This is a genomic window from Dyella ginsengisoli, from assembly GCF_044904665.1.
GTDB lineage: Bacteria > Pseudomonadota > Gammaproteobacteria > Xanthomonadales > Rhodanobacteraceae > Dyella_A > Dyella_A ginsengisoli.
This window is the reverse complement of record NZ_JADIKM010000003.1, coordinates 447015-560029: the sequence shown is the minus strand read 5'-3', so window position 1 is coordinate 560029 and position 113015 is coordinate 447015. Positions and strand designations below refer to the sequence as shown.

Annotated in this window: 98 protein-coding genes, 8 tRNA genes and 2 pseudogenes (2 of these 108 cut by a window edge); 41 read left to right on the top strand and 67 right to left on the bottom strand. The window is 68.3% G+C overall.

Annotation, left to right across the window (positions count from 1 at the left end; all coding sequences use genetic code 11):
* From ISP17_RS12835 to tpiA, 5 genes are all read right to left on the bottom strand, one after another.
* Window positions 1-13, bottom strand: partial view of a hypothetical protein gene (locus ISP17_RS12835; RefSeq protein WP_404633722.1) — the beginning only. 182 nt of this gene lie to the left of the window's left edge; the window shows 13 of its 195 coding nt (coding positions 1-13); it begins with the start codon at window positions 11-13; the stop codon falls past the left edge of the window.
* 945 nt (window positions 14-958) lie between these two features.
* Window positions 959-2254, bottom strand: a complete 1296-nt coding sequence (locus ISP17_RS12830; RefSeq protein WP_404633720.1) for a tyrosine-type recombinase/integrase — start codon at window positions 2252-2254, stop codon at window positions 959-961.
* A gap of 165 nt (window positions 2255-2419) precedes the next feature.
* Window positions 2420-2504: transfer RNA gene (locus ISP17_RS12825), tRNA-Leu, on the bottom strand.
* A 14-nt stretch (window positions 2505-2518) separates the two neighbouring features.
* Window positions 2519-2953, bottom strand: coding sequence for a preprotein translocase subunit SecG (gene secG / locus ISP17_RS12820; RefSeq protein WP_404633718.1), 435 nt, complete (start codon window positions 2951-2953; stop codon window positions 2519-2521).
* Between the two features lie 22 nt (window positions 2954-2975).
* Window positions 2976-3725 carry a triose-phosphate isomerase gene (tpiA, locus tag ISP17_RS12815; RefSeq protein WP_404633716.1) on the bottom strand — a complete coding sequence of 250 codons (750 nt, stop codon included), beginning with the start codon at window positions 3723-3725 and terminating at the stop codon, window positions 2976-2978.
* Window positions 3726-3844: 119 nt separating this feature from the next.
* Between tpiA and ISP17_RS12810 the strand changes: the two genes are divergently transcribed.
* A complete protein-coding gene (locus ISP17_RS12810; protein ID WP_404633714.1) occupies window positions 3845-4654 on the top strand; it encodes an SDR family NAD(P)-dependent oxidoreductase in 810 nt (269 codons plus the stop codon).
* Between the two features lie 57 nt (window positions 4655-4711).
* Window positions 4712-5392: a DUF6445 family protein gene (locus ISP17_RS12805; RefSeq protein WP_404633712.1), complete on the top strand. Its 681-nt coding sequence runs from the start codon at window positions 4712-4714 to the stop codon at window positions 5390-5392.
* Between the two features lie 55 nt (window positions 5393-5447).
* On the opposite strand, the gene ISP17_RS12800 is transcribed toward ISP17_RS12805, so the two are convergent.
* The 4 genes from ISP17_RS12800 to orn all read right to left on the bottom strand — a co-directional run bounded on the left by ISP17_RS12800 (window position 5448) and on the right by orn (window position 9379).
* The gene (locus tag ISP17_RS12800) at window positions 5448-6383 is read right to left on the bottom strand and encodes an isopenicillin N synthase family dioxygenase (RefSeq protein WP_404633710.1); all 936 of its coding nucleotides are present in this window, start codon (window positions 6381-6383) and stop codon (window positions 5448-5450) included.
* Between the two features lie 99 nt (window positions 6384-6482).
* Window positions 6483-7844: a phosphoglucosamine mutase gene (gene glmM / locus ISP17_RS12795; RefSeq protein WP_404633708.1), complete on the bottom strand. Its 1362-nt coding sequence runs from the start codon at window positions 7842-7844 to the stop codon at window positions 6483-6485.
* A gap of 52 nt (window positions 7845-7896) precedes the next feature.
* Window positions 7897-8808: a dihydropteroate synthase gene (folP, locus tag ISP17_RS12790; RefSeq protein WP_404633706.1), complete on the bottom strand. Its 912-nt coding sequence runs from the start codon at window positions 8806-8808 to the stop codon at window positions 7897-7899.
* A 10-nt stretch (window positions 8809-8818) separates the two neighbouring features.
* Complete coding sequence (gene orn, locus ISP17_RS12785; protein WP_404633704.1) at window positions 8819-9379, bottom strand: oligoribonuclease; 561 nt, start codon at window positions 9377-9379, stop codon at window positions 8819-8821.
* Window positions 9380-9474: 95 nt separating this feature from the next.
* Here orn and sbcB point away from each other — a divergent pair, with 95 nt between their 5' ends.
* Together sbcB and ISP17_RS12775 are read left to right on the top strand one after the other, a co-directional pair.
* Window positions 9475-10920 (top strand): exodeoxyribonuclease I, encoded by a 1446-nt coding sequence (gene sbcB / locus ISP17_RS12780; protein WP_404633702.1) that lies wholly within the window; start codon window positions 9475-9477, stop codon window positions 10918-10920.
* Between the two features lie 11 nt (window positions 10921-10931).
* The gene (locus ISP17_RS12775; protein WP_404633700.1) at window positions 10932-11618 is read left to right on the top strand and encodes a DUF2461 domain-containing protein; all 687 of its coding nucleotides are present in this window, start codon (window positions 10932-10934) and stop codon (window positions 11616-11618) included.
* Between the two features lie 92 nt (window positions 11619-11710).
* On the opposite strand, the gene ISP17_RS12770 is transcribed toward ISP17_RS12775, so the two are convergent.
* Complete coding sequence (locus ISP17_RS12770) at window positions 11711-13024, bottom strand: MFS transporter (RefSeq protein WP_404633698.1); 1314 nt, start codon at window positions 13022-13024, stop codon at window positions 11711-11713.
* Between the two features lie 297 nt (window positions 13025-13321).
* Here ISP17_RS12770 and ISP17_RS12765 point away from each other — a divergent pair, with 297 nt between their 5' ends.
* Both ISP17_RS12765 and ISP17_RS12760 read left to right on the top strand, forming a co-directional pair.
* A complete protein-coding gene (locus ISP17_RS12765; RefSeq protein ID WP_404633696.1) occupies window positions 13322-14170 on the top strand; it encodes a hypothetical protein in 849 nt (282 codons plus the stop codon).
* A gap of 5 nt (window positions 14171-14175) precedes the next feature.
* The gene (locus ISP17_RS12760) at window positions 14176-15423 is read left to right on the top strand and encodes a DUF4785 domain-containing protein (protein WP_404633694.1); all 1248 of its coding nucleotides are present in this window, start codon (window positions 14176-14178) and stop codon (window positions 15421-15423) included.
* Window positions 15424-15474: 51 nt separating this feature from the next.
* On the opposite strand, the gene ISP17_RS12755 is transcribed toward ISP17_RS12760, so the two are convergent.
* The 4 genes and pseudogenes from ISP17_RS12755 to ligA form a co-directional block, all read right to left on the bottom strand.
* Window positions 15475-17478, bottom strand: a complete 2004-nt coding sequence (locus tag ISP17_RS12755) for an alpha/beta hydrolase family protein (RefSeq protein WP_404633692.1) — start codon at window positions 17476-17478, stop codon at window positions 15475-15477.
* 138 nt (window positions 17479-17616) lie between these two features.
* Window positions 17617-18561, bottom strand: a pseudogene (epmA, locus tag ISP17_RS12750) (EF-P lysine aminoacylase EpmA); the annotation flags it as partial.
* 165 nt (window positions 18562-18726) lie between these two features.
* Window positions 18727-19020 (bottom strand): annotated as a pseudogene (locus ISP17_RS12745) (endonuclease domain-containing protein); the annotation flags it as partial.
* A gap of 151 nt (window positions 19021-19171) precedes the next feature.
* The gene (ligA, locus tag ISP17_RS12740; protein WP_404633690.1) at window positions 19172-21544 is read right to left on the bottom strand and encodes an NAD-dependent DNA ligase LigA; all 2373 of its coding nucleotides are present in this window, start codon (window positions 21542-21544) and stop codon (window positions 19172-19174) included.
* Window positions 21545-21700: 156 nt separating this feature from the next.
* Here ligA and ISP17_RS12735 point away from each other — a divergent pair, with 156 nt between their 5' ends.
* From ISP17_RS12735 to ISP17_RS12720, 4 genes are read left to right on the top strand one after another with little or no spacing between them, the layout of a single operon-like run.
* The gene (locus ISP17_RS12735; protein WP_404633688.1) at window positions 21701-23176 is read left to right on the top strand and encodes an MFS transporter; all 1476 of its coding nucleotides are present in this window, start codon (window positions 21701-21703) and stop codon (window positions 23174-23176) included.
* A 47-nt stretch (window positions 23177-23223) separates the two neighbouring features.
* Complete coding sequence (nhaD, locus tag ISP17_RS12730) at window positions 23224-24615, top strand: sodium:proton antiporter NhaD (protein WP_404633686.1); 1392 nt, start codon at window positions 23224-23226, stop codon at window positions 24613-24615.
* A 56-nt stretch (window positions 24616-24671) separates the two neighbouring features.
* Window positions 24672-25853: a cation:proton antiporter gene (locus ISP17_RS12725; protein WP_404633684.1), complete on the top strand. Its 1182-nt coding sequence runs from the start codon at window positions 24672-24674 to the stop codon at window positions 25851-25853.
* Between the two features lie 32 nt (window positions 25854-25885).
* Window positions 25886-26608: a hypothetical protein gene (locus tag ISP17_RS12720; protein ID WP_404633682.1), complete on the top strand. Its 723-nt coding sequence runs from the start codon at window positions 25886-25888 to the stop codon at window positions 26606-26608.
* Between the two features lie 14 nt (window positions 26609-26622).
* Here ISP17_RS12720 and ISP17_RS12715 read toward each other — a convergent pair whose 3' ends face one another.
* The 6 genes from ISP17_RS12715 to ISP17_RS12690 form a co-directional block, all read right to left on the bottom strand.
* Window positions 26623-28035, bottom strand: coding sequence for a cryptochrome/photolyase family protein (locus ISP17_RS12715; protein ID WP_404633680.1), 1413 nt, complete (start codon window positions 28033-28035; stop codon window positions 26623-26625).
* Window positions 28036-28121: 86 nt separating this feature from the next.
* Complete coding sequence (locus ISP17_RS12710) at window positions 28122-28523, bottom strand: response regulator (RefSeq protein WP_404633678.1); 402 nt, start codon at window positions 28521-28523, stop codon at window positions 28122-28124.
* Between the two features lie 168 nt (window positions 28524-28691).
* Window positions 28692-28781, bottom strand: a tRNA-Ser gene (locus tag ISP17_RS12705).
* Between the two features lie 59 nt (window positions 28782-28840).
* Window positions 28841-29218, bottom strand: a complete 378-nt coding sequence (locus ISP17_RS12700) for an LrgA (protein ID WP_404633676.1) — start codon at window positions 29216-29218, stop codon at window positions 28841-28843.
* Window positions 29215-30495, bottom strand: a complete 1281-nt coding sequence (gene serS, locus ISP17_RS12695) for a serine--tRNA ligase (RefSeq protein ID WP_404633674.1) — start codon at window positions 30493-30495, stop codon at window positions 29215-29217. The genes ISP17_RS12700 and serS overlap by 4 nt, the downstream gene beginning before the upstream one ends.
* Before the next feature lie 248 nt (window positions 30496-30743).
* Window positions 30744-32081: a replication-associated recombination protein A gene (locus ISP17_RS12690; protein WP_404633672.1), complete on the bottom strand. Its 1338-nt coding sequence runs from the start codon at window positions 32079-32081 to the stop codon at window positions 30744-30746.
* 227 nt (window positions 32082-32308) lie between these two features.
* Between ISP17_RS12690 and ISP17_RS12685 the strand changes: the two genes are divergently transcribed.
* Window positions 32309-35377 carry a diguanylate cyclase gene (locus ISP17_RS12685; protein ID WP_404633670.1) on the top strand — a complete coding sequence of 1023 codons (3069 nt, stop codon included), beginning with the start codon at window positions 32309-32311 and terminating at the stop codon, window positions 35375-35377.
* Here the strand turns inward: ISP17_RS12685 and ISP17_RS12680 are convergent.
* The 4 genes from ISP17_RS12680 to ald all read right to left on the bottom strand — a co-directional run bounded on the left by ISP17_RS12680 (window position 35367) and on the right by ald (window position 40454).
* Entirely contained in the window at window positions 35367-36050 is a 684-nt protein-coding gene (locus tag ISP17_RS12680; protein ID WP_404633668.1) for a YoaK family protein, read from the bottom strand. The genes ISP17_RS12685 and ISP17_RS12680 overlap by 11 nt on opposite strands.
* Window positions 36051-36058: 8 nt before the next feature.
* Window positions 36059-36718 (bottom strand): outer membrane lipoprotein chaperone LolA, encoded by a 660-nt coding sequence (gene lolA / locus ISP17_RS12675; protein WP_404633666.1) that lies wholly within the window; start codon window positions 36716-36718, stop codon window positions 36059-36061.
* 183 nt (window positions 36719-36901) lie between these two features.
* Window positions 36902-39235: a DNA translocase FtsK gene (locus tag ISP17_RS12670; RefSeq protein WP_404633664.1), complete on the bottom strand. Its 2334-nt coding sequence runs from the start codon at window positions 39233-39235 to the stop codon at window positions 36902-36904.
* 160 nt (window positions 39236-39395) lie between these two features.
* Window positions 39396-40454, bottom strand: a complete 1059-nt coding sequence (gene ald, locus ISP17_RS12665) for an alanine dehydrogenase (protein ID WP_404633662.1) — start codon at window positions 40452-40454, stop codon at window positions 39396-39398.
* Between the two features lie 220 nt (window positions 40455-40674).
* On the opposite strand from ald, the gene trxB reads away from it, so the two are divergent.
* Genes trxB through aat form a run of 3 tightly spaced genes read left to right on the top strand, consistent with a single transcriptional unit; the run spans window position 40675 to window position 43532 of the window.
* The gene (trxB, locus tag ISP17_RS12660; RefSeq protein ID WP_404633660.1) at window positions 40675-41631 is read left to right on the top strand and encodes a thioredoxin-disulfide reductase; all 957 of its coding nucleotides are present in this window, start codon (window positions 40675-40677) and stop codon (window positions 41629-41631) included.
* Between the two features lie 21 nt (window positions 41632-41652).
* On the top strand, window positions 41653-42810 hold the full coding sequence (locus tag ISP17_RS12655; RefSeq protein ID WP_404633658.1) for a GNAT family N-acetyltransferase: 1158 nt from the start codon (window positions 41653-41655) through the stop codon (window positions 42808-42810).
* Window positions 42807-43532 (top strand): leucyl/phenylalanyl-tRNA--protein transferase, encoded by a 726-nt coding sequence (gene aat, locus ISP17_RS12650; RefSeq protein ID WP_404633656.1) that lies wholly within the window; start codon window positions 42807-42809, stop codon window positions 43530-43532. Before ISP17_RS12655 ends, aat begins: the two co-directional genes overlap by 4 nt.
* Window position 43533: 1 nt before the next feature.
* Here the strand turns inward: aat and ISP17_RS12645 are convergent, their stop codons facing one another.
* Together ISP17_RS12645 and ispG are read right to left on the bottom strand one after the other, a co-directional pair.
* Window positions 43534-44253, bottom strand: a complete 720-nt coding sequence (locus ISP17_RS12645) for a class I SAM-dependent methyltransferase (RefSeq protein WP_404633654.1) — start codon at window positions 44251-44253, stop codon at window positions 43534-43536.
* Window positions 44213-45472, bottom strand: coding sequence for a flavodoxin-dependent (E)-4-hydroxy-3-methylbut-2-enyl-diphosphate synthase (gene ispG, locus ISP17_RS12640; RefSeq protein ID WP_404633652.1), 1260 nt, complete (start codon window positions 45470-45472; stop codon window positions 44213-44215). Before ispG ends, ISP17_RS12645 begins: the two co-directional genes overlap by 41 nt.
* Before the next feature lie 166 nt (window positions 45473-45638).
* Between ispG and ISP17_RS12635 the strand changes: the two genes are divergently transcribed.
* Window positions 45639-46829, top strand: coding sequence for a GAF domain-containing sensor histidine kinase (locus ISP17_RS12635; protein WP_404633650.1), 1191 nt, complete (start codon window positions 45639-45641; stop codon window positions 46827-46829).
* Window positions 46830-46867: 38 nt separating this feature from the next.
* On the opposite strand, the gene ISP17_RS12630 is transcribed toward ISP17_RS12635, so the two are convergent.
* Window positions 46868-48814 carry an acetyl-CoA hydrolase/transferase C-terminal domain-containing protein gene (locus tag ISP17_RS12630; protein WP_404633648.1) on the bottom strand — a complete coding sequence of 649 codons (1947 nt, stop codon included), beginning with the start codon at window positions 48812-48814 and terminating at the stop codon, window positions 46868-46870.
* Window positions 48815-48866: 52 nt separating this feature from the next.
* On the opposite strand from ISP17_RS12630, the gene ISP17_RS12625 reads away from it, so the two are divergent.
* The 3 genes from ISP17_RS12625 to ISP17_RS12615 all read left to right on the top strand — a co-directional run bounded on the left by ISP17_RS12625 (window position 48867) and on the right by ISP17_RS12615 (window position 53365).
* The gene (locus ISP17_RS12625; protein ID WP_404633646.1) at window positions 48867-50348 is read left to right on the top strand and encodes a phospholipase D-like domain-containing protein; all 1482 of its coding nucleotides are present in this window, start codon (window positions 48867-48869) and stop codon (window positions 50346-50348) included.
* Between the two features lie 123 nt (window positions 50349-50471).
* A complete protein-coding gene (gene xseA, locus ISP17_RS12620) occupies window positions 50472-51851 on the top strand; it encodes an exodeoxyribonuclease VII large subunit (RefSeq protein WP_404633644.1) in 1380 nt (459 codons plus the stop codon).
* 83 nt (window positions 51852-51934) lie between these two features.
* Window positions 51935-53365: an aldehyde dehydrogenase family protein gene (locus tag ISP17_RS12615; RefSeq protein WP_404633642.1), complete on the top strand. Its 1431-nt coding sequence runs from the start codon at window positions 51935-51937 to the stop codon at window positions 53363-53365.
* A 4-nt stretch (window positions 53366-53369) separates the two neighbouring features.
* On the opposite strand, the gene ISP17_RS12610 is transcribed toward ISP17_RS12615, so the two are convergent.
* Complete coding sequence (locus ISP17_RS12610) at window positions 53370-54140, bottom strand: YdcF family protein (RefSeq protein ID WP_404633640.1); 771 nt, start codon at window positions 54138-54140, stop codon at window positions 53370-53372.
* Window positions 54141-54326: 186 nt separating this feature from the next.
* On the opposite strand from ISP17_RS12610, the gene ISP17_RS12605 reads away from it, so the two are divergent.
* Together ISP17_RS12605 and ISP17_RS12600 are read left to right on the top strand one after the other, a co-directional pair.
* A complete protein-coding gene (locus ISP17_RS12605) occupies window positions 54327-54800 on the top strand; it encodes a VOC family protein (protein WP_404633639.1) in 474 nt (157 codons plus the stop codon).
* 81 nt (window positions 54801-54881) lie between these two features.
* Window positions 54882-56321: a lipase family protein gene (locus tag ISP17_RS12600; protein ID WP_404633637.1), complete on the top strand. Its 1440-nt coding sequence runs from the start codon at window positions 54882-54884 to the stop codon at window positions 56319-56321.
* 6 nt (window positions 56322-56327) lie between these two features.
* On the opposite strand, the gene ISP17_RS12595 is transcribed toward ISP17_RS12600, so the two are convergent.
* Both ISP17_RS12595 and ISP17_RS12590 read right to left on the bottom strand, forming a co-directional pair.
* Complete coding sequence (locus tag ISP17_RS12595) at window positions 56328-56921, bottom strand: BLUF domain-containing protein (RefSeq protein WP_404633635.1); 594 nt, start codon at window positions 56919-56921, stop codon at window positions 56328-56330.
* A 55-nt stretch (window positions 56922-56976) separates the two neighbouring features.
* Window positions 56977-57450, bottom strand: a complete 474-nt coding sequence (locus ISP17_RS12590; protein WP_404633633.1) for a YehS family protein — start codon at window positions 57448-57450, stop codon at window positions 56977-56979.
* Window positions 57451-57570: 120 nt separating this feature from the next.
* Between ISP17_RS12590 and ISP17_RS12585 the strand changes: the two genes are divergently transcribed.
* The 7 genes from ISP17_RS12585 (at window position 57571) to ISP17_RS12555 (ending at window position 64575) form a co-directional block, all read left to right on the top strand.
* Window positions 57571-59376 (top strand): vWA domain-containing protein, encoded by a 1806-nt coding sequence (locus tag ISP17_RS12585; RefSeq protein ID WP_404633631.1) that lies wholly within the window; start codon window positions 57571-57573, stop codon window positions 59374-59376.
* Between the two features lie 154 nt (window positions 59377-59530).
* Entirely contained in the window at window positions 59531-60085 is a 555-nt protein-coding gene (locus tag ISP17_RS12580; RefSeq protein WP_404633629.1) for an RNA polymerase sigma factor, read from the top strand.
* Complete coding sequence (locus ISP17_RS12575) at window positions 60082-61122, top strand: hypothetical protein (protein WP_404633627.1); 1041 nt, start codon at window positions 60082-60084, stop codon at window positions 61120-61122. The genes ISP17_RS12580 and ISP17_RS12575 overlap by 4 nt, the downstream gene beginning before the upstream one ends.
* Window positions 61119-61715, top strand: coding sequence for an IMPACT family protein (locus ISP17_RS12570; RefSeq protein WP_404633625.1), 597 nt, complete (start codon window positions 61119-61121; stop codon window positions 61713-61715). Before ISP17_RS12575 ends, ISP17_RS12570 begins: the two co-directional genes overlap by 4 nt.
* A 35-nt stretch (window positions 61716-61750) precedes the next feature.
* Window positions 61751-62104, top strand: coding sequence for a ribonuclease E inhibitor RraB (locus ISP17_RS12565; RefSeq protein ID WP_404633623.1), 354 nt, complete (start codon window positions 61751-61753; stop codon window positions 62102-62104).
* Window positions 62105-62234: 130 nt separating this feature from the next.
* On the top strand, window positions 62235-64007 hold the full coding sequence (locus ISP17_RS12560) for an ABC transporter transmembrane domain-containing protein (protein WP_404633621.1): 1773 nt from the start codon (window positions 62235-62237) through the stop codon (window positions 64005-64007).
* 10 nt (window positions 64008-64017) lie between these two features.
* Window positions 64018-64575 carry a DUF3228 family protein gene (locus ISP17_RS12555; protein ID WP_404633619.1) on the top strand — a complete coding sequence of 186 codons (558 nt, stop codon included), beginning with the start codon at window positions 64018-64020 and terminating at the stop codon, window positions 64573-64575.
* Between the two features lie 24 nt (window positions 64576-64599).
* Here the strand turns inward: ISP17_RS12555 and ISP17_RS12550 are convergent, their stop codons facing one another.
* Entirely contained in the window at window positions 64600-65457 is an 858-nt protein-coding gene (locus ISP17_RS12550; protein WP_404633617.1) for a hypothetical protein, read from the bottom strand.
* Between the two features lie 227 nt (window positions 65458-65684).
* Between ISP17_RS12550 and ISP17_RS12545 the strand changes: the two genes are divergently transcribed.
* From ISP17_RS12545 to pdeM, 4 genes are read left to right on the top strand one after another with little or no spacing between them, the layout of a single operon-like run.
* Window positions 65685-66692, top strand: coding sequence for a ligase-associated DNA damage response exonuclease (locus tag ISP17_RS12545; RefSeq protein ID WP_404633615.1), 1008 nt, complete (start codon window positions 65685-65687; stop codon window positions 66690-66692).
* Window positions 66692-68287 carry an ATP-dependent DNA ligase gene (locus tag ISP17_RS12540; protein WP_404633613.1) on the top strand — a complete coding sequence of 532 codons (1596 nt, stop codon included), beginning with the start codon at window positions 66692-66694 and terminating at the stop codon, window positions 68285-68287. The genes ISP17_RS12545 and ISP17_RS12540 overlap by 1 nt, the downstream gene beginning before the upstream one ends.
* Window positions 68244-70691 (top strand): ligase-associated DNA damage response DEXH box helicase, encoded by a 2448-nt coding sequence (locus tag ISP17_RS12535; RefSeq protein WP_404633611.1) that lies wholly within the window; start codon window positions 68244-68246, stop codon window positions 70689-70691. The genes ISP17_RS12540 and ISP17_RS12535 overlap by 44 nt, the downstream gene beginning before the upstream one ends.
* Window positions 70688-71341, top strand: coding sequence for a ligase-associated DNA damage response endonuclease PdeM (gene pdeM, locus ISP17_RS12530; protein ID WP_404633609.1), 654 nt, complete (start codon window positions 70688-70690; stop codon window positions 71339-71341). Before ISP17_RS12535 ends, pdeM begins: the two co-directional genes overlap by 4 nt.
* A 355-nt stretch (window positions 71342-71696) precedes the next feature.
* Here pdeM and ISP17_RS12525 read toward each other — a convergent pair whose 3' ends face one another.
* From ISP17_RS12525 to ISP17_RS12485, 9 genes are all read right to left on the bottom strand, one after another.
* Entirely contained in the window at window positions 71697-71903 is a 207-nt protein-coding gene (locus ISP17_RS12525) for a cold-shock protein (protein WP_072320702.1), read from the bottom strand.
* A gap of 159 nt (window positions 71904-72062) precedes the next feature.
* Entirely contained in the window at window positions 72063-72806 is a 744-nt protein-coding gene (locus tag ISP17_RS12520; RefSeq protein WP_404633607.1) for an S-methyl-5'-thioinosine phosphorylase, read from the bottom strand.
* Between the two features lie 25 nt (window positions 72807-72831).
* The gene (locus ISP17_RS12515) at window positions 72832-73383 is read right to left on the bottom strand and encodes an NADPH-dependent FMN reductase (RefSeq protein ID WP_404633605.1); all 552 of its coding nucleotides are present in this window, start codon (window positions 73381-73383) and stop codon (window positions 72832-72834) included.
* 28 nt (window positions 73384-73411) lie between these two features.
* The gene (locus ISP17_RS12510; RefSeq protein WP_404633603.1) at window positions 73412-73969 is read right to left on the bottom strand and encodes a hypoxanthine-guanine phosphoribosyltransferase; all 558 of its coding nucleotides are present in this window, start codon (window positions 73967-73969) and stop codon (window positions 73412-73414) included.
* Window positions 73966-74982 (bottom strand): beta-N-acetylhexosaminidase, encoded by a 1017-nt coding sequence (gene nagZ, locus ISP17_RS12505; protein WP_404633601.1) that lies wholly within the window; start codon window positions 74980-74982, stop codon window positions 73966-73968. Before nagZ ends, ISP17_RS12510 begins: the two co-directional genes overlap by 4 nt.
* Window positions 74976-75506, bottom strand: a complete 531-nt coding sequence (locus tag ISP17_RS12500; protein WP_404633599.1) for a CYTH domain-containing protein — start codon at window positions 75504-75506, stop codon at window positions 74976-74978. Before ISP17_RS12500 ends, nagZ begins: the two co-directional genes overlap by 7 nt.
* 70 nt (window positions 75507-75576) lie before the next feature.
* Window positions 75577-76887: a 23S rRNA (uracil(1939)-C(5))-methyltransferase RlmD gene (gene rlmD, locus ISP17_RS12495; RefSeq protein WP_404633597.1), complete on the bottom strand. Its 1311-nt coding sequence runs from the start codon at window positions 76885-76887 to the stop codon at window positions 75577-75579.
* A gap of 68 nt (window positions 76888-76955) precedes the next feature.
* On the bottom strand, window positions 76956-77552 hold the full coding sequence (locus ISP17_RS12490; protein WP_404633595.1) for a YdbL family protein: 597 nt from the start codon (window positions 77550-77552) through the stop codon (window positions 76956-76958).
* A 36-nt stretch (window positions 77553-77588) separates the two neighbouring features.
* Window positions 77589-79610 (bottom strand): AsmA family protein, encoded by a 2022-nt coding sequence (locus ISP17_RS12485; protein ID WP_404633593.1) that lies wholly within the window; start codon window positions 79608-79610, stop codon window positions 77589-77591.
* Between the two features lie 45 nt (window positions 79611-79655).
* Here ISP17_RS12485 and ISP17_RS12480 point away from each other — a divergent pair, with 45 nt between their 5' ends.
* Window positions 79656-80414, top strand: coding sequence for a response regulator (locus tag ISP17_RS12480; protein WP_404633591.1), 759 nt, complete (start codon window positions 79656-79658; stop codon window positions 80412-80414).
* A 28-nt stretch (window positions 80415-80442) separates the two neighbouring features.
* Here the strand turns inward: ISP17_RS12480 and recO are convergent, their stop codons facing one another.
* The 11 genes from recO to ISP17_RS12425 form a co-directional block, all read right to left on the bottom strand.
* Window positions 80443-81153, bottom strand: a complete 711-nt coding sequence (gene recO, locus ISP17_RS12475) for a DNA repair protein RecO (RefSeq protein ID WP_404633590.1) — start codon at window positions 81151-81153, stop codon at window positions 80443-80445.
* A 28-nt stretch (window positions 81154-81181) separates the two neighbouring features.
* Window positions 81182-82129: a GTPase Era gene (era, locus tag ISP17_RS12470; RefSeq protein ID WP_404633589.1), complete on the bottom strand. Its 948-nt coding sequence runs from the start codon at window positions 82127-82129 to the stop codon at window positions 81182-81184.
* An 86-nt stretch (window positions 82130-82215) separates the two neighbouring features.
* Entirely contained in the window at window positions 82216-82875 is a 660-nt protein-coding gene (gene rnc, locus ISP17_RS12465) for a ribonuclease III (protein ID WP_404633587.1), read from the bottom strand.
* A gap of 3 nt (window positions 82876-82878) precedes the next feature.
* Window positions 82879-83259 (bottom strand): DUF4845 domain-containing protein, encoded by a 381-nt coding sequence (locus tag ISP17_RS12460; protein ID WP_404633585.1) that lies wholly within the window; start codon window positions 83257-83259, stop codon window positions 82879-82881.
* Window positions 83260-83396: 137 nt separating this feature from the next.
* Window positions 83397-84347, bottom strand: a complete 951-nt coding sequence (lepB, locus tag ISP17_RS12455) for a signal peptidase I (protein ID WP_404633583.1) — start codon at window positions 84345-84347, stop codon at window positions 83397-83399.
* A 72-nt stretch (window positions 84348-84419) separates the two neighbouring features.
* Window positions 84420-86210: a translation elongation factor 4 gene (gene lepA / locus ISP17_RS12450; protein WP_404633581.1), complete on the bottom strand. Its 1791-nt coding sequence runs from the start codon at window positions 86208-86210 to the stop codon at window positions 84420-84422.
* A gap of 145 nt (window positions 86211-86355) precedes the next feature.
* Entirely contained in the window at window positions 86356-87837 is a 1482-nt protein-coding gene (locus ISP17_RS12445) for a DegQ family serine endoprotease (RefSeq protein ID WP_404633579.1), read from the bottom strand.
* A 115-nt stretch (window positions 87838-87952) separates the two neighbouring features.
* Entirely contained in the window at window positions 87953-88591 is a 639-nt protein-coding gene (locus tag ISP17_RS12440) for a sigma-E factor negative regulatory protein (protein WP_404633577.1), read from the bottom strand.
* On the bottom strand, window positions 88588-89181 hold the full coding sequence (gene rpoE / locus ISP17_RS12435) for an RNA polymerase sigma factor RpoE (RefSeq protein WP_404633575.1): 594 nt from the start codon (window positions 89179-89181) through the stop codon (window positions 88588-88590). The genes ISP17_RS12440 and rpoE overlap by 4 nt, the downstream gene beginning before the upstream one ends.
* A gap of 132 nt (window positions 89182-89313) precedes the next feature.
* On the bottom strand, window positions 89314-91896 hold the full coding sequence (locus ISP17_RS12430; protein WP_404633573.1) for a putative bifunctional diguanylate cyclase/phosphodiesterase: 2583 nt from the start codon (window positions 91894-91896) through the stop codon (window positions 89314-89316).
* Entirely contained in the window at window positions 91896-92390 is a 495-nt protein-coding gene (locus ISP17_RS12425; RefSeq protein WP_404633571.1) for a hypothetical protein, read from the bottom strand. The genes ISP17_RS12430 and ISP17_RS12425 overlap by 1 nt, the downstream gene beginning before the upstream one ends.
* 164 nt (window positions 92391-92554) lie before the next feature.
* Here ISP17_RS12425 and ISP17_RS12420 point away from each other — a divergent pair, with 164 nt between their 5' ends.
* Window positions 92555-94627, top strand: a complete 2073-nt coding sequence (locus ISP17_RS12420; protein WP_404633569.1) for a 3-hydroxyacyl-CoA dehydrogenase NAD-binding domain-containing protein — start codon at window positions 92555-92557, stop codon at window positions 94625-94627.
* A 36-nt stretch (window positions 94628-94663) separates the two neighbouring features.
* Here ISP17_RS12420 and ISP17_RS12415 read toward each other — a convergent pair whose 3' ends face one another.
* The 5 genes from ISP17_RS12415 to ISP17_RS12395 all read right to left on the bottom strand — a co-directional run bounded on the left by ISP17_RS12415 (window position 94664) and on the right by ISP17_RS12395 (window position 99685).
* Window positions 94664-95278: a DUF2058 domain-containing protein gene (locus ISP17_RS12415; protein WP_404633567.1), complete on the bottom strand. Its 615-nt coding sequence runs from the start codon at window positions 95276-95278 to the stop codon at window positions 94664-94666.
* Between the two features lie 25 nt (window positions 95279-95303).
* Complete coding sequence (locus ISP17_RS12410; RefSeq protein WP_404633565.1) at window positions 95304-95528, bottom strand: SlyX family protein; 225 nt, start codon at window positions 95526-95528, stop codon at window positions 95304-95306.
* A gap of 2 nt (window positions 95529-95530) precedes the next feature.
* Window positions 95531-96871: a UDP-glucose dehydrogenase family protein gene (locus ISP17_RS12405; protein ID WP_404633563.1), complete on the bottom strand. Its 1341-nt coding sequence runs from the start codon at window positions 96869-96871 to the stop codon at window positions 95531-95533.
* A gap of 128 nt (window positions 96872-96999) precedes the next feature.
* Window positions 97000-97770, bottom strand: a complete 771-nt coding sequence (locus ISP17_RS12400; protein WP_404633561.1) for an FKBP-type peptidyl-prolyl cis-trans isomerase N-terminal domain-containing protein — start codon at window positions 97768-97770, stop codon at window positions 97000-97002.
* Window positions 97771-97942: 172 nt separating this feature from the next.
* Entirely contained in the window at window positions 97943-99685 is a 1743-nt protein-coding gene (locus ISP17_RS12395; protein ID WP_404633559.1) for a cation:proton antiporter, read from the bottom strand.
* Between the two features lie 156 nt (window positions 99686-99841).
* Here ISP17_RS12395 and ISP17_RS12390 point away from each other — a divergent pair.
* The 3 genes from ISP17_RS12390 to ISP17_RS12380 all read left to right on the top strand — a co-directional run bounded on the left by ISP17_RS12390 (window position 99842) and on the right by ISP17_RS12380 (window position 100136).
* Window positions 99842-99917: transfer RNA gene (locus tag ISP17_RS12390), tRNA-Ala, on the top strand.
* 9 nt (window positions 99918-99926) lie between these two features.
* Window positions 99927-100002: transfer RNA gene (locus tag ISP17_RS12385), tRNA-Glu, on the top strand.
* A 57-nt stretch (window positions 100003-100059) separates the two neighbouring features.
* Window positions 100060-100136: transfer RNA gene (locus tag ISP17_RS12380), tRNA-Asp, on the top strand.
* A 67-nt stretch (window positions 100137-100203) separates the two neighbouring features.
* Here ISP17_RS12380 and ISP17_RS12375 read toward each other — a convergent pair.
* On the bottom strand, window positions 100204-100671 hold the full coding sequence (locus ISP17_RS12375; protein WP_404633557.1) for a DUF1249 domain-containing protein: 468 nt from the start codon (window positions 100669-100671) through the stop codon (window positions 100204-100206).
* Window positions 100672-100692: 21 nt separating this feature from the next.
* A complete protein-coding gene (gene ppsR / locus ISP17_RS12370; RefSeq protein ID WP_404633555.1) occupies window positions 100693-101508 on the bottom strand; it encodes a posphoenolpyruvate synthetase regulatory kinase/phosphorylase PpsR in 816 nt (271 codons plus the stop codon).
* A 226-nt stretch (window positions 101509-101734) separates the two neighbouring features.
* On the opposite strand from ppsR, the gene ppsA reads away from it, so the two are divergent.
* Both ppsA and ISP17_RS12360 read left to right on the top strand, forming a co-directional pair.
* On the top strand, window positions 101735-104107 hold the full coding sequence (gene ppsA / locus ISP17_RS12365) for a phosphoenolpyruvate synthase (protein WP_404633553.1): 2373 nt from the start codon (window positions 101735-101737) through the stop codon (window positions 104105-104107).
* Between the two features lie 232 nt (window positions 104108-104339).
* Window positions 104340-105113, top strand: a complete 774-nt coding sequence (locus ISP17_RS12360) for a TetR/AcrR family transcriptional regulator (RefSeq protein ID WP_404633551.1) — start codon at window positions 104340-104342, stop codon at window positions 105111-105113.
* 61 nt (window positions 105114-105174) lie between these two features.
* On the opposite strand, the gene ISP17_RS12355 is transcribed toward ISP17_RS12360, so the two are convergent.
* A tRNA-Ser gene (locus ISP17_RS12355) sits at window positions 105175-105264 on the bottom strand.
* 114 nt (window positions 105265-105378) lie between these two features.
* Between ISP17_RS12355 and ISP17_RS12350 the strand changes: the two genes are divergently transcribed.
* A complete protein-coding gene (locus tag ISP17_RS12350; protein ID WP_404633549.1) occupies window positions 105379-106080 on the top strand; it encodes a PP2C family protein-serine/threonine phosphatase in 702 nt (233 codons plus the stop codon).
* Window positions 106081-106087: 7 nt separating this feature from the next.
* Here ISP17_RS12350 and dnaQ read toward each other — a convergent pair whose 3' ends face one another.
* Genes dnaQ through ISP17_RS12335 form a run of 3 tightly spaced genes read right to left on the bottom strand, consistent with a single transcriptional unit; the run spans window position 106088 to window position 107954 of the window.
* Window positions 106088-106807 (bottom strand): DNA polymerase III subunit epsilon, encoded by a 720-nt coding sequence (dnaQ, locus tag ISP17_RS12345; RefSeq protein ID WP_404633547.1) that lies wholly within the window; start codon window positions 106805-106807, stop codon window positions 106088-106090.
* Window positions 106804-107247 (bottom strand): ribonuclease HI, encoded by a 444-nt coding sequence (rnhA, locus tag ISP17_RS12340; RefSeq protein WP_404633545.1) that lies wholly within the window; start codon window positions 107245-107247, stop codon window positions 106804-106806. Before rnhA ends, dnaQ begins: the two co-directional genes overlap by 4 nt.
* A 26-nt stretch (window positions 107248-107273) precedes the next feature.
* Window positions 107274-107954 (bottom strand): methyltransferase domain-containing protein, encoded by a 681-nt coding sequence (locus ISP17_RS12335; protein ID WP_404633543.1) that lies wholly within the window; start codon window positions 107952-107954, stop codon window positions 107274-107276.
* A gap of 180 nt (window positions 107955-108134) precedes the next feature.
* On the opposite strand from ISP17_RS12335, the gene gloB reads away from it, so the two are divergent.
* Both gloB and ISP17_RS12325 read left to right on the top strand, forming a co-directional pair.
* Window positions 108135-108902, top strand: a complete 768-nt coding sequence (gene gloB / locus ISP17_RS12330; protein ID WP_404634306.1) for a hydroxyacylglutathione hydrolase — start codon at window positions 108135-108137, stop codon at window positions 108900-108902.
* Window positions 108899-110095 (top strand): LysM peptidoglycan-binding domain-containing protein, encoded by a 1197-nt coding sequence (locus ISP17_RS12325; RefSeq protein ID WP_404633541.1) that lies wholly within the window; start codon window positions 108899-108901, stop codon window positions 110093-110095. The genes gloB and ISP17_RS12325 overlap by 4 nt, the downstream gene beginning before the upstream one ends.
* A 91-nt stretch (window positions 110096-110186) precedes the next feature.
* Here the strand turns inward: ISP17_RS12325 and ISP17_RS12320 are convergent, their stop codons facing one another.
* The 5 genes from ISP17_RS12320 to lon all read right to left on the bottom strand — a co-directional run.
* On the bottom strand, window positions 110187-112091 hold the full coding sequence (locus ISP17_RS12320; RefSeq protein ID WP_404633539.1) for a SurA N-terminal domain-containing protein: 1905 nt from the start codon (window positions 112089-112091) through the stop codon (window positions 110187-110189).
* Between the two features lie 87 nt (window positions 112092-112178).
* Window positions 112179-112255, bottom strand: a tRNA-Asp gene (locus tag ISP17_RS12315).
* Window positions 112256-112265: 10 nt separating this feature from the next.
* Window positions 112266-112340, bottom strand: a tRNA-Val gene (locus ISP17_RS12310).
* A 20-nt stretch (window positions 112341-112360) separates the two neighbouring features.
* Window positions 112361-112633, bottom strand: coding sequence for an HU family DNA-binding protein (locus tag ISP17_RS12305; protein WP_017461157.1), 273 nt, complete (start codon window positions 112631-112633; stop codon window positions 112361-112363).
* A gap of 345 nt (window positions 112634-112978) precedes the next feature.
* A protein-coding gene (lon, locus tag ISP17_RS12300; protein WP_404633537.1) for an endopeptidase La crosses the window boundary here: on the bottom strand, window positions 112979-113015 show its final stretch. Its footprint extends 2474 nt past the window's final position; only the last 37 of its 2511 coding nucleotides appear in the window; its start codon lies off the right edge, out of view; the stop codon is at window positions 112979-112981.

Genomic DNA, 113015 nt, shown 5'->3' with positions numbered 1-113015 from the left:
TGTCTGTCGTCATCGCTTGCACACCTTGGGTATATGCCCCGGAGAGGTTTCCAAAGGTCAATCGTTGCGAATCGTCAACGCTTGACACTTGGAAAGAATAATTAGCTTATTCAGTACGTTATTAGACTTGCGCCTATTATGTTTGTCGATACCTTCCGCACCGTCGCTGCGGTTGCCCGTCACGCTGCGGCATCGATCCTGGTGGGCACTACAGGGGAAAGCTTGTGATTCATTTCGGTGTGCGGATGTTCGGCCGTTGTTACTCAGTGCAGCGCGATGTGTCTTGGGCTGGGCGCGGGCTCGGGTTGCTGTGGTCGGCCCGGGAGCCTTCGGGGGCTACACGGTGGCACTGCGGCAGCTGGGTGCTGTGGCAGGAAGACGCATCAGAAGACGACTCGCGGCTGGAACTAGAACTAGGTCGGCTTGTGTGCTCGTGGCGGTCTGTGAAATAACACCCCGAGTACATGGCTCAGGGGGCTTCCGGTGTCGAATTTCCTTATCAGCAATCTGGGGCCTCTCATTTCTGCTTTGATCGCGGCTGGCGTGACATTCTTTCTAACGAGGCGGCGCGAAGTGGAGGCCGGCTGGCGAGCAATGAGGCTAGCTGGCTATCAAGAATTCGTCCGAGCGCTGTCCGGGATAGTGGAAGGGCGCGAATCAAACGAGGCGCACATCCGCTACGCGGACGCAGTAAACGCTATGCTGCTTTTTGCCCCACCTGCTGTGCTGCACGCTCTCGACGCTTTTGCTAGCGAGACATCGGTGTCTAATCAATCCCGAAGCTCGGAGCGACATGACCAGTTGCTCTCGATATTGCTGAAAGCGATGAGGCAGGACGTGTTTCCACAGTTGCCCAATCCTCATGGCGATGCACTGTTTAGACTTCGGGCGCTGCCCCCGCGGTGGATAACCCCCGCGAAAACGACAGATGAGCGGATAGACGCGCAGTGAGGCGCCCTCACGCCTTCCGCTTGAACGGGACCACCTTCCCGCTTTCCCTCAACTCGTCCAGATAGTCCGCCCACGCCTGCATGACCTCCCGGCGCTTCTCGCGGAACTTCACGCGAGCATAGGCCGCTTCCACTTCATCCTTCGGTGCATGGGCGAGCTGGGCCTCCAGCACGTCCACGTCAATGCCCAGTCGTTCGCGGCCAAGGGTACGCAGGGATGCCCGAAAGCCATGTGTGGTGTGTTGGCCTTGGAACCCCATCTGCCGCAGCGCCAAGCTAAGCGAATCGCGGGACACATGCGGCGTCTGCTGCCGTGCCTGCGGCGGGAACACGTATTCATCGCCGGCCGTTCGTGCGTGCATTTCCCGCAGCGCCTCCACGGCCTGCCGCGGCAGCGAGGTGGTGAAGTCCTGCCCGGTCTTCATGCGGTTGCTGCCGTCCGGCTCTTTGCCGGGAATCCTCCACTCTCCCGCCTCCAGGTCGATCTCCGACCATCGCGCACTGGCGACCACGCCCGAGCGCATCGCCGTCATCGACGCCAGCAGCAGCGCCGCACGTACCACGCGGTTACCGTGGGCATCGATAGCGCGCATGACCTCACCTAGCTGGCCGTCATCGTCCGTCACGGCCGGCATGTGCCCGCTACGGATCGTGGGGAGTATCCGGGCGAGCCTGAGCGCACTTTCATCAGCCCTCAGGCCCTCATTAATCGCGTGGTCCACGATGCTGCCGACGTACTGCCGCGCCTTGCGTGCGAGCTGCGGCGTGTTCGCGGCCATCTCCACCAGCACGGGCCGCACGTCCTTGGTCTCCAGCGTGCGCATGTCTGCGTCGCCGATCTTGGGCACGAGGTAGGAATCGACCACAAGCCGGGCCTTGCGGTGGGTCTCAGGTGCCCACGTCGGGCGCTTCTCAGCCAGCCAGCGCCCGGAGACAGCCCGGAAGCTCGCGTGCTGCCGCTCGGTCGCTGCCTTTTCCTCGGCTATGCGCTCGGCGCTGTTCGCATCCAAAGCAGCCCTCCGCGCCTTCTGAGCGCCTGCGGTCACCTTCCCTGCCTTCGCGTCGCGCTGGACCTCCACCGCTCGCACGCGCGCTTCGGCGAGCGTCAGCGAGGGATACCGACCAATGGTTGCCGGCCAAGGTCTCGTGCCGTCCGGCAGTCGATAGCGCACCTGCCATGTCTTCCCGCCTCCCGGGCTCACAACGAGGCAGAGTCCGTTGCCGTCAGCGAGGGCGTACGGCTTGCTCTTGGCCTTGGCCTTGCTGATTTGCAGCTCGGTGAGTGGGGTGGCGAGCTTGGGCATAAGTGGGGACCTGTTTGGGTAGGTTGCCCAAGACCATACCCAAAACCATACCCAAAAGTCCAAGCTGCCTTGAACGCCCCTGAGACCTTCAGACACAAAAAACCCCGCAGCTAGGCGGGGTTCGGTGTGTTTCTGAGACTTCGTGAGATGTCCTGAAACTGCTATTGGTGCCCAAGGGGGGACTCGAACCCCCACGACTCTCGTCGCTACCACCTCAAGGTAGTGCGTCTACCAATTCCGCCACCTGGGCAGGTGTGTCTCGATTTACTTCGACGAGGAGGCCGGGGCCGGCACGTCGGTCTTGCTTGCTGCGGACGCGGCGGGAACGTCGGTGCCCGGAGCCACCTTCGCCGCCTGCGGAACATCGCTGTTCACCGGCGCGGCGGGCTGCGCATTTTGGGAGGCCGGCGCCTTCTTGGCAAGCCCTGCCATCACGCCCAGATCGTCATTGGTCGGCTGCGGTGCGCCGCTGTGGCTGAGGTACATGCCCATGCCGAGGCTGAGCAGGAAAAACAGGCCGGCCAGCACCGCCGTGGCGCGGCTCATGAAGTTGGACGAGCCGCGGGCACCGAACACGGTGGCCGAGGCGCCGCCGCCGAAACCCGAGCCGGCATCGGCACCGGCGCCGCGCTGCATGAGGATCAGCACGATCATCGACGCGGCGACCAGGATGTAGAACACGCTGAAAATGACGAACATGTCGGTATGGATTCCGTTGCGCTCAACGAGCGGCCGAGCAGATGCCGAGAAAGTCGGCGGCCAGCAGGCAGGCACCACCCACCAGACCACCATCGACATCCGGCTGCGCGAACAATTCCGCGGCATTCGATGCCTTGACGCTGCCGCCGTACAGCAGCCGCGTCAGACCGCCAATCATAGCATCCTCGTTCACGAGTTGGCTACGCAGGAAGGCGTGCACCTGCTGGGCCTGCTCGGGGCTGGCGGTGCGTCCGGTGCCGATCGCCCAGACCGGCTCGTAGGCGATTACGGCGGTATCGAACGGGGCAATGCCGACATGATCCAGCACGGCGCGCAGCTGGCGCTGCACCACCGCCTCGGTCTGCCCGGCGTCGCGCTCGGCCAGGGTCTCTCCGACGCACAGGATCGGGGTCAGGCCGCCGGCCAGCGCCGCGGCGAACTTGCGTGCCACCAGCGCGTCGCTCTCGGCGTGATACTGGCGACGCTCGGAATGGCCGACCAGCACCCACTCTGCGCCGACGTCCTTGAGCATGGCGCCGGACACTTCGCCGGTGTATGCGCCCTGCCCCTCATGCTCGCTCAGGTCCTGCGCACCCAGCGCGAGTCCGGCCTCCTGGCAGGCTTGCGCCACCAGCCCGACATAGGGAAACGGCGGGATCAGCAGTACGTCGACGTCGGACGAGGACGCCGCGGAGAGCTCCGCCACCAGCCCCTGCGCCATCGAGCGACTGCCGTGCATCTTCCAGTTGCCTGCCACGAGCTTCTTGCGCATGTGGATGTCCCGCAAAAAAACGCGAGCTTAGCGACGCGCCCCCGATTCCGGCAATCCAGCCATGGCGCGGGGCGCGGCGCAGCGGTCAAGATAGACGTCTTTGCGAGCGAGGATCCGCGATGACTGCCACCCGCCCCCTGAGCCTGGTCACCGGCGCTTCCGCCGGTATCGGCGAAGCGTTTGCGCGCGAGCTGGCCGCCCGCGGCCACGACCTGGTGCTGGTGGCGCGGCGGGAGGATCGGCTGCGGGCGCTGGCGGACGAGCTGCAGCGCACGCACGGCAACAGCTGCGAGGTGATAGCGGCCGATCTGTCCGATCCCGCGGCGCCCGAGTCGCTGTGTCGCGCGCTGGAATCGCGCGGCCTGCAGGTGGACTGGTTGATCAACAACGCCGGTTACGGCTTGCCGGGCACGCTGGTCGCCAATCCCTGGCAGGCGCACGCGGATTTCGTCCAGGTGATGATGACCGCGCCGACCGAACTCGCCTGGCGGCTGCTGCCGGGCATGCACGAACGTCGCTACGGCCGGGTCGTCAACGTGGCGTCGCTGGCCGGCTTCGTGCCCGGCACCGCCGGCCACACGCTGTATGCGGCGTCGAAGGCCTACCTGATCAAGCTGTCGCAGTCGCTCGCGCTGGAGAACCGCGACGCCGGCGTGCACGTGAGCGCGCTGTGCCCGGGCTTCACCTGGTCGGAATTCCACGACGTCACCGGCACGCGGCAGAAGATGAACGCCATGCCGGGCTTCATGTGGCTCGCCGCCGACGAGGTGGCGCGCCAGGGCATCGAGGCGGTGGAGCGCGGCAAGGTGGTCCATGTGCCGGGCCGGATCAACCGCACCATCAAGGCCATCACGGAATGGCTGCCGGACCGGCTCGCACTGTGGCTGTCGCATCGTCAGTCCGGGCGCTATCGCAACCACCACGATTGAGCCGCCCGCCCTTGCGCTACTGTGTGGCGCTCACGCACTGCCCCGAGATTGCCGAGCATGTCGCTTTTTCCCAAGCACCCGGCCATGCGCCCGCTGCAATACCGCAAGCCCACCGAAGGCCGCGACTACTGGGTGGTCGACGACGCGCTGCCGAATCCCGATGAGGTGCGCCGCCGCTGCCTGGCCAAGACCGAATGGGAGTTCGGCTATCCCACCACGGGCGAAGTCTGGCCGGGCATGCGTGCCAGCGACGCGCTCGAAGCCGGCGAACTGGCGGCGATCGAGGCGAAGGTCTGCCAGCTCACCGGCGCCAGCCGCCTGTGGGTGGAGCAGACGCCGGAAGGCCAGCACCTCAACCACAATTGCGTGCAGGTGGTCGGCTCCACCGAGGGCGCGGTCAAGCCGCACACCGATTCGTTGAACCTGTGCCGCTATGCCGCGGTGCTCTATCTGCACCCGGACGCACCGGACCGCTGCGGCACCAGCTTCTTCCGCCAGCGCATGGCCAACGGCCAGCTCGGCGGCAACATGGTGATGCCGCCGCACCGCAATCTGGTGGACGCACTGGGCACCCGCTTCGTGGCGCCTACGGCCTTCGTCGAGGACGTGCGCGTCCCCCATCGCTACAACCGCCTGCTGGCCTACAAGGCCAACATCATCCACAGCGCCTCTGCCTATTGGGGACTCGATGGCCCGGAGTCGAAGCGGATGACCGCCGTGTTCTTCTGGATGGCCTGATGCAACACGGGGAGCCGAAGCTCCCCATGCTTGCGACCTTCGCGCGAGCAGCCACTCAGATCAGCTTGATTTCGCGCAGCCGCTGCAGCAGGTACTCGTGCGAGGTGATCGAGCTGTCGTAGCGGCTCGGGTTGTCCGGCGTGATGCACTCGGGCACGGGGTCCAGCACTACGTCCGGGTTGGGGTGCAGGAAGAACGGCACCGAGTAGCGCGGCTTGCGCGCGTTGTCGTTCTTCGGGTTCACCACGCGATGCGTGGTGGACGGATACACGTGGTTGGTCAGCCGTTGCAGCATGTCGCCGATGTTCACCACGATGGCGTCGCCCTCGGTGGTGATCGGCAACCACTCGCCCTCGCGGGTGAGCACTTCCAGCCCTTCGGCGCTGGCACCGACCAGCAGCGTAATGAAGTTGATGTCCTCGTGCGCGCCGGCGCGCACGTTGGGGATGTCGTCCTGGGTGATCGGCGGATAGTGGATCGGCCGCAGGATCGAGTTGCCCAGGTCTGTCTTGTCCTCGAAGTAGTTCTCCGGCAGACCGATGTGCAAGGCCAACGCGCGCAGCACGCGCGTGCCGAGCGCGTCCAGCGCCTCGAACAGGCCATAGCCGAACTGCCGGAAGTCCGGCACCTCGGTCGGCCAGAGGTTCGGCGGCATCACGTCGGCGAACTTCGAGTCGCGCGGGATCTCGCGCCCGACGTGCCAGAACTCCTTCAGATCCGGATGCGCGCTGTCCTTGGCAGTCTCCACCTTGAACGGCGTATAGCCGCGCGCACCGCCGGAACCGGGCACGTGGTACTTCATCTTGGTTTCGGTGGGCAGCGCGAAGAAGCGCTGGAACGCGTCGTAAGCGCCGTCGACCAGCGCCTTGTCGATGCCGTGGCCGCTGATGCAGCAGAAACCGAACTCGCGGTAGGCCGCACCGAGCTCGGCGACGAAGGCGTCGCGGTCGGTGTCGTAACGACGGATGTCGAGGGTGGGAACGTTCTTCATGGTGACTCCAAGTTGGCGTGCGGTCGATTTCATCCGCCACCGCAAGGGCGGGGCACGTCGGGCCAATCCTTGGCGACCTGGGTTACAGCTAAAGCAGGCTCACGAGCGTTCGAGGGCGGATTTTACGACGTCCGCCAGCGTCTGCGCCAACGCCTGCACCTCGGCGGCATCGGCCGCCTCGACCGTCACGCGCACCATCGGCTCGGTGCCGGAGGCGCGCAGGAAGACGCGACCGCGCCCCTCCAGCTGGGCCTGTGCGCGGGCGAGCGCAGCGGTGACATCGGCATGCTCAAGGACTCCGCGCGCATTGCCGGAAACGCGCACGTTCAGCATCACCTGCGGCAGCTTGACCAGCCCGCGGCGCGCCGCGGCGAGGTCCTGCCCCGCGCCGGCCAACGCCTCGAGCACCGCCAACGCGGCGACGATGCCGTCGCCGGTGGTGGCGCGGTCCAGGCACAGGATGTGGCCGGAGGTTTCGCCGCCCAGCACGCCGTCGTGCTCGCGCAACTGCTGCAGCACGAAGCGGTCGCCGACGTTGGCGCGCAGCAGCGGCACGTCCATCGCGCGCAGCGCCTCCTGCAGGCCGTAGTTGCTCATCAGCGTGCCGACCACCGGCCCCTTGAGCAGGCCGCGCGCGCGCCAGCTGCACGCCAGCACGTAGAGAATGTCGTCGCCATCGGCGAGCACGCCGTGGCGATCCACCAGCAGCACGCGATCGCCGTCGCCGTCGAAGGCAATGCCGATGTCCGCGCCACGCTCGATCACCGCCTTCTGCAGCGCCTCGGGATGGGTCGAACCCACGCCGCGGTTGATGTTGAAGCCGTCCGGTGCATCGCCGATGGCGCTGACCTCGGCGCCCATCTCGGCAAATACCTTGGGCGCTACCTGGTAAGTCGCGCCGTGGGCGCAATCGACCACGATCTTCATGCCGTGCAGGCTGAAATCCTCCGGCACCGTCGCCTTGCACGACTCGGCGTAGCGCGCCACCGCATTGTCGATGCGACTCGCCTTGCCCAGACGCTCGGACGGCACGGTTACGAAGTCGCGCTCCAGCTCGGCCTCGATCGCCAGCTCGATCGCATCGGACAGCTTCTCGCCACTGGCAGAGAAGAACTTGATGCCGTTGTCCTCGTACGGATTGTGCGAGGCGCTGATCACGATGCCCGCGTCCGCGCGCAGCGAGCGGGTGAGGAACGCCACCGCGGGGGTCGGGATCGGGCCGAGCAGCTTGACGTCGACGCCGGCGGCGACCAGCCCGGCCTCCAGCGCGGACTCGAACATGTAGCCGGAAATGCGCGTGTCCTTGCCGATCACCACCGACGGCCGCCTGGCGCCACTGCCCTGGCCGGCAAGCACGGCGCCGGCGGCGCGGCCGAGGCGCAGCATGAAGTCCGCGCTGATCGGCCACTCGCCGGTGCGGCCGCGGATACCGTCGGTACCGAAGTAATTGCGTTGGGTCATGGGTCGATCCTTTACTGAAGACGAAGCCGCGCCGCGCGCGGGCTTCGTCACGTCATTCGTCGTCGGGCCAGCGCGGCGCAGCGGGGCCAGCATCCTTGCGGCGAGCCGGGCGGTTCGCTTCCACCGCATGCCACACCGCCAGTGCATCGACGGTGGCGGCCACATCGTGCACGCGCACCAGCCTGGCGCCGTTCTGCACGGCGATCAGCGCCGCGGCTAACGATCCGGCGGCACGGTCGGCCGGCGCATTGCGGCCGGTGATCGCGCCGATCATGGATTTGCGCGAGAGCCCTGCGTAGACGCCCGCGCCGAGATCGGCGAAGCGGCGAAGCTCGCGCAGCAGTTCGAGGTTGTGCTCCAGCGTCTTGCCGAAGCCGAAACCCGGATCGACCAGCACCTTGCGCCGGTCCATGCCGGCCAGCTCGCAGGCGAACAGCCGATCGGTGAGGAAACGGTGCACCTCGCCGACCACGTCGTCATAGTGCGGATCGTCCTGCATGCCACGCGGCTCGCCGCGCATGTGCATCAGGCACACCGGCACGCCGAGCGAGGCGGCGGCATCCAGCGCACCCTCGCGGCGCAGCGCGTAGACGTCGTTGACCATGCCGGCACCGGCGGCCACCGCCGCGCGCATCACCTCGGGCTTGGAGGTGTCGATCGAGATCGGCACGGCGCAGCGCTCCGCCAGCGCCTCGATCACCGGCACCACCCGCGCCAGTTCCACATCCAGCGGCACGTCGGCTGCGCCGGGGCGGGTCGATTCGCCGCCCACGTCGAGCATGTCCGCGCCCTGCTCCACCATCGCCAGGCCTTGGGCCACGGCGGCGTCGAGATCGGCGTACAGGCCGCCGTCGGAGAACGAATCGGGGGTGACGTTGAGGATGCCCACCACGCGCGGGCGGTCCAGCGTCAGCGGACGGCCGTTGCAGTCGAGCACGGTGGCGAACAGGTCGGCGGCGGACATCGTCAGCGCCTCAGTCCAGCCCGCCCAGCGCGCCCATGTGCTGGCGGTAGTAGCGCAGCTCGTCGATGGAATCGCGGATGTCCGACAGCGCGGTGTGGGCCGACTCTTTGCTGAAGCCCTTGGCCACCTGCGGCGCCCAGCGGCGCGCCAGCTCCTTGAGCGTGGACACGTCGAGATTGCGGTAGTGGAAATAGCGCTCCAGCTGCGACATCTGACGATGCAGGAAGCGGCGGTCCTGGCAGATCGAGTTGCCGCACATCGGCGACTTGCCCGGCGGCACCCAGGCCCTGAGGAAGTCCACCGTCGCGCGTTCCGCCTGGGCGTGGTCGGTGGTCGAATCGAGCACGCGCTGCCAGAGCCCCGAGCGGTTGTGCTGGTTGCGGTTCCAGCTGTCCATCGACTCCAGCCGGTCCAGTTCATGGCGGATCGCGAACACCGGCCCTTCGGCCAGCACGTTGAGATCCTTGTCGGTGACGATGGTGGCGATCTCCAGGATGGAATCGGCGTCCGTGTCGAGGCCGGTCATCTCCAGATCGATCCAGATCAGGTTGTTTTCGTTGGCTTGGCTCATGCGTCCTCCTGGGCCGCCGAAGTCTAGTGTGGCCCCATCCGCTTGGCGACCCTCCCGGCCATGTCCGGTGCGGCGGCGCATGCGATCATCGCCCGATGCAGACCTTCTTCTGGCACGACTACGAAACCTTCGGCGCGGACAGCCGGCGCGATCGACCGGTGCAGTTCGCCGGCATCCGCACCACGATGGAACTGGAGATCGTCGGCGAGCCGGTGATGTTCTTCGGCAAGCCGCCGCGCGATGCGCTGCCGCATCCCGAGGCCTGCATGATCACCGGCATTACGCCGCAGCAGGCCGAGCGCGAGGGCGTGATCGAGGCGGAGTTCGCCGCCCGCGTGCACGAGCAGCTGGCCGAACCCGGCACCTGCGGCGTGGGCTACAACTCGCTGCGCTTCGACGACGAGTTCACCCGCCAGCTGCTGTACCGCAATTTCTTCGATCCCTACGGCCGCGAGTGGGAAAACGGCAACTCGCGCTGGGACCTGATCGACCTGGTGCGCATGTGCGAGGCGCTGCGCCCGGAAGGCATCCACTGGCCTGCGCGCGAAGACGGCTCGCCCAGCTTCAAGCTCGAACACCTGGCCAAGGCCAACGGCCTGCAGCAGGAGCGCGCGCACGATGCCCTCTCCGATGTGCACGCGCTGATCGATCTGGCGCGGCTGATCCGCGTGCGCCAGCCACGGCTGTGGGACTGGCACTTCGGCCTGCGCCGCAAGCAGCGCGTGTTCGAGCAGTTGGACGTGGCAGGCATGACGCCGCTGGTGCACGTGTCCTCGCGCTACCCGGCCAGCCAGCACTGCCTGACCCTGATCGTGCCGCTGGCGCTGCATCCGGCGCGACCGGGCGAGGTGATCGTCTATGACCTGCGCTTCGATCCGGCCGAGCTGATCGCGCTGGACGAGGAGGACATCGCCGACCGCGTGTTCACCTCCCGTGCCGACCTGCCCGAGGGCGTCGAACGGATCGCGCTGCGCACCGTGCGCGCCAACCGCGCGCCGGCGCTGGCGCCGCTGTCGGTGCTGAAAGGGACGGATCTAGAGCGCCTGCAGCTCGATCCCCAGCGCTGCCTGGCCCACGCCGACACGCTGCGCGCCGCCGCCGGCGTGCGCGAGAAGGTGCAGCGCCTGTTCAAGCAGGCCGCTGCGATGCCGACGGCGGAAGACCCCGAGCTGGCGCTCTACGACGGCTTCCTGCCTGACGCGGACAAGCGCCTGCTGGCCGAAGTCCGCGGCACGCCGCCCGAGCAGCTGGCGGCGCGCGCCTTCGCCTTCCGCGACCCGCGCTACGCCGAGCTGCTGTTCCGCTACCGCGCGCGCAACTGGCCGCACACGCTCGGCCCCGATGAGCGCGCGCGCTGGGATGCGTTCCGCCGCGATCGGCTGACCCGCTCGACGCCGCTCACCGGCCTCACCCTGGACGACTACGCCGCGTGCCTCGCCCAGCTGCGCGACGACCCGGCCAGCGCCCACCATCACGCCCTGTTCGACCAGCTCGCCGCCTGGGGCCGCGAACTGGCCGACGAGATCACGCCACTTACCTGACGTCACCGACGATGCCCGCCACCTACTTCTCGCCCGCCACCTTCCGCTTCCTCACCGCGCTCGATCGCCACAACAGCCGCGAGTGGTTCCTCGACCACAAGGCCGACTACGAGCGGCACGTGCGCGAACCGTTCCTCGCGCTGATCGCCGACATGCAGGCGCCGCTGGCCAAGATCAGCCCGCACTACCGCGCCGACGCGCGCAAGAACGGTGGCTCGCTGTTCCGCATCCATCGCGACACGCGCTTCTCGCACAACAAATTGCCGTACAAGCCGTGGCAGGGCGCGCGCTTCTTCCACGAGCGCCGGCACGAGATCGCTGCGCCATCGTTCTACGTGCACATCCAGCCCGGCGATTGCTTCGCCGGCGGCGGCATGTGGCACCCGGAGCCCGATGACCTCAAGCGCATCCGCGGCTTCATCGCCGACAACCCGGCGGCGTGGAAGAAGGCCACGCACGGCAAGGCGTTCCGTGAGCGGTTCCAGTTCTGGGGCGAATCGCTGAGCCGGCCGCCGCGCGGCTTCGATCCGGCGCACGAGCTGATCGACGATCTCAAGCGCAAGGACTTCGCCGCCGGCCAGGGCTTCGACGAGGCGCTCGCCTGCTCGCCCAAGCTGCTGCCCACGTTGGTCGACATCTATCGCCACATCGCCCCGCTCAACGACTACCTGTGCGCGGCGCAGGAGCTGGAGTTCTAGGGAACCGCGCCGGATCCCGCAGCCTTACCGAAGAGCATCGCGACTGAAGTCGCTCCCACAGGGGGCGAAGTGGGGACGTTGTGGGAGGGGCTTCAGCCCCGACGCTTTTCCGCAATCCGGCCACCACCCCGCAGACCGGCGGCAACCCACACTGCCGCCAGCGCGGCCAACGCCACGTAGTACGCCGGCGCCAGCGGACCGAGGCCTTTCACCAGCGCGCCGATCAGCGGCGGCGTGATGCCGCCGAAAATCGCGTAGGCGACGTTGTAGGAGAACGACAGCCCGCTGAAGCGCACCGCCGGCGGAAACGCATGGACCATCACCGTGGGCACCACACCGACCACGCCCACGGTGAAACCCGCCAGCGCATACAGCGGCAGGAAATGCACCCCGCCGCGCTGCAGGTCCAGGTAGAGCACGCAGGTCGCCAGCGTCATCAGCACGGCGCCGACAGCCAGCATGCGTGCCACGCCGAAGCGATCAGCCGCCGCGCCGAACGCCAGGCAGCCGACCGCCAGCGCGAGCGAGGCCAGGCTGTTGCCGAGGAACGCCGTGGCGGGCGGCAGGTGGAACACCGCCTGCATCAGCGTCGGCGTCATCAGGATCACCACCACGATCGCCGCGGTGAGCGTCCAGGTCACCGCCATCGAGCGCACCACCGCACCGCGATGTTCGCGCAGCACGCGCTTCAGCGGCAGCTCGTCGGCCAGCGCGCGGCGCGCCTGCATCGCCTCGAACACCGGCGTCTCGCGTAGCCAGCGGCGCAGCCACACCGCGATGAAACCGAACACGCCGCCGGCCAGGAACGGCAGCCGCCAGCCGTAGTCGAGCAGCTGCGCGGGCGTCATCCGCTCGTGGATCGCCGCGGTGAGCAGCGAGCCGATCAGGATGCCCACGGTGAGGCCAGACGTGAGGCTGGCGCAGGCGATGCCGACGCGACGCGCCGGCACGTGCTCGGCGACGAACACCCACGCGCCCGGCACCTCGCCGCCCACCGCAATGCCCTGCAGCACGCGCAACGCCAGCAGCAGCACCGGCGCCAGCACGCCGATCTGCGCGTACACCGGCAGCAGGCCGATCGCCAGCGTGGGCAGCGCCATCAGCAACACGCTCAGCGTGAACATGCGCTTGCGTCCCAGCAGGTCGCCGTAGTGCGCCATCACGATGCCGCCCAGCGGTCGCGCCAGATAGCCCGCGGCAAAGATGCCGAACACCTGCAGCTGTGCCAGCCACGGCGCGGTGCCCTGCGGGAAGAACAGCTCGCTCAGCGGCACCGTGAGGAACACGAACACCACGAAGTCGTAGAACTCCAGCGCGCCGCCCAGCGCGGCCAGGCCCAGCGTGCGCAGGTCGCCCCGGCTCAGGCGATCGGTGGCGGATGGACCCGCCGCAGGGGTGTCGTGCATGCGCATCGCGATGGCAGTGAAAGGGCGGCCACGATAGCCGATGCCCGTATTTGTCGACCACGTCGCACTCCGGCTGCGCCGCGGCAAGACCGCGGCAAACCGGCGCTGCTAGATTCCATGCGCCGCCGCATGGTCTTCAGGGGAGACCGCGGCGTCCAGCGGTGCCACGGGGACGGCACCATTCGAAGGTCGATCTGCACGCAAGCCACGGAAGGTTTGTCTCCTCCGTGCCTGTGTCCTGCAGGACGGCCTCACACGCGGCGATGCCGCCTTGAGGGAGAGACACCGATGCAACGCATGATGCTCATGGGAGTGCTGGCACTGGCCAGCGTGGGAGTCCAGGCCGCCACCGGCGTGGCGCTGGTACACGGCACCGGCAAGCAGACCGATGCCTACAACGACTACTGGCAATCGGACATGGTCGAGGGCGTGCGCAAGGGCCTGGCCGATCCGAACAACCTGCTGGTGGTGAACTGCGATTTCGACCAATACATGTGGGACGACCGCGCCGCCGGCTGCCTCGCCGGCCAGCTCACCAGCTTCATCCAGGCGCGCAACATCGACCGGCTCATCGTCATCACGCATTCCAACGGCGGCAACGTGATGCGCTGGATCCTGTCCAACCCCACCTACGACGCGCGCTATCCGGACATCATCCGGCGCATCGTCAAGGTGGACGCGATCGCCCCGTCCAGCGCCGGGACGCCGCTGGCCGATGCGGTGATCGCGGGCAACGTGTTCGAGACCTCGCTGGGCTGGCTGCTCGGCTACAAGACCGATGCCGTGCGCCAGCAGCAGGTCGGCTGGATGGCCACCTACAACCAGTACTACCTGCTGGGCACCAGCGGCCGTCCCGCCCTGCCCGTCGCCTTCCGCGACGCGGTGGGCACCGACGTGGTGTCGGCCGTGTGGAGCAGCCAGGCCTACTGCGGCGGCTATAGCCAGAGCGTGGGGCTGGAGATCACCCAGAACTGGCTGGACAGCTGCTCGGACGGCTTCATCGAATGCTCCAGCGGGCAGGCCGCGGGCACGCTGTGGTTCAAGGACACCACCCACACCAGCGGCGGCCAGGTGCTGAACCACAACCAGAGCCGGCGCGCCTGCTTCGGCCTGCCGTCGATCCTCGCCAACGACATCCAGGGATGACCACGATGAAGCCACGCACTCTCAGCCTTGGCCTGCTGGCCATCCTCGCCGCCGCCAACGCCGCCGCCACCAGCCACAGCCTGCTGCCGGCGGGCAGCGACGACATGGTGCCCGGCCACCTGCAGGCGCTGCCGCCGGCCAGTGCCTTGATCACCCGCGACGCGACGCGTCCGCACGCCGAACGCCTTCCGGTCAGCGTGAGCTGGGCCCTGCCCGGCGATGCGCCCATCGACCCCGTGCCGCAGCCGTTCGCCCGCGCCAGCCGCGAATACTGGATGGATGTCTCAGCCACCGAACTGCAGCGCGGCATCGCGCTGCCGCTGAGCGCGCCGGGCGCCATCATCCGACTCAGCCCGAGCGATACCCGCGGCGGTCGGCTCGCCGCCAGCGGCGTCAACGTGCGCATCGGCGGACAGAGCGTCGCCGGCGACCGCGCCGCCAGCCAGGTGGGCGACGTCAGCGCACTGCGCACCAGCGGCATGGACGTGCCGGACGCCTCGCTGGTCATGCAGCTGCGGCCGGAACTCGGTGCCGGCGCCGCGACCCTCACCGCCGCCGGCGCCAGCGGTCGCTACGTCGTGCACGTGTTCGAACCGCGCAGCACGCTCACCGTCACCGCGCGGGCCGATCGCGATGTCGCCCTGCTCGGCGAGCCGGTGCACGTGACGGTGGCGCTGCGCGATGGCGATCGCACCCGCCCGCTGCAGGCGGTTGGCGGCTTCCTGCGCGCGCCCGACGGCCAGACCACCCTGCTCGACTACCGCGCCGGCACCAACGGTGACTTCGACGCCACCGCCCTGCCGCTGCACGCCAGCCGCACGCCCGGCCTGTGGGAACTGCACAGCTTCACCCTGAGCGACGACGGCCACGGCAACGCGGTGCGCCGCGATACCACCAGCGTGTTCGCGGTGGCCGTGCCGGATGCTCGACTGGACGGCACCGCCGACACCCGGCCAGGCAAGAATCACGGCATCGACGTGACGCTCGGTCTCGACGCCGCCAGCGCCAGTCGCTACGCGGTTTCCGGCGTGCTCTACGGCCGCGATGCCAGCGGCCGGATGGTGCCCGGCGCGTACGCACAATCGGCGGCGTGGGTGGCGCCGGGCCGCGGTGCGCTGGTGCTGCACTTCGACCGCAGCAGCGTGGCCGGCATCGGTGCCCCGTACGAACTGCGCGACCTGCGCCTGCAGGACCAGCCGGCGATCAGCCTGCTGGAGCACCGCGCGCTGGCGCTGCGCTTCGATCGACCGTAAGCGTGGAGGGATGCCGCGGGTCACCCCGCGGCATCCCTCGTTCTGCTTGCCTCAGTGACCGAGGTACTTGCCGAGGAACGCTTCCATCTTCTGGTACAGCTCCTCGCGATTTTCCTGCGCGTAGAAGCCGTGACCTTCCTTCGGCTTGCTCAGCCACTCGTAGGGCTTGCCGGCCTTGTCCAGCGCGTCGCGCAGGCGCGTGGCGTTCTGGTACGGCACGCGCGGATCGTCCTCGCCGTGGGCAATCAGCACCGGTACGTTGAACTTGTCCAGCTGGTACAGCGGCGAGATCGCCTTGGCGGTCGCCTCGTCGCCGATCGCCTCGGCGAAATAAGTGCGACCCACGCTCATGTGCGAGGTGTCGCTGCGCTCGAAGCCGATGCTCCAGTCCGACACGCCGGCGTAGTCGATCGCGCACTTGAACTGGCCGGGGGCCATGATCGGCTGCATCAGCGAGGAGTAGCCGCCGAAGCTGCCACCGTAGACGCAGACGCGATCCTTGTCGGCATAGCCCTGGTCGATCGCCCAGTGCAAGCCGTCGAGCAGGTCTTGCTGGATGCGATCGCCGAAATGCTTGTAGCCGGCCATCTGGAACGCCGGGCCGCGGCCGGCCGAGCCGCGATAGTTCACCTGCACCACCGCATAGCCGCGGCTGGCCAGGAACTGCGCGTCGGTATCGTAGGTCCAGCCATCGCGAATGCCGATCGGACCACCGTGCGGCAGCAGCACCGTGGGCAGGTGCTTGTCGGACGAACCGTGCGGCAACGTGAGATAACCCTCCAGTTCCATGCCGTCACTGGCCTTGAAACGGAACGGCCGACGCTCGGCCATCTGCTCGGCGTGGATCCACGGCTCGATCTGGAACAGCGGCTGCAGGTTCATCGTGCCGGTGTCGAACAGTGCCAGGCTGCCCGGATCTCGGTCGCTCTGCGCCACCACCAGCAACCGCTTGCCGGCCTCGTCGCCGCCCCCCAGCAACACCAGGTGGTCGGCAAAATTGCCGTTGAGCGCCTTGAGCACCTGGGCGCTCAGGCTGTCATCCAGGTAGCTCAGGTGCGGCCGTCCGGTCTCGAACAGCGCGGCATACGGCTTGCCGCTCTGTACATCCCACAGCACGTCGCCTACCGAAGCGAAATCATCGCGGGCGAGCACCTGGCGCCCGCTGCCATCGAGACGGCTGGACACCAGCTGATCCGGCCCGCCCGCCTCGCTGTACAGCGACCACAGCGTCTGCCCGTCGCGACTGATCCGCAGCGGCGATAGATGCTTGCCGGTCACGCTGTCCGGCAGGCGCGTCCAGGCCGCCTGGCCGTCGGCACGTGCATACACGTCGATGCTGTGCGCGTCGGTGGTTCCGTAGGCCAGCCGCGCCACGTCGTCGTGCACCACGAAGGACATGCTGCCCTTGTCGATGTCGCCCATCAGGGTCGGCTTGGCGCTGATCGAATCAACGTCGTAGATCTGGCTGCGATGGCTGTCCCAATCGCCTGCCGCGTTGCGCTCGGGAATGATGCCCAGCTGGATGTACACGTGGCCATTTCGCGGATACGGCACGCCGGCGATCGAGGGGAAACCACGCGGCATGTCCATCGAGTGCGGACCGGCCTGCAGCGAGCCGCGATGACGCAGGCTGTAGAGCGTCTGCTTGTGGCCGCCGTCGAAATCCACCGCGATGATGTCGCCGGTGCCCTGCGGCGCCTCGAGCGCGCTGGTGGTGTAGGCCAGCGGCACCACCATGCGCGTGTTGCTCACCCACAGGATCTGCGCGGGCTGGTAGTGGCTCACCATGTCCAGCCGACTGACGTATTTCAGGTCAGGCAGATGCAGCACCACCAGCTGATGATCCGGCTCGCCCCACTTTGCCTTGTCGTTGTGCAGCGAGAGGGCCAGGTACTGGCCATTCGGTGAAATGGCCGGGTGGCTGAGTGATCCCGTCCTGGCGAAATCGGAAACCGGCGGTGCCGGAGTACCTGTTTGCGCCCGGACGTGCCGCGGCGCGACGGACAACAGTGCGAACAGACCCGCCAGGCAGAGCCCGGCAAGATGACGTGGCATATCTTGATCCCCCTTCAATTGCTGATCGTCGCGGCGAACCCGATCGGCTCGCCGCCCCGCTTGCGTCGCCCCCGCGACCCGGCACTGGCCCGTCGCCGAGTATAGCCAGCCACCTCGGCCGAGCCGGCAGCTGCGCCGTTACGCCTCGGCGAACGGGAACGCCAGCACGTCAGCGATGGCGTCGGTATCGGCCAGGCACATCAGCAACCGCTCGACGCCCAGCGCCACGCCGGCGCAGTCCGGCATCGCGTCGAGCACAGCGAGCAGGCGCTTATCGACGGGCACTTCGGGCAGACCGCGGGCGCGGCGTTTGTCGTTGTCGCGGGTGAATCGCGCCGCCTGTTCGGCCGCGTCGTTCAACTCGTGGTAGCCGTTGGCCAGTTCGTAGCGGCCCAGGTACAGCTCGAAGCGCTCGGCCAGCGGCGGCTCGCCGGGACGGATGCGTGCCAGTGCGCACTGGGTGGCCGGATAGTCGTGGATCACCGTGATGCGGTCGCGCGGAAACGCCGGCTGCAGCCTGTGCGTGATCAGCAGGTCCAGCCAGTCGTCGCGCTCCAGGCCGGCCGGGTCGATGCCGTACTCGCGCAGCGGCGCCTGCAGGGCCTCCAGCGGATCGTGCAGCGGATCGATGCCGAGCTCGTCGAGGAACAGCTGGCGATAACCGCTGATCACCAGCTCCGCACGCCGTCCGACCACGGCCAGCGCCTGCTGCACCAGCTCGACGGTTTCCTCCATCAGCCGATGATGATCCCAGCCGACGCGATACCACTCCAGCATGGTGAACTCGGGATTGTGCCGACCACCCGCTTCGCCGTTGCGGAACACGCGGCCGAGTTCGTAGCAATCGCCCACGCCGGCGGCGAGCAGGCGCTTGAGCGGAAACTCCGGCGAGGTGCGCATCCAGCGCTGCGGTGCGCCGGCGTCGACGTGCCCGGTGAAGCGGGTGATGAAGCTCTCGATGTTGGGGTCGGTGTTGCCGGTGGCAGAAAGGATGGGCGTTTCGACTTCGAGCACGTTGCGGGTGTCGAAGAACTGGCGAATGAGGCGGTAGACGGCGGCGCGCAGGTGGAGGGCGGCATGGGGTTCGCTGGTTGAAAGAGCGAAAGGCGCCCCCTCACCCCAGCCCTCTCCCCCGGCGGCGCCGGGGGAGAGGGAGCCAACGGCTCGCCAGCTCAAACTCCCTCTCCCCCGGCGCCGCCGGGGGAGAGGGTTGGGGTGAGGGGGCGGCTCTTGCTTCAGCACCCGCACGATCTCCTCCAGCACATCGTCCGTGCGCAGCAACACCTCGTCATTCCAGAACCGCAGCACGCGAAAGCCCGCCTGCTCGAGATCGGTGGTGCGCTTTGCGTCGGAGGGTTCGTCGTGCTGGCCGCCGTCCAGCTCCACGATCAGCGCGTTTTCGACGCAGCAGAAATCCACGTAGTAGCCCGCCACCGGGTGCTGGCGGCGGAACTTCACGCCGAGCTGGGCGGTGCGCAGGCGTGACCAGAGCTTGCGCTCGGCGTCGGTCTGGTGGCGACGGAGTTCCTTGGCGCGTTCCATCGACTAAAGAGCCCCCCTCACCCCAACCCTCTCCCCCGGCTGCGCCAGGGGAGAGGGAGCTGAAAGCTCGCACGCCCTGACTCCCTCTCCCCTGGCGCAGCCGGGGGAGAGGGTTGGGGTGAGGGGGCGCTTTTCGCTCATGACATCACCCCTAATGCTCGGCCAACAGCGCCAGCAGCTGTGCCTCGTCCCACACCGGCACGCCAAGCTCTTGCGCCTTGTCGAGCTTGGAACCGGCCGCTTCGCCGGCGACCACGAAGCTGGTCTTCTTCGACACGGAACCGGACACCTTGGCGCCCAGTGCCTCCAGCCGATCCTTCGCCTCGTCGCGGCTGAGCGACTGCAGGGTGCCGGTGAGTACGATGGTCTGGCCTTCCAGCGGTGCAGCCTGCACGGCAGCCTGCGCGGGCAGCGCGGCGAGCAGGGCAGCCATCATCTGCTCGGCGTGTTCCAGTTCGGCGCGACGCGCATCGTCGGCCAGCATCGCCTCCAGGTTGATTGCGGCGGCCTGCGGCACACCGGCGACGATCCAGTGCGCCGAGCCGGCCTGCGCCAGTGCCTCAAGCGTGGCGTACTGCGCGGCCAGGAGTTTCGTGCTCTTCGGACCGAGCTTGGACACGTTGGCCATGTCCAGCAGCACCCCGAGGTTGAGCCGCTCGCGCAGCTTCGGCGAAGGATCGCCCTCGTCGGTGAAGTGCACGCCGGCGGTCAGCAGTGCATCGACCACTTTCTGATTGCCCTGCTGCGCAAAGAACGCCGCGATGGAGCCGGCCACCTCGGCGCCGATGTCCGGCAGCTGGCGCAGCACCGGTGCCGGCATGCTGCGCACGAATTTCAGCCGGCCGAGCCAGGCGGCCAGCGTCTTCGCCGTGCTTTCGCCGATGTGCATGATGCCCAGCGCGAACAGGAAGCGCGCCAGCGTGGTGGTGCGACTGGCGTCGATCGCCTCGACCAGGTTCTCCGCCCACTTGGTGGCGATCTTGCCCTGCTTGACGGTCTCCGGCACGGTACCGTCGCGCTCGTCGGCGCGCTGCTTCATCGCGACGAAATCGTCCACGGTGAGCGAGTAGAGATCGGCCGGCGTCTTGACCATGTCGAATTCCACCAGCGCGTCGACATAACGCTCACCCAGGCCATCGATGTCCATCGCGCGCCGCGCGGCGAAGTGGATCAGCGCCTCCTTGCGCTGCGCGGCGCAGAACAGCCCGCCGGAGCAGCGCCAAGCCGCGGCACCCTCCTCGCGCACCAGCGCCGAATCGCAGATCGGGCAGCGCGTCGGCATATGCCAGGGATGGGTGTGCGGCGGGCGGTGCTCTTCGACCACGCGCACCACCTCGGGAATCACGTCGCCGGCACGGCGCACGATCACCATGTCGCCCACGCGCGCGTCGAGCCGCGCCACCTGGTCGGCGTTGTGCAGCGTGGCGTAGGTCACCGTGACGCCCGCGACCTGCACCGGCTCCATCCGCGCGCGCGGCGTGGCGGCGCCGGTGCGGCCGATCTGGATCTCGATGTCCAGCAGTCGCGTCATCTGCTCCTGCGCCGGGAACTTGTGCGCGATCGCCCAGCGCGGCGCGCGCGAGACGAAGCCCATGGTGCGCTGGCCTTCGTAGTCGTCCAGCTTGTAGACCACGCCGTCGATGTCGTACGGCAGCGCGTCGCGCTTGGCGCCGATCGCACGGTAGTAGGCGATCAGGCCGTCGAAGCCCTTCGCGGTGGATACCTCCGGCGACACCGGGAAGCCCCATTCGCGCAATTGCTTCAGCGTCTGCGAATGGGTGGGCGGCAGCTCGCCGCCTTCCACCACGCCCACCGCATAGGCGAAAAAACTCAGCCTGCGCTTCGCCGTGATCGCCGGGTCGAGCTGGCGCAGCGAGCCGGCCGCGCCGTTGCGCGGATTGGCCAGGGTCTTCTCGCCGTGGGTGCGGGCGTGTTCGTTGAAGGCTTCGAAATCCTTGCGCAGCATCACCACCTCGCCGCGCACCTCCAGCACGTCGGGCCAATCCTTGCCGCGCAGGTGCAACGGAATGGCCCGGATGGTACGCAGGTTGGCGGTGACGTCCTCGCCGGTCTCGCCGTCGCCGCGCGTGGCGCCCTGCACGAACACGCCGTGCTCGTAGCGCAGGCTGATCGCCAGGCCGTCCAGCTTGGGCTCGACGGAGAACACCGGCGCGCGGCGATCCAGCGTCTGCTCGATGCGCCGCTCGAACTCGGCCACCTCGCGGAAACGCTCGCGGTCGTTCTCGCCTTCCTCGCCGAAGGCGTTGCCCAGCGACAGCATCGGGATCGCATGACGCACCTCGGCGAAGCCGCCGGTGGCGCGCGCGCCGACCTTGCGGGTGGGCGAGTCGGGTGTGGCCAGCTCCGGATGCTCCGCTTCCAGCGCTTCGAGCTCGCGCATCAGGCGGTCGTACTCGGCGTCGGGAATCGTCGGCTCGTCCAGCACGTGGTACTGGTAGTTGGCCTGCTCGATCTGTTCACGCAGGGTGGCGGCGCGGGCAGCGAAATCGGGGTGACGGGTCATGCGGAAAGATTCATGCGGAGGCTCCTCGGACGCGCCAGTTTAGCGAACCGTTCCGCGCTTCCCACGTGACCGAATGTCCGCGCGCATGAAGCCGTACTGACTCGCCCCGACCACGACACGGGTCGATACCTGCCCAAGCAAGTATCATGAAGGGCGATGTCCCCTCCCCCTTCCCTGCAGGTCGTCGCCCCCGCGGCCGGTGACGATCCGGCCTCGTCGACGGCTGCTTCCCCGCACGCCACCCACCGCGGCCTGCTGTGGCTGGTGGCGGCGGCGTTCTTCATGCAGGCGCTTGACTCCACCATCGTCAACACCGCGGTGCCGGCGATGGCCACCGCGCTGGGCGTGACGCCGCTGGGCATGCGCAGCGCGCTCACCAGTTACGTGCTGACGCTGGCGATCCTGATTCCGGCCAGCCCGTGGCTGTGCGACCGCTTCGGTACGCGCCGCGTGTTCGCGGCGGCGATCGCCATCTTCGGCATCGGCTCGTTGCTGTGCGGCATGGCGCAGACGCTGCCCGAGCTGGTGGTCGCCCGCGTGATCCAGGGCATCGGCGGCGCCTCGCTGATGCCGGTGGGACGCTACGTGCTGGTGCGCACGATCGCCAAGCGCGATTACGTGCATGCGATGAGCACGGTGGCCACGTTCGGCCTGCTCGGCTCGGTGCTGGGGCCGCTGCTGGGCGGCGTGCTGGTGGAGTTCACCAGCTGGCGGCTGATCTTCCTGATCAACGTGCCGGTGGGCCTGGCTGGGCTGTGGATGAACCAGCGCGACATGCCGGAGTACCGGCTGGAGCAGGCGCGCGCGTTCGACACGACCGGCTTCCTGCTGTTCGCCGCCGCCTCGGCTTTGCTGCTCACCGCCTCGGAACAGGCCGGCGCGCAGGTGCATCACTGGCCGTTGGTCGCCGGCTGCGGCGTGCTGGCCGTGCTGCTCGGCGCGCTCTATGTGTGGCACAGCCGGCGCACCGAGCATCCGGTGGCCGACCTCGCCCTGCTCCGCGTGCGCAGCCTGTCGGTGGCGCTGGTGGGCAACGTGTTCACGCGGCTCGGCATCGGCGGCATGTTCCTGCTGCTGGTGCTGTTCCTGCAGGTGGGCTGCGGCTGGTCGCCGACCCTGGCCGGCCTGATGATGGTGCCGCAGGCGCTGGGCTCGATCAGTTCCAAGTGGGTGGTGAACCGGCTGCTGCTGCGGCTGGGCTATCGCCGCCTGCTGCTGGCCAACACCACGGCGGTGGCGGTGATGCTGGCCACGTTCTCGCTGGTCGACGGATCCACGCCGACCTGGCTGATCGCGCTGCTGGTCTACATCTATGGCTGTTTCACCGGACTGCAGTACACGGGCATGAACACGCTCGCCTACACCGACGTGGACATCCGCCACGCCTCGATGGCCTCGTCGATGGCCTCGACCACCCAGTACCTCTCGATCAGCTTCGGCATCGCCTTCGCCTCGCTGCTGATGGAGATCTTCGTGGGGCGCGAGGTGCACGCGGCGCACGCCTACGTGGCGGCGTTCCACATCACCGTGCTGGTGCTGGCCGTGGTGACCGCGCTGGCCGCGACGATCTTCCTGCGGCTGCGGCCCGATCATCCCGGTGCCCCGCCGCGCAGTGCTGCGGTGGAAAGCTAGCCGCTGGTACGCTCCGCGGCTCGACTGGATATTCCAAGGACCTTCGCATGCGCTGGACCGTCGCCCTCGCCGCCCTGCTCGCCAGTGCACCCGCCATGGCGGAGCAGGCGCAGGAAGCGAACTTCCGCCTCACCGCGCATCCGGTCGGCTGGGTGGCGCTGGCGCTATTCGTGCTCGCGTATCTGGCGGTGATCTTCGAAGAGCGGCTGCATATCGCCAAGTCCAAGCCGGTGATGCTGGCCGCGGCACTGATCTGGGGGATGATCGCGTGGGCCACCGGCGAGCCCGGCGCCGCGGCGTCGCCAGCGGCGATCGCCTTCGAGAGCATGTTTCTCGAGTACGCGGAGATCTTCTTCTTCCTCGTGGTGGCCATGACCTATGTCACCGCGATGGGCGAGCGCAACGTATTCGAGGCGCTGCGCGACGCGCTGATCCGGCGCGGCTTCGGCTACCGCTCGCTGTTCTGGATCACCGGATTGATCGCGTTCTTCCTCTCGCCGGTGCTGGACAACCTCACCACGGCGCTGGTGATGTCCGCCGTGGTGCTCGCCGTGGCCGGCGGCAACCGGCGCTTCATCGCGCTGGCGATGATCAACCTGGTGGTGGCGGCCAATGCCGGCGGCGCGTGGAGCGCGTTCGGCGACATCACCACGCTGATGGTGTGGCAGGCCGGCAAGAGCGGCTTCTTCGACTTCTTCCGGCTGTTCGCGCCGTCGCTGGTCAATTGGCTGTTGCCGGCGATCCTGATGGCGTTCGCGCTGCCCAAGGGCCAGCCCGACTGCGGCGCGGGCACCAGCCAGCTCAAGCCCGGCGCCATCGGCATCTGTCTCAGCTTCGCGCTCACCATCGCGATCACCGTGGTCGGGCGCCAGTGGCTGGGCATGCCGGCCGCCTACGGCATGCTCACCGGCCTGGCTTTCCTCAATCTGGTGGCCACCCGCATCGACCGCAACCAGCGCAGTTACGCGCTGGCCCAGGGCGAGGAGCCGCAGACCTATTCCATCTTCCGCATCATCGCCAACGCCGAGTGGGACACGCTGCTGTTCTTCTACGGCGTGTTCGCCTGCGTCGGCGGCCTGGCCGCGCTGGGCTACCTGGAACTGGCCTCGCACCATCTGTACGGCAACCTTGGCTTCACCCTCGCCAACGCCATCATGGGCGTCGCCTCGGCGGTGGTGGACAACATCCCGATCATGTTCGCGGTGCTCAAGATGAACCCGCCGATGGACGAGGCGCAGTGGCTGCTGATCACCCTCACCGCCGGCGTGGGCGGCAGCCTGCTGTCGGTCGGCTCGGCCGCCGGCGTGGCGTTGATGGGCGCCTCGCGCGGGCAATACACCTTCATGAGCCACCTGCGCTGGAGCTGGGCGATCGCGCTCGGCTACGTCGCCAGCATCGCGCTGCACCTGTGGCTGGCGGCGCACGTGTTCCACGGCTGATCGCGGCCATGGTCGCCATGTAGCATGGGCGGCCAGTCTCAAGGAGTGACCGACGCATGCACCACGCCGCCGACATCCTGCTCACCCTGTTCGTGATCTTCATCGCCGCGCAGATCGGCGCGGAGATCGCGCAGCGGCTGAAGCTGCCCGGCGTGGTCGGCGAGATCGCCGCCGGCTGCGTGGTCGGTCCGTCGCTGCTGGGCTGGCTCACGCCCGAGCAGATCATGCCGGGCACGCCGCTGGACGTGATGGCCGAGATCGGCGTGGTGCTGCTGCTGTTTTCGGTAGGCTTGGAAACCCGCCTCGACGACCTGAAGAAAGTCGGCAAGAGCGCCTTCCTGGTCGGCGTGCTCGGCGTGATCGTGCCGTTCGGATTGGGCGCGTTGTGGGCGCACGGCGAAGGCTTCGACTGGATCAAGTCGCTGTTCGTCGCCGCCGCCTTCGTCGCCACCTCGGCCGGCATCACCGCGCGCGTGCTGCAGGAGCTGGGCGTGCTGTCGCGGGTGGAGAGCCGGGTGATTCTGGGCGCCGCGGTGATCGACGACATCCTGGCCATGCTGCTGCTCGGCGTGGTGTCCTCGCTGCAGGGCGGCGGCGAGCTCAACCTGCAGTCGCTGCTGCTCACCCTGGCCGGCGCGGTCGGCTTCGTGGCGATCATCGGCTGGGGCGGTACCAAGGTGATGCGGCGCGGCTCCGGCTGGCTGGAGAAGCCGATCAGCCCGCACTCGCCGCTGACCCTGGTATTGGCGATCTGCCTGGGCCTGGCGTGGCTGTCCACCCGCTTTGGCCTGGCCGCGATCATCGGTGCCTTCCTCGCCGGCATGATCGCCTCGGAAACTCGCCAGCGCGACGACCTGGAGCATCAAACGATGCCGCTGCTCTCCTTCCTCACGCCGTTCTTCTTCGTGGTGACCGGGGCCAAAGTGAACCTGTCCGAGCTGGCCAGCGTGGACGCGCTGGTGATGCTCGCCATCGTCACCGTCATCGCGATCGTCTCCAAGCTCGCCGGCGGCTTCCTCGGCGCGCTGTCGCTGGGCAAGCGCAGCGCCACGATCGTCGGCTTCGGCATGGTGCCGCGCGGCGAGGTCGGCGTGGTCATCGCCGCGCTCGGCCTGGCTGCCGGCGTGTTCAACGAGCGCATCTACGCGATCATCGTGGCGATGTCGCTGCTCACGGCGATGGTGACGCCGCCGGTGCTGGCGATGCTGCTGAAACGTACGCAGGCTGAGGCGCACTGAGTGCACGGCGCATCCGATCCGGGTTGGACTTGATGCGCGTGCGTCCCGACAAGCGGACGTCCAGCCCGATCAGGCGCCTGCTAAGCCTCGGCTTGATATTTCTTGCCACCGCGAGGGTGGCCCTCGCCGGAGAGGTTGATTTGCTGAAGGGTGGTCCCGTGAACGCGGCGACGTTGGCGGAAGCGGCCAACCACTTCATGGCGATGGGCGAGCCCGCTGCAGGGGAAGCACTTGAGCACATCGCTCAGACAAATGCTGTGGAAAGAGCGCGCTCTCCCATGGAATGGGAGGCCGCCATGGAGGTGAGTCATCGCCTTGGCTGGTTGTGTCAGATCCTCTGGCCAGCCAAGCCGGGATCTGCTCGACGTCCACCTGGGTTCGGCGGGCTGGCTTACTTCGAGGATCGTCACGACGTCGGGGACTGGCCGCTCCTCCCACTCGCGCAGGTGGGCCCTTACTACGTGGTGCTCAGCGACTCCTACATCCTGGCTGGAGTCCCAGAGCGGGCGGAAGACTATCTGCGCAGGTGCGAGGCCAGCGGGGTGTTCCGCACCCACAAACTGCCAGTCCCGACCCGCTCTGAAGCGGAGCGGGCATTGAAGCCGCTGAGGACATCAGCAGCCTGGAGGCGGGTCTGGGATGGCTCATCGGGAAACGCGGTGGAAGCGGACGCCTGGGCCTTTGTCTGGAGGCAGGCCGAAAGTATCGAAGCCAATGGGCAACACCAGCAGAGCGCCGCTGACAAACGCCCCTGAGGCAGAGCCTCGGGCTAGCTCTTCACCGCCTGAAACGCCTCCAGCGCCGCTGCGCGGGATTCGCCCAAGTCCACCATCGGTGCCGGGTAGCCAGACTTGCGTAGCAGCGACGGATCCTTCCACGGCTCGTGCCGCAGTGCCGGCACGGCGTTCGCCAGCTCGGGAAGCCAGCGCGCCAGGTACTCGCCCTTGGCATCGAACTTCTGCGACTGGCTGACCGGGTTGAACACGCGGAAGTACGGCGCTGCATCGGCGCCGCAGCCGGCCACCCACTGCCAGCCCAGCGAGTTGTTCGGCAGGTCGGCATCCACCAGCGTGTCCCAGAACCAGCGTGCGCCGTGGTGCCAGTGCTGGCGAAGGTTCTTGGTGAAGAAACTGGCCACCACCATGCGCACGCGGTTGTGCATCCAGCCGGTGTGCCACAGCTCGCGCATGCCCGCGTCGACCAGCGGGATGCCGGTGCGGCCGCGCTGCCAGCGCTCGATCAACGCCTCGTCGTCCGCGGCCCACGGAAAGCCGTCGAACTTCGGGTTGAAGTTGGCCGTGTGCGTCTCGGGGAAATGGAACATCAGGTGATGGGCGAACTCGCGCCAGCCCAGCTCGCGCAGGAACGGCTCCACGTCCGGCCGCTTGCCGCCACGCTTTGCCAGCAGCGCGCGCAGGCCGGCCTGCGCCTGGCGCGGCGAGATCTCGCCGAAGTGCAGGTGCGGCGACAAACGCGAGGTGCCGTGGCGCGAGGGAATGTCGCGGCCTTCGGCGTAGTCGGCCACTGCGTCGTCGGCGAACAGCTCCAGTAGTTCCTGCGCGCCGCGTTCGCCGGGCGTCCACGCAGCGGCCATGCCGGCGTCCCAGCGGATGCGCGGCAGCAGCTCCAGTGATTCCAGCGACACGCCCCCTTCGGCCGTCGCCCCACGCAGCGGCTGCGGCACCGGCAGCGGCTCGCCTTCGTCGATCAGCGTGCGCAGGTTGCGCCAGTACGGCGTGAACACGCGATACGGGTCGCCGGTCTTGGTGGCGATCTGCCACGGCTCGCGCCACAGCGCCGCGTTGAAGCTGTGGGCCGCCACGCCCTGCTCGCGCAGCGCCTGCTTGATGCGCGTATCGCGCGCGATCGCCGCCGGCTCGTACAGGCGGTTCCAGTACACCGCCGCGGCGCCGGTCGCCCTGATCAGCGCGGCGAGCTCGCCCAGGCTGTCGCCCGCGCGCAGATGCAGCGTGGAGTGATGGCCGTGCAGCGAGCTTTCCAGCGCCGCAAGCGAGTGATGCAGCCACCAGCGGCTGGCGGCGCCGGGGGCCCACTCGCCCTCCTCCTGCGGCGCATGGATGTAGACCGGCAGCACGCGTTCGTGGGCGGCGCAGGCCGCATGCAGGGCGGGATTGTCGGCCAGGCGCAGATCGCGGCGCAGCCAGACGATGGCGAGAGACATGGAAGAGGCAAATCCAGTGCGGTCGGAAGCACAGGGTACGTTGAAGCGGAGCTGTCAGATGCGCGGCGAACGCCGCGGGGACGGCCTCAGCGCGTCGTCACGTCGGTCCGACGCGTCTGTGCCCGATGCCCGGCCTCGTCGATGGCGGTCATCAGCTCGTAGCCGCCGAACGGCTTGCGCAGGTACACGCTGTCTTCCGGGATCATCGCCGCATCCGCGCGAGGGTCGGCCGAGATCACCACCAGCGCCACATGCGGATGGCGCGACACCGCCTCGTGACACATGTCGATGCCGGTCGCCTCGCCGGCCAGGATCACGTCGGCAATCAGCACGTCCAGCCGCTCGATGCGGTCCATCAGATGCCGCGCACCGTGCGAGCCCAGCGCGCAGAAAACCTCGAAGTCACCCTTGCCTTCCAGCAGGATGCGCATGGTCTCCAACACGGCAGGATCGTCATCGACGATCAAAACCACCTGGGCGCCGCTCATCGTTCCCCCTAACCCGCACCCACGGCAGGTGCGACGTGCCGCCACAGTCTACCTGTGCGCGACGGGACCGGAAGAGGTTCTGGGCGACACAAACGAGTGGTCTGGATAGGAAAAAGTCTTAATGAGCCACACCAGGTCGCATGCTCTTTCGGAGACGGTCACCTGATTTGGCGGAGAGAGTGGGATTCGAACCCACGGTAGGCTTTCACCTACGGCAGTTTTCAAGACTGCTGCCTTAAACCACTCGGCCATCTCTCCGTTTGACTGCCCAGCCGGCGGCCGCGCGTTGCGTGCCAGTATTGCGGGGGCCGATGATATCAGGATCGCGAAGCGGTTCTGGCCTCGGGGCGCTTGCGCGAGAGCATGGCGAGTGAAACGGCCAGGATGATCACCGGCACGATGGCGCCGAGCAGCGGGAAGATCAGCACAGGCTGGCGCACTACCATTGGCACCAGTTGCGTGGCGCCGCCAAAGACGACGGCCCCGATGCGCAGCCAGCGGCGGCGACGGCCGAGCCACAGCGCCAGCGCGGTGAGCCCCAATGCCATCCAGGTGAGCACCAGGTCCACCGTCGGCAGCTTCCACACCTCGGCGAAGCTGAGCCGGGTGATCAACACGGTGGCGAGCACCACCAGCAGGCTGACCGTGGCGAACAGCTCCACCTTGTCCCAGGAACGGCGCGTGGACGCACTCACGCCAGCGTGTCCACGCCGCGCAGGTACGGGCGCAGCGCTTCGGGCACTGTGATCGAGCCGTCGGCGTTCTGGTAGTTCTCCATCACCGCGACCAGCGTGCGGCCCACCGCCAGGCCGGACCCGTTGAGGGTGTGCAGAAGCTCGGGCTTGCCGGTGGCCGGGTTGCGCCAGCGCGCCTGCATGCGGCGCGCCTGGAAGTCGCCGCAGTTGGAGCAGCTGGAAATTTCGCGATAGGTGCTCTGGCTGGGCAGCCACACTTCCAGGTCGTAGGTTTTCACCGCCGAGAAGCCCATGTCGCCGGTGCACAGCAGCACCTTGCGGTACGGCAGGCCCAGCTTCTGCAGCACGGCTTCGGCGTGGCCGACCATTTCCTCGAGCTGGTCGAACGACTGCTCCGGCGTAGCCAGCTGCACCATCTCCACTTTCTCGAACTGGTGCTGGCGGATCATGCCGCGGGTGTCGCGGCCGTAGCTGCCGGCCTCGGCGCGGAAGCACATGGAGTGCGCGGTCAGGCGCATCGGCAGCTCGGCCGCCTCGACGATGGACTCGCGCACCAGATTGGTGAGCGCCACTTCGGCGGTGGGAATGAGGTAGCGCTTGGCTTCTGCCACGTTCGTGGAGAACAGATCCTCCTCGAACTTGGGCAGCTGGCCGGTGCCCTGCATGCTGTCCGCGTTGACGATCAGCGGCACGTTGCACTCCAGGTAGCCGTGCTCGCCGGTCTGCAGGTCGAGCATGAACTGGGCGAGCGCGCGGTGCAGGTGCGCCAGCTGGCCGCGCAGCACGGTGAAGCGCGCGCCGGAGAGCTTGGCGCCGGCGTCGGCATCGAGCCAGCCGTGGCGGGCGCCGAGGTCGACGTGATCCTTGATGGCGAAATCGAAACTGCGCGGGGTGCCCCAGCGCAGGATCTCCTTGTTGTCATGCTCGTCCTTGCCCGGCGGCACGGACTCATGCGGGATGTTGGGGATGCCCAGAGCGATGTCGGCGAGCTTGGCCTGCACCTCGGCCAGCGCGGTTTCGTTGGCCTTGAGCTTGTCGCCGATGCCGGTGACCTCGGCCATCAGCGGCGCCACATCTTCGCCCTTGGCCTTGGCCTGGCCGATCGCCTTGGAGCGGGTGTTGCGCAGGTTCTGCAGCTCCTGCGTCTCGGTGGCGAGGTGCTTGCGCTCGTTCTCCAGCGCCTCCACGGCGGACACGTCCAGTGCGTAGCCGCGGGTTTCCATGAGGCGTGCGGCCGTCTCGGCGAGACGCGAGCGCAGCAGAGCGGGATCGAGCATGGCGTGGAGTCCGGGTGTCGGCGGAAACGCTGGATTATCGCTGCCGCGGTGCAACAGCCGCAATGCGCGACGCGTGGTCGACGGTAGCCACGAGCCGACAGCCGGGCGCTGTGCGGGGTTATTGGTCGATCGACGCGGGGCTTGTCCGTCCGATAAGGTACTGGTGGATGCGCAGAAGGCCGCTCGCGCGCGATGTCTTTCGCGCTGGATCCACATCAAGAGCCAAGAGCATCGCCGCGCGCGGGCTCTTACTGGTTGCGCGCCTTGCGGCGGGCGTCGCGCAGGGCCAGCAGTTTTTCGCGCAGCTTCACTTCCAGGCCGCGCTCGACCGGCTCGTAGAACACGGTGCCGTCCAGTTCGTCCGGCAGGCACTGCTGGTCCAGTGCCACCCCGCCTTCGGCGTCGTGGTCGTACTGGTAGTTCTTGCCGTAGCCGAGGCCCTTCATCAGCTTGGTCGGCGCGTTGCGCAGGTGCATCGGCACGTCCAGCGTGCCGCCTTCGCGCACGGCGGCGCGCGCCTTGTTGTAGGCCATGTAGGCGGCGTTGCTCTTGGGCGCGATCGCCAGCCAGATCGCCAGTTGCGCCAGGCCCAGCTCGCCCTCGGGGCTGCCCAGGCGCTCGTAGGTGTCCCACGCGTCCAGCGCCATGCGCCAGGCGCGCGGCTCGGCCAGGCCGATGTCCTCCACCGCCATGCGCGTCATGCGCCGGGCGAGGTAGAGCGGGTCCACGCCGCCGTCGAGCATGCGGGTGAGCCAGTACACGGCCGCGTCGGGATCGGACGAGCGCACCGACTTGTGCAGTGCCGAGATCTGGTCGTAGAACTGCTCGCCGTTCTTGTCGAAGCGGCGGGTGCGGTCGGCCAGCACCTGTTCCAGCGTGGCCTCGCCGATGCTGCCGCCGTCGGCCAGCTCGGCGGCGATTTCCAGCAGGGTGAGCGCGCGGCGCACGTCGCCGTCGGCGGCCTGGGCGATCATGCGCAGCGAAGCGTCGGGCACTTCCAGCTGCAGCTCGCCCAGGCCGCGTTCGCTGTCGGCCAGCGCGCGGCGCAGCGCCTGCACGATGTCCTCGATCGACAGCGACTCCAGCACGTGCACGCGGCAGCGCGACAGCAGCGCGGAGTTCAACTCGAACGAAGGGTTCTCGGTGGTGGCGCCGATGAAAATGATCACCCCGCGCTCGATGTGCGGCAGGAAAGCGTCCTGCTGGGCCTTGTTGAAGCGGTGCACCTCGTCCACGAACAGCACGGTGCGCCGGCCCTGGGCGAAGTTGGCCTCGGCCTCGGCCAGCGCCTTGCGCACGTCGGGCAGGCCGGACAGCACCGCCGAGATCGCTTTGAACTCGGCCTCGGCGTAGCGCGCCACCAGCAGGGCCAGCGTGGTCTTGCCGCAGCCGGGCGGCCCCCACAGCACCATCGAGTGGATCTTGCCGGCCTCCAGCGCGCGGCGCAGCGCCTTGTCCGGGCCGACGATGCGTTGCTGGCCCACGATCTCTTCGAGGCTGCGCGGGCGCATGCGCTCGGCCAGGGGCTTGAGCGTGTCGGAGTCGCTGAACAGACCGCCGTCGGGGGTCAGGGGGGAACGTGCCATCGGACCATGATAAGCGATGGCCGATGCCGGCCTGTCTCGATAACGCAGCACGGCCGACCTACCCTACAACCGGCCTTCCAGCCGCTATCATGTGAGCCACATCACATTCCGAATCCGGTCCGCCTGGAGTGGACGCTGCCGATGCCTGGATCGACCCCGCTACCGATCGGATCCACCGCTTGGCACCGGCGTCGCTTCCCGTTCCGGAGCAAACGCGTGATCGCTGCATGAGGCGCTGGAGTCGCCGCATCCCGGGTGGGGGATTGCTCTTGATGCTGCTGGCCTGCCTGCTGGCGGTGCCGGCAGCGCGGGCGTGGACCGGGGCCGATCCGTGGGCGCCGTTCCTCACGCCGTGGTTCGAGCGCGTGGGCACCGCCGACGGCCTGCCCCACTCCGTCACCACCGCCGTGGTGCAGGACCGCCGCGGCCTGGTGTGGATCGGCACCATGGGCGGGCTGGTGCGCTACGACGGCTTCCGCCTGCAGATGTATGACGCGCAGGGCAAGGGCACCGACCTGCCCGACGCCTACGTGCGCAGCCTGCTCGCCCTGCCCGACGGCGGCGTGCTGGTGGGCACCAACGCGGGCGGGCTGGCGCGCTTCGACCCTGTGGGCAACCGCCTTCGCACCTACCCGACCGGCGTCGGCGGCACCAGCGACCGCAAGATCTACAGCCTTGCCGCGGACGGCTCGACCGGCGCGTGGATCGCCACCGACCGGGGGCTGGACCATCTCGACCTCACCCACGACACGATCACCCACGTCGACACCGGCGATGCCACGGCGCCCCGCAACTTCAGCGTGCTGCAGGACCGCCACGGAGACCTTTGGCTGGGCAATGACCGCGGCCTGTTCATGCGCCGACGCGGCGCGCAGGATTTCGTCCGCCCGACGCCTGCGACGGATGACGCCGCTGCGGCCACCGTGCTGCGCAACCAGGCCTGGGCCTTGCACGAGGACGCTGGCGGCCGGCTCTGGGTCGGCAGCGGCCAGGCCGGCGCGGCCTACCGCGACACCAACGGCCGCTGGCACGCGGTGCCGGGCTTCAGCCCGACGCCGGCGCAGGGCAACTTCGCCACGGTGCGGGCCTTTGCCGAATCCGGCGATGGCACCGAGTGGATCGGCACCGACGGCAGCGGGGTGCTGAGCTATCGCGCCGGCGATCCCGCCGTGCGGCACATCGCGCACGATGCCGCGCAGCCCTCCTCGCTGCCCGGCGATTCCATCCGCGGCCTGCTGCATGACGCGGCCGGCAATCTCTGGGTCGCCACCGACCTTGGTGTGGCGCACACCAACACCCGCGCCCGCATGGTCTGCACGCTGCTGCCCTCGCCGCTGGATGCGCGCGGCCTGGCCGACGCCAACGTGCATGCGATCCTGGTCGACAGCCGCCAGCGCATCTGGCTTGGGCTGGGGAACGGGCAGATCGACCTGATCGACCAGGGCGCGGGCACGATCCGCCACCTGCAACTGGACGGTCAGCAGCGGCACCGAGACGTGCAGGCCTTCGCCGAGATGCCCGACGGCACGATCTGGGTCGGCACCCAGGGGCTGGCCCGCATCGCGCCGGACACGCTGGCGATCACCAGCAACGTGGAGCCGCGCCTGGCCTCCCAGCCGGTGCTGAGCATGCGCCAGGTCGACGGCAGCCTGCTGCTGGGCACCTACGTGGGCGTGTACCGCTACACCCCGGCCACCGGGGCACTGGAACACTTTCGCCACGATGCGTCGGACCAAGGTTCACTGGCCAGCGACACGGTGCGCGAGATCGCGCGCGTCGACGGCCGCATCTGGTACGGCACCACCGGCGGCATCAGCGTGGCCGATCGCGCCGACGCCAATCGCGGCTTCCGCAACCTCAGCGAGCGCGACGGCAGCACCGGCAGCCTGCCGCAGGATTACATCGGCTCCATCGCCACCGATCCCGATGGCGGGCTGTGGGTCGCCACTTTCGGCGGCGTCGCACACCTGGCCAGCAGCCGGATCGACGGTGCGCCGCGCTTCCGCGTGCTGGGCACGCGCGAGGGCTTGAGCAGCGACAAGGTCAACGCGGTGCTGCCCGATGCGCACGGACACGTGTGGGCGAGCCTGTCCAACGGCGTGTCGATGATCGATCGGGCCAGCGGCAAGGTGTACAACCTCGGCGCCCGCGACGGATTGCACATCCCGAGCTACATCTACATCGCCGCGGCGCGCGCGCCCGATGGCGCGATCATGTTCGGCGGCCTGGGCGGCCTCACCATCGTGCGCGATCCCGACGCGACGGCCGCCGCCGAGCCGGTGCCCGCACCCTCCATCACCGCCGCCCGCATCGGCGGCATCGGCATGGCGCCGGGTGCGCTGCCTGATACGGGCCAGCCGATCCATCTGGACGGCGACAGCCGCAGCCTGCGGGTGGGGTTTGCCGTGCTCGACTACCGCGCCCTGCTGGAAACCCGCTACAGCTACCGCATGGAAGGCTTCGACGAGGGTTGGACCGACGTGCCGGCCGGCAGTCCGCCCAGCGCCGTCTACACCAACCTGCCACACGGCGATTACACCTTGCACCTGCGCGCCAGCACCCGCGGCATGCGGCCGGTCACGGTGGAGTCGACCTATCCGGTGGTGGTGGCGCCGCGCTGGTACGAGACGCTGTGGCTGCGCCTGCTGGTGCTGCTGCTGGGCGCGCTGCTGGTGGTGGCGGTGATTCACCTGCGTACGCTGTACCTGCGCCGGCAGGCCAAGCGGCTGCAGCGCCAGATCGACGAGCGCACGCGCGACCTGCAGGAGGCCAACGCCCGGCTCGACCAGCTCGCCGGCACCGACGAGCTCACCGGCGTCTACAACCGGCGCCGCTTCCTGGAACTGGCCGCGGGCGTGTGCGAACTGGCCGGCGACGGCGACGCCTGCCTCGCCGTGCTCGACCTGGACCGCTTCAAGCAGATCAACGACGGCCACGGCCACCTTGCCGGCGATGCGGTGATCCGCGCGGTCACCGACATCATCGTGGGGCAGTGCGCGCCCAACGACCTGGTGGGCCGCTACGGGGGCGAGGAGCTGGTGATCTGCATGCCCGACTGCGACGCCGCAAGGGCCATGCGTGCTGCCGAACGCATCCGCGACGCGCTGGCTGCCAGCACGGTGCACTACGACGACCATGCCATCCGCGTGACCACCAGCATCGGCGTGGCGGCGATCCGGCGCGGCGAGTCCGTCGAGCAGTGGCTCAGTCGCGCCGACGCGGCGCTCTACGAAGCCAAGCGCTGCGGCCGCGACCGCGTGGTGCTGGCGGCGGACGAGGCGAGCGTCAGGGCTTGAGCCGCTGCTCGGCCAGCATGGCGCGATGGCGATACACCGTATAGCCCAGTCCGACCAGCCCGGTGAGCACGGCCGGCACCAGCAGCACCTGCACGCCCATCCGCATGAAACCCAGCGTGCCGAGCACCGCACCGACGATGAAGTGGCTGGCCACCAGCACGCAGACGTGGATGCGCAGCATGTCCACCTCCAGCCCGCGCAGCCGCTGGCCGAGGTAGATGCCAAGGTCGGTGAAGATGCCGGACAGGTGCGTGGTACGGAACGTGGCGCCGCTGTAGGTGCTGACCATGGCGTTCTGCAGACCGCAGGCGGCGGAGGCGAGATAGATACCCAGGTCGTGCTGATGCGCGATCAGCGGCGTCGCCGCAAACAGCAGCACCGACTCCAGCATCAGCACCACGCCGTAGCGCCGCCCCAGCTGCAGCGTGCGCTGCTGCACGATGAAGCCGCTGCTCACCGCGCCGGCCAGGAAGGAAAGGATCGCCAGACCCCAGTGCGCGATGCCGCCCGCGTCCAGCCGCGCCAGTGCCAGGCCCAGCTCGGTGCTGGTGCCGGTGAGATGGGTGATGGGCTGGTGCCGAAAGCACAGGTAGCCGACCGCATTGATGCAGCCGGCCACCAGCGCCAGCAGGCCACCGCCAATCCAGGCCCAGCGCGGCAGCTGTCGCAGCATCCGGGCGGTCAGTCCTTCAGCGGCTGGGTGGTGATCACCGGCAGGTCGCCGATCACGTCGGCGCCGGCCGGCGGCACGAAGTTGAAGGTATCCGGGGCGATGGGCGCGTTGCGCTGCCAGCCGGAAAAGCGGATCTGCGTGGTCGAACCGAGCTGGTCGCGGAACACCATGCGGGCCAGACCGTTCGCGTCGAAGCCGAGGTCGGCGTAGTCGAACTGCGGATCCTTGTCCTTCGAGGTGAGGCGCAGCCAGGCCAGGCCGTCGTGCTCGCCCTGCTCGGTGACGGCGAAATCCTTGTCCATCTGCTTCAGGTCGGTGAGCACGGTGAGCGGGCTGTGCGATTCGGCCGAACTCTGCTTGCGCACGGTGACCTGCTCCAGCTCCGGGTCATACAGCCACACACGGCTGCCGTCGGCGACGATGGTCTGCTGGTACGGCGTCAGCGTCTCCCAGCGGAACTGGCGCGGCGCCTGCAACGCGAGCGTGCCGGCGCTGCCCTTGCCCGCCTTGCCATTGGCGTCGGTGAGGGTCTGGGTGAAGTGGCCGGTGAGCGAGTGCAGGTCGTGCGCGAAGGCATCGAGACGCGCGCGTGCAGGGCCGGTCGCGGCATGGGCCATGCCGGCCAGGGCGAAGAGCGAGGCGGCGGCGAAGGCAAGAATGGGTTTCATCGAAGACCGGGAGCACAGGATGGAGCGCCCATTGTAAGGCGGAAGGCTTAACCGCCGACACGCGCCCGGTCGCCTGACGCCCCGTTCCCCGTAGGAGCGCACCCTGTGCGCGACAGCCTTTCACCGGAATCCGCATCAGAGCGTTCGCGCACAGGGTGCGCTCCTACGGGGTGGCCCAACGGCTCACCCCTTCGGTGGCGGCGGCGCCAGCACCTCGCGATTGCCGTTGTGCTGGGGTGCGCTCACCACGCCGTCGGCCTCCATCTGCTCGATCAGCCGCGCGGCGCGGTTGTAGCCGATGCGCAGATGGCGCTGCACGCCGGAGATCGAGGCGCGCCGGGTCTGCGTGACGATGGCCACCGCCTTGTCGTACAGCTGGGTATCGGCGTCGCCCCCTTCCTCGCCATCCTGCGGGAGGCCGGCGTCGTTGATGAACTTGCCGTCGCTGGTGGCCTGCACCTCTTCCAGCACGCCTTCGATGTACTGCGGCGCGCCCTGCGAGCGCAGCCACGCCACCACGTTATGCACCTCGTGGTCGTCGACGAAGGCGCCATGCACGCGTTCGGGCGTGGCGGTGCCCGGCGGCAGGTACAACATGTCGCCGTGGCCGAGCAGCGCTTCGGCGCCGGATTGATCGAGGATCGTGCGCGAGTCGATCTTGCTCGACACCTGGAACGCGATGCGGGTGGGGATGTTGGCCTTGATCAGGCCGGTGATCACGTCCACCGACGGGCGCTGCGTGGCCAGCACCAGGTGCACGCCGGCGGCGCGCGCTTTCTGCGCGAGGCGGGCGATCAACTCCTCCACCTTCTTGCCGACGATCATCATCATGTCGGCGAACTCGTCGATGATGATCACGATGTACGGCAGCGGCTCCAGCGGCTCGGCCGCCAGGTTGGGCATCTCGGGGTTCGGCCGGAACAGCGGGTCGAGCAGCGGCTGGCCGGCGGACTCGGCGTCCTTCACCTTCTTGTTGAAGCCGCCCAGGTTGCGCACGCCCACCGCAGACATCAGCTTGTAGCGGCGTTCCATCTCGGCCACGCACCAGCGCAGCGCGTTGGCCGCTTCCTTCATGTCGGTGACCACCGGCGCCAGCAGGTGCGGGATGCCCTCGTACACCGAGAGCTCCAGCATCTTCGGGTCGATCATGATCATCCGCACGTCTTTCGGGCTCGCCTTGTACAGCAGCGAGAGCACCATCGCGTTGACCGCCACGGACTTGCCCGATCCGGTGGTACCGGCCACCAGCAGATGCGGCATCTTGGCCAGATCCGTGACCACCGGCTTGCCGCCGATGTCCTTGCCCAGCGCCAGCGCCAGCGGCGACTTCATCTGGTCGTACTTGTCCGAACGCAGGATCTCCGAGAGGTAGACGATCTGCTTGCGCGTGTTGGGGATCTCCAGGCCGATCACGTTCTTGCCGGGGATCACGTCGACCACGCGCACGCTCACCACCGACAGGCCACGCGCGATGTCCTTGTCCAGGCTGGACACCTGCGAGCCGCGCACGCCGGCCGCCGGCTCCAGCTCGAAGCGGGTGATCACCGGGCCGGGATACACGCCGACCACCTTGGCCTCGATGCGGAAATCCTTGAGCTTGAGCTCGACCTGGCGCGAGAGCACTTCCAGCGTTTCTTCCGAATAGCCCGGGCCTTGCGGCGGCGCCTCGTCCAGCAGCGACAGCGGCGGCAGCTCGCCCGGCTGGGCGGCGCCGACGAACAGCGGAATCTGGGTTTCCTGCCGAGCGCGATCGCTCTTCACCACCGGGGTGGGCGGCGCCTCAATGCGCACCGGCTCACGCTTGGCCTGCTTCACCGCCTCGGCCTTCTTCACGACCTCGCGCTCGCCGCGCGCCTGGCGGGCGGCCATCGCTGCCGGCGCCTCGCGCAGCTTGCCGCCGATCCAGTTGACCAGGCGCATCACCATGGCGCCGGTCCAGTCCATCAGACGGAACCACGACAGGCCTGTCGCCAGCGTCACCGCGATCAGGAACAGCGCCAGCAGCAGCAACGGTGCGCCGGTGGAACCCAGCGCGTTGAGCAGGGAGTTGCCCAGCCACTGCCCCGCCACGCCACCCACGCCCTGCGGCATCACCGGATCGGGGCGGCTGGCGTTGAGCGCGAACAACGCCGGCAGCGTGATGAAGAAGAACACGAAGCCGATCAGCCGCAGCGACGGCTCCCACGGATGCACCGCCCGCTCACCGCGATGGCGCAACACCTGCACGCCCAGCACCAGCAGCAGCAGCGGGAACGCATAGGCCACCAGGCCGAAGATGTAGCGCAGCAGGTTGGCGATGTTGGCGCCGATCGCCCCGCCGAAGTTGTGCGCGTGCTCCACCGTGCCGACGTGGCCCCAGCTCGGGTCCTGCTCGTTGTAGCTGAACAGGCAGACCAGCAGGTACAGCGCCAGCGGCAGCAACAGCAGCGCGCCGGCTTCGCGCAGGCGCCGCTTCAGTTCGTCGCTGAGGGCGGGCGTGGGGGTCTTGGCTTTCTTGACGTTCGCGCTACGCGCCACCGGGTCGGGCTTCCATCAGAATAGGTATTCGCCCAAGTCTACACAGGCGGCCCCACCTTCAGAAGCGCGCGGCACGGGGCGTCGGCCATGAAAAAGGCCGGACCCGAAGGCCCGGCCTCGATGCGCTGGTCGGCAGGCGACCCGCGACAGGTGCCGTCGATCAGCCCAGCAGCGCCGGATGCACCAGTTTGCCGCCGTCGACGTTGATGCCGGCCGCCAGCGGAGCGAACTGGCGCCACTCGTTGCCGGTCGCCAGACGCTGCACGTACGGCAGGATCGCCGCCGAGATCGCCACCGACGAGGTCTGCGGCACCGCGCCCGGCATGTTGGTGACGCAGAAGTGCGTCACGCCGTGCACGTCGTAGGTCGGCTCCTTCCAGGTGGTCGGGCGCGAGGTCTCGAAGCAGCCGCCCTGGTCGATCGAGATGTCGACCAGCACCGAGCCCTTCTCCATGGTCTTGACCATGTCCTCGGTGACCACGCGCGGCGCCTTGGCGCTGGGAATCAGCACGGCACCGACGACCAGGTCGGCGTTGCGCACTTCCTCGGCCACGGACGACTCGTAGGCGTACAGCGCGGTGACGTTGGGACCCATCGCCATCATCTCGGCAAGGCGGTCCTGGCGCTTGTCGAACACCACCACGTTGGCGCCGGCGGCGGCGGCCAGCGCGGCGGCGTTGCCACCGGCGGCACCGGCGCCCAGCACCACCACCTTGCCGCGCGGCGTGGAGGCCATGCCGCCCAGCAGCTTGCCCTTGCCGCCCTGCGGGCGATGCAGCAGCGTGGTGCCGATCTGGGTGGCGATGCGCCCGGCGATCACCGACATCGGCAACAGCAGCGGCAGACCACCGTTCTCCTCCACCGACTCGAACGCCACGCCGGTCAGGCCGATGTCGAGCAGGCTCTGGGTCAACGCCGGCTCGGCGGCCAGGTGCAGGTAGCAGAACAGCAGGTGGTGCTTCTTCAGCAGGGCCAGGTCACCGGCGATCGGCTCCTTCACCTTGACGATCAGCTCGCCCTTCTCGTACAGCGCCGCAGCATCCGGCACCACGGTGATGCCCTCACGGGTGTAGGCCTCGTCGGAGAAGCCGCTCTTCTCGCCGGCGCCCGCCTGGATGAAAACCTCGTGGCCACGGCGCACCAGATCGGCGGCGGCAGCAGGCACCAGGGCAACACGACCTTCGAGGGTCTTGGTTTCGGAAGGAATACCGATACGCATGGGGAAGCAGTCCTGTGGAGTTCGTCGCGACGGCACCAAAGCAGTGCCGGCTTGGGTTGGGAAAGCAAAGCCGCGGAACGCTTGAATCGGGCCGTGTGCTTCCCCATCCTTGCGGACTCAAGAGCACCGCCCTCCCTCTTCCGAATCGGTCGCGTCAACGTGCCGCTGGCCACCGGGCCGAAAGCGATCAAAGCTGTTCAGCAAACCCAAGGATTATCTCATGTCCGCAACGCCCAAGCACAGCCGCCTGCTGATCCTCGGCTCCGGCCCCGCCGGCTACACCGCCGCCGTGTACGCCGCCCGCGCCAACCTCAAGCCGACGCTGATCACCGGCCTGCAGCAGGGCGGCCAGCTGATGACCACCACCGAGGTGGACAACTGGCCCGGCGACGTTGAAGGCCTGCAGGGTCCGATGCTGATGCAGCGAATGGCCGAGCACGCTGAGCGTTTTCATACCGAGATGATCTTCGACCACATCCACCAGGTGGACCTGTCCAAGCGGCCCTTCACTCTCAAGGGCGACTCCGGCGAGTACACCGCCGATGCGCTGATCATCGCCACCGGTGCCACCGCCAAGTATCTGGGCATCGCCTCGGAAGAGAAGTTCAAGGGCAAGGGCGTGTCCGCCTGCGCCACCTGCGACGGCTTCTTCTTCCGCGAGCAGGACGTGGTGGTGGTCGGCGGCGGCAATACCGCGGTGGAGGAAGCGCTGTACCTGTCCAACATCGCCCGCAAGGTCTACCTGGTGCACCGTCGTGACACCCTGCGCGCGGAGAAGATCATGCAGGACAAGCTGTTCGCCAAGGCCGAGACCGGCAAGATCGAACTGGTGTGGAACCACGCGATCGACGAGGTGCTGGGCGACGACTCCGGCGTCACCGGCGTGCGGGTGAAGGCGGTGGACGGCGAGGCCACCCGCGACATCGAGGCCACCGGCTTCTTCGTGGCGATCGGCCATACGCCGAACACCGGCATCTTCCAGGGCCAGCTGGACATGCACGACGGTTACATCAAGACCCACAGCGGCCAGAACGGCATGGCCACGATGACCTCGGTGCCGGGCGTGTTCGCTGCCGGCGACGTGGCCGACCATGTCTACCGCCAGGCGATCACCTCGGCCGGCTTCGGCTGCATGGCCGCGCTGGACGCCGAGCGCTGGCTGGAACAGCAGAAGTAAGCACGGCGGAATAGTCCGGCCGTGCTCGAACCACGCTTCCACGACGCGATCGGCGAGATCGCGCCGCATGCGTGGGACAGCCTGCGGCCGGACGACAATCCGTTCGTCTCGCACGCTTTCCTCGCCGCACTGGAAACCACCGGCTGCATCCGCAACGAGTGGGGCTGGCAGGCCCATCACCTGGGCCTGTACGAAGGCGACACTCTGGTCGCCGCCGCGCCGCTCTACCTGAAAGGCAACTCGCACGGCGAGTTCGTGTTCGACTGGAGCTGGGCCAGCGCGTGGGAGCGCGCCGGTGGTGACTACTACCCCAAGCTGCTCAATGCGGTGCCCTACTCGCCCGTCACCGGGCCGCGGCTGCTGGCCGGGAACGGCCGCCACGCCGCGATGCTGCGCCAGGCGCTGGTCACGGCGATGCGCGGCGAGGTCGACCGACTCGGTCTGTCGTCACTGCACGCCAATTTCCTGCTCGACGACGAGCTGCCCGCCTTCGACGACGCCTGGCTGGCGCGCAGCGACGTGCAGTTCCACTGGCACAACCGCGGCTACGCGGACTTTGACGATTTCCTCGCTGCACTCAGCCACAAGAAGCGGAAGAACATCCGGCACGAGCGCGCGCAGGTTGCGCGCAGCGGCTTGCAGATCGAGATGCGCGGCGGCGCCAGCCTCGGCCGCGACGAATTGCGCCGCGTGCACGCGCTGTACGAAAACACCTTCGACGCCAAGGGAAACCACGCGGCGCTGACGCGGGCGTTCTTCCTGGCGCTGGGCAACACGCTGGGCGATGCCGTGCAGCTGGCGCTTGCGCGCGATGGCGGCGGCACCATCGTGGCGATGGCCCTGCTCATCCAGAGCACCGACACGCTGTACGGCCGCTACTGGGGTGCCAGCGTCGAGGTGCCGGGGCTGCATTTCGAGCTTTGCTACTACCAGGGTATCGCGCATGCGATCCGCCACGGCCTGCAGCGCTTCGAGCCCGGTGCGCAGGGCGAGCACAAGCTGGCGCGCGGCTTCCTGCCGGTGCACACGCACTCGCGCCACTACCTGGCGCATCCCCAGTTCCGCCGCGCCGTGCGCGACGCGCTGCTGCACGAGACGGCCTCGGTGCGGGCCTACGCGCAGGAGCTGCAGGCGCACAGCCCGTATGCCCACGGCCGCGATCCGGGCGAGATCGCATGATCCGCTTGCCGCTGCTGGATCACTGGCCGGCGGAGCGCTTTCCCGATCCCGCCGAGGCGCTGCACGAGCCTTCCGGCCTGCTCGCCTTCGGCGGCGACCTCTCGCCCGAGCGACTGCGCGCGGCCTATGCGCAGGGCATCTTTCCCTGGTTCAACGAAGGCGAGCCGATCCTGTGGTGGTCGCCCGATCCGCGCTGCGTGTTCCGCACCGCGCAGCTATGCCAACCGAACCGTTCGCTGCGCCGGCTGCTGGCGCGCTGTGGCTGGCAGGTCACCGTGGATCGCGATTTCGTCGGCGTGATGCACGCCTGCGCCGCGCCGCGCGACGGCCAGCCCGGCACCTGGATCAGCCCGGAGATGATCGACGCCTACGCCACGCTGCACGCCCGCGGTCATGCGCACAGCGTCGAGGTCTGGCGGGACGCGACGATGGTCGGCGGCATCTACGGCGTGATGTCCGGACGCCTGTTCAGCGGCGAATCGATGTTCAGCCGCGAAAGCGGCGGCTCCAAGGTGGCCTTGCTGGCGCTGGCCCGCCTGCTGCGCGACTGGGGCTGCCCGCTGCTCGACGCCCAGGTGACCAACCCGCACCTGCTGTCGCTGGGTGCCGAGGAGATGCCGCGGGCGGACTACCTGGCCGCGCTGCGCACTCTGGCCTACCAGCCGCTGGAGTCTTCCGACTGGACACGCGTGACGCCGATGGACGCCGCCACGCTGGCCTGAATCAACGCGGCACCAGGACGAAGATCACCGAGGCGGGCTTGCCGCTCTGCGGATCGATCGGTTCGCGCATCGACTCCAGCGTCAGCCCAGCCGCCGCGAAACTCTGCATCCAGCCGGCCAGCGTGCGGAAATACCACGGCGCCGCCTCGCCGAATCCCTCGCCGCAGCCGGCCCACGAACCCTCGCGCCAGCCGTCGCGATATTCGCCTTCGCCGCAGGCACTCCACGGATGCAGGGTCTGGATCAGCAGCCCGCCACCCGGCGCAAGCAACGCGGGGATTGCGCCGAGCAGGGCATCGACCGACGCCCCACCGAGCAGCGAGAAGTTGCACACCACCACGTCGGCCTGCTCGTGCAGCCCACCGGTGGCGATTGCCGCGTAGTCCATGGTGAGGAAACGTCCACCGCTGGCCGCGCGGGCCGACTCGACCAGCGCGGGCACCGCGTCAACGCCGAGGCCCTCGATACCGTGACGGGCCAGCGCACGCAGCAGCCAGCCCTCGCCGCAGCCCACGTCGATAATCCGTTTCGGGCGCCACGCAAGCACCGCTTCGACGATCGCCGCATCCGTCACCAGCCGGCGGCTGGCGATCGCCTGCTCGCGCACCGCCCGCGTCCATGGCGCGGCGTGGTCGTGCCAGACGCGCAGGATCGCCGTCTCGCGATCGACGCCCATCGCCTCAGCTGGCGCGCGAGGCGTAATGCGATTCAACGTACTCATCGAGGATTCCGATGAACTCGCTGGCGATGTTTTCTCCGCGCAGGGTCATGGCCTTCTCGCCGTCGATGAACACCGGTGCGGCCGGCGCCTCGCCGTTGCCCGGCAGCGAGATGCCGATGTTGGCGTGCTTGGATTCGCCCGGCCCGTTCACCACGCAGCCCATCACGGCCAGGGTGAGGTTCTCCACGCCGTCGTACTTCACCCGCCACAGCGGCATCTGCTCGCGCACGTGCGCCTGCACCGTCTGCGCCAGCTCCTGGAAGAACTCGCTGGTGGTGCGGCCGCACCCCGGACAGGCGGTGACCAGCGGCGTGAACGCGCGCAGGCCCATGGTCTGCAGCAGCTCCTGCGCGACGATCACCTCGCCGGTGCGCGCGCCGCCCGGTTCGGGCGTGAGCGAAATGCGGATGGTGTCGCCGATGCCTTCCTGCAACAGCACCGCGAGCGCAGCAGCCGAGGCGGTGATGCCCTTCGAGCCCATGCCGGCCTCGGTGAGCCCCAGGTGCAATGCGTAGTTGCCTCGGCGCGCGAGATCGCGATACACCGCGATCAGCTCCTGCACGCCGGACACCTTGGCCGACAGAATGATGCGCTCGCGCGGCAGGCCGATTCGCTCGGCCAGCGCGGCCGAATCCAGCGCCGAGCGGATCAGCGCCTCGCGCGCCACGTGGGCGGCGTCCCAGGGCTGCGCGCGCTGCGCGTTCTCGTCCATCAGCATGGCGACCATGGACTGATCCAGCGAACCCCAGTTGGCTCCGATGCGCACCGGCTTGCCGTACTCGATCGCCTTCTCGATGATCGCGCCGAACTGGGCGTCCTTCTTCTTGCCGAAGCCCACGTTGCCGGGGTTGATGCGGTACTTGGCCAGCGCCTCCGCGCAGGCCGGCTCGGCCTCCAGCAGCTGGTGGCCGTTGTAGTGGAAGTCGCCGATGATCGGCACCTCCACGCCCATCATCTGCAGCCGCTCGACGATGCGGGGCACCGCGGCAGCGGCCGCCGGCGTGTTGACCGTGATGCGCACCAGCTCCGAGCCGGCGCGGGCCAGTTCGGCGATCTGCCTGGCGGTGCTGGCCGCATCCTCGGTGTCGGTGTTGGTCATCGACTGCACGACGATCGGCGCGCCGCCACCGACGGTGACCTTGCCGATCTGCACGCCCACGCTGGGGCGGCGCGGCTCGGCTTGCGCGGGACGCGGGGCGGGCTGGGAAAGTTCGCTCATGGGGACCGGAATGACGCCTGCCGCAGGGAGTCGCGGCGAAGCGGCAAGAATAACCCAAGCCTCCCGGCCGCCCCAGCGCGGCACGTCGATCTGTAAACGCGTCGTCAAGATGCGCCGGCGGCGAGGTCACGCCGCGCACGCATCGCCGCCCCTAGCGTGAACGGCCATGCCAAGGACGCCCTCCCCCGCCGCTCCGGTCAGCGCGCCGCCCGTCGACACCCGCCGGATCGAGATGCTGCACAGCTACGGCGTGCTCGACGCCGCACCCGATGCCAGCTTCGACGACATCACCCTGATCGCCGCCAGCCTGTGCCAGACGCCGGTGGCGCTGGTCAGCCTAGTCGACCACGACCGCCAGTGGTTCATGAGCGAGCGCGGCCTGGGCGTCAACGAGACGCCGATCAGCCGCTCGTTCTGCGCGCACGCGATCCTGCAGGAGGACGTGCTGGTGGTGCCGGATACCCGGTTGGACCCGCGCTTCACCGACAACCCGCTGGTCACCGGGGATCCGCCGCTGTGCTTCTACGCCGGCGCCACGCTGCGCTCGCCCGATGGCGTGGCGCTCGGCGCGCTGTGCGTGCTCGATCACCGCCCGCGCCAGCTGCGCGAGGACCAGCTCGACAGCCTGCGCGCACTGGCCCGCCAGGTGGTGAGCCAGCTCGAGCTGCGCCGCACGCTCACGCTGGCGCGCGCTTCGGGCGACTACCGCGGGCGCATCATGGCGATCGCCGGCCACGACCTGCGCACGCCGCTGCGCACCGCCGTCTACGCGCTGGAGAAACTGCGCCGCGGCGATGCCGCCGACCCGGCACAACTGGTGCAGATCGCGCAGGACGCGCTGATCGAGGTGGGCAATGAATTCGACGATCTGGCCGCGCTGTCGGGTAACGACGAGACCACCACGCTGCCCACCCTGGTCGACCTGCCGCTGGAAGAAGTGCTGCATCCGGTGCTGCTGCGCTGGCGTCGCCAGGCCGAGCTCAAGGGGCTGCACCTGCGCGCCGTGCCCACCTCGCTGATCGTGCACAGCCACCGCGCGCTGCTGGCGGCGCTGGTCGGCAACCTGGTCGGCAACGCGGTGAAGTACACGCCGCGCGGCTCGGTGCTGGTCGGCGCGCGGCGACAGGGCAGCCACGCCGTGATCACCGTGGCCGATACCGGTATCGGCATGGACGAGGCGCAGGCCGAACAGATGTTCGGCGCGTTCCAGCAGGCCGACGCGCGCAACGAGGGGCTGGGTTTGGGTTTGTGGATCGTGCGGCGCACCGCCGACACGCTGGGCTATCCGGTGCAGCTGCGTTCGCGGCCGGGACGCGGCAGCTGCTTCACCGTCAGCGTGCCGCTGGCCACGCCGTAGCGTCAGACAGCCGGCCCGCTCTCGACCCGCGGCTGCACTCAGTTTTCGCCGTGCCGCAGAGCCGCCTGCAGCAAACGACGCTGCAGGCGATCGGCCAGCGATCCGCCGCGCTTGAAACCCATCCGCGTCAGCGCCTCGGACTCGCCGGCCCGCGGCTCGCCCGGCTTCGCCATCGCGCGCAGGATCTGCAGCCGGCCGCGCCACGTGCGGCTGTTCGCCTTGAGCCAGCCCAGCGCCGGCAGCAGCCGTTGCTCGACCTCGGTGAAGTCGCTGCCGAACGGAAAGGTAGGCGTGAGCCCGCGCTCGCGCAGCGGCGCCAGTGCTTCGGTGAGCACCTCCGGACGATGCCGGCGCCACGCCTCCGGCACCGTGAAATCCGCGCGCAGCTTGCGGTGGGATTTCGCTTCCGCGGCCAGTGCGTCGACAAAGCGTGCGTCGCAGATCGACAGCATCGCTTCGACGCATTCCTCGTCGGTCTTGCCGCGCAGGTCGGCCACGCCGTATTCGGTGATGAACAGGTCGCGCAGGTGGCGCGGAATGGTGCTGGCGCCGTAGTTGAAGCGGATGTTGGTCTCCGTGCCGTGCGCGCCCTCGCGGGTGGAGCGCAGCAGCAGCGCCGAGCGCCCGTCCGGCAGCTCGTGCGCCATCGCCACGAAGTTGTACTGGCCGCCCACGCCGCTGACCACGTGACCGTCTTCCAGACCGTCGGACACCGCCGCGCCGGTGAGCGTGGCCATCATGCAGGTGTTGAAGAAGCGCGCGCCGCGGCGCTGCAGGCTGGCCAGCACCTGGTGGTCGCCATAGAGCTGGTTGACGTTGGAGACGCGGCACATGTCGATCGCGTCGGGGTCCGCCGCCTCGGTCTCGTGCAGCCAGCGGTACAGCTCGCGGGAGCCGAGGAAGAACGCGCCACGCAGGTAGTGCCCGCCCGGCGCGGACTCCGGCAGCCGCCCGATCGCCGCGGCGCGCTCCAGCGCCAGGTTGTCCCACGAGCGGCGCTTGAGGATGCCGCCCCGCTGCAGATGCATGAAGCCGTCCATCACCATCTCGCTGGCACCGTACAGGCCGCGCTGGAACGGCTCCATCCCGCCCAGCGAGAGCGCCAGCGTGTGGGTGACGTAGCCGGTATCCAGCGCCTCCAGCGCGGCGCGCCAGGCGAGGTTCTCACGCTGGCGCAGCAGCAGCGCCTGCACCAGCGCATCGGACAACGCGCCGATGCCGATCTGCAGGCAGCCGCCGTCCCTCACCAGCGCACTGGCATGCAGGCCGAGCGCGTACTCGGCTGCCGTCACCGGCTGGCGCGGCAGCGCGAACAGCGGCGGCGAGCGCCGCGGCGCCAGCTCGATGTCGAAATAGTCCTGCGGCACCTCGGCATTGCCGGACAGGTACGGCATGTCCGGATGCACCACCGCCACGCACAGCGGCCGCGGCTTGCCGTTGGCCACCGCACGCTCGAGGAAATCCAGCGTGAGATCCGGGTTGCTGGACAGGCTGTAGCGCACGCCGTCGGGCGTCTGCCGGCGCGCCACCAGCTGCACCAGCAGGTTGATGTCCTGCACCGCCAGGTCACGCGCCACGTGGGTGTAGTTCTGGCTGATGTAGCTGCGCTGTGCGCTGCCCGAATGCAGCATGGCGCCGGACTGCATGTAGAACTCATGCACCGCCACGTTGGGCGGCAGCGCATCGCGCGCCTGGTCCAGCGCGTACTGCGGATCGACCGCATCGGCGCCGAAGTGGCGCTCCAGGAACGGCCCGAGGAACCGCGCCTCCAGTCCCGGTTTCGGTTGCGGGCGGGTGAGCGACAGCGCGGTGTAGAGGGTGAGCGAGCGCGCTGGCTGGGATGCGATCAGCGCATAGATCGCGTTGAGCAGGTCGTGCGGTTTGCCGAGGCCGAGCGGCGCGGCCACGCGCAGGTCCGGACCGAGCCGGTCGGCGATCACCTGGGCGCAGGCGGACGTGTCCGTGTATCGCTGCTGGAGAGGCATGGCCGGATCATGCCAGAAGCGTCTTTCACCGAGCATGCCCTAGACTGATCGCATGGCTGCATCTCCACTGGACACTTCCCGCCCCGACCGTCTCATCGCCGCCCAAGCGCTCAGTCGCGCCGCCGGCGCACCGCTGCTCACCGGCAACGCGGTGGAGTTGCTGATCGATGCCGCCGTGCACTACCAGCGCTGGCTGGCGGCGATCCGCCACGCGCGCCAGCGGGTGCTGCTGGAGAATTACATCATCCGCGACGACAGCGTGGGCCGCGCCTTCCGCGACGCGCTGGTCGAGCGCGCGCTGGGCGGCGTGTTCGTCGCCGTGGTGTGCGACTGGGTCGGCTGCCTGGGGCAGTCCGGCGCCGCATTCTGGAAGCCGCTGCGCGATGCCGGCGGCCAGGTGCGCGTGTTCAACCGCCCGCAGCTGGGCAAGCCGTTCGGCTGGATCAGTCGCGACCATCGCAAGGTGCTGGTGGTGGACGGCGAACTGGGCTTTCTTTCTGGCGTGTGCATCAGCGAGAAATGGCTGGGCGATCCCTCGCGCGGTGTGGCGCCGTGGCGCGATACCGGCGTGGCGCTGCGCGGTCCGGCGGTGGCCGAGGTGGAAGCGGCCTTCGCCCGCAGCTGGGCCGGCACCGGCGCACCGCTGCCGCGCTGGCCCGCCGCGGTACCGCAGGAGCCGCCGGGCAAGGTGGCGCTGCGGGTGATCGCCACCGAGCCGTCCACCGCGGGCCTGTATCGGCTGGACCAGCAGATCGCCGCGATGGCGCGCAAGACGCTTTGGCTCACCGACGCCTACTTCGTGGGCGTGGCGCCCTACGTGCAGGCACTCGCCGCCGCCGCGCGCGATGGCGTGGACGTGCGCCTGCTGGTGCCGGGCAGCAGCGACATCCCGATGGTCGCTGGCATGTCCCGCTCCGGTTACCGGCCGCTGCTCAAGGCCGGCGTGCGGGTATTCGAGTGGAACGGCTCGATGATCCACGCCAAGACGGCGGTGGCCGACGGCATCTGGGCGCGAGTCGGCTCGTCCAACCTCAACGTGGCCAGCTGGCTGGGCAACCGCGAGATCGACGTGGCGGTGGAAGACGAGGGCTTCGCCCGCCAGCTCGCCGAGCAGTACGAGATCGACCTGGGCAATGCCACCGAGATCGTGCTGGCCCCGCGCCGGCGCATTCGCGGCGAACGCGTGCAGCGCTCCGGCGACGATCCGGCCGTGCGGCTGCGTCGCGCCGTGCGCCGTCCGCGCGGCGGCAACGGCAGCTCCGGTCGGGCCGCGGCCAGCGCCCTGCGCCTGGCCAACACGGTAGGTGCGGTGCTGACCGATCGGCGCGTGCTCGGCGACACCGACACCAGCCCGCTGGTAGTCGGCACCGTGGTGCTGGCGGTGATCGCGGTGATTGCCGCCCTGTGGCCGGCAGTGATCGCCTGGCCGCTGGCGCTGCTGGCCGCCTGGTTCGCGCTCAATCTGGCGGTGCGCGCATGGCGCACCCGGCAGGCGCATCGCGAGCGCCGGCAGGACGACGAGGACGAGTCCTGAGCCCACCCAGGCCAGTCGTTCTTCATGTTTATCATGAGGTTGCTGGACTTGTGTGAGAAAGCGCGGGCAGGTCGCTGCGCAAGCACATGTTGTGCGTCACCTTCGTGCTAACCTCCCGCGCTCATGTCCGCCTTCGACCCCTTCTCCAGGCGTGGCCACGCGTCCGACGATGACGCCGCCGCACCGCGCCGCATCCTCACGCCCAGCACGCTGAACCGGCTGGTGCGGGGGCTGCTGGAGGACGCGCTGCCGATGGTGTGGATCGAGGGCGAGCTGTCCAACGTGGCGCGCCCGGCCTCCGGCCATCTGTACTTCACGCTCAAGGACGCCGGCGCCCAGGTGCGCTGCGCCATGTTCAAGCTGAAAAGCAGCCGGCTTACCTTCAAGCCGGTGGACGGCATGCAGGTGCTGGTGCGGGCCAAGGTGGGTCTGTACGAGCCGCGCGGCGAGTTCCAGCTGGTGGCCGAGAGCATGGAACCGGCCGGCGAGGGCGCGCTGCGCCGCACGTTCGATGAGCTGAAGGCGAAGCTCGACGCCGAAGGCCTGTTCGACCCGGCGCGCAAGCGGCCGCTGCCGCGCTACATCCGCCGCCTCGGCGTGATCACCTCGGCCACCGGCGCGGCGATCCGCGACGTGCTCAGCGTGCTCGGCCGGCGCTGGCCACTGCTCGAAGTGGAGGTATTGCCGGTGCCCGTGCAGGGCAAGGAGGCGCCGCCGGCGATCGTGGCGATGCTGCGCAAGGCCTCGGCCAGCGGCCGTTACGACGCGCTGCTGCTGACCCGTGGCGGCGGATCGCTGGAAGACCTGTGGGCGTTCAACGACGAGGCCGTGGCCCGCGCCGTGCACGCCAGCGCGGTGCCGGTGGTGAGCGCGGTGGGCCACGAGGTGGACTTCAGCATCGCCGACTTCGTCGCCGACCTGCGCGCGCCGACGCCCTCGGCCGCCGCCGAACTGCTGGTGCCCGATGCGGCGCATCTGTCGCGGCAACTGAAGCTGTTGCGCCAGCGCATCGCCACCGTCCAGCAGCGCCGCCAGCAGACCTTGGCGCAGCGCGTGGATCACCTGCTCGCCCGGCTCAACGCGCAGCGTCCGCAGGCGCGCCTGGCGCGCGATCGCGAGCGGCTGGTCAACCTGCATCGGCGCCTGCTTGCCGCCGGCGCGGTCGGCCAGCAGCGGCGCGATCGCCGACTGGAACAACTGCACGGCCGGCTGCTCGCCCAACACCCGCGCCATCGACTCGCCCTGCTCGCGCGCCGACTGGCGGAACTCGATCCGCGCCTGCGTCGCGCCATCGCACGCATGCTGGAACGCAAGCGGCTCACGCTGGGCCAGATCGCCCGCGCGCTGCATGCGGTGAGCCCGCTGGCCACGCTCGATCGCGGCTACGCCATCGTGTTCGACGCGCGGGGCAAAGTGCTGCGCTCGGCCACCGACGTGAATGACGGCGATACTCTGCGCATCCGCCTCGCCGACGGCGAACTGCCCGCACGCGCCGGCGACTGATCGCCGCCCTCCACGCGCGCACCACGCCCGTCGCCGCACACTGACTTCTGCCCTTTCGCCACCGGCCTGCACCGGGAGTCGCCATGCTTGCCAAGACCTACCCCTACTACCTCGCCAACCGCCCGCAGACCTCGAAGACCATGCTGGACGTGCGCGACAAGTACAGCGGCAAGGTCGCCACGCGCGTGGCAGTGCCCGACGCCAAGGCCACCGAAAAGGCGATCGCCGCCGCGGTGACGGCCGCGCCCGCGATGCGTGCGCTCAAGCCGTGGCAGCGCCAGGCCGTGCTGCAACATTGCGCCGAGCGTTTCGCCGAACGCCACGACGAACTCGCCCAAGCACTGTGCGTCGAGGCGGGCAAGCCGATCAAGGATGCCGCCGGCGAAGTCACCCGCCTGATCGAAACCTTCCGCATCGCCGCCGAGGAAGCCGTGCGCATCAACAGCGAGACGATCAACCTGGAACTGGCCGGCCGTCTGGACGGCTATCGCGGCTACACGCGCCGCGTGCCGCTGGGGCCGGTGAGCTTCATCACACCGTTCAACTTTCCGCTCAACCTCGTCGCGCACAAGGTGGCCCCGGCGATCGCGGCGGGCTGTCCGTTCGTGCTCAAGCCCGCCGAGAAAACGCCGATCGGCGCGCTGATCATCGGCGAGGTGCTGGCCGAGACCGAGCTGCCGAAGGGCGCGTTCTCCATCCTGCCGCTGGACGGCGCCCATGCCACGCCGCTGGTCGAGGACGAACGCTTCAAGCTGCTCTCCTTCACCGGCGGCCAGATCGGCTGGGAGTTGAAAGCCCGCGCCGGACGCAAGAAGGTCACGCTGGAACTGGGCGGCAACGCCGCCTGCATCGTCGACGCTGACCAGGGCGACCGGCTCGACCACGTGGTGGAGCGGCTGGTGTTCGGCGCGTTCTATCAGTCCGGCCAGAGTTGCATCAGCGTGCAGCGCATCTATGCCCACGTGGACATCTACGACGCGCTGAAGCGCAGGCTGGTCGCCGCGGTGAAGAAGCTCAAGGCCGGCGATCCTAAGAAGAAGGACGTGTTCCTCGGCCCGATGATCGACGAAGCTGCCGCCGAACGCCTGCATGGCTGGATCACTGAAGCCCGCCAGGCCGGCGCCAAGCTGCTGTGCGGCGGCAAGCGCGAGGGCGCCATGCTCGAGGCCACGCTGATGGAAGACGTGCCGCGCGAGGCCAGGGTGAACCGGCTGGAAGCGTTTGGTCCGTTCGCCCTGCTCGCTCCGTTCCGCTCATTCGACGAGGCGGCGGTGCTGGTCAACGACTCGGACTTCGGCCTGCAGGCCGGCATCTTCACCAACCGGCTCGACCACGCCATGCGCGCGTGGGACGAGCTGGAGCAAGGCGGCGTGGTGGTCAACGACGTGCCCAGCTTCCGCGTCGACAACATGCCCTACGGCGGCGTGAAGCTCTCCGGCCTGGGCCGCGAGGGCGTGCGCTATGCCATCGAGGACATGAGCGAAATCCGCCTGATGGTGATGCGCGAGGGCTGAGCCCTCATCGCGCCGCGGGAATCAGCGGCGCGGTCACCGGCGGCGCGTTCTTGCCCAGCGCGTTGTACACGCGATAGCGCACCAGCCCGATGTATTCGTGCAGCGCCGCGTCGAACAGCGCGGCGTTCCACGCCTGCGGCAGCCATGAGGGCACGGCGCGCACCAGGTCGCCGCGCACCGGCTCGGGCCGGATACCGAAATGCGCGAAGTACAGCAGGCTGCGCCGCAGGTGCAGGCCCGAACTCACCAGCAGCACCCGCTGCGGCTGGTAGGCCAGCAGCAGCGGGCGACTGAACTGCGCGTTCTGCCAGGTGCTGAGGCTGCGCTGCTCGAGCATCAGGTCGGCCGCCGGCACGCCCAGCGCAAGCAGCAGATCGCCGTACACCGCCGCCTCGCTGTGCCCGTTATGCAAGGGATCGCCGCCGCTCGCCAGCACCTTGCAGTCGTTGCCGGAGGCGTGGCACTGGCGATACAGCACCGCCGCGCGCGCGATGCGACCGTAGCCGTACAGCGGCGGCTCGGCCTGTCCCTCCACATCGCGCACGGTGCCGGCACCCAGCAGCAGGATCACGTTGCGCGCGGCCCACGGCGCGGAAGGCTGCGTGGTGTATCCGGTCTGCAGCCGGTCGAGCATCCAGCCGGGCAATGGCCCATCGCCCACCGCCAGCGTGCCGGCCAGGGCCACCAGCACTACCGCGACGCTGCCACGGCGATACCCGCGCCACGCCAATCCACCCGCCAGCAACACCAGCATCCCAAGCACGGCCAGACTCATCGTCGCCTCCCGCAAAACGCGAAGCCTAGGTGGGCGGGCGATTGAAGCCAAGGCATGACGGCGGGTCTGGCTGCCGCTCGCTCCGCCAGCGTTCTCTGAAGGAAACGCAGCGGCCACCGAATCGCCTCTGGAAACGGCGCCGGTGATGACCAACTAACGGGCATCGCTGATGAAAGGTGGTGTGTCGTGACCCAACGCGGACTGGTCGGACTGGGACTGTGGCTGGCGCTGCTGGTCATCGGCACGCCGACCGCCGCCTTCGCGCAGGACGGCGGCGGCGATTACGCACGCGTCACCGCTCCCGACGTCGCACTGGCCTCCGGTTTTCTCACCCAGGTCATGGGCTGCGACCCGCTGGACGTTTCCAGCCAGCGCGCGCTGCTTGAGTGCAGCCAGGGCACCGTGGTGGAGGTGGTGCAAGGCGGTGCTCCCGTCCCCGGCGCCCCGGCGCTGCGCCTGCAGATCGAGAACGCCGATGCCGCGCTGGGCTGGCTGCAGCGTCGCCACGTGCCGGTGATCGGCGACCATGCCGCCGGCACCGCTGGCGTCGATGGCCTGGTGCGCATCGACGTGCAGACGCCGTGGGGCCAGACGCTGGAGCTGGTCGGCCACGGCCCCGCTCCGTCCACCACCGCGGATGCGCGCCTCGCCGCCGAGTAGCCAGCGGCTGCGTCACGCGCCCGCCAACCGGGCGGCGTACCATCGGTCCGGCACCGCACGTGCAGGACATGGAGCCGCCCGATGAGCACCCTGGTCTTCGTCCACGGCTGGAGCGTCACCAGCACCGCCGCCTACGGCCAGATGCCGCAACGCCTGCAGCAGCAGGCCGCGGTGCAGGGACTGCCGCTGACCCTGCGCGACCTCTGGCTCGGCGAATACGTGAGCTTCGACGACGCGGTGACCATGGACGACCTGGTCCGCGCCTTCGACCACGCCCTGCGCGACCTGCACCTGCTGGAACCGAGCTTCGCCTGCATCACCCACTCCACCGGCGGGCCGGTGGTGCGCGAGTGGTTGCGCGCCCAGCGCGACAAACCCGGCCGCTACAGCACGATCCGACTCACCCACTTGGTGATGCTGGCACCAGCCAACTTCGGCTCCGCGTTGGCGCAACTGGGCAAGGGCGTGATCGGACGGCTGAAGGCGTGGTTCAACGGCGTGGAGCCGGGCCAGCGCATCCTCGACTGGCTGGAGCTGGGCAGCGCCGCCTCGCTGTCGCTCAATCTCGACCGCATCCACGGCGCCGATCCAGTGGCCACCGGCCAGTTTCCGTTCGTGCTGATCGGCGACCGCCCCGACCGCTCGCTCTACGACCATCTCAACAGCTACACCGGCGAGGACGGCTCCGACGGCGTGGTGCGCCTGGCCGCCGCCAACCTCAACGCGCAGCACGCGGTACTGAGCACCCAGGCCACCACGGGCAACGCGATCGACGCGCTCTCGCTGTACCTCACCCGCGGCCCACGCTGCGCCTTCAAGCTGATCGCCGGCGCGGCGCATTCCGGCACGTCGCAGGGCATCTTGGCCAGCGCGCAGCCCGCCACCATCGAGGCGATCCTGCGCTGCCTCGGCGTACGCAGTGCCGGCGACTATGCGCAGCTGTGCGATGCCTTCGACCGCGAGAACGCCGCGCGCGATGCCGACAAGGTGGAGCTCGAACCGGCCGGCCCGTTCGCGCCGCGCGTGCATATCCACGATCCGCGCAGCCTGCTGATCGTGCGCTTGACCGACGAAGCCGGCGAGCCGCTCACCGATGCCGGCCTGCTGCTGACCGCCGGGACGCCCGCAAGCGCCGACCTGCTGCCCGCCGGCTTCCTGATCGACCGGCAGGCCAACTCGCACCAGCGCACCAGCGTGTCGCTGTTCCTCAACTACAGCCTGCTGGCCGGCGACGCCCGCGTGGCCGATCCGCGCAACGTGCGCAAGACGCTGCGTCCCGCCGTGCAGCCGCATCGCCCCTACGGCGCCCGCGTGCAGCCAGCGGATCTGACCGGACTGGTGCACCACGCACTGGCCACCAGCGCCGCCGCCGACGACCTGTTCACCGCCATCGGCCCGCACCAGACCACCGTGCTCGACGTGGTGCTGCCGCGCAAAGTGCACGAAGGCGTGTTCCGCCTCACGCAGAACCTGCTGCCGGAGGATTTCCGCCATCCGGTGCCCGGCAACGTGATCGGCTGAGGCGACTCAGCGCAGCAGGAATGCCGCGACCGCCACGGCGGCGATCGCCAGCGCGACCCAGACCAGGCGCGTGCCGAGGCTGCGTCGCGATGCGGCAGGCTGCACGGCGGGCACCGGCTTGCCGGGGCGCGCGCCGACGGCGGCCGGCGGCATCGGGTTGAGGCCGTCGCCCTCGCTGCGGTGGTGCAGCAAGGTCACCATGGCGTCGAGCAACGCGTTGTCGAAGCTGTAGGGATCGAAGCGATCCTTGCCGTGCAGCGCCAGCAGCGTCTGCACGTCGGTGGCGGCGGGCACGTACTTCATCGACCAGCCGGCGAACGAGGTATTGCCGATGAACTGGCGACGCAGCACGGTGAGGTCGCGGTGGCGCGGATCCTTCATCAGCTGCTCGTAGAGCTTGTCGATCTCGCCCTGCGGACCCTCCAGGCACTGGAAGAAACAACCGTCGCCGTAATACAGCGCGCCCACCAGGCCGCGGCGCGGATTGTTGCGCCGCGACTGCATCAGGATGCGCGCCACCTCCGGCTCCACGCCGCCACCGTTGTCGGTCGGCTGGAACGTGGCACGGCTGGCGTAGACCAGTTGCTGGATGTCGGACATGGATGGTGCACCTTCAGTGGACGCGGGATCTTCGCACAGCGTCCGCCGCGCGGGCTCAGCCTGCGCCACGCAGTCGCAGGGTCAGGCCCTTGAGAAAATTGCGCAGCAGCTGGTCGCCGCACTCGCGATAGTTCTTGTGCTCCGGCTGGCGAAACAGCGCACTCAGCTCCGGCTTGGACACCGGCAGCCCGGCAGCGGCGAAGATCTCGTGCATGTCCACGTCCTTCAGCTCGAACGCCACGCGCAGCTTCTTCAGCACGATGTTGTTGGTGATGCGCTTTTCCGGCGGGCGCGGCGGACGGCTCTCGTCGCGGCCGCGGCGGAAGATCACCAGCCCGTCGAGGAAGCGCGCCAGCATGGTGTTGCTGCAGGTCTGGTAGCCCGGATCGTCCTCGCGCAACAGCATCGCCTGCACGTCTTCCTTTACCAGCAGGTAGGCCGGGTCGGCCAGCTTGACGATCTCCACCACCTTGGCATCGCCGAGGTCGAGCATGTAGCGGATGGCGCGGAGAGTGTCGTTGTGGAGCATGGCGGGCGTCGATGCGTGTAAGGAAACGCCCATGCTACCGCGCCGCCTCCGGCGCGTCCGTAACCCCGTTTCCCGATCGGCCCCGTTTCAACCTCCACACCCACTCGAGGAGGCCGCCCGATGTCCGCGAAAACGATGCTGCTGCGCACCCTGCCCGTTGCCCTGCCCGTTGCCCTGGCCGTCGCGCTGGTCGGCTGCGGCCTGTCCCGCCCGGCCAGCGATGAATCCGCCGCAACGCCAACGTCGGCGCCGCCGAAGATGGAGACCAACGCGCGCGACGATGCCGCGCGCCGCGTCACCACCGTATCCCCGCCGGTCGCCAGGTCGCTGTCGCCCGCACCTCCCACGGCGATCCTCGCCGAGGCCAGACTCGCCGGCGCGATGAAGGCCTCCCGCAACGCGGCACCCATGCCGATGCTCGCCGCGCCCATGGCCCAGCCATGGCCCGGCGCCGTGAACACCGAGCACTACACCCACCGCGACAGCAACCCGGTGCAACTGGCCAGCGAGCAACCCGTCTCGACCTTCGGACTGGACGTGGACACCGGCTCCTACACCAACGTGCGGCGCATGCTCGAAGCCGGCCAGCTCCCGCCGGCCGACGCGGTGCGCGCGGAGGAGTTCATCAACTACTTCGACTACGGTTACGCGCCGCCGGTCGATCGCACACAGCCGTTCAGCGTCACCACCGAGCTGGCGCCCGCACCATGGAATCCGCAGCGCGAGCTGCTGCTGGTGGGTGTGCAGGGCTATCGCGTGCCGGCCAGTGAGATACCCGCGGCCAACCTGGTGTTTCTCGTCGACACCTCCGGCTCGATGGACGAGCCGGACAAGCTGCCGCTGCTCAAGGCCTCGCTGAAGCAACTGGTAACCAGGCTGCGCAGGCAGGATCGCGTGGCCATCGTCACCTACGCCGGCAGCGCCGGCGTGGCGCTGCCCTCCACCGCTGGCGACCAGCACGCCACCCTCGACGCGGCGATCGATAGCCTTGGCGCCGGCGGCTCCACCAACGGCGACGCCGGCATCGATCTGGCCTACGCGCAGGCCGAGCAGGGTTTCATCAAGGGTGGCGTGAACCGGGTGATCCTCGCCACCGACGGCGACTTCAACGTGGGCACGGTCAGCGAAGAGGCGCTGAAGACGAAGATCGAGGATCACCGCAAGAGCGGCGTGGCGCTGACCACGCTGGGCTTCGGCGAGGGCAACTACAACGACGCCATGGCGGTGATGCTGGCCGACGCCGGCAACGGCAGCCACCACTACATCGACTCGCTGCAGGAAGGGCGGCGCGTGCTGGTGGACGAGCTGTCCGCCACGCTGCTCACCATCGCCCAGGACGTGAAGGTGCAGGTGGAGTTCAATCCGGCACAGGTGAAGGAATACCGCCTGATCGGCTACGAGAAGCGCCAGCTCAGGCGCGAGGATTTCAACAACGACGCCGTGGATGCTGGCGACATCGGCGCAGGCGCCAACGTCACGGCGATCTACGAGATCACGCCGGCCGGTTCGAACGCCACGCGCGTCGATCCGCTGCGCTACGGCAAGCGCGACGAACGCGCCGATCGCGGCGGCGAGCTGGCCTTCCTGCGCCTGCGCTACAAGCTGCCCGGCCGCGATGCCAGCACGCTGATCGAACAGCCGATCGCGGCAACGCCGGCACGAGAGCCCAGCGCGCGGCTGCGCTTCGCCGCGTCGGTCGCCGCGTTTGCCGACGCTCTGCGCGGCGGGCGCTACCTCGACGGCTACGACTACGCGCGAATCGCCGCGCTGGCGCGCGACGCCCGTGGCGATGACCCGGACGGCTACCGCGCCGGCTTCGTGCAGCTGGTGAACCTGGCCGACGGCCTGAGCACGCACACGGCCAGCGCGGACAAGCCCCTCGACGTCGATCCGGCCCAGCTTCATCCCGGCATCGGCCTGCGCTGAGCGCGGCGCGATGCCTGACGTGTCTCCGGCCGGCGCGGGCGCGGCGATGACGGATGTCCCCGCATCCTTCCCCCATCGCTGCGCCCCGGCCGGAACCAACACTGCACGCGAGGTGCCTTATCCGCCCTGGGGAAATCGCGTACCCTCGCCGCCCATGGATGTGGCGGTCGATCCCGATGCGCAGCTGATGCTGGCCTATGCCCGCGGCGACCTCGCCGCGTTCGAGGCGCTGTACGCAAAGCATCGCGGCACGCTGTACCGGTTCGTACTGCGGAGCCTGCGCGACCGCTCGCTGGCCGACGAAGTGTTCCAGGACACCTGGAGCCGCGTCATCGCCGCGCGCACGCGTTACCAGCCGCAGGCGAAGTTCAGCACCTGGCTGCTGCAGATCGCCCATCACCTGATCATCGACGGCCACCGCCGCAAGCGGCCGCTGGCCGATGGCGACGAGGCCGAGATGGCGCTGGCCGCCCACGCCGCGCCCGAGCACGAACAACCCGAGCACGCGCTGTCCGACTTCGAGCGCCGCCGCGGCCTGCAGCGTGCCATCGAGCAACTGCCCGACGACCAGCGCACCGCCGTGCTGCTGCGGCTGGAGCACGAGCTGAGCCTGGAGGAGATCGCCGAGATCACCGGCGCCGGCCGCGAGACGGTGAAATCCCGCCTGCGCTACGCCATGAGCAAACTGCGCGACGTACTGACCCCATGACCACACCGCTGCTACCCCAGCCGCCGCAAGACGACGACCTGCCCGGCGAAGCCGAGCTGAAGGCGCTGTACGGCCGCCTGCCGAAGCACGAGCCCGGCCCCGCGCTGGACGCGGCCGTATTGCGCGCAGCTACCCACGCGGTGGAGCGCCGCGCGCCGCGACGCCACGCGCGCTGGCCCGTCGCGCTCGGCACCGCCGCCACGCTCGTGCTCGCCGCGGGACTGGTATGGCAGATGCGCAAACTGCCGGCCGAGGCGCCAGTGACTTCGTCGGCGCCTGCATCCACCGCGTCTGCGGACGCCAGGGCCGGTGTGGATCGGGAAGCCGCGGAGAACGCCGATGCCGCCGTGCAGACGGCTCGACGCGCCGCCGCGCAAACCATGCGGGCGGAGTCGGCGCGCCAGTCCGCGCCCGCCGCGAAGGCGATGGGCACCCGGCCCGTCATCGCGCCACCCGCCGCAGCTGGCTACGTCGCGCCAACGGCGACCTCGGCCCCGGGGATCGAGCCGCCGAAACTCACCGCGTCGCGCGTCCGCACGAGCAACGTCCCCGCGGCGAAAAACGTCGACCTCGCGCCGGCGCCAATGATCGACGAAGCCACGGCCCAGCCCGCCCCTCCCAAGGCGCCGCCGCCCGTTCTCGACCAGGCGGCAACCGGCGAACGAGCAGATTCGGTGCCGTCCGAAGCGGCACCTCCCGCGCCGCTTGCACCGCCTCCCGCACCAATGATCCAAGCCGCACCGATGCCCGAAAGTGCTCCCGTGCCGGGCGTCGCGCCGGTCGCTGCGCCGCCCGACGCCGCGGCACTGATGGCGACTCCGCTGGCCGAGTCCTCATCGACCGCGCCACGCCCCAACGCCGTCGAACCCACCACGCAGGCCACGCCTGCGATGACCGCCGAGCTGCAGGCGATCCGCGCGCTCTACGATCAGGGCCGCGGCGCCGCCGCACGCGCGCGGCTGGAAGCGTTCCATCGCCAGCACCCGCATGTCGTCCTGCCGGACGACCTGCGCCAGCAGCTGGATGGCAAGCCGTGAGCGATCCGCTGCTGGCACTCGCCGGCCGCTGCCGCCACGAGCAGGACATCAAGAAGAGCCGTTTCCTCGCGCAGGGCGCGCCGGTGGACACGCCCGAACAGGCGCTGGCCTTCGTGCAGGAAGTCAGCGACCCAGCGGCCACGCACAACTGCTGGGCGTATCGCATCGGCCAGGCCTATCGTTTCAACGATGACGGCGAACCCGGCGGCACCGCGGGCCGACCGATCCTGCAGGCGATCGAAGGCCAGGGCATCGACCACGCCGTGGTGGTGGTCACGCGCTGGTACGGCGGCATCAAGCTCGGCGCGGGTGGACTGGCACGCGCCTACGGCGGCACCGCCGCCGAATGCCTGCGGCTGGCCGAGCGTGTGCCGATCGTGCCGATGGCCACGCTGGCGCTGTCGTGTGACTTTGCCGACCTCGCCTTGCTCAAGGCGCGACTGCACGAGCTGGATGTCATCATCGAGAACGAAACCTTCAGCGCCGAGGGTGCCGACCTGCTGCTGCGCCTGCCCGAAACCCGGGTGGACGAGGCGCAGACGCGCATCACCGACATCACCCGCGGTCGCAGCGTCGCCCGACGCATCGACTGACCGCCCCCCATTCCACCACTGACGGAACCACGCCCATGACCCGCGATCCCGCCGCTTTTCCCGACGACCACAACGGCGACGCCCTCTGGACCATGGTCGGCCAGGGCGACGACCTGTCGATCGCACGCGAGGTCGATTTCGCCGTGCTGTTCCCATCCGAGGACAACGCGCTGAAGTTTGCAGTGCACCTGCTGCGCAACGACCAGAAAGTCTCGTTCTCGGCCTATGAGGAAAGCGACGAGATGCCGTGGCAGGTGCTGGTGCATCCCTTCATGGAGCTCACCTACGCCAACGTCGACGGTTTCGAGAAGCTGCTGGCCGAAGCAGCCGAAGCCTTTGACGGCGTCAACGACGGCTGGGGCTGCGAGTCGTACGCCGCCGGGGAATGACGCACCATCTTGCGGGCACGCTCCGGCGGGCACGCGCGTCGCCGGGACATTGAATCGCTGCGCAACCGCCCCACCTCCTCCCGGTGGTGCAACGTACGCGCCACGCCCCCATTGCCGTCAGCGAGACCCCATGAGCGACGCCACCGCCGAGACGCCCCGCCCTGCCCGTCGCATCGGCGCCCTGCGCCAGCTCTGGCCGTTCCTCAAGCCGCACAAGGCGCTGGCGCTCGGCTGGCTGCTGTTCCTGGCGATGTCCTCCGGCGCCTCGCTGGTGCTGCCGATGGCGTTCCGCCACATCATCGACCAGGGCTTCGGCCACTCCAGCCTGGCAGTGATCAACGAGACGTTCCTGGCGCTGTTCGGCGTGGCGCTGGTGCTCGCCTTCGCCACGGCGGCGCGCTACTTCTGCATCACCCTGCTCAGCGAACGTGCACTCGCCTCGCTCCGCGATGCGCTGTACGCGCACGTGATCCGGCTCGATGTCGGCTTCTTCGAAAAGAGCCGCGTCGGTGAGCTCACCTCGCGCCTCAGCGCCGACACCGAAGTGGTGCAGGCGCTGGTCGGCTCGGGCGTCTCGGTGGCGCTGCGCAGCGCGGTGATGCTGGTGGGTGCGGCGGTGGCGATGGTGTGGACGGCGCCGTCGCTGGCCGGGCTTACCGCGCTGGTGATTCCGGCGGTGATGCTGCCCATCCTCGTGTTCGGCCGGCGCGTGCAGAAGCTCTCGCGCGCCAGCCAGGACCGCCTGGCCGACGCCGCCGCGATCGCCAACGAAACCCTCAACGCCTCCACCGCGGTGAAGGCCTATGCCCGCGAGAGCATCGAGAGCGAGCGCTACGCCAGCGCCATCTATCGCGCGCTGGCCACCGCGCGTCGACGCATCGGCATGCGCTCGATGCTCACCATGGCGGTGATCGTGCTGGTGTTCGGTGCCATCACGCTGGTGCTGTGGGCCGGTGCACGCCACGTGCTGACCGGTACGCTGGATGCCGGCATCCTCGGCCAGTTCGTGCTGTACGCGGTGTTCGCCGCCGGCTCGGTGGCGGGCTTGTCCGAAGTGTGGGGCGACGTGCTGCGCGCGGCCGGCGCCATGGAACGCATCGGCGAGCTGCTGGCCGAACAACCGGAGATCGCGGCACCCGCCCAGCCGCTGGCGCTGCCCAAGCCCACCCGCGGCGCGCTGCAGTTCGATCACGTCACCTTCCACTACCCCACGCGCCCCAACGCCGCGGCGCTGGAAGACTTCTCGCTGACCGTGCAGCCGGGCGAGACGGTGGCGCTGGTCGGCCCGTCCGGCGCGGGCAAGAGCACCGTGTTCTCGCTGCTGCTGCGCTTCTACGATCCGCAGTCCGGCAGCGTCACGTTCGATGGAATCGACCTGCGCGCGCTCACCCTGCCCGACCTGCGCGGCGCCATCGCGCTGGTGCCGCAGGAGACGATCATCTTCAGCGGCACCGCGGCGGACAACATCCGCTTCGGCCGCCAGGACGCCAGCGAAGCGGAAGTGATCGAAGCGGCCAGGGCCGCCGAGGCACACGAGTTCATCGGCGCGCTGGACGACGGCTACCAGGCCGAAATGGGCGAGCGCGGCGTGCGCCTCTCCGGCGGCCAGCGCCAGCGCGTGGCGATCGCCCGCGCGATCCTGCGCGACGCGCCGCTGCTGCTGCTCGACGAGGCCACCTCGGCGCTCGACGCCCAATCCGAAGCAGCCATCCAGCAGGCGCTGGAGCGGCTGGAAAAAGGCCGTACCACGCTGGTCATCGCGCACCGCCTGGCCACTGTGCAGCGCGCCGACCGCATCGTGGTGATGGACGGCGGCCGCATCGTGGCCCAGGGCACGCACGAGAGCCTGCTGGCCGAGGGCGGCCTGTACGCGGAGCTGGCGCGGTTGCAGTTCGTCGCCTGAGGCCTGCGGCATGTCTATCATCCTCACGCCATTCGCGCGCGCCCGTCTGTTTCCTCGCGAATCCCGCCGCAACACCATCCAGGACTGCAGCGCCGAGGCCTTCGAGCAGCGCCTCAACGACGAGCCGCCGCTGAAGGTGCTGGAAGGCTACGCGCCGTTCTGCCGCCTGCACGTGCACCGCAACTGGACGAGCACGCGCTGCATGGCCGTGCCGATCACCGACGCCAACCGCCACCTGCTGCGCTCGGCCTACGAGGCGCGCACCAAGCAGGAATTGCCGGTGCTGGTGCGCTGGTTCGAGGGCGTGCACCCGCCGGTGGCGAACTACCTGCTGCCCATCCTCTACAGCCGCGAGCAACTGGCGAAGGAAGGCGAGCCGATCGACGCCGACTGGGGCGTGGTCGGCTGCCTCTACACGATGGAGCCGGAAGAAATCCCGATGGTGCCAATCACCATGCTGCGCAATGCGCTCGGCGTGGAAGAAGGCGGCTCCGGCGTGCCGCTGGATCGCGAGGCGTATCGGCGTGCGGCGACGTTCTGGGACGTGCACGCGAACTGGCGGGGGTAGCCAGCGCGTTCTGCCTGTCGAAGATCATGGATGGGGCGAGGCAGTGAAAGCAGGCAAGGTGATCTGTTCCACCTCGACTCCGGCCGGCGCATCGGGCACGGCTCTCACAACCACGTAGCCCTTCGGTAGGGGCGGCTCGCCGCCTTGGATGGTCTGCACCGCAGCGTGCCCTTCACCACCGAGGATCGCCCAGAACGTGCCGTGCCCGGATTGCGGCAGCACCACCAGCGGGTGATCGGCAGCCAGCCGATAGGTCACCGACGATTCGCGATCCGGCATCTGTGCGCCGACACGCGAGTGATAGTTGCCCATGAGCGCTGCCACCAGTGCACCGGGCGGCGCGTGCTTCAACTGCTCCCGAATGGCCCTAGCCATACCCGCCTCTTTCACCCGCGCAGGACCTCCACCGGCTGCCACGTCGGCCGGCGTGCCGTAGACGGGCTCCATGGTGAAGACCTGCACGTCCCTTCCCTGACGATGCAGATCGCGCAGCGCGTCTATCAGGGCCAGCCATGCCCGGCTCATGCGGCCATCGTAGTAGGTCCAGTCGCGTCCGGCGGCGAAGGCCGCTCGATCCGCCGCGGTGCCCTGCGAACGAAAATAGGCGTCGACCTTGGACTGCAGCTCAACCGGCCATTCAAACCCCAGGCGGATGGGTCGCTTGGGCGGCTGATCGCGCAGCAGGTCGGCCAGCAGACCTGGAGACTCGACGGTGCCGTGCAACTCGCCCAAAAGCAGCAGTCGATGCGACTGGAGCTGACAGGCAACCGCCTGCAACGCGACGGTTCGAGGCTGCTCGCCGTCATGGATGGAGGTATCGCACGTCGGAGTGGCCGCGCGCACCAGACCAGGAAATAGCATCAACGCCATGAGCATGTACAAGACAGGTTTCCGTGTCATGCATCGACCTCCGCGCAGGTGTGGTTTCGGCCACTATACGGGCCTCGATAGGCTTCCCACTGGCGGTCGCAGGCGATCGTGACGCTCCGGCGCCACGCCGTCGCAGAAGGAACACGCCACCGATGCGGCGCTTTGCCACAAACCTCCAGCGCGCCGCGCGCCCTCCCCAGACTTCCCCTGCACGCATCGCTCGTTACCCTTGTCGGGTGATGTCCGATCCCCTGCTCCAACCCCGTCCGGAAGGCCTTTATGTGCCGGCCGGCGACTTCTTCATCGACCCGATGCTGCCGGCGGCGCGGGCGGTGGTGACGCATGCGCATGGCGATCACGCGCGTTCGGGCAGCGGGCATTACGACGTGGCGGCGGCGGGGCTGGGGCTGATGCAGGAGCGGCTGGGCGCGGGGTCGACCATCGACGCGCATGCCTATGGCGAGACGTTCCGCATGGGGCCGGTGACGGTGTCGCTGCACTCGGCCGGCCACGTACTCGGCTCGGCGCAGGTGCGGATGGAATACGAGGGGCGCGTGGTGGTTGTGTCGGGCGACTACAAGCGCGACCCGGACCCGACCTGCATGCCGTTCGAGCCGGTGCCGTGCGATGTGTTTGTCACCGAGTCCACGTTTGGATTGCCGGTGTACCGCTGGCCGCCGATGGATGCGGTGATTGGCGAGTTGCTCGCCTGGTGGGACGACTGCGCGCGCCGCGGCGTGCCGGCCGTGCTGTTCTGCTACGCGCTGGGCAAGGCGCAGCGCATTCTGGCCGAGCTGGCCGCGCGCACCGACCGCACCGTGCACCTGCACGGCGCGATGCTGCGACTGGTGGAGCAGTACCGCGAGGCCGGCGTGCGCATGGTGCCGACCGAGCCGGTGAGCGAGTCGGCGCGCGGGCGCGACTTTGCCGGCGAGCTGATCATGGCGCCGCCCTCGGCCGCCGGGTCACCGTGGATGAAGCGCTTCGGCAAGGCATCCACCGGCTTTGCCTCGGGCTGGATGCAGATTCGCGGCAGTCGGCGTCGACGCGGCTACGACCGCGGTTTTGTGGTATCCGATCACGCCGACTGGCCGGGGCTGCTGCAGAGCGTGGAACAGAGTGGCGCACAGCGCATCTACGTCACCCACGGCGACGGCGAAACCTTGATCCGCCACCTGCGCGACCTGGGCCACGACGCCCAGCCGCTGCGCTTGCTGCGCGAACGCGACAGCGAGAGTGGGGGCTGATGCGGCGCTTTGCCGAACTCTATGCGGAGCTGGATCGCACCGCCTCCACGCTGGCCAAGCGCGACGCGATCGCCAGCTACCTGCGCGACACACCGCCGGCCGACGCTGCGTGGGCGGTACACGTGCTGGGCGGCGCCAAGCTGCGCCGGCTGGCCACCTCCACCGAGTTGCGCCAGGCGCTGGCCGCGGCCACCGGCTATGCCGACTGGCTGATCGACGAGAGCTACCAGCACGTCGGCGACCTGGCCGAAACCATCGCCCTGATGCTGCCGCCCGGCGACGGCACGCTGGGCGAGGTGCCGCTGCAAGTGTGGCTGGAACAGCGCCTGCCCGCGCTGGCAAAGATGGACAGCGCCGGGCGCATCACCACGCTGCAGGCGTGGTGGCGCGCGCTGAAGCCCGAGCAGGTGTTCCTGCTCAACAAGCTGATCACCGGCGCGCTGCGCGTGGGTGTGTCGCAGCGGCTGGTGGTGCAGGCGCTGGCGGCGTGGTCGGGCCAGCCGACCGACCTCATCGCGCACCGCCTGAGCGGCGCCTGGAAACCCACCGCTGCGGCGCTGGCTGCGCTGGCCGCCCCCGCGGGGGCAGACGAGCACCTGGCCGATCGCCCCTACCCGTTCTTCCTCGCCTCACCGCTGGAGGGAGAGGTCGCCGCGCTGGGCGACCCGCGCGACTGGCTGGCCGAATGGAAGTGGGACGGCATCCGCGCCCAGCTGATGTGGCGCGACGGCCGCGCCGGGCTGTGGTCGCGCGGCGAGGAGCGGCTGGACGGGCGCTTTCCCGAGATCGAACAGGCCGCCGCCTCGCTTCCGGTGGATGGCGTGCTCGACGGCGAGCTGCTGGCCTGGGACGTCCAGACGGCCAAACCGCTGCCGTTCACCGCGCTGCAGAAGCGCATCGGCAAGCTCAAGCCCGGCGCCAGGTTGCTGGCCGGCACGCCGGTGCGCTTCATGGCCTACGACCTGGTGGAGCGCGCCGGCGACGACCTGCGCGAGCGCCCGCTGCACGAACGCCGCACGCTGCTGGCCGAGCTGCTGGCACCCACCGACGACGCGCTGATGCTCTCGCCCGCGCTGGTCGCCGAGCAGTGGGAAGCACTCAGCGCCGAGCGCAGGCAGTCGCGCGAACGGCAGACCGAAGGCCTGATGCTCAAGCGGCTGGACTCGCCCTACCGCGTGGGCCGCAAGCGCGGCGACTGGTGGAAGTGGAAGGTGGACCCGCACACCATCGACGCCGTGCTGCTGTATGCCCAGCCCGGCCACGGCCGCCGCTCCGGCCTGTTCACCGACTACAGCTTCGGCGTCTGGCACGAGGGCGAGCTGGTGACCGTCGCCAAGGCCTATTCCGGCCTGGACGACGCCGAAATCACCCGCCTCGATCGCTGGATCCGCGCGCACACCACCGAACGCTTCGGACCGGTGCGCGCGGTGGAACCGGTGCACGTGTTCGAGCTGGCGTTCGAGGCCGTGCAACTGTCCGGCCGCCACAAATCCGGCGTGGCCGTGCGCTTTCCGCGCATCGCCCGCTGGCGCACCGACAAGCAACCCGCCGATGCCGACCACCTCGACGACCTCCGCCGCCTGGCGACGGGCTGAGGCCCGTTTGCGCGACTGGTTCGCCGCGCTGGGCCGCAAGCCCGCGCCGTTCCAGCGCGCCGCGTGGAAGGCCTGGGGCGACGGCCGCAACGGGCTGATCCATGCGCCTACCGGCACCGGCAAGACGCTGGCCGCGGTGGGCGGACCGCTGATCGACGGCTTGCTGCACCCGGCCAAAGGTCTGCAGCTGCTGTGGATCAGCCCACTGCGCTCGCTGGCCACCGACACCACCGGTCATCTCACCGCGGCGGTGGAAGCGATGGAACTGCCATGGCGCGTGCTGCGCCGTACCGGCGACAGCTCCAGCGCCGAACGCGCGCGCCTGCGCCGCGGCGACTGCGAGCTGCTGGTGACCACGCCGGAAAGCCTCGCCCTGCTGCTCAGCTATCCCGATGCAGCCGCCCGCTTCGCGAACCTGCGCGGCGTGGTGGTGGACGAGTGGCACGAGCTGATCGCCAGCAAGCGCGGCACGCTGCTGCAGCTGGGGCTGGCGCGGCTGCGTGCGCTGCGCCCGGAGCTGCGCGTGTGGGGCCTGTCGGCCACGCTGGGCAACCTGGACCAAGCGCTGCACACGCTGGTGGGCGACGACGGCCTGCTGATCGGCAGCGCGGCGCGCAAACGCACCCGCATCGACACCGCCCTGCCCGGCCCCGGCGAGCGCTTTCCGTGGGCCGGGCATCTGGGCCTGAAACAGCTGGGCCGCGTGGTGCAGGCGGTGCTGGAGGTACGCACGGCACTGGTGTTCGCCAACACGCGCGCGCAGGCCGAGCTGTGGCACGAGGCGCTGGCCGCGGTGTGGCCGGAAGCGCCCGAGACGCTGGCGGTGCATCACGGCTCGATCGATCCCAAGCTGCGACTGGCCACCGAGGAAGGCCTGCGCACCGGCGCGCTGCGCTGCGTGGTCGCTACCTCCAGCCTGGATCTGGGCGTGGATTTTTCCACCGTCGACCGGGTGATCCAGATCGGCAGCCCCAAGGGCGTGGCGCGCCTGCTGCAGCGGGCCGGGCGCAGCGGGCATGCGCCGGGGGTGCCGTCGCGCATCCTGTGCGTGCCCACGCATCTGCTGGAGCTGGCCGAGATCGCGGCGGCCCGACGCGCGCTGGCGGCGCATCACCTGGAACCGCGCCATCCCCTGCGTGGCTGCCTCGACGTGCTGGCACAGCACCTGCTCACCCGCGCGCTGGGCGGCGGCTTCCAGGCCGACCAGGCCTATGCGGAGGTCGGCACCACGCGCGCCTACGCGCAGCTGCCGCGCGCCCAGTTCGACGCGGTGCTCGATTACCTCGAACACGGCGGCACCGCGCTGGCCGGCTACCCCGAGTACCACAAGCTGGTGCGCGACGCGGACGGCGTGTGCCGGGTGGAGAGCAAGCGCGTGGCGCGGCTGCACCGGCTGTCCATCGGCACCATCACCTCCGACGGCAGCGTGCAGGTGCGCTACCTCAAGGGCGCGCGGCTGGGTGCGGTGGAGGAAAGCTTCATCGCGCGTCTGCGCCCGGGTGACCGGTTCCTGTTTGCCGGCCGCCACCTGGCGCTGGTGCGCGTGCGCGACATGACCGCCTACGTGCGCCAGGCCAGCAACCGCCAGGGCGGCGTGCCGCGCTGGATGGGCGGGCGGCTGCCGCTGTCGGGCGAACTCTCCGCCGAGCTGCGTCGGGTGCTGGGCGACGGCGACGCCACCGAGGCGGAGATGAAGGCGCTGCGGCCGCTGCTGGCGATCCAGCGCAAGCAGTCGCACCTGCCGCAGGCGGACGAACTGCTGGTGGAGCGCACGCACACCCGCGAGGGCGACTACCTGTTCGTCTACCCGTTCGCCGGCCGGCTCGCGCACGAAGGGCTGGCCGCCGTGCTCGCCTACCGCCTCGCGCAGCGCGCCAAGGCGGACTACGGCTACGCGGTGAACGACTACGGCCTGGCCATCGCCGCGCGCAAGCTGCCGCCGCTCGACTCGCAGGCCATGCGCGAACTGCTGCATCCGTGGGGGCTGCGCCGCGACATCCGCGCCAGCATCAACCTGGCCGAACTGGCCAAGCGGCAGTTTCGCGAGGTGGCGCGCGTGGCCGGGCTGGTGTTCAACGGCTACCCCGGCCAGGACAAGACGCTGCGCCAGTTGCAGGTGTCCAGCGGCCTGCTGTTCGACGTGCTGCGCCAGCACGATCCCGAGCATCCGCTGCTGTGGCAGGCCGAGCGCGAGGTGCTGGACCAGCAGCTCGATTACCCGCGGCTGCGCGATGCCATGCTGCAGGCGGCGCGCGGCAAGCTGCTCTACGTCGTACCGCCGCGGCTCACGCCGCTGGCGTTTCCGCTTTGGGTGGAACGCCTGCGCGGCGGCGTGCATGCGGACGACTGGAAAAGCCGGGTGGAGCGCATGCTGGCGCAACTGGAAAAGGCCGCCGACCGATGACGATGGAGCATGCGATCGAGGTGGCCGGCGAGACGCTTCAGCTGCACGCCGAGCGCGCGCTGTATTGGCCGCGCGTGCGCTGGCTGCTGCTGGCGGATGTGCATTTCGGCAAAGGCGCCGTGCTGCGCCGCGCCGGCGTCGCCCTGCCCACTGGCCAGACGCAAGCGGACCTGGCGCGCATCGACGCGCTGATCGCGCATTACCGCCCCGAGCGGCTGGTGGTGCTGGGCGATCTGGTGCACGGCAAGGCGCTGGCGGACACCCCGTGGGTGGACGACGTGCGGCGCTGGCGCGAGTTCCACGGTGCACTTCAGATGGTGCTGGTGGCGGGCAATCACGATCGCCATTTCGACGCCGCCGCACTGGGCTTCGAGCGCGTGGGCGAGTGGCTGCGCGAAGCACCGTTCGCGCTGGCCCATGAGCCGCAGACGCTGCCGGGGCATTACGTGCTGGCCGGCCACGTGCATCCGGGCATCCGCGTGCAGGACGGCTGGCGCAGTCATCGCCTGCCGGCGTTCCGCTTCGGTGCCGACGGCGGTGTGCTGCCGGCGTTCGGGGCGCTGACCGGGCTGTACGAGACGCCGGCCGGTCGCGGCGAACGCATTGTCGCGGTGACGCCAGCCGGGATGCTGCCGCTGGGCATTCTGTGAATGCCCGATACCAGTACGTCTTTGAATTTCCCGATGAGCGTCGAGGTTCCAGCCGCGTAGAGCCTCTCCCCCTCCGGGAGAGGGGTTGGGGCGAGGGTTCGGGCGAAGCGGCAACCAACACATCGGCAAGCAGCGCAGCAACAGCTGCAGAAAGCTGCGACGCCGAACCCTCATCCGTCGCTGCGCGCCACCTTCTCCCGACGGGAGAAGGTGGCGTCCGCTGAACTTTCGACGTTGATCAGGACGATCCTGGGGTAACCCAATTTCAGTGCAATACGGGACCGGATACCCACAAAAAAAACCCCGCGCAGTGCGCGGGGCTTTTCATTGCAGAGACAGCTGGTAGACCGAACGATCAGGCCGCGATTTCGACGCCCGAGGCCTGGGCACCCTTCGGCCCCTGGGTCACTTCGAACTTCACGCGCTGACCTTCCTGCAGGCTGCGAAAGCCCTTGGAGTTGATCGCAGAAAAGTGGACGAAAACGTCCTCCCCACCGTCCTCGGGCGCGATGAAACCAAAGCCCTTGGCGTCGTTGAACCACTTGACCGTACCGAAACGCATTGCGGCAACCTCTGAAGCTTAAGGATGGATGCACCAAGGTTTCGCGTTGAACCCCTATCCCCTTGGTCCGCCGCCCCTGGCACCCTCGAAGTATCAGCATGTTTGTGGGTCAAGCGCAATATCCTGAACGGAGCGAAAGCCCGTCCTCCGACGAAGGTCTCAGGCCTCCAGCATCGCCGCCAGCAGGCGCGGCACTTCGGCGGTGGCCGCTGCCAGGTGGGCGAAGATTTCCTCGATGCTGATCTCGGCCTCGTCGCCGCAGCCGGCGGCGAAATTGGCCACGAGCGCCAGGCAGGCGTAATCCAGTTCCAGCTCGCGGGCCAATGCCGCCTCGGGCATGCCGGTCATGCCGACCAGGTCGCAGCCGTCGCGCTTCATGCGGGCGATCTCGGCGCGGGTTTCCAGTCGCGGCCCCTGGGTGGCGCCGTAGCAACCGCCGTCGATCACCGCGATGCCGGCCTTGCCGGCAGCCACCAGCAGCTCGCGGCGCAGCGACTCGGTATACGGCTCGCTGAAATCGATGTGCCTGACCTCGGCGCCGTCCACGTCGCAGAAACTGGTGTAGCGGCCGTGGGTGTAGTCGATGACCTGGTCGGGCACCACGATCACCCGCGGCCCCATGTCGTGGCGAATGCCGCCCACCGCGTTGACGCCGATCACGCGGCGCGCACCCAGGTGATGCAGCGCCCACAGGTTGGCGCGGTAGTTGACCCGGTGCGGCGGCAGGCTGTGGCTCTCGCCGTGACGGGCGAGAAACGCCAGCCGCTTGCCGGCGAAATCGCCGCTGACGACGTCGCCCGAGGCCGGGCCGAACGGCGTATCCACCGATTGTCGCTGGGCGTTCTCCAGGCCGGGGAAGTTGTACAGGCCACTGCCGCCGATGACGGCCAGATCGATGCTCACGATGTCGTTTCCAAGGCTTGGGTGATCAGGAAGCGCGCATGACCTGCGCGACGAAGTTCTGCAGATGGCGCGCCAGTGCCTCGCGGGTGCGCTCGTCCACCAGCTTGCCCTCGGCGATCTTGGTGTGCGCTTGGAACACCAGCACCTCGCCCTGCGGCTCCACGATGGCGCCGGCCCGACGCAGCACCAGCCGCAGCGCGTCCTGCGCGCGCACCGTGCCGGTGATGCCGGGGCTGGCGCCGATGATGCACACGCGCTTGCCGGCCAATGGTGCGGCCTCGCGCGCGGTGCCCTTGCGCGAGGCCCAGTCGATCGCGTTCTTCAGCACGCCGGTGATGCCGCCGTTGTATTCGGGCGACGCCAGCAGCAGCGCATCGGCGGCGGCGATGGCCTCCTTCAACGCCACGACTGCGGCCGGATCGCCCTGCTCTTCCACGTCCTGGTCGAATAGCGGCAGGCCGTGCAGACCGTGGATCGCGAATTCGGTGCCGTTGGGCGCCAGCTCGGCCGCGGCATGCAGCAGTGCGGTGTTGTACGAGGCCCGGCGCAGGCTGCCGGAAATGCCGAGGAGCTTCATGGGTGTTCCTCCCGTGCGGCGTAACGAATCAGGATTCGCGCAGGGCGTAGATACCCGGCAGGTTGCGGCCTTGTTCGTGATAGTCCATGCCGTAGCCGAACACGTAGCGATCCGGCAGTTCGATGCCGTTGAAGTCGGAGGCGATGCCCTCGACCAGGCGATCGTGCCGCTTGGTGCACAGGCTGGCGATCAGCACGCGGCGCGCGCCGCGGCGCAGGCAGTCGTCGCGCACGGCTTTCAGCGTGTGGCCTTCGTCGAGGATGTCGTCGACCAGCAGCACGGTGCGGCCGCTCATCGGCACGATCGGCTCGCGCAGCCAGTGCAGGTCGTGGCCCGTCGTGGCGCCGCGGTAGCGGGTGGCGTGCACGTAGTCGAATTCCAGGTCGGTGCGGATCGCCAGCGCGAGCTGGCCGGCGAACATCAGCGCACCGTTCATCACGGTGAGGAACAGCGCGCGCTCGCCGCCCAGCGCGGCATCAATCTCGCCGCCCATGCGGGTGATCATCGCGTCGATCGAGGGGCGATCGAACAGCAGGTCGGCGTTGGCCAGCGCGTCGGTCAGCGAGGGCGTGGTGCTGTCGGTCATGCGGTAGTTCCTTCGGCATCCAGTGCCGTGATGCGCGCGACGAAGCGGTCGCGCTGCGGGTTGTCGGTGAGGGAATCCCAGCTGGCGCCCAGCGCGCCACGCAGGGATTCCAGGCGCCGGGGCGCGACCGGGTTGCGGTCGGCGATGGCGGCGATGGCTTCGTCCACTACGTCGGGGAAACAAGCCAGCACCAGGTCGCAGCCGGCGTCGAGATGGGCCCGCACGCGCTGCGCCACGCCGCCAGCCGAGCCGGCCGCCGCCATGGAAATGTCGTCGCTGATGACGGCGCCGTCGAAGCCGAGCCGGCCGCGCAGCACGTCGCCGATCCACACCCTGGAGAAGCCGGCCGGCAGCGCGTCCACTTCGGGGTAGATCACGTGGGCCATCATCACCGCCTCCACCCGCGCCTCGATGCACTGCGCGAACGGCAGCAGGTCGACGCGCTCGATCTCGGCCAGCGGGCGCGGGTCGATCGCCTGCGCCTTGTGCGTATCGGCCGCCACCGAACCGTGGCCAGGGAAATGCTTGATGACGGCCGCCATGCCCGCCAGGTGCATGCCGCGCACATAGGCCTGGCCCAGCTCGCCGGCCACCGCCGGATCGGCATGGAACGCGCGCAGGCCGATCGCCGCGTTGCCGCGGGCCAGGTCCACCACCGGCGCAAAGCTGAAATCCACACCCGTCGCGCGCAGTTCGCTGGCCATCACCCAAGCATGCTCTTCGGCCAGGCGCACGGCGTCAGTCGGATCGCGGTCGTATACCGCGCCCACCTTCGCCAGCGCCGGCAGGCGGGTGAAGCCGTCGCGGAAGCGCTGCACCGGGCCGCCTTCCTGGTCCACCGCGATCAGCATGTCCTCGCCGCCGACCTCGCGGATCGATTCCACCAGCGCGGCGAGCTGCTCGCGCGAGGCGAAGTTGCGCGCAAACAGCAGCACGCCGGACACGCCGGGCGCGACCAGCCAGTCGCGCTCACGCGGCTCGAGTGCGAGGCCGGCCAGACCGATCATCAGCATGCGGACGTTGCTCCATCGATGGCATCGCGCTCGTCGCGCGTCCAGTGCGCGTAAGGGTACGCAATCAGGTTGACGTTGTAGTAGCGCGGCAGCGCGCTGACCTCGGCGCCCAGCCAGTCCGGCCGCGGGAACGGCGCGTCGACCGCGGGCAGCTCCACCTCGGCCACGATCAGCCCCGCGTTATCGCCCTCGAACTCGTCGATCTCGAACAGCGTGCCGTCGACGGTGACATAGTGGCGCTGCTTGGCCAGCACGCCGTCGCACAGCGTCGCGAGCATCGCCTCGGCATCGGCCACGGGCACGGCGTACTCGAACTCGGCCCGCTCGATGCCCAGCCGCGCCGCCTTGATGTTGAGCCAGGCGCGTTCGCCGGCCACGCGGGCGCGCACCGAGGCCTTGGCGGTACCGTCGCGCAGCGCCTGCGCGCTCACCAGGTAGCCCTGCGCCATGCGCTCAGTACGCTCGATCTGCGCGCGCCAAGCGTCGGTGCGCAGCAGGAATTTCCTCTCGATCTCAATGGGCATGGCTTTTCATGAAGAGTGCGGCCACGGATGGCCGCTTCTTGATCCTCGCGTTCATGGATGAACGCACCGGTTACTTCTCGAACAGCGCGATGGATTCGACGTGGGAGGTGTGCGGAAACATGTCCATCACGCCTGCCGATGTCAGCCGGAACCCGTGCTGGTTGACCAGGATGCCGGCATCGCGCGCCAGCGAGGCGGGATGGCAGGAAACGTAGACGATCCGCTTCGTCGCCTTGTGCGGCAGGTACTCCAGCACCTTGTCGGCACCGGCGCGCGGCGGGTCGAGCAGCAGCTTGTCCCATGGCTGGCGCGCCCAGTCGGTGCCGCGCTGGTCCTCGAACAGGTTGGCCACGTGGAAGCGCGCGTTGGCCAGGCCGTTGCGCGCAGCATTCTCGCCGGCGCGTTCAACCAGGCCATGCTCGCCTTCCACGCCGACCACTTCGGCGACGCGCCGGGCGATCGGCAGGGTGAAGTTGCCCAGGCCGCAGAACAGGTCGAGCACGCGGTCGGTCGGTTGCGGATCGAGCAGCTCGAGAGCGCGCGCCATCATCTTCGCGTTCATGCCGGCGTTGACCTGCACGAAATCGAGCGGGCGGAATTCCAGCTCCACGTCCGGCACGCCCTCGCCCGCCGCGATGCGGAACGCCAGATGCGACTGCTCCGGCCACAGCAGATGCACGCTGCTCACGCCGCCGGGCTGCAGGTAGATGGCGAAACCGTGCTGCTGGCCGAACGCCACCAACGTGGCGGTATCGCGCTCGCTCAGCGGCTGCATGTGGCGAAACACCAGCGCGATGCCCTCGTCGCCGCCGGCAAATTCCACCTGCGGGATGTCGCGCGCGGCGGCGAGGCCGCTGATCATCTCGGCCAGCAGGCCGACCTTCGGACCCAGCGACGGGTGCAGGACCTCGCAATGGGTGATCTCCGCCACGAAGCGCGGGTTTGCTTCCTGACGGAAACCCACCAGCACGCGCTCCTTCTTCGGTACGTGGCGCACCGACAGGCGGCCCTTGCGGCGGTAGCCCCACGGCGCGTCGGTGAGCGGTTCCAGCCAGTGCTGCGGCGACACCTTGCCGATGCGGGCGAAGTTGTCCGCCAGCACGCGCTGCTTGGCGTGGATCTGCGCGGCGGCGTCCATGTGCTGCAGCGAGCAGCCGCCGCATTCGCCGAAGTGGCGGCAGCGCGGCGTGACCCGATGCGGCGACGGCACGATCACTTCCACCACCTCGGCCTCGTCGAAGTGGCGGTGGCGCTTGCGGATGCGCAGGCGTACCTGCTCGTCGACCAGTGCGCCGCTGACGAACACGGTCTTGCCGTCGATGCGGGCGACGCCGCGGCCGTCGTGGCTGAGGTCGGTGATGGTGGCTTGGAGTTCTTGCATGGCGCTCAAAAACAAGGCGCCCGGGTCGAGGGACCCGGGCGCGGGATGCGGATGGGACCCGCGGGCGCTTATTTGCGCTTCCAGGCGCCCGCAGCGTCCTGATAATACCAGCCGGCCGGCGCACGCTCGATCCAGCCCTTGGCGAACGTGGCACGGATCTGCGGCTCCCACTCGGGGTGGCCGTTGGCGCTGGCAACCTCGCGATACAGCGCGGCGCGGTCGCGGTTCTCCTCCGCCACGGTAGCGTTGACCTGGGCGCGCTGGCTCAGCGGAACGGCCGAGGCGTCACGCACGGCGACCATGCCATCGTGGGTGAACCCCACGGCGCCGCTCTTGAACAGGTCGCCCAGGCCGCCGTTGAAGCGCGACTGCATGCGCTGGCGGATCGCCTCGGTGGTGGCGTTCTGGATGCGGATGTTCGGCGCATCACCGGCGTACGCCACCGGCACCAGCAGGTTCAGCAGCATCGCCGAGGGCTGTGCCTGCTTGGCCGGTGGGGGCGGCGTATCGGTCTTGGGCGCCGGCTTGGCGTTTTCCAGCACGGTGCCGATGAACTGGTCGGCGGCCTTCTGCGCCGCAGCTTCGGGAAAGTACACATTGATGGTGACGCAGCCGACCAGCGCCACCATCAACGTGGCCAGCAATCCGTAAACAATCTTGCGCATGATCAGCTCCGTGGGGTGGGGATGCAGGACAGTCGGTCAGCGCACTACCGGCGCGTTGCCGTCGATGGCGGCCTTGAGTCGACGGATCAGGGTGGGCCAGTCGACTTCGGCCTGATGCCCGATCACGTTCAGATGCGGCAGGCCGCTGCCGTCGACGATAGTGTAGCCGTCCGCCGTCGGCTCCAGCCCACTCATGTGGCAGACCGAACCCTGCAACCGGCAGTTCAAACCGATGCGGTCGTAACCGAAGGTCTTGAACAGCTTGAGAACGGCGCCCTGCAGCCCCGCTGCCACGCCGCCGCCACCGACCGAAGTGAGATTGTTCACCGCGCGCTGGCTGATGCGTCCACCCTGGCTGGCCAGCAGCTGCGCGTCGAACGCCACTGGCTGCCAGTTCACCAGGCGCAGGCCGTTGACATGGCCGTCCAGCGGACCGGTGATGGAACCGAAATCGAACACGCTGGTGATCGCGCCCAGATCGAGCTGGCGCAGCGCGATGTCGCCGGCCAGCACCGGGTTGTCGCCGAACGGCTGCTGCAGCGCGAGGCCGGTGATGTCGACGAAGCCGCCAAACACGTTGAGCGACAGCCCACCGGTGAGCACCACCCGGTCGCCGCTCACCGAGAGCCCGGTGATCGCGCCGCCGAGCGTGCCCGGGAACTGCGGCCAGCCCATGGTGCGGCTGAAGGCCGCCATGTCCACCCCGGACACCGCCATCGACGTATCCAGCCGCTGGCCCTTGGCCGCCGCCGGAGCCCAGTCGAGATCGCTGATGCGCACCTGGCCGCCGAGCAGGCTCATGCTCACCGGCTGCTGCAGCGACAGCACGCCGTTCTCGCTCTGCCAGTGCGAGGTGGCCGAACCGTGCATCAGGCGGTACAGGCCCAGGCTCTGCCAGCTCAGGTTGGTCGCCTGGCGCCGTCCGCTGCGGCTCCAGTCGAGTCCGCCGCGCAGGCCGACCACGGCGAGTCGACCGTCGGCGTCGGCGAGGTCCACACCGTCGGTATCGAAGTCGAACGCGTGCAGACCGTCCTCGCGCAAGTCCAGCGTGGCGGAGAGCTGGCCGCGTGCCGTCATGTCGCGCAGGCCGTAGGTGGCCAGCCACGCGCGCCCGTAGCGCTGGTAGGCCATCGGCAGGCTGAGCTGCAGCTGGGAGAGGTTGAGCGACGCGAGATCGCCCTTGGCATTGAACGCGATCGCACCGCGCAACTGCATCGCATCGGGATCGCCCACGCGCAGCCGGCTGACGGTGATCGCGCCGCCACGCGCCTGCGCGTCCAGCGAAAGCTGCACGGCATGATCGGGCAGGTTCGCGTAGATCGGACCGAGCAGCAGCTCGCCGCCGCGCAGCGTGCTTTCCAGATTGATGCTGGCCGGACCGTCGGCGGTATTGAGCGTGAAGCGCCCGCCACCACCCAGACCCTGCGCGGCCAGCTTGCCGGTCGGAGAATCGAAACCCAGCGCGGACAGGTCGAACTGTCCGGACGCCTGGATGCCGTCGGTGCGTCGATCCAGCGCCACCAATGCATTCACCCGTCCGCCGGTCGCCCGACCGGACCAGACCGTTCCGATCAACCCCTGCAGCCAGCCGAACGGCAGATTCTTCAGCTCGATCTGGGCGTGGGTGGGCTGGTCCAGCGGCACCGCCGTGGTGGCCCGCGCCTTGCCCTGGCGAAGATCGACGAGCAGCGTATTGGCTGCCTGGTCCACCTGCAGGCTGATCGTGGCGTCACTCAGGGCGGCACCCGGTGCACGCAGGAGCTGCAATGGTCCGTCCAGTACCCAGCGGCCCTGCGGATCGCGCTGCAGCAGCGCATCGAGATGCAGGCCCACACGGCGCCAGCCCATCGCCGGAACATCCGCCCGCGCAGCGTCCAGCTGCAGCCGCAGCCCGCCGGTATCGGCCGGTGTCACCGCCAGCGTCAGCTGCTGCAGGGTGGCCCCCGGCACCGTCAGGGCCTTCGCGGTCAGGCTCGCACCGGCATGTGCCGGCGCGGCCAGCAGCACCGACACAACCAGCGACAGAACCCACGAAAGACGGCTTGATAAGGCACCCATGTCCGGCCATTCTGCCAAACTCTGCTGAACGACACGGATTTCGTCATGACGCACTCCCCTTTCGCCGGCTCGTCCGGCCCGCGCGCCGACATGCTCGCCCTGCGCATACTGGTCGCCGACGACGACGCGGCAAGCCGCCGTTTCCTGCTCGATGCCGTGCGTGCACTCGGCGCCGACGGCGCGGATTGCGTGGATGGCCGGGCCGCCCTGAGCGTCGCCAGGAATGAAGCGTTCGACCTGCTGCTGCTGGACTGCCGCATGCCCGGCGCCGGTGCCTGCGAGGTACTGACGGAGCTGCGCCAGGACGTCTTCGCCGCTTCGCGCGATGCCGTGGCGATCGCCACCACGGCCGAGCTCGATCCGGCGCAACGTCCGCAGCTGCTGCTCAAGGGCTTCAGCGACGTGCTCATCAAGCCCTGTCGCATCGACGACTTGCGCCGCGTGATGGCGCTGGCGCCGGCCTACCTGCGCCGGCTGCCGGTGCTCGATGACGAAGCCGCCCTGCTCGCCAGCGGCGATTCGACCACCATGTGTGCGCTGCGCCAACTGCTGCAGCAGGAACTGGTGACGCTGTGCAACGAGCTCGACCAGCTCGGCCAGAACGGCGCGGCCCTGCGCGACCGGCTGCATCGACTGCGCTCGTCTTGCGGCTTCTGCGGCGCCACCGCGCTGTCCGGCCATGTGGTGGCGCTGCAGCAGTTGCTGGGCACGCGCCCGGACCAGGCGGCATCGGCAGTGGCACTTTTCCGCGGCGTGCTGATGGAGACGCTGCGCGCGCTGGACCGGCCGCAGCAGGCGGCCTGAACTCATCCAGGTTCGCGCGGACCCGACCTCAGCGGCGCGTCATTGCCGCCGCCAGCACCTGCCACGCACGCAGCTCGCCGCCGCCGAGGTGGAAGCGGATGATCCCGCGCATCATGCCACGCAGCGCCTGCAGGCCGGCCGCCTCGGGCAGGCGGTCCTGCGCCAGTGCCAGCAGGGCATCGCCCGGCAGGGCGCCGGCCTCGCCCGCCATGCAGGGCAACGGCCCAGTCTCGGCCTGATAGCGGTAGTGCCCCTCCGGATCGATCGCCGCGCCGCTGGCGGCATCCTCGGTGAGCATCAGCGCGTAGCCGAGCGCCTGCAGGAGATCGCGCTCGAAGCGGCGCAACGTCCACGCCAGCGATTCGGTACCGGACAGGCGCGCGAGCGTGAGTGCGTAGGCGTCGAAGAGGTCCGGATGCGGATCCTGGCGACCGGTAAGTCGCACCACCAGCTCGTTGACGTACAGGCCGGCCAGGCCCGAATCGCCGATCAGCCGGCGCGGTGTGTCCAGCAGCTCGGCGCCACGCAGGGTAGCCAGCTCGCCGCGCATAAGCAGATCCAGCGCCAGACGCTGGAACGGTTCCAGCAGCGCACGCTGCGCGCGTCCTTTCTCGCTGCGCACGCCACGCGCGATCACGCCGATCCGCCCGTGGTCGCGGGTCAGGCACTCCAGCAACAGCGACGTCTCGCGATATGGCCGCGCGTGCAGGACATAGGCAGGCTGCTGGTCGATGCGCATGACGTGGGCCGCGGCGCGCGCGGCCGGATCAGTCGGTGTAGCCGAACTTCTTCAGCATGGATTCGTCGTCCACCCAGCCCTCGCGCACCTTCACCCACAGCTTGAGAAACACCTTGCGCTCGAACAGGCGCTCCATGTGCCGGCGCGCCGCGCTGCCGATCGCCTTGAGCTGGGCACCGCCCTGGCCGATCACGATGGCTTTCTGGCCGTCCCGCTCGACCCAGATCACCGCATGGATCTCGGCCACGCCGTCCGGGCGGTCGCTGAACTGCTCGATCTCCACCGTGGTGGCGTACGGCAGCTCCTGGTCCAGTCGCAGCATCAGCTGCTCGCGCACCATCTCGGCGGCGAGGAAGCGTTCGCTGCGATCGGTGACCTCGTCTTCGCCGTAGATCGGCGGCTGCACCGGCAGGCGGGCGAGGATCGCCTTCTCCAGCTCGGCCAGTCCCTTTTCCTTGAGCGCGCTGACGTAGTGGATCTCGTCGAAGGCATGGGTCTCGGCGAGCTTGGCCACGAAGGGCAGCAGCGCGCCCTTGTCCTTGCTGAGGTCAACCTTGTTGATCGCCAGCAGGCGGGGCGTGTCCTGCTCGCCCAGCGCGGCATAGACGGCCTCGTCCTCGTCGGTCCAGCGACCGGCCTCGATCACCTGCACGGCCACGTCGACATCGCTGATCGCCGAGCGTGCGGCGCGGTTGAGGCTGCGGTTCATCGCGCGCTTGGCGCCGCGATGCAGGCCCGGCGTATCGACGTAGAGGATCTGCCCGGCCTCGGTGGTGTTGATGCCGAGGATGCGGTGGCGCGTAGTCTGCGGCCGCGGGCTGACGATGGACAGGCGAAAGCCGATCAGCGCGTTGAGCAGGGTCGACTTGCCCACGTTCGGACGCCCGGCCAGCGCCACCGTCCCGCAGCGGAAGTCGTCGTGCGGCAGGACGGGCGCGCCGTCACGGGCGTCTGAGGGGTCGTGTTCGTGGGTCATCGGCTTGGAATCTGGAGGCGAGAAAGAGGGCTAGCATCGCGCCGGGGCGGCGCGGATGCCAGTGATGGGGCGTACAACGGAGTGCGTCAGGCGCGCGCGCGGTGCTCGAGCAGGCGGGCCAACACGCTTTCGGCGGCATCCTGCTCCGCCGCGCGCCGGCTGGAGCCGCTGGCCTGGGCATCCAGCGCCACCGGCTCGGCAATCGTGCAGCGTACGTCGAACTGCTTGGCGTGGTCGTCGCCATGGCTGGCGACCAATTCATAGCGCGGCAGCGACCAGCCACCGGCCTGGAGGTGTTCCTGCAGACGCGTCTTGGCATCCTTGGAAGAGCGCGGCAACGCCGCCACGCGCTCGGCAAACAGCCGGCGCACCACCTGTCGGCACGCTTCGAAACCGCCGTCGAGATACACCGCGGCAATCATCGCCTCGAACGCGTCGGCGAGAATCGACTCGCGCCGGAAACCGCCGCTCTTGAGTTCGCCGGGTCCCAACTTCAGGCGATCGCCGAGCTCCAGCTCGCGCGCGAGCACCGCCAGCGCCTGGCCATTCACCAACTGCGAGCGAAGGCGCGAAAGCTCGCCCTCGCTGGCATGCGGGTGGGCCTCAAACAGCATCTCGGCCACGACCATGCCGAGGAACGCATCGCCCAGAAATTCCAGCCGCTCGTTGTTGGGCCGCCCGACGCTGCGGTGGGTCAGCGCCAGCTCGGCCAGCGCGGGATCGCGAAATCGATAGTCAAGCACCAACGATCATTCGCCCAGGTTGCCCGGCAGCGCCACGCTGTTGTCGAAATGCATCAGGAAATCGATATTGGCCACGAACGGCACCTGTTTGTCGTAGCTCACCACCAGGGTGGAGGCGCCGTTGGTGCGCTTGATGGTGATGTCCGACGGCTGGATGGTGGCGTCATCCACGTACTGGAACCCCATCTTGAAAATCAGGTCGCGGCGGATGGTGTCCAGCGAGCGGCCGTTGGCGCCGCCGGTGGCGATCTGGTTCATCGCCTTCTTGACACCCAAGAACTCGATGTAGGACGGCACCAGCTTCATCGCCATGAAGCCGAAGAAGGCCACGACGACCAGGATGATCAGGAATCCGATCAGCGTGATGCCCGACTGTTTTGATTTCATAGTCCCCTCGCTAAGCCGACTGGCGGCATCCCCCGGTGATGGCCGATCGGCCCGTGCAAACCCTGCCGTCGCAATGCGTGCGGCGAGGGCGATTTTGCCCGCAGCGGGCGCGCGCGTCACGCGCCGGCCGTCGCAGATCAGTGGATCAACGTACCGATGCGCTTCCACGCGACCCCGCCGGTGTGCAGGCCCTGCCAGCTGAACCAGATCAGGAACGCCTTGCCGGCGAGGTTCTTCTCCGGCAGGCAGCCCCACCAGCGGCTGTCGGTGCTGTTCTCGCGATCGTCGCCCATCACCAGGTAGCAACCCTGCGGCACTTTGGAGGGCACCAATTGGTTGGGAATCGGATTGGTCGGCATGCGCGCCGGCATCCGCGCTACAAGGTGGTTGATGGTCTTGCCGTTCTCGCCCGGCAGGTGCTCGTTCCATACCGAGGCGCCGTAGTAAAGCAGCTCGGCATCCTCCGCGCGCTGCGGGTTGCCCACGTAGGGTCCCAGCTCGTCCGAAGCGACCGGCTTGCCGTTGATGACCACCTGGCTATCGCGTACCTCGATGGTGTCGCCCGGCAGGCCGATCACACGCTTGATCCAGTTCTGGCCGGGCACCGGCGTCAGCGGAGTCGGGCAGGCATGGTCCGCACCCGTGGCCGGGGTGGTGCCGTCCTCTGCCCCGCCGATGCGCTGGAAATGGCCGTCGGCATCGCGGCACAGGTAACCCGGGAAACGGAACACCACCACGTCGCCCCGCTTGGGCTCGCCGATGTCCAGGAACTTGTTGTTGAACGCCGGCAGCCGCAGGCCATAGGCGAACTTGTTGACCAGGATGAAATCACCAACGTCCAGCGTCGGCATCATCGAGCCGGACGGAATGCGGAACGGCTCGGCCACGAACGAACGCAGCAACAGCACCACGAACACCACCGGAAACAGCGAACGCGCCCAGTCGACCGGCAGCGGATCGCGGTACTCCACACCAGCCGCATCCAGCCGCGCCTTCCGGCGGCGGTACAGCAACGCCCGATCCAGTCCCCACACCACGCCGAACAGCACGGTCAGCCCGAGCAGGATGGCGGAAAAATCAAAATCCATGTGTCGCTCCGTCAGAAGTGAGTTGCGCCGATCGCCCGCGGCCGATGACCGCGTGGCGTGCGATGCCGCCCCTTATTTGTCCACCTTCAGCACGGCGAGGAAGGCTTCCTGCGGAATCTCCACGCGGCCCACCTGCTTCATACGCTTCTTGCCTTCCTTCTGCTTTTCCAGAAGCTTTTTCTTGCGGCTCACGTCGCCGCCGTAGCACTTCGCCAGCACGTTCTTGCGCAGTGCCTTGACCGTGGAACGAGCCACGATCTGCGCGCCGATCGCCGCCTGGATCGCCACGTCGAACTGCTGGCGCGGAATCAGATCCTTCATGCGTTCGACCAGATCCCGCCCGCGGCGCTCGGCGTGCACGCGGTGCACGATCAGGCTCAGCGCATCCACGCGATCGCCGTTGATCAGCACGTCGGTGCGCACGAACGGGCCTGCCTCGAAGCGGTCGAAGTGGTAATCCATCGAGGCGTAACCGCGCGACACGGACTTCAGGCGGTCGAAGAAATCCAGCACCACCTCGGCCAGCGGAATCTCGTAGGTGATCTGCACCTGGGTGGCCAGGTACTGGATCGAACGCTGCACGCCGCGCTTTTCCTCGCACAGCGTGATGATGTTGCCGATGTATTCCTGCGGCGTGAGGATGCTCGCCACCACGATCGGCTCGCGGATCTCGTCGATCTGCGGCACCGGCGGCAGCTTGGCCGGGTTGTCCAGCGACATGATGGTGCCGTCGGTCTTGAGCACTTCGTAGACCACCGTGGGCGCAGTAGTGATCAGGTCGAGGTCGTACTCGCGCTCCAGTCGCTCCTGCACGATTTCCATGTGCAGCATGCCGAGGAACCCGCAGCGGAAGCCGAAGCCCATCGCCTCGGACGATTCGGGCTCGAAGAACAGCGCCGCATCGTTCAGGCGCAGCTTGTCCAGCGCCTCGCGCAACGCGGGGTAGTCATCCGCCGAGACCGGAAACAGCCCGGCGAACACGCGCGGCTGCATGGTCTGGAAGCCGGGCAGCGGCTTGTCGGCCGGCTTGCCGGCGAGAGTCAGCGTGTCACCCACCGGCGCGCCGTGCACGTCCTTGATCGACGCGGTGATCCAACCCACCTCGCCTGCCCCGAGCTTGTCGAGCTTCTTGCGCTTGGGCGTGAACACGCCCACTTCGCCCACTTCATGGGTGCGCCCGGTGGACATCACCAACAGCTTGTCGCCGGGCTTGATCTCGCCCTGCATGATGCGCACCAGCGACACCACGCCGAGGTAGTTGTCGAACCAGGAATCGATGATCAGCGCCTGCAGGCGGTCGGTGTCGCGCGGCTTGGGCGGCGGGATGCGCGCCACGATGGCTTCGAGCACCTCAACCACGTTGAGGCCGGTCTTGGCACTCACCGCCACCGCATCGTCGGCGTCGATGCCGATCACCGCCTCGATCTCGCCCTTCACCTTGTCAATGTCGGCGGTAGGCAGGTCGATCTTGTTGAGCACCGGCACCACTTCCAGCCCCATCTCCACCGCCGTGTAGCAGTTGGCCACCGACTGCGCTTCCACACCCTGGGCGGCGTCCACCACCAGCAGCGCACCTTCGCACGCGGCCAGCGAGCGGCTGACTTCGTATGAGAAGTCCACATGGCCAGGGGTATCGATGAAATTCAGTTGATAGGTCTTGCCGTCGCGCGCCTTGTACGGCAGCGAAACGGACTGCGCCTTGATGGTGATGCCGCGCTCGCGCTCGATCGGATTGGAGTCGAGCACCTGGGCTTCCATCTCGCGATCGGCCAGGCCGCCGCAGATCTGGATGATGCGGTCGGCGAGCGTGGACTTGCCGTGGTCGATGTGCGCGATGATGGAGAAGTTGCGGATCAGTTCCATGGGCTACGCTGTCAGCTTGCACCGTCCGGCGGAGGACGCCGGCGGCGTGCCGCCGGGATGGCGGCACGAACCCGGCATTATCGCATGGAACGCCCCGCGCCCCGCGCCCGGCGACCGTCCCGCAGGAGGCCGCCGGGGCACCCGGTTACTTGCCGTCGGGCACCGTGATGCCGATGAAGCTGCTCTGCTCGCCGCGCCGCACCAGCAGCAGCACGGTGCTGCCCGCCTTGACGTCCTTGGTCGCCGCGCGGAAGTCGGCCACGCTGCTCACCGCGTGCTGGTCCACGCGCAGGATCACGTCACCGGCGCGCAGGCCGGCCTGTGCGGCCGCCTCGCCGGAGATGTCCGTCACCTGCACGCCCTCGCCCGAACGCAGGCCCATCTGCTTGCGATCGTCGGCGCTCAGCGGCCCCACCGTGAGGCCCAGCGCCTGCGATCCGGAGGTCTGCACGGGCGCGCTGCCGTCGGGAGAGACCGCGTCCGGATCGCGCGGTGCCGTACCCACCATCACCTGCAGCGTCTCGTGCTTGCCGTTGCGCAGCACCTCCACCGGCACCTTGGTACCGGGCTTGGTCAGACCCACCAGCGGCGGCAGGTCGCCTGGTTGATCGATGGTTTCCCCGTTGTACTTGAGGATGATGTCGCCGGCCTGGATGCCCGCCTTCTCGGCGCCGCTGTCCGGCGTCACCTGGGTCACTGCGGCGCCGGCGCCGCGATCGAGCTTGTAGACCTTGACCATGTCATCGGTCACGCCCTGCACCATCACGCCGAGCTGGCCGCGGGTGACGAAACCCTTGGCCTTGAGCTGCTCGACCGCGTTCATCGCCACATCGATTGGGATGGAGAACGCCACGCCGAGATAGCCACCGGTATTGGAGTAGATCTGCGAATTGATGCCCACCACCTGACCCTGCAGGTTGAACAGCGGGCCGCCGGAGTTGCCGCGATTGATCGGCACGTCGGTCTGGATGAAGGAGGTATACGGCTGGTCGCCGCCGCCGAGGTTGCGCCCGACCGCGCTCACGATGCCCTGGGTCACGGTGTAGTCGAAGCCGAACGGCGAGCCGATCGCCAGCACCCACTGGCCCGGCTTGAGCGACTGCGAGTCGCCGATGCGCACCGCCGGCAGCGTGCCGCTGGTACTCACCTTGAGCAGAGCGATGTCGTACTGCGGATCGGTGCCGACCACCTTGGCAGTCAGCGTGCGGCGGTCCTGCAGGCGCACCGTCACCTCATCGGCGTGGTCGACCACGTGGTTGTTGGTGAGGATGTAGCCGTCGCCGGAAATGATGAAGCCCGAGCCCAGCGAAGTGTGCTTCTGCTCTTCGGGTGAGGGCATCGCCGGCATGCCGAAGAAGCGCCGCAGGATCTCGGCCTGGTCGTCTGCGCCGGGGCCGCCGGAGCTGCCCGGCATGCCGGGCATGCCGGGCATGGTGCGGGGCTGCGAGCGGCCGTTGTACTTGGCCTCCACGTGCACGACTGCCGCGGCGTTCTGCTGGACGATGCCGGTGAAATCCGGCAACGACGAGGCCGGCGCGGCCGCCGGGGTCTGGGCCTGGACGCCGCCAGCGGCGGCCAGTCCGATCAACACGCTGCAGGCAAGCAGGCGCACGCTGGGACGACTCATGATCTCCTCCTCGATACGGGGTCAGGCAAGCAGGAACCACCGACGCGCAGGGCGCGCCGGGGTGTGAAGGGAAACATCGGAATGCGCACCGCGGCCACGAACACGCGGACACCGGTCACTGCGCGACGGCTGCCTCGCGCACGGAGCGCCGGGCCGCCTGACGCGTGGGATCGATCAGCAGCAGGTAGCTGCCGTCGGCGTTCTGCTGCGTGCGATAGCCATTCACGCGATAAGGCGAGAGCGACTGCTCGTAGGGCGAGATCGCATCGCCCGCCGGGAACGCCGCCTGCTGGCTGTAACGGAACGCGTTGGTGCTGCTCAGCCATGCGGGCACGGCGGCCGGAGCAGCCTGTGCCGGCAGCGCAGTCGGTTCGCTCACCCGGGCCACGGACGGCGCGGCCAGCGGTGCATCGACCGAATGACCGGCCGGCCGGCTCGCCATCAGCGCCACCACCGCAACGCTGGCGGCAATCGCACCGCCGGCGGAAAGCTTCAGCCAGTGGTTCGACCGCCGCTCGCGCGCCCCGGTGACCGCCGCCGTTTCGGCCTCGATGGCGCGCATCACCCGGTCGGCGAAACTCGACGAGGCGAGGGTGGGCAGTTCGCCGCGCAGGCTGGCCGACGCCACATGGAAGCTCGACCAGCGCACCTGCAGCGACGCATCGTGGTCGAGCCGGCGCAGCAGGAAGCGCAGTTCCTCGGCACCAAGCTCGCCATCCATGCCCGCGGAGAGTTGTTCGGGGTTGTTGCTCATGTCTGATCCTCGCGATCGGACAACAGTGGACGCAGTTTTTCGTCGATCGCCTCGCGCGCCCGGAAAATGCGCGAACGCACGGTTCCGATCGGGCAGCTCATCGTTTCGGCGATGTCCTCGTAGCTGAGTCCGTCCACCTCTCGCAGGGTGATGGCGGTGCGCAGCTCTTCGGGCAGAGCTTGGACCGCGGCAAACACGGTTTGTTCCACCTGCTGGCGCATCAGTTCGCGCTCCGGCGTCGCGGTTTCCTGCATGCGGTCCGAGCCGGGCACGAACACGGCGTCTTCCGCATCGATATCGTCGGCGGGAGGGCGGCGGCCCATCGCCACCAGGTGGTTCTTCGCGGTGTTGACGGCGATCTTGTACATCCAGGTGTAGAACGCGCTGTCGCCGCGGAACGAACCGATCGCCCGCCAGGCGCGCACGAAGGCATCCTGCGCGATGTCCTCGGCTTCGGCGTGGTTGTTGGAGTAGCGGGACACCAGCCCGATCACCTTGTGCTGGTATTTGCGCACCAGCAGGTCAAAGGCCCGCTTGTCCCCTTTCTGGACACGCTCCACCAGCGCCCGATCCAGTTCGTTGTCGCCCATCCGGGCCGTCCCCTCGGTTGCTGTGGCCACTTCGATCGCATTCTTGACGGAGGATGGAAGCCGCTTCAGACACGCTGCGGCGCCGCAAGTTCACCCTGCGACCTCAAGGAGGTGGGGACGTCCTGCCCCAGCTCAAGCGGCCGCTGCCCCCTCGCCTTCCACCAGCCGCTGGCGTTCGGCCAGCAGCCGCTCGAAACTGGCCTGCGGCAGCGGGCGGCAAAACAGGTAGCCCTGCAGCTCGTCGCAGTGGTTGGCGCGCAGGAATTCGAAGTGCTGCTCGATCTCCACGCCCTCGGCCACCACGCCGCGCTTGAGGCGGTGCGCCATTTCGATGGTGGCGCGCACAATCGCCTCGTCGTCCGGGTCGATGCCGATATTGCGCACGAAGCTCTGGTCGATCTTGATGCGGTCGGCCGGCAGTCGTCGCAGGTAATCCAGCGAGGCGGCGCCGGTGCCGAAATCGTCGATGGCGATGCGGCAGCCCAGGTCGTGCAGGCCGTGCAGGTTCTCCACCAGGTTGGGCACCTCCTTGATCGAGATGCTCTCGGTGACTTCCATCTCCAGCAGGCCCGGATCCAGCCCGGTTTCCTTCAGCACCCGCCCGACCACTTCGAGCAGGTCCGGCTCCATCAGCTGCACCGCCGACAGGTTCACGCCCAGGCGCAGGCGCAGGCCGAACGCCTGCTCCCACGCCTGCGCCTGGGCACAGGCTGTGCGCAGTACCCATTCGCCCAGCGAGACGATCAGGCCGCTTTCCTCGGCCAGCGGAATGAATACGCCCGGGCTGATCCCGCCCAGTTCCGGATGCTCCCAGCGCACCAGCGCCTCCATCCCGACGATGTCCTCGGTCGCCGCGTCCACCTGCGGCTGGTAGAACACCCGCAGCTCGCCATTGCGTTCGGCATGGCGCAGGCGGGAGATCAGCGCCACGTCCTGCTGCTGCGCCTGGTCCTGGCTCATCTCGTAGATCTGGAAGTTGTTGCGGCCAAGATGCTTGGCGGCGTACATCGCCTCGTCGGCATGCTTGAGCAGGGTGTCGGCGTCAGCCGCATCGTCGGGGAAAAAGCTCACGCCGATCGACGCGGTGACCTGCAATTCTTCGCCACCGTCCAGATGCAGCGGCGCCTCCATCACCTGCACGATCTTCTCGGCCACGCGCAGCACGTCGTCGGTCTTGATGATGTGCCGCAGCACCACCGTGAACTCGTCCCCGGCGTAGCGCGCGACCGTGTCGGAGGCGCGGATGGAACTGCACAGTCGCTGCGTGACCACGCGCAGCACCTGGTCGCCCGCGGCGTGGCCGTAGGTGTCATTGATCGCCTTGAAGCGATCCAGATCCACGAACAGCACGGCGAAGCACTCACCGGTGCGGTGCGCCTCGCGGATGATGGTGTCGAGACGGTCGTTGAACAGCAGGCGATTGGGCAGACCCGTGAGCGCGTCGAGCAGGCCTTCGGCACGGCCCTGCTCGCGCGTGCGGCGCAGTTCGATCGACTGCGCGAAGCGCGCCGCCGCGCAGCGCAGCACCGGCTCGACGATGTCCATCCGTCCCAGTCCGCGGCGACGCCCCACCAGCAGGGCACCGATGACGCTGCGACGCTCGTCCAGCAGCGGCAGGCCAGCGAAACCGGCGATCCGCAGCTGCTGCAGCAGCGGATCGTATTCGGCCAGGCGCTGGCCATCGTCGGCATGCAGCATGGCCTTGCCGCCCAGCACGCGGCGCAGCGAGGTCTGCAGCGCCGGATCGGGCCAGGCGATGTCCTCGCCGCGCCAGTGCAGCACCAGTTGCGAGGGCACCGCGCTGTCCTCGGGACGCGCCGACCACAGGGCGAGATAGTCCAGCGACAGCTCGTCGATCAGCAGGCGCGCGGTGGCGGCTTGCACATCAACGCTGCTGCTGGCCTGGAAGATGCGCGTGAGCAGGGCCAGCGCCGCTTCGCCGCGGGTTTCGGCGCGATCGCTGCGGAACGCCAGCGCCACCGCGTCCTTGCCGCGATGGCGCACGCGCCGCGCATTGGCCTGCCCGGTGTCGGCACCCTGCCGGGTCCGTCGCTGGCAGGGGTGCCAGCACCGATCGGCCTCCCGCAGCACCTTGTCGAGTTCGACGCCTTCGAACGCAAGACATTGCGCGAGCGGTTTGCCGAGCAGATCGGTCACGGACAGCTGGCTGTGCCGGAACACCGCAGTGTTGACGTCCAGCACGCGATCACCGGAGGGATCGACCACGATCCATTCGCTGTCGCCGTCCTCGTCGTCGAAGGCGAAGCGGTAGGCCAGAGCATCCTCCGGCGAAATCGCCGGGGCGATCCGTCCCGCCTCGGCTCCTCTGTCGCCGGGCGAACGCATGCGGGCGCGCTGCCAGCGCGCCACCAACTCACGCTCCAGATGGGTGCTGTCGAGCCAGTCGGTTACCGATTCGGGCAATAACGCCGGACCGATCTTGCAGTCGGGCGCGAACACCGCCAGCAAGGGCGCATCGCGGCAGGCCTCCATCGCCCGCAGTTGCTCGCAGCACGCGCGGGAGACGCGCCCGTCGCCCTCGAAAGCCACCACGAGCAACGCCACGGGGCCGCGCCCGGCCAGCAGGATCGCCGCATGCGCACTGTCGCGCGCGCTGAGAATGCGGTCGTGGTCCTCGCGATCGAGCACGTCGAACAGGCGCCGACGCAAATCCCGGTGCGAGGCGACCACCAACATGTCGGTCGGTGTGCTCATCACACCACCCAGCGACCGTCACGCAGGCGCGGACGCACCGGCAGGTCCAGCCGCGAGCTGATCCGCACCGCCGCCTCGCCGAGATGATCGACCAGCGCCTGCGGCGCATCGAGCAGCACCACGCGCCGCACGTGCCCGCCGGGCGCGCGGGCCAGCTGACGCAGCAGGGTCGCATCCATCGCCGACAGCGGGAGCTCCAGGTCCGACAGCAGGTACACGCCGAAGTGCATGCTCTGCTGCATGTAGCGCAAGGCATTACCCAGCCGTTGGCACCCCGGCACCCGCGCATGGGCATCGCGCAGGCTGCCCAGACCCTGGTCGGGCTGCCACAGGTAGACGGCCTGGCCGGTATGCCGGGCGATCGCCCGGAAGTCGTTGAGCAGCGCCGAGCTGTCACCACCCTCGAGCACGACCAGACCGCCCGGCGCCGCCAGGATGCGCTCGAAGATTTCTACCCCGGCCTTGGGCGGGCTGGACGCCATCATGGACTGCATATAGCGCGGTACGTTTGCGCACCGCCGGGCAATTGGCAATAGCGAGACGTGATGCCGTTGGCAGCCGCTTGCGACACCGCACAAACCGGGCCAGGCGCAATCTCGCATTCGACCGTCCGTGAGGGTATGGTTTGGAGCCCTTCCTCAAGCGACCGCCGCCTCCCATGTTCGAAGGACTGCGTTTCACCCACTGGAAGACCGGCGTGGACGATGCCGGCATCGTCACCCTCACCCTCGATCGCGCCGGCAGCAGCGTCAATGCGATTTCGCGGGCCGTGCTGGACGAACTTGAACAGATCGTGGAGCGTCTGGCGATCGAGAAGCCGCTGGGCGTGATCATCCATTCGGCCAAGCCCGCTGGCTTTGCGGTGGGAGCCGACATCAAGGAATTCGTGACCTACGCCGCGCAGGGCAGCGTGCGCGAGAACATCGAGCACGGGCAGCGCGTATTCGAGCAGCTGGCCCGGCTGCCCTGCCCCTCGGTGGCGGCCGTACACGGTGCCTGCATGGGCGGCGGCACCGAGCTGATCCTCGCCTGCCGCCAGCGTATCGCCGCGGACGACGAGAGCACCCGCATCGCCCTGCCGGAGGTGATGCTCGGCATCCATCCCGGCTGGGGCGGCACGGCGCGCCTGCCGCGCCTGATCGGCGCCACCGACGCGCTGCCCATCATGCTCACCGGCCGCACGCTGTCGGCGCGACGCGCGCTGGCGCTCGGCGTGATCGACCGCACCGCGCCACCGGCCGAACTGCTGGCCGAAGCACGCGCGCTGTTGCGCCGCCCCCACGCGCGCCCGTTCGCGCTGCGCGCCAAGGCCTGGGCCACCAACCTGTGGCCGGTGCGGCAGGTACTGGCGCCGATGGTGGTCAAGCAGACGGCCGCCAAGGTGCGCAAGGAGCACTACCCCGCGCCGTTCGCCATGATCGAGGTGTGGCGCCGCGGCGGCGGCTCGATCCAGCACCGCCTGGCGCTGGAAGCCCGGTCGGTCGCCAAGCTGGCCGATACCCAGACCGCACACAACCTGATCCGCATTTTTTTCCTGCAGGAACGCCTGAAGAATCAGGGCGCCGGCGTGGAGCACGGCATCGAGCACGTCCACGTAGTGGGTGCGGGCGTGATGGGCGGCGACATCGCCGCCTGGTGCGCGCTCAAGGGCATGCAGGTGACCTTGCAGGATCGTGAGATGAAGTTCATCCAGCCGGCGCTGGATCGCGCGCGCGCGCTTTACGAGAAGAAGCTCAAGTCCAACGACAAGGTGGAGGCGACACTCAAGCGCCTGCACGCGGATGTGGATGGCAAGGGCGTCGCCGATGCAGATCTGGCGATTGAGGCGATCTACGAGAACGCCGAGGCGAAGAAAGCGCTTTACGCCGCCATCGAGCCACAGTTCCAGGCTGACGAGATTCTCGCCAGCAACACCTCGAGCATTCCGCTGGCCGAACTCAGCGCCGGACTCCGTCAGCCGCAGCGCTTCCTCGGCCTGCACTTCTTCAATCCGGTGGCGCAGATGCCGCTGGTCGAAGTGGTGCGTCACGCCGGGCTCGACGAAACCGTCGAGAAGCGGGCGCTAGCCTTCTGCAAGGCGCTGGGCAAGCTGCCGATCGCCGTGAAAGGCACCCCGGGCTTCCTGGTCAATCGCATCCTCATGCCCTACCTGCTCGAAGCCCTGCGCCTTTACAGCGAGGGTGTGCCCGGTCCGGTGCTGGACCGCGAGGCGAAGAAATTCGGCATGCCGATGGGGCCGATCGAGCTGGCCGACGCCGTAGGCCTGGACGTCTGCGCCTCGGTCGGCAAGGAGCTGGCGCCGTTCCTGGGGTTGGAACTGCCGCCGGGCATCGAGGAGAAACTCGATGCCGGCAAGCGCGGCAAGAAGGACGGCCAGGGGCTGTATGTCTGGCAGGACGGCAAACCGGTCAAACCGGAGGTTGACCCCGACTACATCCCGCCCGCCGATCTCTCCGAACGCATGATCCTCGCCATGATCAACGAGGCCGTTGCCTGCCTGGCCGATGGCGTGGTGGACGATGCCGATCTGCTGGACGCCGGCGTGATCTTCGGCACCGGGTTCGCACCGTTCCGCGGCGGCCCGATCGCCTACGCGCGCAGCGAAGGGGCAGAAGTGATCAAGGGTCGACTGGAGAAACTCGCCCGCCAGCACGGCGAGCGATTCATGCCCAAATCGGGCTGGGATCTGCCCGCCCTGCACGAAGCGCCGCCGCTGCCCGCCAGCGCCTGATCATCCCGCCGCCCGGACCTTGGTCGGGGCGGCGTCTTACCAGATCAAGTCGGCGGGCACCCCGTCGTCGGACTCGCCCGCCTCGCCCGGCGACACCAGCAGCGCGACGACACCCGCATCGATCGCCCTGACCTGCTCGGCCAGCTCGCGTGTCACCAGCACATAACGCCCGGATTGCTGGATCACGCCCAGCTCGCCGGCGTTCAGCGACACCAGCTGCGCCGCGTCGACATAGATCCGGCGGATCTTGCCGCCGTACTCGAAGTGCCTCGCCTGATCGGCATCGGCCTTGTTGAGCGCGCGGCCCTCCAGCAACTGTTGCACCTGCGCCTTGCGCTCGCGCTTGATGCGCGCCTGCTCGGCGGCCTCATGCTCGGCGCGCTTGCGCTCGGCCGCTTCGGCCTGGGCGCGAATGGCGTAAGCGCGAGCCAGGTCGATCTCCGCCTGGTCGCGCGGCCGGTCGTTCGAACGAGCGTGTGGCCGGCCGTCTGGACGACCGGCCGGACGATCGCCCGGCTTGCCGCCCTTGCCGCCCGACTTGCCCGCGCCCGGACGCGCCGTCTTGCCGTGCGTTTGCGGCGGGCGCGGTTCATCCCGCACCTGTTTGACGATGCCGCTCTTCAGCAGCTGGTCGCGCAAGGAATCGCCCATGCTCTCGATCCGTATCCGTGCAGTGTCAGTAGTGGGGAGGCGGTGGTTCGTCGTGCGCGTCGCCGGACGCGCCGACTCGCACCGACGCCAGTTCATTGCGCAGGTCGCGCACGATGCGCTCCAGCGCCGCTATGCGCATGGCCTGTTCGGCATCGGCCGCACCGAGTGCATGCACGGTGTCGTCGATGAAGGTGAGCCGCACCTCCAGCTCCGTCAGACGCTGCTCCAGGTCGGGACGCTCGTCGGCCACGGTCAGCTCCGCGCGAGGCTGCGGCCGCGGCCGATGCCGTAGTACGCCAGGCCCGCCTCTTCGACGGCAGCCGGGTCGTAGAGGTTGCGGCCGTCGAAGATCACCGGCGTCGCCAGCGTGCCGCGAATGCGGGCGAAATCGGGACTGCGGAACGCCTTCCACTCGGTCACGATGGCCAGTGCGTCCGCGCCGTCGAGCGCATCGTAAGGATGCTCGCAGAGCACCAGATCGCCGCGGTCGCCATAGATCCGGCGGGTTTCCTCGGCCGCTTCCGGATCGAAAGCACGCACGCGGGCGCCCGCCGCCCACAGCATTTCCATCAGGCGCCGGCTGGACGCCTCGCGCATGTCGTCAGTGTTCGGCTTGAACGCCAGTCCCCACAGGGCGATGGTCTTGCCGGCGAGCTGGCCGCCGAAGTGACGCTGGATCAGCTCGAACAGCTTGGCCTTCTGCTCGTGGTTGACCTGCTCGACCGCACCCAGCAGCCGGGCCTCGTACCCGTGGGCGTGCGCGGTGCGCTCGAGCGCCTGCACATCCTTGGGAAAGCACGAGCCGCCGTAACCGGCACCCGGATAGATGAAGTGATAGCCGATGCGCGGGTCCGAGCCGATGCCCTGGCGCACCAGCTCCACGTCGGCACCGACCCGCTCGGCGATGTTGGCGATCTCGTTCATGAAGCTGATCTTGGTCGCCAGCATCGCGTTGGCGGCGTACTTGGTCAGCTCGGCCGAGCGCACGTCCATCAGCACGGTGCGGTCGTGGTTGCGGTTGAACGGCGCGTACAGCTTGCGCATGGCGGCGATGGCGCGCGGGCTGTCGCTACCGATCACGATGCGGTCGGGGCGCAGGCAATCCTCGACGGCATCACCCTCCTTGAGAAACTCGGGATTCGAAACGACGTCGTAGTCCACTGTCACGCCACGTGCAGTCAGCTCTTCGGCGATCGCCTGGCGTACCCGGTCGGCCGTCCCCACCGGCACGGTGGACTTGTTGACCACCACCGCATAACGGTCCAGCTGTCGCCCGATGGTGCGCGCCACCGCCAGCACGTACTGCAGGTCGGCGCTGCCATCCTCGTCGGGTGGCGTGCCTACCGCGATGAAAATGATGTCGCCATGGACGATCGCCGGGGTCGCATCGGTGGTGAAGGCGAGGCGGCCTTCGGCAAAATTCCCTTTCACGAGCGGCTCGAGGCCCGGCTCGTAGATGGGAATGTCGCCTTGCTTGAGACGCTCCACCTTGCCGGCATCGATGTCCACGCAAACCACGTGGTTGCCCATTTCCGCCAGGCAGGCACCGGTGACGAGGCCGACGTAGCCGGTGCCGAAGATGGTGACTTTCATCGCTGCCCAATTCCCTATGCAATCAAAAGCCGGATTCTAACAGGCCGCATTCGTCGGGAGCCCCAAAGAAAAGGGCGCGAATTGCTTCGCGCCCTTTTCCGGTTCAGCGATGGTCGTCGCTGAAGCGATCAGCCGCCCTGGCCGGGGGCGCCCTGGCCTGCCGGGGTCGGGCCGGTCTTCTCCAGCGTCACGTCGAAGATCAGCGTTTCGTTCGGCGGGAAGCCGTTGCCCGGCTGCGCGCCATACGCGAGGCTCGACGGAATGAAGAGCTTGTAGTGGGCACCGGTCTGCATGAGCATCAGGCCCTCGCGGAAACCCGGGATCACGCCGGCCAGCGGGATCGGCACCGAGGTGCCGGTCTTCGGCTCCGGATGATCCGCCGAAGCGTCGAATTTCTCGCCATTGACGAACGTGCCGGTGTAGGTAATCTGCACCGTGTCGTTCGGACCCGGGCGCGGGCCGCTACCGGCCGAGATCACCTGATACTGCAGGCCCGAGGCCGTGGTCTTCACGCCCGGCGCCGACTTGTTCTTGGCGATGAAGGCGTCGCCCTCGGCCTTGTTCTTGGCCGCCACCTGCTCATACTCGGCCTTCGCCTTGGCCTGCAGGTTGGTGATGAAGGCCTGCTTGACCTGCTTGTATTCCTCTTCGCTCATCGTCGGCTTCTGGCCAGACAGCGCCGACTGCACGGCGCGGGCCACGGTCGCCGGATCCACCTCGTTGCGCACCAGCGGCGGCAGCGAGCTGGCCAGGTCCCAACCCACCACGTAGCTGGCCTTGGTCTTGTCGACCGTACCGGCAGCCGAGGACTTGGCGGCCTGCGCATGGGCGCCGGCAGTCATGCCCAGCGCCACGGCCAGAGCGGCCGTCGTGAGCGTGGGACGCAGAAAATGCTTCATTCGAGACTCCCTCATTTGGAATGTGCCGGCAGTGCCGGACAAGCCTCCGCTGCGGAGGCTGGCCGCTCATTGTGCGACCGCTGCCAACGCTTGGCAACGACGCGGGGGCTGCGACCGTTCATCGCCTGAAAGGTTCCCGCCGCGGCGGGTTTCGATCGACCGGAAGTACCGGTCATTCCTTGGCGATGGTGTCGCGCAAAGCGGCCTGCAGGCGGGCGTGAACCCTCACCAGTCCGCGCCACAGCACCACCGCTACCAGCACGCCGGCTGCCGCCAGCGACAACGCCACCCCGCGCGGCGGAAGGATGGTGGAACCCAGCGCGCTGACCAGCACGGCCAGCACGAACAGCGTCGCCAGGGGAATCAACCGGGCCAGCACGCCGCGGATGGTGCGCGTGTACGCCCCGGCATAACTCTCGCGGATGCCCAATTCCGCCAGCAGCATGCCCAGCGCCTCCGCCTTGCGGTACACCGCGATCAGCAGCGGCAGCGACAGGAACAGCGCCGCTGCCCAGATCACGGTATGCCGGGCATCCCGGGTCAGGCCGAACATCGAGAACCATGCCCAGTTGTGCGCGTTGACGTAGGCGCCGATCACGAACAGCGTCACCACCAGCATCACGTTGATCGCGATGTGCATGAGCAGCCGCCGCAGCATCGCAGCGATCACCGCGTTTTCGTTGACCGGGCGCAGGTTTTCCAGCCAGCCGCTGTAGCTGGTCACCAGCAGCCGCATCGGCGAGGGCGCGATGCGTCGCATGCCGTTCACCAGGCCATCGGCCGAACGAACGAGATAAGGCGAGATCGCCATGCACAGCACCGACACGGCCACCGCCACCGGATAGATGAAATCGCTCACCGCCCCGAGCGAGAGACCCAGCGTGGCGATCACGAACGAGAACTCGCCGATCTGCGCCATGCTCACGCCGGCACGCACGGCGGTGCGCGGATCGTGACCGATCGCGAACATGCCCAGGCTGCAGATCACGGTCTTGCCGGTCATCACCACGGCGGCGATCGCCAGCGCGGGCACCGCATACTGGACCAGCATGGCGGGGTCGATCTTCAGGCCGATCGCCACGAAGAACAGCGCCGCGAACATGTCCCGCAGCGGCTCGATGAGATGCATCACCTTTTCCGAGCTGCGTGCTTCGGCCACCACGGAACCAACCAGAAAAGCGCCAAGGGCCACGCTGAAACCCATCCAGGCTGCCAGCAGGCTCGCACCGAAGCACAGCCCCAGCGTACTGACCAGCAGCACCTCGTCGCGCCCGAACCCGGCGACGTAGTCGACCAGTCTCGGCACCAGCAGCAGACCGATGATCATGCCGGCCACAACGAACAGGCCCAGGTGACCGATCAGCGTGAATGCCGTGGACGCCTCGACCGAGCCGCCGATCGCCACGGCCGTCAGCAGCGTGAGGATGACGATGGTGAGCATGTCCTCCGCCACCAGCAGACCGATCACCAGCCTCGCAAACGGCAGCGCGCCAAGTCCGCTCTCGGACAGGGTGCGCGTGGCCACCATGGTGGACGACAGCGCCATGATGCCGCCGAGGAACAGCGCATCCCTGCCCTTCCAGCCGAACGCCTCGCCCAGGCCGTAGCCGATCCATAGCATCACGCCGACTTCGGCGACCGCCACGACGAGTACCCCGATCCCGACCTCGCGCAGCTTGCGGATGCTGAACTCCAGGCCCAGCGTGAACATCAGCAGCACCACGCCGAGGTTGGATATGTCGTTGATGGTGCGCGGGTCGGCCACCAGCACGCCCGGCGTATGCGGTCCGATCAGCACACCGGCGAGAATGTATCCAAGCAGCACCGGCTGGCGCAGGCGATGGAACAGGATGGTCGTGGCGCCGGCCACGATCATCACGATCGCGAGGTCGCGAATGAAGCCGATCTCGTGCATGCGTATTCCTGCAGGGGCGTGGCAAACAAGCTTACCCGCAGCGATGCATGCGGCAGCGCGATGCGCCGAAGCGAAGGAGCACGTTTCGAAAATTTTTTTGCAAAAAACGCTTGACGGAATCGCGACCCCTGCCTATTCTTTCGGGCTTCCAGCGGCGGGGCCATAGCTCAGCTGGGAGAGCGCCTGCATGGCATGCAGGAGGTCGGCGGTTCGATCCCGCCTGGCTCCACCAACTTAATTCGTCCCCATCGTCTAGAGGCCTAGGACATCACCCTTTCACGGTGGCGACCGGGGTTCGAATCCCCGTGGGGACGCCAAGTTGGAAACCCGCAGTTCGCGGCAACGCGAACGACGTTGAAGCTGGAAGCAAATGTGGAGCGGTAGTTCAGTTGGTTAGAATGCTGGCCTGTCACGCCGGAGGTCGCGGGTTCGAGTCCCGTCCGCTCCGCCACTAACGGAAAGCCCGCCTTGAGCGGGTTTTTTGTTGTCTGCCGTCCGGCATCCCGACAACAACAGGATCAAGCCGGCTCGTCGCGCTCCAGCGTGCCGACGGAGTGCCCCTGCTCGGCCAGATATTCCAGCCAGCGGGTCAGGAAGCCATTCATGCGGAGCCGGTGCTGCAGCACCGTGTGTGCGGGCGGAAACGGTCCCAGCACCTGCCACAGGTGGCGCCCGGGATGGCAGTGCAGCGCCTCCGCCACATGCGCGTCGGTGTACACGCGCAACTGCGCAGAGGGCGTGCGCAGGCCGGTCTGCTCGTCGACCAGGTCATAGGTCAGTTCAAGCTCGAGCGTGTAGGGGTGGCACTCCTGCACCTGCAGATGCACATCCAGCCCGTCGTCCACGCGGGAGATGTAGCGACCCGGCGACAGCGCCTGCGGCGCGAACAGTCGCACCAACCGATGGTAGTTCTCGGCATACAGCCCCATCAGGAACTCGAAACGTCCCGGCAACAGGGCGGCGCGGCGATCCAGTACGGCACTCATGCGGTCATGCGACTCCGGTGATCAGAACATGGTGCGCTCGATCCCGAAGCGCTCGAAGATCTTGCTGGCGATCTCCTCGATCGACACGTGCGTGGTGTTGAGGTTGGGAATGCCCTCGCGACGCATCAGCTTGTCCGCCTGCGCCAGCTCCCATCGACACTGCTCGATGGTGGCATAGCGGCTGTTGGCGCGCCGCTGCTCGCGGATCTGCGCCAATCGCAGCGGGTCGATGGTGAGACCGAACAGGCGATCCTTGTACGGGCGCAGCCGGACCGGCAGTTCCAGCTTGTCCAGGTCGTCGTCCGTGAGCGGATAGTTGGCGGCACTCACTCCGTAATGCAAGGCCATGTAGAGGCAGGTCGGGGTCTTGCCCGAGCGGGATACGCCAACGAGGATCAGGTCCGCTTGCGCGTAGTCCACATCGATCCCGTCATCGTGCGACAGCGCGTAGTTGGTGGCGTTGATGCGCGCCTCGTACTTGTCGAAATCCACCAGGCCGTGCGAACGGTTGACGGCACCGGAACGCTTGGCGCCCAGCTCCTCTTCCAGCGGACCGATGAATGGCGCAAACACGTCCAGCATCAACGCGCCGCTGGTCGCCACGATGTCGCACAGGGCGCGGTCGGCCATGGTGTTGACCACGATCGGCCGGTCGCCGGTCTGCGCGTAGCGCGTCTTGATGCGCAGCGCAGCCGCCTCGGCCTTTTTCGCATCGTCCACGAACGGCAGGCGATGCTTGTCAAACTCCATCCCTTCGAACTGCGCCAGGATGCTGTTGCCGATCGTCTCGGCGGTAATACCAGTGGAGTCGGAGATGAAAAAAACGGTTCGCTGCATGGATCGGTTCCGGCTCGATGGATGGTGTCTCGGGCACCTTAGCGCAAGCGCTGTTTGCTTTGTTGGCTTGAGCTTTGACTGACTGGTATGCAGGTGGCGCGGCAACGGATTGCATTGGTCTTCTTGTGCTGTGCACCAATCCCGGCGGACAATACCAGTTCTATGTGGCGCGCTTTTGCGGCAGCCGCACCGCCTCACCCACTCTAGTGTTCCGAGGAGATCCACCTTGAACGATCTGGTGCTTTGGCTTGACCAACTGCGCATGACTGACCTGGGCCAGGTCGGCGGCAAGAACGCCTCGCTGGGCGAGATGATCGGCAACCTGAGCAAGCTGGGCGTCTCGGTGCCGGGAGGCTTTGCCACCACCGCGGACGCCTTCCAGCAGTATCTGGACAAGAGTGGCGTGGCCAAGCGCATCCAGGCGCGACTGGCCGGCCTGGACGTGGATCAGGTCGATGCGCTCGTCGCTGCCGGCAAGGAGATCCGCGAGTGGGTGATCGAGACTCCGCTGCCGGCCGAGCTGGACCAGGCCATCCGCGACGCCTACGCCAAACTGTGCCGGGATGCCGGCAGCGACGACATCGCCGTGGCGGTGCGCTCGTCCGCGACCGCCGAAGACCTGCCCGACGCCTCGTTCGCCGGCCAGCAGGAAACCTTCCTCAACGTGGTCGGCATCGAGGACGTGCTGCACAAGGTCAAGGAAGTCTTCGCCTCGCTCTACAACGATCGCGCCATCGCCTATCGCGTGCACCAGGGTTTCAAGCACGAAGACGTGTTCCTCTCCGCCGGCGTGCAGCTGATGGTGCGCTCGGACGTGGGCGCTTCCGGCGTGCTGTTCACGCTGGACACCGAGTCAGGCTTCCGCGACGTGGTGTTCGTCACCGGCTCCTACGGTCTGGGCGAGATGGTCGTGCAGGGCGCAGTGAACCCGGACGAGTTCTACGTGTTCAAGCCCACGCTCAAGGCCGGCAAGCCCGCCCTGCTCCGCCGCAGCCTCGGCGCCAAGCAGCAGCGCATGGTCTATTCGGACAAGCCCGGCGAGCGCGTGCGCATCGAGGAGACCCCGGCTGCCGACCGCAACCGCTTCTGCATCACCGATGCCGACGTGGAAGAGCTGGCCAAGCAGGCGCTGGTGATCGAACAGCACTACGGCCGCCCGATGGATATCGAGTGGGCGAAGGACGGCCACACCGGCAAGCTCTACGTGGTGCAGGCGCGACCGGAAACGGTGAAATCGCGCGACCACGCCACCCAGCTGGAACGCTTCCAGCTCCACGGCAAGGGCAAGGTGCTGGCCGAAGGCCGCGCGATCGGCCAGAAGATTGGCGCGGGCAAGGCACGCGTGGTGAAGTCGCTGGCGCAGATGAACGAGTTCCAGCCCGGCGACGTGCTGGTAGCCGACATGACCGACCCCGACTGGGAGCCGATCATGAAGCGCGCTGCCGCTATCGTCACCAACCGCGGCGGCCGCACCTGCCACGCGGCGATCATCGCCCGCGAGCTGGGCGTGCCGGCGGTGGTGGGCACCGGCAACGGCCTGCAGTCGATTCCCGATGGCGCGGAGGTCACGGTGTCCTGTGCCGAAGGCGACACCGGCATGATCTACGAAGGCAAGCTGTCGTTCGAGCGCATCACCGCCGATCTCGGCGCCATGCCCGAAGCGCCGCTGAAGATCATGATGAACGTGGCCAATCCCGAGCGTGCCTTCGACTTCGGCATGCTACCCAATGCCGGCATCGGCCTGGCCCGGCTGGAGATGATCATCGCTAGCCATATCGGCGTGCATCCCAAGGCACTGCTGGAGTACGCCAAGCAGGACGCCGAGACCAAGGCCAGGATCGACGAGCGCATGGCCGGCTATGCCGACCCGGTTTCGTTCTACGTCGACCGCCTGGGCGAAGGCATCGCCACCATCGCCGCGTCGGTGTATCCGAAGCCGGTGATCGTGCGCCTGTCCGACTTCAAGTCGAACGAGTATGCCGGCCTCATCGGCGGCTCCCGCTACGAGCCGCACGAAGAGAACCCGATGATCGGCTTCCGCGGCGCCAGCCGCTACGTCGATCCGAGCTTCGCCGAGGCGTTCGCGCTTGAGTGCCGCGCGGTCAAGCACGTGCGTGAGGTGATGGGCCTGGACAACGTGTGGGTGATGATCCCGTTCGTGCGCACTCTGGGCGAGGGCCGCAAGGTGATCGACGTGCTCGCCGCCAACGGCCTCAAGCAGGGCGAGCACGGGCTCAAGGTCATCATGATGTGCGAAGTGCCTTCCAACGCCCTGCTGGCCGACGAGTTCCTCGATATCTTCGACGGCTTCTCGATTGGCTCCAACGACCTGACCCAGCTCACGCTGGGCCTGGACCGCGATTCATCGATCGTCGCCAGCCTGTTCGACGAGCGCGACCCGGCTGTGAAGAAGCTGCTGGCCATGGCCATCCAGACCGCCCGCGCCAAGGGCAAGTACATCGGCATCTGCGGCCAGGGCCCGAGCGATCACCCGGACTTGGCCGAATGGCTGATGGATCAGGGCATTGAGTCGGTGTCGCTCAACCCCGACACTGTGGTCGACACCTGGCTGCGGCTGGCCAAGAAGAAGGCCGGCTGAGCGCGCTCGGCATACGAGATCCAGCGATAGCGAGAAGGCGGGGGCAACCCCGCTTTTTCGTGTGTGCGCATCGCCGTCGTGCAGTGCAGCTTGCCGGCATCCGGCATCACCACTAGCTTCATACGGGTGTTTGAAGTGTCCATCGGGCGGCGAGGCCGCCCGGTCACTACGCGATCATCGGCTCGCACTTGTCAGTCGGCCTTTGTCAGCGGCGTTTATCAGGAACAGGGCGATGCGCAGCACCACTGGGGGAGCACAGGCCGCCGACACCCGCAGCCGTCTGCTGCAGGCAGCAGAGCTGCTGTTTATCGAACGCGGTTACGAGGCGCTCTCATTACGCCAGGTGACCGCCCGTGCGGGGGCCAATCTCGCCGCGGTGAATTATCACTTCGGCAGCAAGGACGCGATGCTCAAGGAGCTGCTCTCGCATCGGCTCGATCGCCTCAACGAAGAGCGCCTGCGCCTGCTTGACGCCTGCGAAGCCGGCGACAGCGTGCCGGACTGCGTGGCCATTCTCGGCGTGCTGTTCGTGCCGGCCCTGCAGCTGGGGCGCGACCCGGCCGGCGGCCCGGCTTTCCTGCGCCTGCTCGGCCGCGTCTACAGCGACGCCTCGCCCTTCATCCGTGACCATCTGCAGCAGCACTACCGCCCGATCTTCGGCCGCTTCTTCGAGGCATTTGCGCGCGCGCTGCCGCAGTTGCCGCGCAGCGAACTGGGCCTGCGCCTGCATTTCGCGCTCAAGTCGTTATCGGGTGTGCTTGCCGCCGACGACATGGGCGAATTGGTCGCTGAGCTCAGCATGGGCCACGACATCAGCGACGCCGAACTGCTGGCGCGCCTCGTAGCCCTGGTTTCCCCCGCACTGACCGCCCCGCTTGGCACCCCGCAGCAGATCGCCGTGATCGATCGACTGATCCAGCTCAGTCACCGCAATGGTGGCACCGAGACGTTCGCGTGCAGCCTGGAGTCGCCTGAGCACGCCAGCCCACCGAGACTCAGCGCCTAGGCAAATCTCCCGGTGAACGCCCAAGAAAAAGGCCTCGCATTGCTGCGAGGCCTTTGTCGTCTGGCGGAGAGGGTGGGATTCGAACCCACGGTACGCTTACACGTACGCCTGATTTCGAGTCAGGTACATTCGACCACTCTGCCACCTCTCCAAAGGGGTCACACGGTGGTCCGCGCGAGCCGGTAATCATACGCATGCCCGCGAGCCGTGACAACTGGGTGCTGCATCCGGCATGCTGCCGTGATTCGCCGGCAACCCCACTCCCATGATCGAATTCGGACACGGAACCCACGTCGGACTGCGCCGCACGCGCAATGAGGACACCTATTACGCCGATCCCGCACTGGGCCTGTTCCTGGTCGCAGACGGCATGGGTGGGCACCAGCATGGGGAAGTGGCGTCGGCGCTGGCGCGCGATGTGGTGGTGGAGGAGGTGCGGCTCGGCGCGAGCTTGCTCGATGCCGTGCGCACCGCGGCTGGCCGGCTCGAGGCACACGCCCGCAAGAGCCGCGATGCGCTGCCGATGGGCACCACGCTGGCTGCACTGCGCATTCGCGATGAAGCCTACGAACTGGCATGGGTCGGCGATAGTCGCATCTATGCCTTCGGCGAGGATTTCCGTCAGGTCAGTCACGATCATTCCTTGGTGCAGGAACTGATCAACGCCGGCCGGCTCGATCCGGAACTGGCCGCACGCCATCCCCAGCGCAACGTGCTGACCCAGGCGCTGGGGATCACCACGGCCGAGCAGATCCACGTCGGCGTGGCGCGCGGCGCCTGCCGGGCCGGGACCGGTTTCCTGTTGTGCACCGACGGGCTGACCGAGGGGCTGGATGATGCCGCCCTTGCCCGCACGGCTCAGCGAACCGACCTGGCCGCCCAGGAATGTGCCGACCACCTGCTGCTCGACGGGCTGGAAGCCAGCGGCAACGACAACCTCACCGTGATCCTCGTGCGACTTACCTAGAGCGCGGTCACGCAACCGAAGACGATTCTCGCCGCCACAGGCTGGTGCCTCCCGCGCTCTTGTCCAGAGCATCGAGCCGCTTTTCGTGGGCTGCCAGTTCGTCAGCGTCGGCGCGCAGCACGCGCGGACGGCGCAGCAGTTCGACCGGGACGATGATGGCGGCCCGCTCTTCCTCTCCCGGCTTGTCGAAGCCCAGGTCGAGCGCGACCTGCCCCGAGGTCATCGCGATATAGACGTCCGCCAGCAGGTGGCAGTCGATCAACCCGCCGTGCAGCTCGCGCGCGGAGTTGTCCACGCCCAGGCGCTTGCACAACGCATCGAGGCTGTTGCGCTGGCCGGGATACCGTTCGCGCGCCATCGCCAGCGTGTCGAGCACGCTGCAGCGCTGCTGGATCGTGCCCGGCGGTTCGGGCAGGCGCGCCAGCTCGGCATTGAGAAAACCGAGGTCGAACGCCGCGTTGTGAATGATCAGTTCGGCGCCGTCGATGAAGGCAAGGAAATCGTCTGCGACGTCGGCGAAACGCGGCTTGTCGAGCAGGAAATCGTCCTCGATCCCGGTGACCTGGCGAGCACCCTCGTCGATAGCGCGATCCGGATTGAGATAGGTCTGGTAGCGTCGACCGGTCAGCCGCCGCTCCACCATTTCCAGACAGGCGATTTCGATCAGCCGGTGCCCCTGGCGTACTTCCAGGCCGGTGGTTTCGGTATCGAGAACGATCTGCCTCATGCCTTGCTCCGGTATTGCTCGGCCTGTTCGCGGGCCGCCACGTCGACACGCTCGTTCTCTACGTGCCCGTTATGTCCACGCACCCACTGCCAGCGGACCGCGTGCGGCGCGGTCGCCTCCGACAGGCGCTGCCACAGATCCTGATTCTTCACCGGCTTGCGATCGGCCGTACGCCATCCGTTGGCGCGCCACTTGGGCACCCATTCCTCGATGCCCTGCATCACGTAGCGCGAGTCGGTGGTGAGATGGACCTTGCAGGGACGCTTCAGTGCTTCAAGTGCCGCGATCGCGGCCATCAGCTCCATGCGGTTGTTGGTGGTATCTGGTTCGCCGCCGGCCAGCATGCGCTCGGTGCCCCTGGAGCGCAGCAGCGCGGCCCAGCCGCCGGGTCCGGGATTGCCCAGACAGGCGCCATCGGTAAAAGCTTCCACTTCGGTCAACGTTGATCCTCGTTCATGCCGGCCAATCAGGCCGAGTTGCGTCGTGCGCCGGGAGCGAGCCCGGCATCGGCAGGAGCGCGCAGCGGGCGCGGCACCAGCCGGATCGGCGTCACGGCCTGGCGGCGCTTGCGTGCCAGCAGCACGTAACCTCCCCCGATCGCTTCGGACAGCAACGACGCCCCCGCACCGCCCGGCCACGCGTGGCCGACCCGTCGCACGCACTCCACCTGCATGGCACTGCGGCGCAGCCATTCGCCAACCTGCAACGGCATGTGCAGGCGCAGCGACTGCTGGCGACCATGCCATGCCATCCACGGTGTCCACAGGCTGAGCGGATGCACGCCGCTCAACACCAGCAGCCCTCCGGGTGAGAGCACGCGTATGCCCTCCTCCAGCAACGGTTGCGGCAGCGCCGCCGTCTCCAGCGCATGACGCAGGATCACCAGCTCGAAGGCATCGTCGACGAACGGCAGAGGCTCGTCGGTCCGACCGCGCAGATCGCCCGCATACAGATCACCCGCCAGCTTCAGATGCGTCCAGCACGACAGCATGGGAAGTGCCGGTGGCTGGTCCTGCATGGCGGCCGATACCAGCAGCCCGTGATCACCGGTGCAGCGTTGCAGCTCCGGCAGCAGGTCGCGCGCTTCGTCCGCCAGCAGTTGCCGAAGGGGCGCGCTGGCATAGATGTCGGGACAGGCTGCGGACATGCGATACATCCGATCGTGGGCCGCCAGAGTGTAGCCGTTGACGCCACCTGCAGGCAGCCGTCTGGCGCCCGACCGGGTTAACACTCCACTAACGAGCAGCCCGAAACCGGCGGTTATAGTCGGCGGCCCGATGCACCAAGCCGGAGTCTGGTGGCCGTGCATCACCATGTGGAGACGGACGTGCATCTGCTTGCGCTACCGGCCCTGGCCGACAACTACATCTGGCTGTTGCACGATGATGCCGGCAATGCGCTGGTGGTGGACCCCGGCGAGAGCGAACCGGTGGAGCGGGCGCTGATCGAGCGCCGACTGCAACTTCGCGCCATCCTCCTTACCCATCACCATCACGACCACATCGGCGGCGCAGCGGACTTGCGCGAACGACACGGCGCGACCGTGTACGCCCCCAACGATCCACGCATCGGCGAGTGCGATATCAGGGTCAGCGATGGTGAGACCGTCATGCTGACGGCGCCCGCCGCGCATTTCCAGGTGATGGCCGTGCCTGGTCATACGCTCAGCCACGTCGCCTACGCCGGCGAGGGCTACCTGTTTTGCGGCGACACGCTTTTCAGCCTCGGCTGCGGGCGCCTCTTCGAGGGTACGCCAGCGCAGATGCTCGCTTCGTTCGATCGACTGGCCAGCCTGCCCGCCACGACACTGATCTGCTGCGCGCATGAGTACACCGCAGCGAATGGCCGCTTCGCCGCGGCCGTCGATGCCAACAATGCGGCGCTGTCGGTGCGACTGCACGAGGTCGCGCGGCTGCGCGAGCAAGGACAACCGACGGTACCTATTTCATTGGAAGACGAGCGGGCGACCAATCCGTTCCTGCGCACCGATCAACCTGCGCTCGTGGCATGGGCAAGGGCGCGAGGCATCGTTGCCGATGACCGCGTTGCGCGATTTGCGGCACTGCGAGCGGCCAAGGACCAGTTTCGCGGATGACTCGCTCCCGTGCATTGCTCGTTCGACCGCTGGCGCCATTGCTGGCCGCATTGCTCGCCGCCTGCGCGACGACGCCATCGCCGAAACCTTCGCCGGCACCACGCCCCGTCACGCCGGGCCAGAGCTCGACCACTTCAGCGGCCCCGCCACCCGCCACAACTGCCGAAGAGCCCGAGTCAGCCGGCACGCCAACCAGCGAACCGTGGAGTCGACTGCGTGCCAGCTTCGCCATGGCGGACTGCGACAGCGATCCGGCAGTGCAAGCCTGGGCACATCGCTTCACGGCCAACCCACGCCGCTTCGAACAGCGGCTGGCACAGTCCCTGCCGCGCCTGCGCTTCATCCAGAACATCGCAGAGAAGCACCGGGTGGCCGGCGAATTCGTGCTGCTACCCTGGGTGGAGAGTCGCTACCTGCCAGTGCAGGGACGCGGACGCCAACCGGCCGGCATGTGGCAGATCGTGCCCGCCACCGCCGGATCGCTTGGACTGCGGGTGAACCGGCATTTCGACGGCCGCATGGATGTGGCTGCCGCCACCGAGGCGGTGATGACGATGCTCCGGCGATATCAGGACCAGCTCCAGGACTGGCGCCTGACCGACTACGCCTACAACGCGGGCGAATACGCCGTGCGCAAGCTGGTTGCCCGGCACGGCGCTCCTCCGGAACAGCCGGTAATACCCAAGCTGCCGGTCAAGAACGTTACCCGCGAACACCTGATCAAGCTGCTGGCGATTGCCTGCGTGATTCGCGAGCCTGACCGCTTCCAGGTCCGGCTTCCGACTCTGTCCAAGGAGCAGCACCTGGTCGCCGTGCCGATCGAACATCCCATGTCGATGGCGAACGCGGCAAAGCATGCGGGCATGTCGATCGATGCGCTGCGCGACTACAACGCAGCCTTTCTCAACAATCGCATCGACCCGAACCTCGCCCCCACCCTGATGCTCCCAGACAATCGGGTCGATCAGTTCGTCCAGGCGATGCGCAACGCCGGTGCGTCGGAGGAAACATCCGTTCCGAGCGATCCGGTGCCAGCCGGCAAGACGCCATCACACACGGTACGTCCCGGGGAGAGTCTGTGGCTGATCGCCAAGCGGGCCGGCGTCGGGGTGAAGCAACTCAGGCGCTGGAACGGACTACGCGACAACCGCGTGCATCCCGGACAAGTGCTGAGATTGGTGGCGCCGGACTAGAGCGACGTTCGTGACGTCGAGGTTGCCAGGCCAAAGAAAAAGCGACCCGCGGGTCGCTTTTTCTTTTTTCCGTCAGTGAATCACCCAAAGATCAGAGTCGATCCTTGGCGACCGTGATCTCGGTCCGCGCCTTCACCTGCTCGATGAACTCGAACGCCGCCTCGGTGCCGTAGGCCTTGGCCATCTGGCCACGCAGCATATTGAGGTCTTCCGGGCGAATCTTGCTCATGTCCGCACCTTCCACCTTGTCCAGCGCCATCAGCGCATAGCTGCCGTCGCCCATCTGCACGGCGGCAAACTCCGACTTGCCAGCGGTGGGGTGCGGCATGAGGAACGCCTTTTGTTCCAGCTCTGGCGGCAGGCCAGGCTGGGTGCGGACCACACCATCGGCGCTCTTCACTGCCGCCTGGACCGAGCCGGCTACTGCATCGAAGGTCTCGCCCTTGTTCAAGCGATCGAGCAGCGCGTCGGCCTGCTTCTTCGCCGCGGCCGTCGCACGTTCGGCCATCACCATCTGCCGCACGCGATCCTTCACTTCGGCCAGCGGCTTAGTGGCGGCCGGAAGGTGCTTGTCCACACGCACCACGACCGCATGGCCGGTGTCCAGATCGATCAGGTTCGAATTGTTGCCCTGCGCCAGCACGTCCTCGCTGAAGGCCGCCTTGAGAACTTTGGGATCCGCAGCGATGCCCGTGCCGCCGGCGCGCGAGAACAACTCGGTGGACTTGATCGTCAAGCCCAGTTCCTGCGCAGCCGGTTCGAGCGATGCGGGGCTCTGATAGGTCTTGTCGGTCAGCTTGCCGGCCAGTTCGTTGAAGGCACGCTCGCGCGAACCGGACTGCGCCTCCTTGGCCAGTTCATCGCGGACCTCGTTGAACGGTTTCGCCGCACCGCTGCGCACGTCGCGCAACCAGATGACGTGGTAACCCTCGTCGGAGAGCACGGGCTGGGAAATCTGGCCCTTCTGCATCTTGAACAGCGCGTCGTCGAACGCGGCGTTGGCCACACCCTTCTCCAGCCAGCCGAGATCGCCGCCGGCGCGCTTCGAACCAAGGTCGTCCGAATCCTTCTGGGCCAGCTGGGCGAAGTCGGCCGGCGTGGCTTCTGTCGCGATCTTCTGCGCCTTGGCCAATGCGGCTTTCTGCTGATCCGGCGTTGCGTTCTTGGGCACGTTGATCAGGATGTGCGAGACGAGTCGCTGCTCGGGTTGCACGAATTTCTGCTTCTCGTCCTCATAACGCTTGCGCAGCTCCTCGTCGGTAGGCGGCGCCTCGGCCTTGAGGCCAGCTTCGTTGACTTCGATGTATTGCAGCGACACCTGCTCCGGCGTCACGAACTCGTCCTTGTGCTGCGCGTAGTAAGCACCGACCTGATCGTCGGTCACCGGTGCGTCGTCCACCTTGGGCTGCGGCAGCTGGGCATAACGAACAGTGCGACGCTGCAGACGCAGGTTGATGTAGCGATCCAGGTCGGCGTCGGTGACGATCGTGCCTGCCGTGATCGCGTCCGGGATCAATCCCGGCTCGAGCGACGCGCGGATCTCGCTCTCGAACATGGCGGGCGTCTTGCCCTGCATGGAGAGCACCGTACGATAGGTGGTCGGATCGAAGTGACCATCCAGCTGGAACGACGGTATGGAGGCGATGAAGTCGCGCACCGCCTGGTTTGACACCACCAGGCCGAGATCGTCGTTGGCCTTGGCCAGGACCTTTTCATCGATCAGCTGATTGAGGATCTGAAGCTTGGTCGCCGGCTGCTCGAACACGCTGCCATCGAAGCTGTCGCCCTGCTCGGCGCTGGCGCGCTGACGAAGCTGATTCACGCGCTCCGTAAACTGCTGCTGGCTGATTTCCTGCTTGCCCACCTTCGCCACGAACGTGTCGTTGCGTGACATGAAGTAGGACTCGATGCCGAAGAACGACATGGCAAAGACGGCGATACCCAGAATGACGATGGATGGCCATCCGTGCATCTTGTTACGCAGTGCCTGCAGCATTGGAAGACTTTCCCGGTGACGTTAGACGTGTGCGCCATGCGCATGCTGTAAATGACAAGGGCGCCACGCGGGCGCCCTTGCTAACTCTGGCGGAGCGGACGGGACTCGAACCCGCGACCTCCGGCGTGACAGGCCAGCATTCTAACCAACTGAACTACCGCTCCGCATTTTTTCTGGTGGGTGCTGTAGGGATCGAACCTACGACCCTCGCCTTGTAAGGGCGACGCTCTACCGCTGAGCTAAGCACCCGAAACCAAGCAGCAAGCCGCTTAGTTTAGGGCATCCTTCAGGGTCTTGCCAGCCTTGAAAGCCGGGACCTTCGAGGCCTTGATCTTGATCGTCTCGTTGGTGCGCGGGTTGCGACCCGTGCGAGCAGCGCGCTTGCGGACAGTGAAGGTACCGAAGCCGACGACCGACACATCGTCACCCTTCTTGAGCGCCTTCTGGACGGTTTCGAAGAACGCCTCGAGGGCGCGACCGGCGTCGGCCTTGGTCAGCTCGGCCTTGTCGGCAATCGCATTGATCAGATCGGTTTTATTCATTGAGACACTCCCTTAAACGGTTTGCGGCCCGCGTGGTCAGTTGGGACTGAGACGACGCCGACATGGATGATTGGCTCCGCTAGGCGCCGTCCGCTACCCCGCATCACTGCGCAAAAACGAAGGCGCGGGGATTGCGGTACGCCTTTATACCAGTGGCTCGCGCGAATCCGCAATACAAGTTACAGCAAGGCTTTCGGGCTATATCGCGATGTTCGCCGACACCCCTTCCGATGCTTGACAGACGCGACCCAAATGCCGCCGGAAAGACAGCCATTTTGCATCTGCAGCAAATGAAAAAACGCCCGGACCAGCCGGGCGTTTTGCATAAAGCAGGTGGTGTGCAGATCAGTGGGTACGGGAAGGGCTCCCCGCAGGATCTTCC

What these genes read in the sequence shown, in the direction of transcription:
- ISP17_RS12830 (WP_404633720.1), bottom strand. Translation starts at nt 2,254, where the DNA reads ATGCCCAAGCTCGCCACCCCACTCACCGAGCTGCAAATCAGCAAGGCC.
- secG (WP_404633718.1), bottom strand. Translation starts at nt 2,953, where the DNA reads ATGTTCGTCATTTTCAGCGTGTTCTACATCCTGGTCGCCGCGTCGATG.
- tpiA (WP_404633716.1), bottom strand. Translation starts at nt 3,725, where the DNA reads ATGCGCAAGAAGCTCGTGGCAGGCAACTGGAAGATGCACGGCAGTCGC.
- ISP17_RS12810 (WP_404633714.1), top strand. Translation starts at nt 3,845, where the DNA reads ATGACTGCCACCCGCCCCCTGAGCCTGGTCACCGGCGCTTCCGCCGGT.
- ISP17_RS12805 (WP_404633712.1), top strand. Translation starts at nt 4,712, where the DNA reads ATGTCGCTTTTTCCCAAGCACCCGGCCATGCGCCCGCTGCAATACCGC.
- ISP17_RS12800 (WP_404633710.1), bottom strand. Translation starts at nt 6,383, where the DNA reads ATGAAGAACGTTCCCACCCTCGACATCCGTCGTTACGACACCGACCGC.
- glmM (WP_404633708.1), bottom strand. Translation starts at nt 7,844, where the DNA reads ATGACCCAACGCAATTACTTCGGTACCGACGGTATCCGCGGCCGCACC.
- folP (WP_404633706.1), bottom strand. Translation starts at nt 8,808, where the DNA reads ATGTCCGCCGCCGACCTGTTCGCCACCGTGCTCGACTGCAACGGCCGT.
- orn (WP_404633704.1), bottom strand. Translation starts at nt 9,379, where the DNA reads ATGAGCCAAGCCAACGAAAACAACCTGATCTGGATCGATCTGGAGATG.
- sbcB (WP_404633702.1), top strand. Translation starts at nt 9,475, where the DNA reads ATGCAGACCTTCTTCTGGCACGACTACGAAACCTTCGGCGCGGACAGC.
- ISP17_RS12775 (WP_404633700.1), top strand. Translation starts at nt 10,932, where the DNA reads ATGCCCGCCACCTACTTCTCGCCCGCCACCTTCCGCTTCCTCACCGCG.
- ISP17_RS12770 (WP_404633698.1), bottom strand. Translation starts at nt 13,024, where the DNA reads ATGCACGACACCCCTGCGGCGGGTCCATCCGCCACCGATCGCCTGAGC.
- ISP17_RS12765 (WP_404633696.1), top strand. Translation starts at nt 13,322, where the DNA reads ATGATGCTCATGGGAGTGCTGGCACTGGCCAGCGTGGGAGTCCAGGCC.
- ISP17_RS12760 (WP_404633694.1), top strand. Translation starts at nt 14,176, where the DNA reads ATGAAGCCACGCACTCTCAGCCTTGGCCTGCTGGCCATCCTCGCCGCC.
- ISP17_RS12755 (WP_404633692.1), bottom strand. Translation starts at nt 17,478, where the DNA reads ATGCCACGTCATCTTGCCGGGCTCTGCCTGGCGGGTCTGTTCGCACTG.
- ligA (WP_404633690.1), bottom strand. Translation starts at nt 21,544, where the DNA reads ATGACCCGTCACCCCGATTTCGCTGCCCGCGCCGCCACCCTGCGTGAA.
- ISP17_RS12735 (WP_404633688.1), top strand. Translation starts at nt 21,701, where the DNA reads ATGTCCCCTCCCCCTTCCCTGCAGGTCGTCGCCCCCGCGGCCGGTGAC.
- nhaD (WP_404633686.1), top strand. Translation starts at nt 23,224, where the DNA reads ATGCGCTGGACCGTCGCCCTCGCCGCCCTGCTCGCCAGTGCACCCGCC.
- ISP17_RS12725 (WP_404633684.1), top strand. Translation starts at nt 24,672, where the DNA reads ATGCACCACGCCGCCGACATCCTGCTCACCCTGTTCGTGATCTTCATC.
- ISP17_RS12720 (WP_404633682.1), top strand. Translation starts at nt 25,886, where the DNA reads ATGCGCGTGCGTCCCGACAAGCGGACGTCCAGCCCGATCAGGCGCCTG.
- ISP17_RS12715 (WP_404633680.1), bottom strand. Translation starts at nt 28,035, where the DNA reads ATGTCTCTCGCCATCGTCTGGCTGCGCCGCGATCTGCGCCTGGCCGAC.
- ISP17_RS12710 (WP_404633678.1), bottom strand. Translation starts at nt 28,523, where the DNA reads ATGAGCGGCGCCCAGGTGGTTTTGATCGTCGATGACGATCCTGCCGTG.
- serS (WP_404633674.1), bottom strand. Translation starts at nt 30,495, where the DNA reads ATGCTCGATCCCGCTCTGCTGCGCTCGCGTCTCGCCGAGACGGCCGCA.
- ISP17_RS12690 (WP_404633672.1), bottom strand. Translation starts at nt 32,081, where the DNA reads ATGGCACGTTCCCCCCTGACCCCCGACGGCGGTCTGTTCAGCGACTCC.
- ISP17_RS12685 (WP_404633670.1), top strand. Translation starts at nt 32,309, where the DNA reads ATGAGGCGCTGGAGTCGCCGCATCCCGGGTGGGGGATTGCTCTTGATG.
- ISP17_RS12680 (WP_404633668.1), bottom strand. Translation starts at nt 36,050, where the DNA reads ATGCTGCGACAGCTGCCGCGCTGGGCCTGGATTGGCGGTGGCCTGCTG.
- lolA (WP_404633666.1), bottom strand. Translation starts at nt 36,718, where the DNA reads ATGAAACCCATTCTTGCCTTCGCCGCCGCCTCGCTCTTCGCCCTGGCC.
- ald (WP_404633662.1), bottom strand. Translation starts at nt 40,454, where the DNA reads ATGCGTATCGGTATTCCTTCCGAAACCAAGACCCTCGAAGGTCGTGTT.
- trxB (WP_404633660.1), top strand. Translation starts at nt 40,675, where the DNA reads ATGTCCGCAACGCCCAAGCACAGCCGCCTGCTGATCCTCGGCTCCGGC.
- aat (WP_404633656.1), top strand. Translation starts at nt 42,807, where the DNA reads ATGATCCGCTTGCCGCTGCTGGATCACTGGCCGGCGGAGCGCTTTCCC.
- ISP17_RS12645 (WP_404633654.1), bottom strand. Translation starts at nt 44,253, where the DNA reads ATGAGTACGTTGAATCGCATTACGCCTCGCGCGCCAGCTGAGGCGATG.
- ispG (WP_404633652.1), bottom strand. Translation starts at nt 45,472, where the DNA reads ATGAGCGAACTTTCCCAGCCCGCCCCGCGTCCCGCGCAAGCCGAGCCG.
- ISP17_RS12635 (WP_404633650.1), top strand. Translation starts at nt 45,639, where the DNA reads ATGCCAAGGACGCCCTCCCCCGCCGCTCCGGTCAGCGCGCCGCCCGTC.
- ISP17_RS12630 (WP_404633648.1), bottom strand. Translation starts at nt 48,814, where the DNA reads ATGCCTCTCCAGCAGCGATACACGGACACGTCCGCCTGCGCCCAGGTG.
- ISP17_RS12625 (WP_404633646.1), top strand. Translation starts at nt 48,867, where the DNA reads ATGGCTGCATCTCCACTGGACACTTCCCGCCCCGACCGTCTCATCGCC.
- xseA (WP_404633644.1), top strand. Translation starts at nt 50,472, where the DNA reads ATGTCCGCCTTCGACCCCTTCTCCAGGCGTGGCCACGCGTCCGACGAT.
- ISP17_RS12615 (WP_404633642.1), top strand. Translation starts at nt 51,935, where the DNA reads ATGCTTGCCAAGACCTACCCCTACTACCTCGCCAACCGCCCGCAGACC.
- ISP17_RS12610 (WP_404633640.1), bottom strand. Translation starts at nt 54,140, where the DNA reads ATGAGTCTGGCCGTGCTTGGGATGCTGGTGTTGCTGGCGGGTGGATTG.
- ISP17_RS12600 (WP_404633637.1), top strand. Translation starts at nt 54,882, where the DNA reads ATGAGCACCCTGGTCTTCGTCCACGGCTGGAGCGTCACCAGCACCGCC.
- ISP17_RS12595 (WP_404633635.1), bottom strand. Translation starts at nt 56,921, where the DNA reads ATGTCCGACATCCAGCAACTGGTCTACGCCAGCCGTGCCACGTTCCAG.
- ISP17_RS12590 (WP_404633633.1), bottom strand. Translation starts at nt 57,450, where the DNA reads ATGCTCCACAACGACACTCTCCGCGCCATCCGCTACATGCTCGACCTC.
- ISP17_RS12585 (WP_404633631.1), top strand. Translation starts at nt 57,571, where the DNA reads ATGTCCGCGAAAACGATGCTGCTGCGCACCCTGCCCGTTGCCCTGCCC.
- ISP17_RS12580 (WP_404633629.1), top strand. Translation starts at nt 59,531, where the DNA reads ATGGATGTGGCGGTCGATCCCGATGCGCAGCTGATGCTGGCCTATGCC.
- ISP17_RS12575 (WP_404633627.1), top strand. Translation starts at nt 60,082, where the DNA reads ATGACCACACCGCTGCTACCCCAGCCGCCGCAAGACGACGACCTGCCC.
- ISP17_RS12565 (WP_404633623.1), top strand. Translation starts at nt 61,751, where the DNA reads ATGACCCGCGATCCCGCCGCTTTTCCCGACGACCACAACGGCGACGCC.
- ISP17_RS12560 (WP_404633621.1), top strand. Translation starts at nt 62,235, where the DNA reads ATGAGCGACGCCACCGCCGAGACGCCCCGCCCTGCCCGTCGCATCGGC.
- ISP17_RS12555 (WP_404633619.1), top strand. Translation starts at nt 64,018, where the DNA reads ATGTCTATCATCCTCACGCCATTCGCGCGCGCCCGTCTGTTTCCTCGC.
- ISP17_RS12545 (WP_404633615.1), top strand. Translation starts at nt 65,685, where the DNA reads ATGTCCGATCCCCTGCTCCAACCCCGTCCGGAAGGCCTTTATGTGCCG.
- ISP17_RS12540 (WP_404633613.1), top strand. Translation starts at nt 66,692, where the DNA reads ATGCGGCGCTTTGCCGAACTCTATGCGGAGCTGGATCGCACCGCCTCC.
- ISP17_RS12535 (WP_404633611.1), top strand. Translation starts at nt 68,244, where the DNA reads ATGCCGACCACCTCGACGACCTCCGCCGCCTGGCGACGGGCTGAGGCC.
- pdeM (WP_404633609.1), top strand. Translation starts at nt 70,688, where the DNA reads ATGACGATGGAGCATGCGATCGAGGTGGCCGGCGAGACGCTTCAGCTG.
- ISP17_RS12525 (WP_072320702.1), bottom strand. Translation starts at nt 71,903, where the DNA reads ATGCGTTTCGGTACGGTCAAGTGGTTCAACGACGCCAAGGGCTTTGGT.
- ISP17_RS12515 (WP_404633605.1), bottom strand. Translation starts at nt 73,383, where the DNA reads ATGAAGCTCCTCGGCATTTCCGGCAGCCTGCGCCGGGCCTCGTACAAC.
- ISP17_RS12510 (WP_404633603.1), bottom strand. Translation starts at nt 73,969, where the DNA reads ATGACCGACAGCACCACGCCCTCGCTGACCGACGCGCTGGCCAACGCC.
- nagZ (WP_404633601.1), bottom strand. Translation starts at nt 74,982, where the DNA reads ATGCTGATGATCGGTCTGGCCGGCCTCGCACTCGAGCCGCGTGAGCGC.
- ISP17_RS12500 (WP_404633599.1), bottom strand. Translation starts at nt 75,506, where the DNA reads ATGCCCATTGAGATCGAGAGGAAATTCCTGCTGCGCACCGACGCTTGG.
- rlmD (WP_404633597.1), bottom strand. Translation starts at nt 76,887, where the DNA reads ATGCAAGAACTCCAAGCCACCATCACCGACCTCAGCCACGACGGCCGC.
- ISP17_RS12490 (WP_404633595.1), bottom strand. Translation starts at nt 77,552, where the DNA reads ATGCGCAAGATTGTTTACGGATTGCTGGCCACGTTGATGGTGGCGCTG.
- ISP17_RS12485 (WP_404633593.1), bottom strand. Translation starts at nt 79,610, where the DNA reads ATGGGTGCCTTATCAAGCCGTCTTTCGTGGGTTCTGTCGCTGGTTGTG.
- ISP17_RS12480 (WP_404633591.1), top strand. Translation starts at nt 79,656, where the DNA reads ATGACGCACTCCCCTTTCGCCGGCTCGTCCGGCCCGCGCGCCGACATG.
- recO (WP_404633590.1), bottom strand. Translation starts at nt 81,153, where the DNA reads ATGCGCATCGACCAGCAGCCTGCCTATGTCCTGCACGCGCGGCCATAT.
- era (WP_404633589.1), bottom strand. Translation starts at nt 82,129, where the DNA reads ATGACCCACGAACACGACCCCTCAGACGCCCGTGACGGCGCGCCCGTC.
- ISP17_RS12460 (WP_404633585.1), bottom strand. Translation starts at nt 83,259, where the DNA reads ATGAAATCAAAACAGTCGGGCATCACGCTGATCGGATTCCTGATCATC.
- lepB (WP_404633583.1), bottom strand. Translation starts at nt 84,347, where the DNA reads ATGGATTTTGATTTTTCCGCCATCCTGCTCGGGCTGACCGTGCTGTTC.
- lepA (WP_404633581.1), bottom strand. Translation starts at nt 86,210, where the DNA reads ATGGAACTGATCCGCAACTTCTCCATCATCGCGCACATCGACCACGGC.
- ISP17_RS12445 (WP_404633579.1), bottom strand. Translation starts at nt 87,837, where the DNA reads ATGAGTCGTCCCAGCGTGCGCCTGCTTGCCTGCAGCGTGTTGATCGGA.
- ISP17_RS12440 (WP_404633577.1), bottom strand. Translation starts at nt 88,591, where the DNA reads ATGAGCAACAACCCCGAACAACTCTCCGCGGGCATGGATGGCGAGCTT.
- rpoE (WP_404633575.1), bottom strand. Translation starts at nt 89,181, where the DNA reads ATGGGCGACAACGAACTGGATCGGGCGCTGGTGGAGCGTGTCCAGAAA.
- ISP17_RS12430 (WP_404633573.1), bottom strand. Translation starts at nt 91,896, where the DNA reads ATGAGCACACCGACCGACATGTTGGTGGTCGCCTCGCACCGGGATTTG.
- ISP17_RS12425 (WP_404633571.1), bottom strand. Translation starts at nt 92,390, where the DNA reads ATGCAGTCCATGATGGCGTCCAGCCCGCCCAAGGCCGGGGTAGAAATC.
- ISP17_RS12420 (WP_404633569.1), top strand. Translation starts at nt 92,555, where the DNA reads ATGTTCGAAGGACTGCGTTTCACCCACTGGAAGACCGGCGTGGACGAT.
- ISP17_RS12415 (WP_404633567.1), bottom strand. Translation starts at nt 95,278, where the DNA reads ATGGGCGATTCCTTGCGCGACCAGCTGCTGAAGAGCGGCATCGTCAAA.
- ISP17_RS12405 (WP_404633563.1), bottom strand. Translation starts at nt 96,871, where the DNA reads ATGAAAGTCACCATCTTCGGCACCGGCTACGTCGGCCTCGTCACCGGT.
- ISP17_RS12400 (WP_404633561.1), bottom strand. Translation starts at nt 97,770, where the DNA reads ATGAAGCATTTTCTGCGTCCCACGCTCACGACGGCCGCTCTGGCCGTG.
- ISP17_RS12395 (WP_404633559.1), bottom strand. Translation starts at nt 99,685, where the DNA reads ATGCACGAGATCGGCTTCATTCGCGACCTCGCGATCGTGATGATCGTG.
- ISP17_RS12375 (WP_404633557.1), bottom strand. Translation starts at nt 100,671, where the DNA reads ATGAGTGCCGTACTGGATCGCCGCGCCGCCCTGTTGCCGGGACGTTTC.
- ppsR (WP_404633555.1), bottom strand. Translation starts at nt 101,508, where the DNA reads ATGCAGCGAACCGTTTTTTTCATCTCCGACTCCACTGGTATTACCGCC.
- ISP17_RS12360 (WP_404633551.1), top strand. Translation starts at nt 104,340, where the DNA reads ATGCGCAGCACCACTGGGGGAGCACAGGCCGCCGACACCCGCAGCCGT.
- ISP17_RS12350 (WP_404633549.1), top strand. Translation starts at nt 105,379, where the DNA reads ATGATCGAATTCGGACACGGAACCCACGTCGGACTGCGCCGCACGCGC.
- dnaQ (WP_404633547.1), bottom strand. Translation starts at nt 106,807, where the DNA reads ATGAGGCAGATCGTTCTCGATACCGAAACCACCGGCCTGGAAGTACGC.
- ISP17_RS12335 (WP_404633543.1), bottom strand. Translation starts at nt 107,954, where the DNA reads ATGTCCGCAGCCTGTCCCGACATCTATGCCAGCGCGCCCCTTCGGCAA.
- ISP17_RS12325 (WP_404633541.1), top strand. Translation starts at nt 108,899, where the DNA reads ATGACTCGCTCCCGTGCATTGCTCGTTCGACCGCTGGCGCCATTGCTG.
- ISP17_RS12320 (WP_404633539.1), bottom strand. Translation starts at nt 112,091, where the DNA reads ATGCTGCAGGCACTGCGTAACAAGATGCACGGATGGCCATCCATCGTC.
- ISP17_RS12305 (WP_017461157.1), bottom strand. Translation starts at nt 112,633, where the DNA reads ATGAATAAAACCGATCTGATCAATGCGATTGCCGACAAGGCCGAGCTG.